The organism is Caulobacter segnis ATCC 21756 (genome assembly GCF_000092285.1).
Taxonomy (GTDB): domain Bacteria; phylum Pseudomonadota; class Alphaproteobacteria; order Caulobacterales; family Caulobacteraceae; genus Caulobacter; species Caulobacter segnis.
In genome coordinates, this window is sequence record NC_014100.1 from 169,045 (window position 1) to 278,588 (window position 109,544).

The 109,544-nt window shown below is 67.6% G+C and carries 105 protein-coding genes, 3 tRNA genes, 3 rRNA genes and 6 pseudogenes (2 of these 117 only partly in view); 56 read left to right on the forward strand and 61 right to left on the reverse strand.

The genetic code is table 11. From position 1 onward, the window contains the following. The 3 genes in view from murU to tsaE are tightly spaced (each overlapping or abutting the next) and all read right to left on the reverse strand, a layout consistent with a single transcriptional unit that may run on beyond the window. Positions 1-90, reverse strand: partial view of an N-acetylmuramate alpha-1-phosphate uridylyltransferase MurU gene (gene murU / locus CSEG_RS00755; protein ID WP_013077349.1) — the 5' portion only. Its footprint begins 636 nt before the window's first position; only the first 90 of its 726 coding nucleotides appear in the window; it begins with the start codon at positions 88-90; the stop codon falls past the left edge of the window. Then, entirely contained in the window at positions 87-1,172 is a 1,086-nt protein-coding gene (amgK, locus tag CSEG_RS00760) for an N-acetylmuramate/N-acetylglucosamine kinase AmgK (RefSeq protein WP_013077350.1), read from the reverse strand. Before amgK ends, murU begins: the two co-directional genes overlap by 4 nt. Then, positions 1,162-1,608, reverse strand: coding sequence for a tRNA (adenosine(37)-N6)-threonylcarbamoyltransferase complex ATPase subunit type 1 TsaE (gene tsaE, locus CSEG_RS00765; protein ID WP_013077351.1), 447 nt, complete (start codon positions 1,606-1,608; stop codon positions 1,162-1,164). Before tsaE ends, amgK begins: the two co-directional genes overlap by 11 nt. Positions 1,609-1,694: 86 nt before the next feature. Between tsaE and zapE the strand changes: the two genes are divergently transcribed. After that, entirely contained in the window at positions 1,695-2,813 is a 1,119-nt protein-coding gene (gene zapE, locus CSEG_RS00770; RefSeq protein WP_013077352.1) for a cell division protein ZapE, read from the forward strand. A 10-nt stretch (positions 2,814-2,823) separates the two neighbouring features. Further along, positions 2,824-3,411 (forward strand): NUDIX domain-containing protein, encoded by a 588-nt coding sequence (locus CSEG_RS00775; RefSeq protein WP_013077353.1) that lies wholly within the window; start codon positions 2,824-2,826, stop codon positions 3,409-3,411. Here CSEG_RS00775 and CSEG_RS00780 read toward each other — a convergent pair. Next, complete coding sequence (locus CSEG_RS00780; RefSeq protein WP_013077354.1) at positions 3,408-4,841, reverse strand: sensor histidine kinase; 1,434 nt, start codon at positions 4,839-4,841, stop codon at positions 3,408-3,410. The genes CSEG_RS00775 and CSEG_RS00780 overlap by 4 nt on opposite strands. Positions 4,842-5,024: 183 nt before the next feature. Here CSEG_RS00780 and sdhC point away from each other — a divergent pair, with 183 nt between their 5' ends. The 12 genes from sdhC (at position 5,025) to CSEG_RS00845 (ending at position 16,475) form a co-directional block, all read left to right on the forward strand. Beyond that, on the forward strand, positions 5,025-5,432 hold the full coding sequence (gene sdhC / locus CSEG_RS00785) for a succinate dehydrogenase, cytochrome b556 subunit (protein WP_013077355.1): 408 nt from the start codon (positions 5,025-5,027) through the stop codon (positions 5,430-5,432). Further along, positions 5,399-5,854 (forward strand): succinate dehydrogenase, hydrophobic membrane anchor protein, encoded by a 456-nt coding sequence (sdhD, locus tag CSEG_RS00790; protein WP_193852716.1) that lies wholly within the window; start codon positions 5,399-5,401, stop codon positions 5,852-5,854. The genes sdhC and sdhD overlap by 34 nt, the downstream gene beginning before the upstream one ends. Continuing rightward, complete coding sequence (gene sdhA / locus CSEG_RS00795; RefSeq protein ID WP_013077357.1) at positions 5,854-7,641, forward strand: succinate dehydrogenase flavoprotein subunit; 1,788 nt, start codon at positions 5,854-5,856, stop codon at positions 7,639-7,641. The genes sdhD and sdhA overlap by 1 nt, the downstream gene beginning before the upstream one ends. 7 nt (positions 7,642-7,648) lie before the next feature. Then, on the forward strand, positions 7,649-8,431 hold the full coding sequence (locus CSEG_RS00800; RefSeq protein WP_013077358.1) for a succinate dehydrogenase iron-sulfur subunit: 783 nt from the start codon (positions 7,649-7,651) through the stop codon (positions 8,429-8,431). Between the two features lie 209 nt (positions 8,432-8,640). After that, positions 8,641-9,879: an NAD(P)/FAD-dependent oxidoreductase gene (locus CSEG_RS00805; protein WP_013077359.1), complete on the forward strand. Its 1,239-nt coding sequence runs from the start codon at positions 8,641-8,643 to the stop codon at positions 9,877-9,879. A 110-nt stretch (positions 9,880-9,989) separates the two neighbouring features. Next, the gene (locus CSEG_RS00810) at positions 9,990-10,310 is read left to right on the forward strand and encodes a 2Fe-2S iron-sulfur cluster-binding protein (protein WP_013077360.1); all 321 of its coding nucleotides are present in this window, start codon (positions 9,990-9,992) and stop codon (positions 10,308-10,310) included. An 848-nt stretch (positions 10,311-11,158) separates the two neighbouring features. Next, a 16S ribosomal RNA gene (locus tag CSEG_RS00820) occupies positions 11,159-12,642 on the forward strand. 172 nt (positions 12,643-12,814) lie between these two features. Further along, a tRNA-Ile gene (locus tag CSEG_RS00825) sits at positions 12,815-12,891 on the forward strand. 65 nt (positions 12,892-12,956) lie between these two features. Then, positions 12,957-13,032: transfer RNA gene (locus tag CSEG_RS00830), tRNA-Ala, on the forward strand. Between the two features lie 296 nt (positions 13,033-13,328). Beyond that, positions 13,329-16,114, forward strand: a 23S ribosomal RNA gene (locus CSEG_RS00835). Positions 16,115-16,218: 104 nt separating this feature from the next. Then, positions 16,219-16,333, forward strand: a 5S ribosomal RNA gene (rrf, locus tag CSEG_RS00840). Together the 16S, 23S and 5S rRNA genes with 3 tRNA genes alongside form the textbook arrangement of a ribosomal RNA operon. A gap of 65 nt (positions 16,334-16,398) precedes the next feature. Further along, positions 16,399-16,475: transfer RNA gene (locus tag CSEG_RS00845), tRNA-Met, on the forward strand. A gap of 60 nt (positions 16,476-16,535) precedes the next feature. Here CSEG_RS00845 and CSEG_RS00850 read toward each other — a convergent pair. Further along, positions 16,536-18,029, reverse strand: a complete 1,494-nt coding sequence (locus CSEG_RS00850; RefSeq protein WP_013077361.1) for a CYTH and CHAD domain-containing protein — start codon at positions 18,027-18,029, stop codon at positions 16,536-16,538. Positions 18,030-18,160: 131 nt separating this feature from the next. Between CSEG_RS00850 and bioB the strand changes: the two genes are divergently transcribed. Then, positions 18,161-19,168: a biotin synthase BioB gene (gene bioB / locus CSEG_RS00855; RefSeq protein ID WP_013077362.1), complete on the forward strand. Its 1,008-nt coding sequence runs from the start codon at positions 18,161-18,163 to the stop codon at positions 19,166-19,168. A 9-nt stretch (positions 19,169-19,177) separates the two neighbouring features. Here the strand turns inward: bioB and CSEG_RS00860 are convergent, their stop codons facing one another. After that, positions 19,178-19,474, reverse strand: a complete 297-nt coding sequence (locus CSEG_RS00860) for a hypothetical protein (protein ID WP_013077363.1) — start codon at positions 19,472-19,474, stop codon at positions 19,178-19,180. Between the two features lie 42 nt (positions 19,475-19,516). On the opposite strand from CSEG_RS00860, the pseudogene CSEG_RS23655 reads away from it, so the two are divergent. Beyond that, positions 19,517-19,620, forward strand: a pseudogene (locus tag CSEG_RS23655) (hypothetical protein); the annotation flags it as partial. Between the two features lie 779 nt (positions 19,621-20,399). Here the strand turns inward: CSEG_RS23655 and CSEG_RS22375 are convergent. Next, positions 20,400-20,765 (reverse strand): PRC-barrel domain-containing protein, encoded by a 366-nt coding sequence (locus tag CSEG_RS22375; RefSeq protein ID WP_013077364.1) that lies wholly within the window; start codon positions 20,763-20,765, stop codon positions 20,400-20,402. A 160-nt stretch (positions 20,766-20,925) separates the two neighbouring features. Beyond that, on the reverse strand, positions 20,926-21,603 hold the full coding sequence (locus CSEG_RS00875; RefSeq protein ID WP_013077365.1) for a hemerythrin domain-containing protein: 678 nt from the start codon (positions 21,601-21,603) through the stop codon (positions 20,926-20,928). Between the two features lie 187 nt (positions 21,604-21,790). Between CSEG_RS00875 and CSEG_RS00880 the strand changes: the two genes are divergently transcribed. Continuing rightward, positions 21,791-22,465: a hypothetical protein gene (locus tag CSEG_RS00880; protein ID WP_013077366.1), complete on the forward strand. Its 675-nt coding sequence runs from the start codon at positions 21,791-21,793 to the stop codon at positions 22,463-22,465. Here CSEG_RS00880 and CSEG_RS00885 read toward each other — a convergent pair. Next, complete coding sequence (locus tag CSEG_RS00885) at positions 22,462-23,232, reverse strand: hypothetical protein (RefSeq protein ID WP_013077367.1); 771 nt, start codon at positions 23,230-23,232, stop codon at positions 22,462-22,464. The genes CSEG_RS00880 and CSEG_RS00885 overlap by 4 nt on opposite strands. 165 nt (positions 23,233-23,397) lie before the next feature. On the opposite strand from CSEG_RS00885, the gene CSEG_RS22380 reads away from it, so the two are divergent. Continuing rightward, on the forward strand, positions 23,398-23,526 hold the full coding sequence (locus tag CSEG_RS22380; protein ID WP_106907269.1) for a hypothetical protein: 129 nt from the start codon (positions 23,398-23,400) through the stop codon (positions 23,524-23,526). Positions 23,527-23,732: 206 nt separating this feature from the next. Beyond that, positions 23,733-23,903: a hypothetical protein gene (locus CSEG_RS22385; RefSeq protein ID WP_013077368.1), complete on the forward strand. Its 171-nt coding sequence runs from the start codon at positions 23,733-23,735 to the stop codon at positions 23,901-23,903. Between the two features lie 9 nt (positions 23,904-23,912). Here the strand turns inward: CSEG_RS22385 and CSEG_RS00890 are convergent, their stop codons facing one another. From CSEG_RS00890 to CSEG_RS00910, 5 genes are all read right to left on the reverse strand, one after another. After that, a complete protein-coding gene (locus CSEG_RS00890; RefSeq protein ID WP_013077369.1) occupies positions 23,913-24,182 on the reverse strand; it encodes an HPr family phosphocarrier protein in 270 nt (89 codons plus the stop codon). 4 nt (positions 24,183-24,186) lie between these two features. Beyond that, entirely contained in the window at positions 24,187-24,594 is a 408-nt protein-coding gene (locus tag CSEG_RS00895; protein ID WP_041538130.1) for a PTS sugar transporter subunit IIA, read from the reverse strand. Between the two features lie 77 nt (positions 24,595-24,671). Then, positions 24,672-25,121, reverse strand: coding sequence for an HPr kinase/phosphorylase (locus CSEG_RS00900; protein ID WP_013077371.1), 450 nt, complete (start codon positions 25,119-25,121; stop codon positions 24,672-24,674). Continuing rightward, positions 25,118-26,749 (reverse strand): ATP-binding protein, encoded by a 1,632-nt coding sequence (locus CSEG_RS00905; protein WP_013077372.1) that lies wholly within the window; start codon positions 26,747-26,749, stop codon positions 25,118-25,120. The genes CSEG_RS00900 and CSEG_RS00905 overlap by 4 nt, the downstream gene beginning before the upstream one ends. Further along, complete coding sequence (locus CSEG_RS00910; protein ID WP_013077373.1) at positions 26,724-27,434, reverse strand: response regulator transcription factor; 711 nt, start codon at positions 27,432-27,434, stop codon at positions 26,724-26,726. Before CSEG_RS00910 ends, CSEG_RS00905 begins: the two co-directional genes overlap by 26 nt. Positions 27,435-27,648: 214 nt before the next feature. On the opposite strand from CSEG_RS00910, the gene CSEG_RS00915 reads away from it, so the two are divergent. Continuing rightward, entirely contained in the window at positions 27,649-29,349 is a 1,701-nt protein-coding gene (locus CSEG_RS00915; protein WP_013077374.1) for a hypothetical protein, read from the forward strand. 61 nt (positions 29,350-29,410) lie between these two features. Here CSEG_RS00915 and CSEG_RS00920 read toward each other — a convergent pair whose 3' ends face one another. Then, positions 29,411-29,611 (reverse strand): hypothetical protein, encoded by a 201-nt coding sequence (locus CSEG_RS00920; protein ID WP_013077375.1) that lies wholly within the window; start codon positions 29,609-29,611, stop codon positions 29,411-29,413. Then, the gene (locus CSEG_RS00925) at positions 29,608-32,139 is read right to left on the reverse strand and encodes a hypothetical protein (RefSeq protein WP_157038957.1); all 2,532 of its coding nucleotides are present in this window, start codon (positions 32,137-32,139) and stop codon (positions 29,608-29,610) included. The genes CSEG_RS00920 and CSEG_RS00925 overlap by 4 nt, the downstream gene beginning before the upstream one ends. Positions 32,140-32,407: 268 nt before the next feature. On the opposite strand from CSEG_RS00925, the gene CSEG_RS00930 reads away from it, so the two are divergent. Continuing rightward, positions 32,408-32,719 carry an EthD family reductase gene (locus tag CSEG_RS00930; protein ID WP_013077377.1) on the forward strand — a complete coding sequence of 104 codons (312 nt, stop codon included), beginning with the start codon at positions 32,408-32,410 and terminating at the stop codon, positions 32,717-32,719. A 23-nt stretch (positions 32,720-32,742) separates the two neighbouring features. On the opposite strand, the gene CSEG_RS00935 is transcribed toward CSEG_RS00930, so the two are convergent. From CSEG_RS00935 to pseB, 4 genes are all read right to left on the reverse strand, one after another. Continuing rightward, on the reverse strand, positions 32,743-33,105 hold the full coding sequence (locus CSEG_RS00935) for a response regulator (protein WP_013077378.1): 363 nt from the start codon (positions 33,103-33,105) through the stop codon (positions 32,743-32,745). Next, the gene (locus CSEG_RS00940; RefSeq protein ID WP_041538132.1) at positions 33,102-34,247 is read right to left on the reverse strand and encodes a sensor histidine kinase; all 1,146 of its coding nucleotides are present in this window, start codon (positions 34,245-34,247) and stop codon (positions 33,102-33,104) included. Before CSEG_RS00940 ends, CSEG_RS00935 begins: the two co-directional genes overlap by 4 nt. 268 nt (positions 34,248-34,515) lie before the next feature. Next, entirely contained in the window at positions 34,516-35,676 is a 1,161-nt protein-coding gene (gene pseC, locus CSEG_RS00950) for a UDP-4-amino-4,6-dideoxy-N-acetyl-beta-L-altrosamine transaminase (protein ID WP_013077380.1), read from the reverse strand. Then, on the reverse strand, positions 35,673-36,713 hold the full coding sequence (pseB, locus tag CSEG_RS00955) for a UDP-N-acetylglucosamine 4,6-dehydratase (inverting) (RefSeq protein ID WP_013077381.1): 1,041 nt from the start codon (positions 36,711-36,713) through the stop codon (positions 35,673-35,675). Before pseB ends, pseC begins: the two co-directional genes overlap by 4 nt. 119 nt (positions 36,714-36,832) lie before the next feature. Here pseB and CSEG_RS00960 point away from each other — a divergent pair. Then, positions 36,833-37,251: pseudogene (locus CSEG_RS00960) on the forward strand (hypothetical protein). 7 nt (positions 37,252-37,258) lie between these two features. On the opposite strand, the gene tadA reads toward CSEG_RS00960, so the two are convergent. Beyond that, positions 37,259-37,756, reverse strand: coding sequence for a tRNA adenosine(34) deaminase TadA (tadA, locus tag CSEG_RS00965; protein WP_083778335.1), 498 nt, complete (start codon positions 37,754-37,756; stop codon positions 37,259-37,261). Positions 37,757-37,812: 56 nt separating this feature from the next. On the opposite strand from tadA, the gene CSEG_RS00970 reads away from it, so the two are divergent. Next, the gene (locus CSEG_RS00970; protein WP_013077383.1) at positions 37,813-39,093 is read left to right on the forward strand and encodes a pseudouridine synthase; all 1,281 of its coding nucleotides are present in this window, start codon (positions 37,813-37,815) and stop codon (positions 39,091-39,093) included. 116 nt (positions 39,094-39,209) lie between these two features. On the opposite strand, the gene CSEG_RS00975 is transcribed toward CSEG_RS00970, so the two are convergent. Beyond that, on the reverse strand, positions 39,210-40,175 hold the full coding sequence (locus CSEG_RS00975; protein WP_227878871.1) for a CPBP family intramembrane glutamic endopeptidase: 966 nt from the start codon (positions 40,173-40,175) through the stop codon (positions 39,210-39,212). 129 nt (positions 40,176-40,304) lie between these two features. Here CSEG_RS00975 and CSEG_RS00980 point away from each other — a divergent pair, with 129 nt between their 5' ends. Continuing rightward, on the forward strand, positions 40,305-40,937 hold the full coding sequence (locus tag CSEG_RS00980) for a TMEM175 family protein (RefSeq protein ID WP_013077385.1): 633 nt from the start codon (positions 40,305-40,307) through the stop codon (positions 40,935-40,937). Then, the gene (gene rsmD / locus CSEG_RS00985) at positions 40,937-41,500 is read left to right on the forward strand and encodes a 16S rRNA (guanine(966)-N(2))-methyltransferase RsmD (RefSeq protein WP_013077386.1); all 564 of its coding nucleotides are present in this window, start codon (positions 40,937-40,939) and stop codon (positions 41,498-41,500) included. The genes CSEG_RS00980 and rsmD overlap by 1 nt, the downstream gene beginning before the upstream one ends. Position 41,501: 1 nt before the next feature. Here rsmD and CSEG_RS00990 read toward each other — a convergent pair whose 3' ends face one another. Together CSEG_RS00990 and CSEG_RS00995 are read right to left on the reverse strand one after the other, a co-directional pair. Then, positions 41,502-41,777, reverse strand: coding sequence for a YjhX family toxin (locus CSEG_RS00990; protein ID WP_013077387.1), 276 nt, complete (start codon positions 41,775-41,777; stop codon positions 41,502-41,504). A 249-nt stretch (positions 41,778-42,026) separates the two neighbouring features. Then, a complete protein-coding gene (locus tag CSEG_RS00995) occupies positions 42,027-44,063 on the reverse strand; it encodes an AsmA family protein (protein WP_227878872.1) in 2,037 nt (678 codons plus the stop codon). A 145-nt stretch (positions 44,064-44,208) separates the two neighbouring features. On the opposite strand from CSEG_RS00995, the gene CSEG_RS01000 reads away from it, so the two are divergent. Genes CSEG_RS01000 through CSEG_RS01010 form a run of 3 tightly spaced genes read left to right on the forward strand, consistent with a single transcriptional unit; the run spans position 44,209 to position 45,992 of the window. Then, on the forward strand, positions 44,209-44,850 hold the full coding sequence (locus tag CSEG_RS01000; protein WP_013077389.1) for an HAD-IA family hydrolase: 642 nt from the start codon (positions 44,209-44,211) through the stop codon (positions 44,848-44,850). Positions 44,851-44,878: 28 nt separating this feature from the next. Further along, a complete protein-coding gene (locus CSEG_RS01005; protein ID WP_013077390.1) occupies positions 44,879-45,163 on the forward strand; it encodes a 4a-hydroxytetrahydrobiopterin dehydratase in 285 nt (94 codons plus the stop codon). Positions 45,164-45,206: 43 nt separating this feature from the next. Beyond that, positions 45,207-45,992, forward strand: coding sequence for an SDR family oxidoreductase (locus CSEG_RS01010; RefSeq protein WP_013077391.1), 786 nt, complete (start codon positions 45,207-45,209; stop codon positions 45,990-45,992). Positions 45,993-46,132: 140 nt separating this feature from the next. Here CSEG_RS01010 and spdR read toward each other — a convergent pair whose 3' ends face one another. Together spdR and CSEG_RS01020 are read right to left on the reverse strand one after the other, a co-directional pair. Beyond that, positions 46,133-46,690 (reverse strand): stationary phase response regulator transcription factor SpdR, encoded by a 558-nt coding sequence (spdR, locus tag CSEG_RS01015; protein WP_013077392.1) that lies wholly within the window; start codon positions 46,688-46,690, stop codon positions 46,133-46,135. 75 nt (positions 46,691-46,765) lie between these two features. Then, complete coding sequence (locus CSEG_RS01020) at positions 46,766-48,166, reverse strand: ActS/PrrB/RegB family redox-sensitive histidine kinase (protein WP_013077393.1); 1,401 nt, start codon at positions 48,164-48,166, stop codon at positions 46,766-46,768. 74 nt (positions 48,167-48,240) lie between these two features. On the opposite strand from CSEG_RS01020, the gene CSEG_RS01025 reads away from it, so the two are divergent. Beyond that, complete coding sequence (locus CSEG_RS01025) at positions 48,241-48,825, forward strand: SCO family protein (RefSeq protein WP_013077394.1); 585 nt, start codon at positions 48,241-48,243, stop codon at positions 48,823-48,825. A gap of 13 nt (positions 48,826-48,838) precedes the next feature. Here CSEG_RS01025 and CSEG_RS23610 read toward each other — a convergent pair whose 3' ends face one another. Both CSEG_RS23610 and CSEG_RS23660 read right to left on the reverse strand, forming a co-directional pair. After that, positions 48,839-49,039: a DUF2200 family protein gene (locus tag CSEG_RS23610; RefSeq protein WP_322348908.1), complete on the reverse strand. Its 201-nt coding sequence runs from the start codon at positions 49,037-49,039 to the stop codon at positions 48,839-48,841. 64 nt (positions 49,040-49,103) lie between these two features. Continuing rightward, positions 49,104-49,325: pseudogene (locus CSEG_RS23660) on the reverse strand (hypothetical protein); the annotation flags it as partial. Positions 49,326-49,337: 12 nt separating this feature from the next. Between CSEG_RS23660 and CSEG_RS01035 the strand changes: the two are divergent. After that, positions 49,338-50,600, forward strand: a complete 1,263-nt coding sequence (locus CSEG_RS01035) for a polyhydroxyalkanoate depolymerase (protein WP_013077395.1) — start codon at positions 49,338-49,340, stop codon at positions 50,598-50,600. A gap of 45 nt (positions 50,601-50,645) precedes the next feature. After that, a complete protein-coding gene (locus tag CSEG_RS01040) occupies positions 50,646-51,368 on the forward strand; it encodes a M48 family metallopeptidase (protein WP_013077396.1) in 723 nt (240 codons plus the stop codon). A gap of 125 nt (positions 51,369-51,493) precedes the next feature. Here the strand turns inward: CSEG_RS01040 and CSEG_RS01045 are convergent, their stop codons facing one another. From CSEG_RS01045 to CSEG_RS01055, 3 genes are all read right to left on the reverse strand, one after another. Next, positions 51,494-53,443: a transglycosylase domain-containing protein gene (locus CSEG_RS01045; protein WP_013077397.1), complete on the reverse strand. Its 1,950-nt coding sequence runs from the start codon at positions 53,441-53,443 to the stop codon at positions 51,494-51,496. Between the two features lie 114 nt (positions 53,444-53,557). Next, the gene (locus CSEG_RS01050) at positions 53,558-54,265 is read right to left on the reverse strand and encodes an SdpI family protein (RefSeq protein WP_013077398.1); all 708 of its coding nucleotides are present in this window, start codon (positions 54,263-54,265) and stop codon (positions 53,558-53,560) included. Beyond that, positions 54,262-54,558, reverse strand: coding sequence for a metalloregulator ArsR/SmtB family transcription factor (locus tag CSEG_RS01055; RefSeq protein ID WP_013077399.1), 297 nt, complete (start codon positions 54,556-54,558; stop codon positions 54,262-54,264). The genes CSEG_RS01050 and CSEG_RS01055 overlap by 4 nt, the downstream gene beginning before the upstream one ends. Positions 54,559-54,658: 100 nt before the next feature. Between CSEG_RS01055 and recQ the strand changes: the two genes are divergently transcribed. Both recQ and CSEG_RS01065 read left to right on the forward strand, forming a co-directional pair. Next, positions 54,659-56,506 (forward strand): DNA helicase RecQ, encoded by a 1,848-nt coding sequence (gene recQ, locus CSEG_RS01060; protein ID WP_013077400.1) that lies wholly within the window; start codon positions 54,659-54,661, stop codon positions 56,504-56,506. Positions 56,507-56,554: 48 nt separating this feature from the next. Next, positions 56,555-56,878 carry a hypothetical protein gene (locus CSEG_RS01065; RefSeq protein ID WP_013077401.1) on the forward strand — a complete coding sequence of 108 codons (324 nt, stop codon included), beginning with the start codon at positions 56,555-56,557 and terminating at the stop codon, positions 56,876-56,878. Here the strand turns inward: CSEG_RS01065 and mmcB are convergent, their stop codons facing one another. Both mmcB and CSEG_RS01075 read right to left on the reverse strand, forming a co-directional pair. Beyond that, the gene (gene mmcB / locus CSEG_RS01070) at positions 56,879-57,334 is read right to left on the reverse strand and encodes a DNA repair putative endonuclease MmcB (protein WP_013077402.1); all 456 of its coding nucleotides are present in this window, start codon (positions 57,332-57,334) and stop codon (positions 56,879-56,881) included. It abuts the gene before it with no gap. Between the two features lie 117 nt (positions 57,335-57,451). Then, positions 57,452-58,231 carry an alpha/beta fold hydrolase gene (locus tag CSEG_RS01075; protein WP_013077403.1) on the reverse strand — a complete coding sequence of 260 codons (780 nt, stop codon included), beginning with the start codon at positions 58,229-58,231 and terminating at the stop codon, positions 57,452-57,454. A gap of 143 nt (positions 58,232-58,374) precedes the next feature. Between CSEG_RS01075 and CSEG_RS01080 the strand changes: the two genes are divergently transcribed. Further along, positions 58,375-58,854: a MarR family winged helix-turn-helix transcriptional regulator gene (locus CSEG_RS01080; protein WP_013077404.1), complete on the forward strand. Its 480-nt coding sequence runs from the start codon at positions 58,375-58,377 to the stop codon at positions 58,852-58,854. 21 nt (positions 58,855-58,875) lie between these two features. Here the strand turns inward: CSEG_RS01080 and CSEG_RS01085 are convergent, their stop codons facing one another. The 3 genes from CSEG_RS01085 to CSEG_RS01095 form a co-directional block, all read right to left on the reverse strand. Beyond that, entirely contained in the window at positions 58,876-59,145 is a 270-nt protein-coding gene (locus CSEG_RS01085) for a hypothetical protein (RefSeq protein ID WP_013077405.1), read from the reverse strand. A 47-nt stretch (positions 59,146-59,192) separates the two neighbouring features. Further along, entirely contained in the window at positions 59,193-59,732 is a 540-nt protein-coding gene (locus CSEG_RS01090) for a lipocalin family protein (RefSeq protein WP_013077406.1), read from the reverse strand. A 189-nt stretch (positions 59,733-59,921) separates the two neighbouring features. Continuing rightward, positions 59,922-61,049, reverse strand: coding sequence for a ferritin-like domain-containing protein (locus tag CSEG_RS01095; protein WP_013077407.1), 1,128 nt, complete (start codon positions 61,047-61,049; stop codon positions 59,922-59,924). 156 nt (positions 61,050-61,205) lie between these two features. Here CSEG_RS01095 and CSEG_RS01100 point away from each other — a divergent pair. Both CSEG_RS01100 and CSEG_RS01105 read left to right on the forward strand, forming a co-directional pair. Further along, a pseudogene (locus tag CSEG_RS01100) lies at positions 61,206-61,911 on the forward strand (SIR2 family NAD-dependent protein deacylase). A gap of 44 nt (positions 61,912-61,955) precedes the next feature. Continuing rightward, entirely contained in the window at positions 61,956-62,438 is a 483-nt protein-coding gene (locus tag CSEG_RS01105; protein ID WP_013077408.1) for a GFA family protein, read from the forward strand. Between the two features lie 6 nt (positions 62,439-62,444). Here CSEG_RS01105 and CSEG_RS21390 read toward each other — a convergent pair whose 3' ends face one another. Continuing rightward, positions 62,445-62,972: a helix-turn-helix domain-containing protein gene (locus CSEG_RS21390; protein ID WP_013077409.1), complete on the reverse strand. Its 528-nt coding sequence runs from the start codon at positions 62,970-62,972 to the stop codon at positions 62,445-62,447. Between the two features lie 204 nt (positions 62,973-63,176). Between CSEG_RS21390 and CSEG_RS01115 the strand changes: the two genes are divergently transcribed. Beyond that, positions 63,177-64,082 carry a helix-turn-helix domain-containing protein gene (locus tag CSEG_RS01115; RefSeq protein ID WP_013077410.1) on the forward strand — a complete coding sequence of 302 codons (906 nt, stop codon included), beginning with the start codon at positions 63,177-63,179 and terminating at the stop codon, positions 64,080-64,082. On the opposite strand, the gene CSEG_RS01120 is transcribed toward CSEG_RS01115, so the two are convergent. Both CSEG_RS01120 and CSEG_RS01125 read right to left on the reverse strand, forming a co-directional pair. Next, entirely contained in the window at positions 64,079-64,501 is a 423-nt protein-coding gene (locus tag CSEG_RS01120; protein ID WP_013077411.1) for an SWIM zinc finger family protein, read from the reverse strand. The genes CSEG_RS01115 and CSEG_RS01120 overlap by 4 nt on opposite strands. Then, positions 64,498-64,899 (reverse strand): metallopeptidase family protein, encoded by a 402-nt coding sequence (locus CSEG_RS01125; protein ID WP_013077412.1) that lies wholly within the window; start codon positions 64,897-64,899, stop codon positions 64,498-64,500. Before CSEG_RS01125 ends, CSEG_RS01120 begins: the two co-directional genes overlap by 4 nt. A gap of 155 nt (positions 64,900-65,054) precedes the next feature. On the opposite strand from CSEG_RS01125, the gene divL reads away from it, so the two are divergent. The 4 genes and pseudogenes from divL (at position 65,055) to CSEG_RS01145 (ending at position 70,942) form a co-directional block, all read left to right on the forward strand. Then, positions 65,055-67,364 (forward strand): cell cycle protein kinase DivL, encoded by a 2,310-nt coding sequence (gene divL / locus CSEG_RS01130; RefSeq protein WP_013077413.1) that lies wholly within the window; start codon positions 65,055-65,057, stop codon positions 67,362-67,364. Between the two features lie 96 nt (positions 67,365-67,460). Beyond that, entirely contained in the window at positions 67,461-68,852 is a 1,392-nt protein-coding gene (gene ahcY / locus CSEG_RS01135; RefSeq protein ID WP_013077414.1) for an adenosylhomocysteinase, read from the forward strand. A 112-nt stretch (positions 68,853-68,964) separates the two neighbouring features. After that, a complete protein-coding gene (locus tag CSEG_RS01140; protein WP_013077415.1) occupies positions 68,965-69,813 on the forward strand; it encodes a pyridoxal kinase in 849 nt (282 codons plus the stop codon). 3 nt (positions 69,814-69,816) lie between these two features. Then, positions 69,817-70,942: pseudogene (locus tag CSEG_RS01145) on the forward strand (serine hydrolase domain-containing protein). Here CSEG_RS01145 and rarD read toward each other — a convergent pair. The 3 genes from rarD to CSEG_RS21395 all read right to left on the reverse strand — a co-directional run bounded on the left by rarD (position 70,939) and on the right by CSEG_RS21395 (position 74,444). Then, on the reverse strand, positions 70,939-71,850 hold the full coding sequence (rarD, locus tag CSEG_RS01150) for an EamA family transporter RarD (RefSeq protein ID WP_013077416.1): 912 nt from the start codon (positions 71,848-71,850) through the stop codon (positions 70,939-70,941). The pseudogene CSEG_RS01145 and the gene rarD sit on opposite strands and share 4 nt — an antisense overlap. Positions 71,851-71,952: 102 nt before the next feature. Continuing rightward, positions 71,953-72,981 carry an aspartate-semialdehyde dehydrogenase gene (locus CSEG_RS01155; RefSeq protein ID WP_013077417.1) on the reverse strand — a complete coding sequence of 343 codons (1,029 nt, stop codon included), beginning with the start codon at positions 72,979-72,981 and terminating at the stop codon, positions 71,953-71,955. Positions 72,982-73,100: 119 nt separating this feature from the next. After that, positions 73,101-74,444 carry an energy transducer TonB gene (locus CSEG_RS21395; RefSeq protein ID WP_013077418.1) on the reverse strand — a complete coding sequence of 448 codons (1,344 nt, stop codon included), beginning with the start codon at positions 74,442-74,444 and terminating at the stop codon, positions 73,101-73,103. A gap of 125 nt (positions 74,445-74,569) precedes the next feature. On the opposite strand from CSEG_RS21395, the gene polA reads away from it, so the two are divergent. Both polA and CSEG_RS01170 read left to right on the forward strand, forming a co-directional pair. After that, positions 74,570-77,458 carry a DNA polymerase I gene (gene polA, locus CSEG_RS01165; RefSeq protein ID WP_193852710.1) on the forward strand — a complete coding sequence of 963 codons (2,889 nt, stop codon included), beginning with the start codon at positions 74,570-74,572 and terminating at the stop codon, positions 77,456-77,458. A 189-nt stretch (positions 77,459-77,647) separates the two neighbouring features. Beyond that, positions 77,648-79,594: a methyl-accepting chemotaxis protein gene (locus CSEG_RS01170; protein WP_013077420.1), complete on the forward strand. Its 1,947-nt coding sequence runs from the start codon at positions 77,648-77,650 to the stop codon at positions 79,592-79,594. A gap of 334 nt (positions 79,595-79,928) precedes the next feature. Here CSEG_RS01170 and CSEG_RS01175 read toward each other — a convergent pair whose 3' ends face one another. After that, positions 79,929-81,116 (reverse strand): acetyl-CoA C-acyltransferase, encoded by a 1,188-nt coding sequence (locus CSEG_RS01175; RefSeq protein ID WP_013077422.1) that lies wholly within the window; start codon positions 81,114-81,116, stop codon positions 79,929-79,931. A gap of 265 nt (positions 81,117-81,381) precedes the next feature. Between CSEG_RS01175 and CSEG_RS01180 the strand changes: the two genes are divergently transcribed. Then, the gene (locus tag CSEG_RS01180) at positions 81,382-83,772 is read left to right on the forward strand and encodes a TonB-dependent receptor (protein WP_013077423.1); all 2,391 of its coding nucleotides are present in this window, start codon (positions 81,382-81,384) and stop codon (positions 83,770-83,772) included. Between the two features lie 42 nt (positions 83,773-83,814). On the opposite strand, the gene CSEG_RS01185 is transcribed toward CSEG_RS01180, so the two are convergent. From CSEG_RS01185 to CSEG_RS01200, 4 genes and pseudogenes are all read right to left on the reverse strand, one after another. Beyond that, the gene (locus CSEG_RS01185; protein ID WP_013077424.1) at positions 83,815-84,516 is read right to left on the reverse strand and encodes a TPM domain-containing protein; all 702 of its coding nucleotides are present in this window, start codon (positions 84,514-84,516) and stop codon (positions 83,815-83,817) included. A 1-nt stretch (position 84,517) separates the two neighbouring features. After that, positions 84,518-85,264 (reverse strand): TPM domain-containing protein, encoded by a 747-nt coding sequence (locus tag CSEG_RS01190; RefSeq protein ID WP_013077425.1) that lies wholly within the window; start codon positions 85,262-85,264, stop codon positions 84,518-84,520. A 154-nt stretch (positions 85,265-85,418) separates the two neighbouring features. Then, positions 85,419-86,054, reverse strand: a complete 636-nt coding sequence (locus tag CSEG_RS01195) for a LemA family protein (protein ID WP_013077426.1) — start codon at positions 86,052-86,054, stop codon at positions 85,419-85,421. Between the two features lie 218 nt (positions 86,055-86,272). Then, positions 86,273-87,566: pseudogene (locus tag CSEG_RS01200) on the reverse strand (acyl-CoA dehydrogenase family protein). 330 nt (positions 87,567-87,896) lie between these two features. Here CSEG_RS01200 and CSEG_RS01205 point away from each other — a divergent pair. The 10 genes from CSEG_RS01205 (at position 87,897) to sugE (ending at position 95,381) form a co-directional block, all read left to right on the forward strand. Further along, on the forward strand, positions 87,897-88,232 hold the full coding sequence (locus tag CSEG_RS01205) for a CC_3452 family protein (protein WP_041538135.1): 336 nt from the start codon (positions 87,897-87,899) through the stop codon (positions 88,230-88,232). A gap of 153 nt (positions 88,233-88,385) precedes the next feature. Next, positions 88,386-88,625, forward strand: coding sequence for an acyl-CoA thioesterase domain-containing protein (locus CSEG_RS01210; RefSeq protein ID WP_013077427.1), 240 nt, complete (start codon positions 88,386-88,388; stop codon positions 88,623-88,625). A 180-nt stretch (positions 88,626-88,805) separates the two neighbouring features. Further along, positions 88,806-89,360, forward strand: coding sequence for a F0F1 ATP synthase subunit delta (locus tag CSEG_RS01215; RefSeq protein WP_041538136.1), 555 nt, complete (start codon positions 88,806-88,808; stop codon positions 89,358-89,360). A 47-nt stretch (positions 89,361-89,407) separates the two neighbouring features. Beyond that, positions 89,408-90,940 carry a F0F1 ATP synthase subunit alpha gene (gene atpA / locus CSEG_RS01220; protein WP_013077429.1) on the forward strand — a complete coding sequence of 511 codons (1,533 nt, stop codon included), beginning with the start codon at positions 89,408-89,410 and terminating at the stop codon, positions 90,938-90,940. Positions 90,941-90,975: 35 nt separating this feature from the next. Then, positions 90,976-91,851, forward strand: coding sequence for a F0F1 ATP synthase subunit gamma (locus CSEG_RS01225; protein WP_013077430.1), 876 nt, complete (start codon positions 90,976-90,978; stop codon positions 91,849-91,851). 47 nt (positions 91,852-91,898) lie between these two features. Then, complete coding sequence (gene atpD / locus CSEG_RS01230) at positions 91,899-93,509, forward strand: F0F1 ATP synthase subunit beta (RefSeq protein WP_013077431.1); 1,611 nt, start codon at positions 91,899-91,901, stop codon at positions 93,507-93,509. After that, complete coding sequence (locus tag CSEG_RS01235; RefSeq protein WP_013077432.1) at positions 93,509-93,760, forward strand: hypothetical protein; 252 nt, start codon at positions 93,509-93,511, stop codon at positions 93,758-93,760. The genes atpD and CSEG_RS01235 overlap by 1 nt, the downstream gene beginning before the upstream one ends. Next, the gene (locus tag CSEG_RS01240) at positions 93,760-94,020 is read left to right on the forward strand and encodes an ATP synthase F1 subunit epsilon (RefSeq protein WP_013077433.1); all 261 of its coding nucleotides are present in this window, start codon (positions 93,760-93,762) and stop codon (positions 94,018-94,020) included. The genes CSEG_RS01235 and CSEG_RS01240 overlap by 1 nt, the downstream gene beginning before the upstream one ends. Positions 94,021-94,179: 159 nt before the next feature. Beyond that, the gene (locus CSEG_RS01245) at positions 94,180-94,944 is read left to right on the forward strand and encodes a hypothetical protein (protein ID WP_083778336.1); all 765 of its coding nucleotides are present in this window, start codon (positions 94,180-94,182) and stop codon (positions 94,942-94,944) included. A gap of 116 nt (positions 94,945-95,060) precedes the next feature. Continuing rightward, the gene (gene sugE / locus CSEG_RS01250) at positions 95,061-95,381 is read left to right on the forward strand and encodes a quaternary ammonium compound efflux SMR transporter SugE (RefSeq protein WP_013077435.1); all 321 of its coding nucleotides are present in this window, start codon (positions 95,061-95,063) and stop codon (positions 95,379-95,381) included. A gap of 6 nt (positions 95,382-95,387) precedes the next feature. On the opposite strand, the gene CSEG_RS01255 is transcribed toward sugE, so the two are convergent. The 10 genes from CSEG_RS01255 to CSEG_RS01300 form a co-directional block, all read right to left on the reverse strand. Continuing rightward, positions 95,388-96,137 (reverse strand): alpha/beta hydrolase, encoded by a 750-nt coding sequence (locus CSEG_RS01255; protein WP_013077436.1) that lies wholly within the window; start codon positions 96,135-96,137, stop codon positions 95,388-95,390. Positions 96,138-96,200: 63 nt separating this feature from the next. Next, complete coding sequence (locus CSEG_RS01260; protein ID WP_013077437.1) at positions 96,201-97,664, reverse strand: alpha/beta hydrolase; 1,464 nt, start codon at positions 97,662-97,664, stop codon at positions 96,201-96,203. A 31-nt stretch (positions 97,665-97,695) separates the two neighbouring features. Then, positions 97,696-98,187, reverse strand: a complete 492-nt coding sequence (locus tag CSEG_RS01265) for an RNA pyrophosphohydrolase (RefSeq protein WP_013077438.1) — start codon at positions 98,185-98,187, stop codon at positions 97,696-97,698. Positions 98,188-98,208: 21 nt separating this feature from the next. Beyond that, positions 98,209-99,390 (reverse strand): divergent polysaccharide deacetylase family protein, encoded by a 1,182-nt coding sequence (locus tag CSEG_RS01270; protein ID WP_013077439.1) that lies wholly within the window; start codon positions 99,388-99,390, stop codon positions 98,209-98,211. 151 nt (positions 99,391-99,541) lie between these two features. Further along, positions 99,542-100,933 carry a S41 family peptidase gene (locus tag CSEG_RS01275; RefSeq protein WP_041538138.1) on the reverse strand — a complete coding sequence of 464 codons (1,392 nt, stop codon included), beginning with the start codon at positions 100,931-100,933 and terminating at the stop codon, positions 99,542-99,544. 110 nt (positions 100,934-101,043) lie between these two features. Continuing rightward, complete coding sequence (locus tag CSEG_RS01280) at positions 101,044-102,105, reverse strand: murein hydrolase activator EnvC family protein (RefSeq protein ID WP_013077441.1); 1,062 nt, start codon at positions 102,103-102,105, stop codon at positions 101,044-101,046. A gap of 102 nt (positions 102,106-102,207) precedes the next feature. Beyond that, the gene (gene rlmH / locus CSEG_RS01285; RefSeq protein ID WP_013077442.1) at positions 102,208-102,672 is read right to left on the reverse strand and encodes a 23S rRNA (pseudouridine(1915)-N(3))-methyltransferase RlmH; all 465 of its coding nucleotides are present in this window, start codon (positions 102,670-102,672) and stop codon (positions 102,208-102,210) included. 116 nt (positions 102,673-102,788) lie between these two features. Then, entirely contained in the window at positions 102,789-103,220 is a 432-nt protein-coding gene (rsfS, locus tag CSEG_RS01290; protein WP_167535150.1) for a ribosome silencing factor, read from the reverse strand. Between the two features lie 111 nt (positions 103,221-103,331). Continuing rightward, the gene (locus CSEG_RS01295; protein WP_013077444.1) at positions 103,332-103,994 is read right to left on the reverse strand and encodes a nicotinate-nucleotide adenylyltransferase; all 663 of its coding nucleotides are present in this window, start codon (positions 103,992-103,994) and stop codon (positions 103,332-103,334) included. After that, a complete protein-coding gene (locus tag CSEG_RS01300; protein ID WP_013077445.1) occupies positions 103,960-105,234 on the reverse strand; it encodes a glutamate-5-semialdehyde dehydrogenase in 1,275 nt (424 codons plus the stop codon). The genes CSEG_RS01295 and CSEG_RS01300 overlap by 35 nt, the downstream gene beginning before the upstream one ends. A gap of 528 nt (positions 105,235-105,762) precedes the next feature. Between CSEG_RS01300 and CSEG_RS21400 the strand changes: the two genes are divergently transcribed. Next, on the forward strand, positions 105,763-106,542 hold the full coding sequence (locus tag CSEG_RS21400; protein ID WP_013077446.1) for a helix-turn-helix domain-containing protein: 780 nt from the start codon (positions 105,763-105,765) through the stop codon (positions 106,540-106,542). A gap of 34 nt (positions 106,543-106,576) precedes the next feature. Here the strand turns inward: CSEG_RS21400 and CSEG_RS01310 are convergent, their stop codons facing one another. Genes CSEG_RS01310 through CSEG_RS01320 form a run of 3 tightly spaced genes read right to left on the reverse strand, consistent with a single transcriptional unit; the run spans position 106,577 to position 108,474 of the window. After that, positions 106,577-107,416, reverse strand: coding sequence for an aldo/keto reductase (locus tag CSEG_RS01310; RefSeq protein ID WP_013077447.1), 840 nt, complete (start codon positions 107,414-107,416; stop codon positions 106,577-106,579). Positions 107,417-107,461: 45 nt separating this feature from the next. Beyond that, positions 107,462-108,115, reverse strand: coding sequence for a Pr6Pr family membrane protein (locus CSEG_RS01315; RefSeq protein WP_013077448.1), 654 nt, complete (start codon positions 108,113-108,115; stop codon positions 107,462-107,464). Next, positions 108,112-108,474, reverse strand: coding sequence for an MmcQ/YjbR family DNA-binding protein (locus CSEG_RS01320; protein WP_041538139.1), 363 nt, complete (start codon positions 108,472-108,474; stop codon positions 108,112-108,114). Before CSEG_RS01320 ends, CSEG_RS01315 begins: the two co-directional genes overlap by 4 nt. A gap of 29 nt (positions 108,475-108,503) precedes the next feature. Here CSEG_RS01320 and CSEG_RS01325 point away from each other — a divergent pair, with 29 nt between their 5' ends. Then, positions 108,504-109,364 carry an NAD-dependent epimerase/dehydratase family protein gene (locus tag CSEG_RS01325; RefSeq protein WP_041538416.1) on the forward strand — a complete coding sequence of 287 codons (861 nt, stop codon included), beginning with the start codon at positions 108,504-108,506 and terminating at the stop codon, positions 109,362-109,364. On the opposite strand, the gene CSEG_RS01330 is transcribed toward CSEG_RS01325, so the two are convergent. Next, positions 109,361-109,544, reverse strand: partial view of a zinc/iron-chelating domain-containing protein gene (locus CSEG_RS01330; RefSeq protein WP_013077451.1) — the 3' portion only. It continues 323 nt past the right edge of the window; the window shows 184 of its 507 coding nt (coding positions 324-507); the start codon falls outside the window, past its right edge; its stop codon occupies positions 109,361-109,363. The two genes, CSEG_RS01325 and CSEG_RS01330, sit on opposite strands and share 4 nt — an antisense overlap.

Sequence of the window (109,544 nt, forward strand, 5' to 3'; positions counted from 1 at the left end):
GACCAGGGCCTTGGGGCGGTCGTCCGTGAGTGGGCGCATGCGGGTGCCGAGGCCGGCGGCCAGCACCATCGCGACTTTCGGACCGCTCATCGGCGCATCTCCACCGGAACGTAGCGGTCGAACCAGGCCTTCAGGTCCGCCAGCGCCGGATCGGCGAAGCAGACGTCCAGATAGACCCAAAGGCGCGGGATGAAGTCGGCGTAGCGAGGCTTGCCGTCGCGGGTCACCAGGCGCGCGAAGATGCCCAGGATCCGGATGATGTTGAGAGCGCCCAGCGCGTGGTAGTCCGCCAGGAAGGCCGTGCGGTCCAGCTCAGGCCGCGCCTTCAGATAGCGGTCGAGGCAGGCGGCCTCGCGCTCGGGCGAGACCGTGCGGCGGGCGTCGTGCAGCAGCATCGACAGGTCCCAGGCCGGGTGGGCCAGGACCGCGTCCTGAAAGTCGAGCATGCCGACCCGCGCCGGGCCCTGGCGCTCCGGCAGCCAGATCAGGTTCTCGGCGTGGTAGTCGCGGTGGCAGAAGACCGTCGCGTCGGCCTCGCCCTTGGCGCGGATCGGCGCCCAGATCGTTTCCCATTCGGAAAGGGCGGCGGCATCGAAGGCCACGTCGCGGAACTTCGGCTGCCACTCGATGAAGATGTCGTGGGCTGTCTTCAGCGCCAGGTCGTCGTAGGTGAGCAGCGGCCAGGTCGAGCCGTCGTAGCTCAGCACCTTGGGCGTCGGCGCGGCGTGGATGGCCAGCAGGCCGTCGATCGCCCCGTCGTAGAGCGGCGCTTCGTCCGTCCCCGCCTCGATCAGGCGAGCGTAGAGGTCATCGCCCAGGTCCTCGAGCACGGCGAGGCCCGCGGCGGGGGCAGCGGCCAGCACCTTGGGCGCCGAGAGGCCTTGGGCGTTCAGCCAGCCAGCGCAGGCGACGAAGGCGTCCACGCGCCCGGCCGCGAGGCGCGCCAGGGCGTTGTAGCCCAGCGCCGCGCGCTCCTTGGCCGTGGCGTCCGGCGGGCAGGGCGCTGTCTCGACCGACGGCGGCTGATCCATGAAGATGTAGCTCTGCTCGCCCCGGTGAAGGCGCTCGTAGCTCCGGGTCGAGGCGTCGCCGCCTAGCGGCTGGCGGCGGACGTCGCCGAAGCCGTGGGCCTCCAGGAACGCGGCCTTGGCCGCTTCACGTTCAGAACTCAAGGGAACGTCCTTCGAAACTACCGTGCGCCGTGATGGCGGCGCGTCGCGCGTCGCCGTCCAGGGCGATGTCTATATCGAGCCGATTCGGCGGCAAACGCCCTTCCAGCCGCTGCGGCCACTCGATCAAGGCGACGCCCCCATCCAGCGCCTCGTCCAGGCCGATCTCATAGGCCTCGTCGGGATCGGTCAGGCGGTAGAGGTCGAAGTGCGCCAGCGGGAAGGTTGGCGTCTCGTAGAACTGCACCAGGGTGAAGGTTGGGCTGGGGACTTCCTCGTCCGGCGTCGTCAGGGCGCGGATCAGGGCGCGGGCCAGGGTCGACTTGCCGGCGCCCAGCGGGCCGGTCAGGCAGAGCGTGTCGCCCGGCCGCAGCGCGGTCGCGAGCTGACGGCCCAGCGCCTGGGTCGCGGCCTCGTCGGCCAGGGGAAGGGTGTTCATGTCCACCCCATAGCGCGTCGCTCCGACGATGTTGAGGGCGCAAAGCCCTTTCCCCCGCGCCGCGCACGCGCTAACCGCAATTCCCGATGCCGACATCCCTCCGCACCGCCTATCGCGAGCGCCTGGCCCAGGGCGAGATCAAGCCCGACGCCGCCCAGGCCGCCGCCGTCGAGGCCCTGTCCCGCCTGGAAGCCGACCTGGACGGCGCCGGCGAGCCGAACTTCTCGTTCTTCGGCCGCAAGCCCAAGAGCCAACGCGGCGTCTATCTGTGGGGGCCGGTCGGGCGGGGGAAGTCCATGCTGATGGACCTCTTCTTCGACAGCGCGCCGGTCGCCAAGAAGCGGCGCATCCACTTCCACGCCTTCATGGCCGAGGTCCACGCCGACATCGACGCCTGGCGCAAGGGCGACGCGGCGGCGCGCAAGGCGCGTTTCGGCCAGTCTAAAGGCGACGATCCGATCGCCCCGACCGCCGAACTGATCGCCCAGAACGCGCGCCTGCTATGCTTCGACGAGCTGCAGGTCACCGACATCGCCGACGCCATGATCCTGGGGCGGCTGTTCGAGGCCCTGTTCGCGCGGGGCGTCACCCTCGTGGCCACCTCGAACCGGCCGCCGGACGATCTCTACAAGGACGGGCTGAACCGCCAGCTCTTCCTGCCGTTCATCGACATGCTGAAGTCGGCGCTGGACATCGTGGCCGTGCGCGGGCCGGTCGACTTCCGCCTGGATCGCCTGCGGGCGGCCCGCACCTGGCTCGCGCCGATCGACAAGGCGAGCCAAGCCGAGTTCGAGCGGCTGTGGGCCGACTTGCTGGACGGCGCGCCCGAGACCGGCGCGACGCTGGAGGTTCTGGGCCGCAAGATGCGGTTGCCGCGCGCGGCGGGCGGCCTGGTCCGCGCCTCGTTCGCCAGCCTGTGCCAGCAGGCGCTGGGGCCGCAGGACTACCTGGCCCTGGCCGAGCGCTTCCACACCGTATTCCTTGAGGATGTGCCTTGCCTCACGCCCGCGCGGCGCGACGCAGCCAAGCGGTTCAACACCCTGATCGACGCCCTCTATGAGGCCGACGCCAAGCTGGTGGCCCTGGCCGAGGCCGAGCCCGAGGCGTTGTATCCCGAGGGAGAGGGCGCCTTCGAGTTCGAGCGCACCGTCTCGCGCCTGCAGGAGATGCGTTCGGCTGATTATGTTTCGCGCGTCCGCGACTGAGGAAGAACAGATGTCCGTCCATGACCGCGTCCGCGTTCGCGAGACCAAGCTCCTCTCCGACAACTGGTACGTCCTGAAGACCACGACCTTCGACTGGAAGCGCCGTGACGGAACCTGGCAGACCCAGAGCCGCGAGCACTACGACCGGGGTAACGGCGCGGTGCTGCTGCCCTACAACCTGGCCAACCGCACGGTGCTGCTGGTCAAGCAGTTCCGCTATCCGGCCTTCGTCAACGGCTATGACGATCTCCTGATCGAGGCGGCGGCCGGCCTCCTGGACGACGCCGAGCCTGAAACGCGCATCCGCGCCGAGGTCGAAGAGGAACTGGGCTATCGCCTGGGCGACGTCCGCAAAGTGTTCGAAGCCTTCATGAGCCCAGGCTCGGTCACCGAGATCCTGCACTTCTTCGTGGCCGAGTACGACGCCTCGATGCGGATCGGCGACGGCGGCGGCCATCCCGACGAGGGCGAGGACATCGAGGTTCTGGAGCCGACGATCGACGAGGCCCTGGGCATGATCGCCGATGGCCGCATCCGCGACGCCAAGACCATCATGCTGCTGCAGCACCTGGCCCTGACGGTGTTCGCGAAGGCCTAGTCCGGATGGCGGGAGAGCGGCGTGTCGAAACGTACGACCAGACCGTCCTCACGATAATCGAACGCGACGTGGCCGCGCAGTTCGCCGGCGATGCTGCGCTCGATCAGCCGCGAGCCGAAGCCGCGCCGGCTGGGCGGGGCCGTGGGCGGGCCGCCGGTCTCGCGCCATTCGAAAACGAGGCTGCCCTCGCCGGTCACGGACCAGCTCAGCAAGAGCCGGCCCGCCGTGGATAGCGCCCCGTACTTGGCGGCGTTGGTGGCCAGTTCGTGGAACACCATCCCGAGGGACAGCGCCACGCGGGCGGGCAGATGGACGTCCTCGCCCTCCAGCGCGACGCGCTCGCCGCCATGGGGGCCCAGCTCCTGGTCGAGGATCTGCCGCAGGCCCGCGCCGGCCCAATGACTATCCGTCAGGGCGTTGTGGGTCTGGGACAGGGCCAGAAGCCGCGACTCGAATGCCTCGGCGAAGACGCTGGGATCTTCGGCGCCGCGAAGGGTCTGCTGGGCGATGGCCTGGACCGTGGCCAGGGTGTTCTTGACGCGATGGTTCAGCTCGTCGAGCAGCAGGCGCTGGCGCTCGTCGGCCTGGACCTGATCGGTGACGTCGACGCCCTCGACGAAGACGCCGGAGGCGGTTCCGTCAGGCTCGATGATCGGCTGATAGATGAAGTCGAGATAGCGCTCCTCGAGCGGCCCTTCGGCCGTGCGCTGAAGCGCGACCTTCACGCGACGACCGACGAAGGCCTCGCGGCTGCTCAGCACGCGGTCCAATAGATCCGTGAAGCCCTGTTCGACGACTTCGGGTAAGGCGACTCGCACCGGCAGGCGCGTCACCTCCCGATGACCGATCAATTGAGCATAGGCGTTGTTGGCCAGGTCGAAGACGTGGTCGGGGCCGCGCAGCACGGCCATGAAGCTGGGCGCCTGCATGAAGAGATTGCGCAGCTCCCGGCTCTGAGACTGGACCGTCTCAGCCCGGCGCAGCACGTCGTCGCCAAGCATGGTCGCTGAGCGGGAGCCGAAGGCGGCTTCCTTGAGGCGCTGGATCGCGGTGACGTCCTGGGTGTGCTGCAGGATGTAACGTGTCGCGCCAGTCTCGTCGGGGATCGGCGTATGGGTGGCGCTCCAGATGCGGTCCTCGAACCCGCCGCCCAGGCGCGCCGGGCGTTCGATCGCGTAGTGGATCAGCGGAAGTTCCGTCACTTCGCCGCTGTCGCGCGCCCGAAGGATGGCGCCCTCGACCTGGGCGCGGCTCTCGCCTTCCGAGGGAAAGGCGTCGAAGAGGTACAGGCCCCTTATGTCTTCCCAGCGCCGTTGGAGCGTGTCCAGATAGGCGGCGTTCGCCGCGACGTAGCGCAGATCGCGATCCAGCAGCATGTAGGGCGAAGGGATGCGATCGAATATTGCGTGAAAATCGATCGGCTCGTTCATCTGACGCCCCGTTCGCCCCGTATCGTGACCGAAGCTAACGCAAGCTGAGCCTTACGGTTCCTTGAAGACGCCGGGCGCGTAGGTTGCGAACGTTTCTCAAGAGAGCGTCGTTTAATTGACAGCTAAGTCCTCGCGCTTAAAAGCGTCCCGCAACGCACAAAGGCTACTGAGGTTGGACCTCCCATGACCGACACGAGCCGGGGGCTGCCCGAGCGCCCGATGTCGCCGCACCTGCAAGTGTGGCGTTGGCATATCACGATGGCTTGCTCGATCCTGCACCGCGCCTGCGTCGTGGGCCTGTGGGTCGGCGCCGTGATCCTGGCCGGTTGGGCCGCCGCCCTGGCCGCCGGTCCGGACGCCTATGCCGGCTACACCGCCGTCCTGGGTTCGCCGATCGGTAAGCTGGTGCTGCTGGGCGAGACCTTCGCGGTCTTCTTCAACGTCGCCTATACGATCCGCCAGACCTTCTGGGACGCCGGCAAGGGCTTCCAGCCGCGCACCGCCGACATGACCGGCGCCATGGCGATCGCCTTCGCGGTCGCGGCGACGATCGTGACCTGGGTCATCGCCGGCGCGAACGGAGCGTTCTGATCATGAGCAAGAACGACATCTTCCAGCCCATCCAGTTCCGCACGCCGCTGTCGCGCGCCCGCGGCCTGGGCTCGTCGCACCACGGCGTCTCGCACTTCATCACCGAGCGCGTTTCGGGCCTGGCCCTGGCGCCCCTGAGCCTGTGGGGCGTCTACAGCGCCCTGAAGCTGATCGGCGCGGACCAGCACACGGTGGCCGCGTGGCTCGGCCACCCGCTGAACGCCGTGCTGCTGCTGCTTCTGCTGCTGTCCGCGCTGGTGCACCTGTCGAACGCCGTCCAGGTGGTGATCGAAGACTATGTCCACCGCTTCACGAGCAAGTCGGCCCTGGTGATCGGCAATCTGTTCGTCTGCGTGCTGGCTGGCGCCATCGGGATCTTCTCGATCCTGAAGGTGGCCCTGACCGTGACCGGAGCCCATTGATGTCGGCCTACAAGTTCATCGACCACAAGTTCGACGTCGTCGTCGTCGGCGCGGGCGGCTCGGGCCTGCGCGCCGCGCTGGGCGCCGCCCAGGCCGGCCTGAAGACGGCCTGCATCACCAAGGTGTTCCCGACCCGCAGCCACACCGTGGCCGCGCAGGGCGGCATCTCGGCCTCGCTGGGCAACATGAGCCACGACGACTGGCGCTGGCACATGTTCGACACCGTCAAGGGCTCGGACTGGCTGGGCGACCAGGACGCCATCGAGTACCTGACCCGCAACGCTCCGGCGGCGGTCTATGAGCTCGAGCACTGGGGCGTGCCCTTCTCGCGCACCTCGGACGGCAAGATCTATCAGCGCGCCTTCGGCGGCATGACCAAGAACTTCGGCGAAGGCCCGATCCAGCGCACCTGCGCGGCGGCCGACCGGACCGGTCACGCCATGCTTCACACGATGTACGGCCAGTCCCTGGCCCACGACACCGAGTTCTTCATCGAGTACTTCGCCCTCGACCTGATCATGGACGACGGCGTCTGCCGCGGCGTGACCGCGTGGAAGCTCGACGACGGCACCCTGCACCGCTTCCAGGCCCAGATGGTGATCCTGGCCACGGGCGGTTACGGCCGCGCCTACTTCTCGGCCACCTCGGCCCACACCTGCACGGGCGACGGCAACGCCATGGCGCTGCGCGCCGGCCTGCCGCTGCAGGACATGGAGTTCGTGCAGTTCCACCCCACCGGCATCTACGGCGCCGGCTGCCTGATCACCGAGGGCGCCCGCGGCGAAGGCGGCTACCTGACCAACTCCGAGGGCGAGCGCTTCATGGAGCGCTACGCCCCGTCGGTGAAGGACCTGGCGCCGCGTGACATGGTCAGCCGCGCGATGACCATCGAGATCCGCGAGGGCCGCGGCGTGGGTCCCAACAAGGACCACATCTTCCTGCACCTGGATCACCTGGACCCGAAGATCCTGCACGAGCGCCTGCCCGGCATCTCCGAGACCGCCAAGGTCTTCGCCGGCGTCGACGTCACCAAGGCCCCGATCCCCGTGCTGCCGACCGTGCACTACAACATGGGCGGCATCCCGACGAACTATCACGGCGAGGTCGTCACTAAGAACGGCGACAACCCCGACCAGGTCATCCCCGGCCTGATGGCCGTGGGCGAAGCGGCCTGCGTGTCGGTGCACGGCGCCAACCGCCTGGGCTCGAACTCGCTGATCGACCTCGTGGTGTTCGGTCGCGCGGCGGCCCTGCGCTGCGCCGAGATCCTCAAGCCCGGCGCCAAGCAGCCGGAACTGAAGGACGCGCAGACCGAAGCGCACCTGGCGCGCTTCGATCGCTTCCGCAACGCCTCGGGCTCGACCGGCACCGCCGAGCTGCGTCTCGAGATGCAGAAGGCCATGCAGGAAGACGCCGCCGTGTTCCGCACCGGCGAAAGCCTGGAAAGCGGCGTCAAGCGTCTGCAATCCGTCTGGGACAAGAAGAGCGACATCAAGGTTTCCGACCGTGGCCTCGTGTGGAACACGGACCTGATGGAGACCCTGGAGTTCGACAACCTGATCGGCCAGGCGGTGGTCACGGTGAACGGCGCGGTTAACCGCACCGAGAGCCGCGGCGCCCACGCCCGCGAGGACTTCTCGGACCGCAACGACACCGAATGGATGAAGCACACCCTGGCGTGGCTCGACGTCGACACCGGCAAGGTGAAGATCGATTACCGCCCGGTGCACAGCTACACGATGTCCGACGACATCGCTTACATCCCGCCGAAGCAACGGGTCTACTGAGGGTACGATGGTCGAACTCGCACTCCCCAAGAACTCGCAGGTCAAGTCGGGCAAGCACTGGCCGGCTCCCGCGGGCGCCAAGAAGGTCAAGACCTTCAAGATCTACCGCTACGACCCGGAAACGGGCGGCAACCCGCGCTGGGACACCTACGACGTCGACATGGACGCCGTCGGGCCGATGGTCCTGGACGCGCTGCTGTACATCAAGAACACCATCGACCCGACCCTTGCCTTCCGCCGGTCGTGCCGGGAAGGCGTCTGCGGCTCGTGCTCGATGAACATCGGCGGCCGCAACACCCTGGCCTGCACCCACGGCTGGGCCGAGGTGCCGGGCAAGGCCGTCCAGATCAGCCCGCTGCCGCACATGCCGGTGGTCAAGGACCTGATCCCGGACCTGACGCTGTTCTACGCCCAGTACGCCTCGATCGAGCCCTGGCTGCACACCGACACCCCCGAGCCCCAGGCCGAGTGGCGTCAGTCGCCGGAGGATCGCGAGAAGCTCGACGGTCTCTATGAGTGCATCCTCTGCGCCTGCTGCTCGACCTCGTGCCCCAGCTACTGGTGGAACGGCGACAAGTATCTGGGCCCAGCGGCCCTGCTGCACGCCTATCGCTGGCTGATCGACAGCCGCGACGAGGCCACCGGCGACCGCCTCGATGCGCTTGAGGATCCCTTCAAGCTCTATCGCTGCCACACGATCATGAACTGCGCCCAGGTCTGCCCCAAGGGGCTGAACCCGGCCAAGGCCATCGCCGAAATCAAGAAGATGATGGTCGAGCGCGTCGTCTGACGCGTGATCCAGACGATCCAGAGGGCGGCGGTTTGGAAACGAACCGCCGCCCTCTGGAGCCTGCCTGAGCAGGCTCCATCTCTAAGCGAGGAACGCGTCCGGGCGCGAAACCGCATACACTTTCGCTGACGCGTTCTATATCCGCCTCTATCGAAGGCGCTTGCCAATAGGTGACGCCGCCGTCATTTTTGACGAAAGGGAGGGCGTCGTTGAGCGCTGAAGCCAATCAGAACGCATGCGTCGTCATCGTCGGCGCGGGCCACGCGGGCGGTTCGGCCGCCGCGTTCCTGCGTCAGTACGGTCACGAAGGCCGGATCGTCCTGATCGGCGACGAGCCGCTCTTGCCCTATCAGCGCCCGCCGCTGTCCAAGGCCTGGCTGAAGGGCGAGGCCGACGCCGACTCCTTGGCGCTCAAGCCGGCCGAATGGTACGGCGAGAACAATGTCTCCCTGCGCCTGTCGGGCGTGGCCGAACGCATCAACCGCGCGGCCAAGACCGTGACGCTCGCCTCGGGCGAAGCCATTTCCTACGACTTCCTGATCCTGGCCACCGGCGCCCGCGCGCGTCAGCTGCCGATTCCGGGCTCTGACCTCGCCGGCGTCCTGGCCCTACGCACCGCGGCCGACGCCGAGTTGCTCAAGCATGCCCTGGGTCCCGGCAAGCGCCTGGCGGTGATCGGCGGGGGCTATGTCGGTCTCGAAGCGGCCGCCTCGGCCCGGGCGCTCGGCGCCGAGGTCGTCGTGGTCGAGCGCGAGAGCCGGGTGCTGGCCCGGGTCGCCTGCGAGACCCTGTCGACCTTCTTCCAGGACTATCACCGCGCCCGGGGCGTGACGTTCGAACTGAACGCCGGCGTCGAGGCCTTCGAGGGCGAGGGCGATCATATCCGGGGCGTGCGTCTGTCGGACGGGCGTCTTCTGCCGTGCGACGTCGCCCTGGTCGGGGTCGGCGCGATTCCCAATGACGAACTGGCCAAGGACGCCGGCCTGACGACCGCTAACGGCGTGGTCGTCGATCTTGCGGCGCGTACGGAGGATCCGGCGATCTTCGCGATCGGCGACGTCACCCATAGACCGCTGCCGCTCTATGAGCGCCAGTTCCGTCTCGAGAGCGTGCCCAACGCGCTCGAGCAGGCCAAGCAGGCGGCGTCCGCGATTCTCGGCCGGCCGGGTCCCGCGCCCGAGGTCCCGTGGTTCTGGTCGGATCAGTATGACCTCAAGCTACAGATCGCGGGTCTGCCGTTCGAAGCCGATCGCACGGTCGTGCGCGGCGACGTCGCCGCCGCCAAGTTCGCGGTCTTCCATCTGAAGGGCGACTTGCTGCAGGCCGTCGAAGCGGTCAACGCGCCGCCGGAATTCATGGCCGGCAAGCAGTTGATCGCCAAACGCGCGCCGGTGAGCGTCGAGAAGCTTGCCGACACGTCGGTGTCCATGAAGGAAGTGGCGGCTTAGAGCGCGGCAGCCAAAAGTGTGAGCGGTTTTGGCGGTAGCCGCGCTCTGAATATTTTGAGGCGGATGCCCAATGGGCATCCGGGGACCGCCAAGGGGAACAAGAGAACCACATGGCCAAGATCACCTACATCGAACACGACGGGACCGAGCACGCCCTCGACGTCAAGCCGGGCCTGACGGTCATGGAAGGCGCCGTGAAGAACAACGTGCCGGGCATCGACGCCGACTGCGGCGGCGCCTGCGCCTGCGCGACCTGCCACGTCTATGTCGACGAAGCCTGGCTCGATAAGACCGGCGACAAGTCGGCCATGGAAGAGTCGATGCTGGACTTCGCCGAGAACGTCGAACCCAACAGCCGCCTGTCGTGCCAGATCAAGGTGACCGACGCCCTGGATGGCCTGGTGGTGCGTCTCCCCGAGAGCCAGCACTAGGGAGACTCTGGAGGGGCCGATCGGAAACGGTTCCACGGCTTCTTCAAAAGAGCGTCGTTATATTGTCGCGAGGGGGTTGCCAGAGCGCGGGGCGGAGACTAGATCAACGCCTCGCTCGGAACGGCTTCGCGACCGGACGACGCGGCCCCCGAAAGGGAGCTTGCATCGACCCAGACGCTTGGCTAGATACCGCGCTCCAACTGACTCGATGATGGATCCGCAAGGGCGGCTTCGGCAGCCCTGAGGGTCTTCTTTTTGTCTCTTCGCTTCCGGGTTTCCGGTGACGCGAAAAAGTCGAAAAGAGTTGGTTGACTTCGGAATGTCACCTCATTAGAAGCGCCGCTCCGATCATCGCCGCCAAGAGTTCGCAAGAATTCAGCGGCGCGGTGAAGGGTTAGTTAAGTAGAGATTTTGAGATCTTCTCGAAATAACTTCTTGACTGACTTGGTTGGCTTCTCTAGAAGCCTGCCACTCTGGCGCTTCCTGGATTTCCAGGGTTCGCCGGTCCGGTTCAGAAAGTTTGAAAAAACGATTTGACACGGAATTCGAGGTTGGATAGATAGCCGCCTCCGCCGACACCGGGCGCTAAACGGTGGGGCCGCTGAGGCGGTTCGGGTCTTTGACATTGTTGATTTGGAAAGAGAAACGCAGGCGGCGGCGCTCTGGCGGTTCACTCTACGGAGTGGATCATTGACGCTGACGTTATGCGGTCTCTTGAAGACACCATTTATACGCCGATTGGCCTTCGGGCTGATCGGAGTGTGATGGGAACTCGTCAAGATACTATGCAAACCAGAACGCAGACTGAGGTTTTCCCCTCGGTCTAAACACTGGAGTCAATGTCAACTCAACCTGAGAGTTTGATCCTGGCTCAGAGCGAACGCTGGCGGCAGGCCTAACACATGCAAGTCGAACGGATCCTTCGGGATTAGTGGCGGACGGGTGAGTAACACGTGGGAACGTGCCCTTTGGTTCGGAACAACTCAGGGAAACTTGAGCTAATACCGGATGTGCCCTTCGGGGGAAAGATTTATCGCCATTGGAGCGGCCCGCGTCTGATTAGCTAGTTGGTGAGGTAAAGGCTCACCAAGGCGACGATCAGTAGCTGGTCTGAGAGGATGATCAGCCACATTGGGACTGAGACACGGCCCAAACTCCTACGGGAGGCAGCAGTGGGGAATCTTGCGCAATGGGCGAAAGCCTGACGCAGCCATGCCGCGTGAATGATGAAGGTCTTAGGATTGTAAAATTCTTTCACCGGGGACGATAATGACGGTACCCGGAGAAGAAGCCCCGGCTAACTTCGTGCCAGCAGCCGCGGTAATACGAAGGGGGCTAGCGTTGCTCGGAATTACTGGGCGTAAAGGGAGCGTAGGCGGACTGTTTAGTCAGAGGTGAAAGCCCAGGGCTCAACCTTGGAATTGCCTTTGATACTGGCAGTCTTGAGTACGGAAGAGGTATGTGGAACTCCGAGTGTAGAGGTGAAATTCGTAGATATTCGGAAGAACACCAGTGGCGAAGGCGACATACTGGTCCGTTACTGACGCTGAGGCTCGAAAGCGTGGGGAGCAAACAGGATTAGATACCCTGGTAGTCCACGCCGTAAACGATGAGTGCTAGTTGTCGGCATGCATGCATGTCGGTGACGCAGCTAACGCATTAAGCACTCCGCCTGGGGAGTACGGTCGCAAGATTAAAACTCAAAGGAATTGACGGGGGCCCGCACAAGCGGTGGAGCATGTGGTTTAATTCGAAGCAACGCGCAGAACCTTACCACCTTTTGACATGCCCGGACCGCCACAGAGATGTGGCTTTCCCTTCGGGGACTGGGACACAGGTGCTGCATGGCTGTCGTCAGCTCGTGTCGTGAGATGTTGGGTTAAGTCCCGCAACGAGCGCAACCCTCGCGATTAGTTGCCATCAGGTTTGGCTGGGCACTCTAATCGTACTGCCGGAGTTAATCCGGAGGAAGGCGGGGATGACGTCAAGTCCTCATGGCCCTTACAAGGTGGGCTACACACGTGCTACAATGGCGACTACAGAGGGCTGCAATCCCGCGAGGGGGAGCCAATCCCTAAAAGTCGTCTCAGTTCGGATTGTTCTCTGCAACTCGAGAGCATGAAGTTGGAATCGCTAGTAATCGCGGATCAGCATGCCGCGGTGAATACGTTCCCGGGCCTTGTACACACCGCCCGTCACACCATGGGAGTTGGCTTTACCCGAAGGCGCTGCGCTAACCGCAAGGGGGCAGGCGACCACGGTAGGGTCAGCGACTGGGGTGAAGTCGTAACAAGGTAGCCGTAGGGGAACCTGCGGCTGGATCACCTCCTTTCTAAGGATGCTTCTCCAGGCTCTCACGGGTCTATTGAAGCTCCAAGACACGGTGCGCTTGACGCACCACAAAGAGCGGATCGCCGCCGTCTTCGTTTCTCTTTCCACTCATCCTGATCGTCGAGATCAGGATGCGATCGCGAGCCCGGAGCGGATGCCCCGAAGGCCGTCATAGGCCTGTAGCTCAGGTGGTTAGAGCGTACGCCTGATAAGCGTAAGGTCGGCAGTTCGAGTCTGCCCAGGCCTACCACTCTTTCTCCTGACTTCGGATCACGACCAGCTCTCCTGGCTAACCTCCATCTCTTGCAAAAGAGCGGGGCCATAGCTCAGTTGGTAGAGCGCCTGCTTTGCAAGCAGGATGTCGTCGGTTCGAATCCGTCTGGCTCCACCATGCTTTGTTGGAAATCTCGCTTCGTCTTCGCTCAAGCAGCGAAGCGGTAGCGAAGACGATGAAACAAAGAGGTTCTCGCGATTGGAATGACAAGTTTGCAGCAGCGCCTGGCGCTGATGCGAAATGACATTGTGAAGGCAGGGTTCTCCCGCCGACCGCAGCTCACCCCTGGGATGCGGATCCGGTTTAAGGGCGGACTTAAGAAGACATCATTGTCTGACTAAAGGTAGAGCTCATGCTCAGGCCTCCCCGCGTGACGCGGCGAGACCTGAAACAGCATGGGTTTTGCTGAGAACGATCAAGCGCATAAGGGCTTCTGACGGATGCCTTGGCATTGAGAGGCGATGAAGGACGTGGCACGCTGCGATAAGAGCCGGGGAGGCGCGAGCACCCTTTGATCCGGCTATCTCCGAATGGGGAAACCCACCTTTATGGTCACCCGACTTAGCTTCGCCTTCGGGCGGGGCCAGGATCGGTTGATCAGACAAGGTATAATGGGCTGAATACATAGGCTCCATTAAGCAAACCCGGGGAACTGAAACATCTCAGTACCCGGAGGAAAGGACATCAACCGAGACTCCCGTAGTAGTGGCGAGCGAACCGGGACCAGGCCAGTGCTGTCGTGACATAAAGCTGAAGGATCTGGGAAGGTCCGCCATAGTGGGTGATAGCCCCGTAAGCGTCAAATAGCGACAGACTCGAGTAGGGCGGGACACGTGAAATCCTGTCTGAACATGGGGGGACCACCCTCCAAGCCTAAGTACTCCTCAATGACCGATAGCGAACAAGTACCGTGAGGGAAAGGTGAAAAGCACCCCGACAAGGGGAGTGAAACAGAACCTGAAATCGGAAGCCTACAAGCAGTCGGAGCCACCGCGCGTGGTGACGGCGTACCTTTTGTATAATGGGTCAGCGACTTCATGTGCCGTGCAAGCTTAAGCCGTTAGGTGTAGGCGCAGCGAAAGCGAGTCTGAATAGGGCGAATAAGTACGTCGCATGACGACCCGAAACCAGGTGATCTATCCATGAGCAGGTTGAAGGTAAGGTAACACTTACTGGAGGACCGAACCGGTGAATGTTGAAAAATTCTCGGATGACTTGTGGATAGGGGTGAAAGGCCAATCAAACCTGGACATAGCTGGTTCTCCGCGAAAACTATTTAGGTAGTGCCTCGGACGTATTCCTTGGGGGGTAGAGCACTGAATGGATGCGGGCGGCGCGAGCTGTACCAATTCTAATCAAACTCCGAATACCCAAGAGAACTATCCGGGAGACACACGGCGGGTGCTAACGTCCGTCGTGAAAAGGGAAACAACCCTAACCATCATCTAAGGCCCCCAAGTTCTGGCTAAGTGGGAAACGATGTGGGTTTGCTTTGACAACCAGGATGTTGGCTTAGAAGCAGCCATCATTTAAAGAAAGCGTAACAGCTCACTGGTCAAGCGAACCTGCGCGGAAAATGTAACGGGGCTCAAGCCAGACGCCGAAGGTATGGGTGTGCGTAAGCACGCGGTAGCGGAGCGTTCCGTAAGCCGGTGAAGGTGAGGCGTGAGCCTTGCTGGAGGTATCGGAAGTGAGAATGCTGACATGAGTAGCGATAAAGAGGGTGAGAGACCCTCTCGCCGAAAGCCCAAGGGTTCCTGCGTAAAGCTAATCTGCGCAGGGTTAGTCGGCCCCTAAGGCGAGGCCGAAAGGCGTAGTCGATGGGAATCAGGTGAATATTCCTGAACCAGTTGGAAGTGACGGATCTGGTAAATTGTCAGGGCTTATTGGATTGCTCCTGGCAGTGAACAGGTCCCTGGAAATAACTCCAACGGAGACCGTACCCGAAACCGACACAGGTGGGCAGGTAGAGTATACCAAGGCGCTTGAGAGAACTATGCTGAAGGAACTCGGCAAATTGCACGCGTAACTTCGGGATAAGCGTGACTCTTCTTTGGGCAACCAGAGAAGAGTGGCACAAGCCAGGGGGTAGCGACTGTTTATCAAAAACACAGGGCTCTGCGAAGCCGCAAGGCGACGTATAGGGTCTGACGCCTGCCCGGTGCCTGAAGGTTAAAAGGAGGGGTGCAAGCTCTGAATTGAAGCCCAGGTAAACGGCGGCCGTAACTATAACGGTCCTAAGGTAGCGAAATTCCTTGTCGGGTAAGTTCCGACCTGCACGAATGGCGTAACGACTTCCCCACTGTCTCCAGCATAGGCTCAGCGAAATTGAATTCCCCGTGAAGATGCGGGGTTCCCGCGGTCAGACGGAAAGACCCTATGAACCTTTACTGCAGCTTCGCCTTGGCGTTAGCAGCAACATGTGTAGGATAGGTGGGAGGCTATGAAACTCGGGCGCCAGTTCGAGTGGAGCCATCCTTGAAATACCACCCTTATTGTTGCTGACGTCTAACCGCGGCCCGTTATCCGGGTCCGGGACATGGCGTGGCGGGCAGTTTGACTGGGGCGGTCGCCTCCCAAAGTGTAACGGAGGCGCGCGATGGTGGGCTCAGACCGGTCGGAAATCGGTCGTCGAGTGCAATGGCATAAGCCCGCCTGACTGCGAGACTGACAAGTCGAGCAGAGACGAAAGTCGGCCATAGTGATCCGGTGGTCCTGCGTGGAAGGGCCATCGCTCAACGAATAAAAGGTACTCTAGGGATAACAGGCTGATTTTGCCCAAGAGTCCATATCGACGGCAAAGTTTGGCACCTCGATGTCGGCTCATCACATCCTGGGGCTGGAGCAGGTCCCAAGGGTTCGGCTGTTCGCCGATTAAAGTGGTACGTGAGCTGGGTTCAGAACGTCGTGAGACAGTTTGGTCCCTATCTGCCGTGGGTGTACGAGACTTGAGAGGATCTGTCCCTAGTACGAGAGGACCGGGATGGACACACCTCTGGTGGACCTGTCATGGCGCCAGCTGTGCAGCAGGGTAGCTAAGTGTGGAATAGATAACCGCTGAAAGCATCTAAGCGGGAAACTAACCTCAAAACAAGGTCTCGCTGAGAGCCGTGGAAGACCACCACGTTGATAGGCCGGGTGTGGAAGTGCGGCGACGCATGGAGCTTACCGGTACTAATAGCTCGATAGGCTTGATCGTTCTTCAGTCAAACCCATGCACCAGCATGGCTCTACTTCAGACACTGATGTCTTCTTCTTAAATCACTGCCCTCGAAAGAGGGCGGTCGATATCCTTTTCGCTGACCTGGTGGCTTTGCCGGGGGTTCCCCACCCGATCCCATTCCGAACTCGGTCGTTAAGTCCCCCTGGGCCAATGGTACTTCGTCTCAAGGCGCGGGAGAGTAGGTCGCCGCCAGGTCCGCCAAAAGGATATCAAACCCAAGTCCGCAAACCCTGCACACACAATCTCACAAAACACCCTGACGCGGGGTGGAGCAGCCCGGTAGCTCGTCAGGCTCATAACCTGAAGGTCACAGGTTCAAATCCTGTCCCCGCACCCAAGGGTCTAGATCGATAAGAAGCCGCCTTCGGGCGGCTTTTTTCGTGTCTGACGTCTGGCGTCACCAGAAGGTCTTGGCCTCGATCAGGTCTTTCAGCGCCGCGCGGGCGGCGGCGACCAGGTCATGCTCTTCGTCGCCGAGCACTACGCGCTGGGCCGCGCGGGACAGATCCGCATCGCCGTGGGCGGCGAGGTCGACAAGGCCCTCGCGCACCGACCGGTCGTTCAGCGCGCCCAGGGTGTCCTGCGCCGCCTTGGCGGCCTTGACGAAGCGGTCGGCGCGCTCGGCGTGCTCGGGAAACAGCGGCGCGAGGTCCTCGGCGGCGTAGCGCAGGGTCTTGCCCTTCAGGCGCAGCCGATGCCGGGCCTCGGCGTCGAGGTCGTCGAACCGTTTGGCGCGCTTCTTCACCGCCTTGCGGCGATCGTGAAGGACCTCGGCGGCGTAGGCCTTGGCGGCGCCGTCGCGGATCTCGGCGAGTTCGGGCGCGGTCGCCCAGTCGCCGGCCTCGAGCCAGGCGGCCGCCTCCAGGAGAACGGCGCGGGCGCGCGGGCTTTCGAGGGCGGCCTCCATGCGCAGATAGGCGTTGGCGTGGACGGCCTGGAGCCCGCGCTCGAAGGCGTCCTTGCCGGTGAATTCCGCGCCGGGCGCCGCGTCGCGCCAGATCTCGTCGACGAAGACGTCGAGGTCACGGGCGGCGTCGAACTCGCCGGCGAGCCACGAGAGCTCCTCGTCGAGCCGTCGGGCGGCCTCGTCCTTGGCGAGCGGCTTGAAGATCTTCAGCAGCGCCCTCAGCCGTCGCGTCGCGACGCGGGCCTGGTGCACGGCCTCCGCCTCGGGCCTTTCGCGCAGCGCCTCCAGCGCGGCGCACAGGTGTCCAAGGTCCGCGCGGCCCAGCGCCTGGAGCGCCTCGCCCACGGTCGCCTTCGGGCTCAGCGCCGTGGCGTGGCGGCGAGGCGGCGGCCCGTCCTCTCCGGCCGCGAGGTCGTAGCCCCGCTCGGCCTTGCTGACCAACGAGAGCCGAAGCGGGACCCGCGCCGCCAGGGTGCGAGCCAGGTCGAAGAGCGCGCGGGGCGGTCCCGCCTTCAGCTCCAGCTCCAGTTCGCAGACCGGCGCACGGCGATCGGCGGCGCTGAGCTCGCCGCGGTCGAGCGCGGTCTCGATCACCGCTTCGTCGATCTGGACCAGGCGCACGACGCGCTCGACATGGGTGGTGAAGACCGGCGCCAGCGGGCGGTCCTCCAGCATCGCCGCCGCCGGCGTCAGAGCCAGGGCGTCGCGATCGGGCTCGGGACCGTCGACCACGGTCTCCCATTCGCCGCGCGAGAACACGCCGCCGGCCGAGGCCGATTTCAGGGTCTGCTTGCGCCCGCCCTCGCCGTCGCGCACTCGCAGGCCATAGCCGGCCCGGCGCAAGGCGTGGTCGGGGGTGTCGAAATAGGTGGCGTCCAGCTGGCGCACCGCGCCCTCGCCATCCTGCACGGCCTTCAACTCGGCCAGGGCCAGGCCGGCGGCCTCGGGCGGCAGCAGGAACTTCAGCTCGATCTCGCGATCCATGACCTGATCCACTCCCACGCGGACTTCAACGACGCCAAGCCCCGACAGCGCTATGACCGCGAACGCCAGTCTTGCCAAGACCTCGTCCAAAGTCTTGCAAACACCCTGGCGCCGGTCCAAACGTGCGCGCCATGAGCAAGATCAACGCGTTCGAACCCCGTCACGACTGGACCCTGGCCGAGGTCGAGGCCCTTTTCGACCTCCCCTTCATGGACCTGGTCCACCGGGCCGCGAACGTCCATCGCGCCTGGTTCGATCCCTCCGAAATCCAGCTCTCGCAGCTTTTGTCGGTCAAGACCGGCGGCTGCGCGGAAAACTGCGGCTATTGCAGCCAATCGGCCCACTTCAAGACCGGCCTCAAGGCCGAGAAGCTGATGGACGCCGACGACGTCGTGGCCAAGGCCCGCGCCGCCCGCGACGGCGGCGCCCAGCGCTTCTGCATGGGCGCGGCCTGGCGCGAGCTGAAGGACCGCGACCTGCCCAAGCTGGCCACCATGATCGCCGAGGTGAAGGCCCTGGGCATGGAGACCTGCGCCACCCTGGGCATGCTGACCGCCGACCAGGCCAAGGCCCTGAAGGCCGCCGGCCTCGACTACTACAACCACAACCTCGACACCGGCCCGGACTACTACAAGGACGTGGTCACCACCCGCACCTACCAGGAACGGCTCGACACCCTGAGCCACGTCCGCGACGCGGGCATGAGCACCTGCTGCGGCGGCATCGTCGGCATGGGCGAGACGCGCCGCGACCGCGCCGGCCTGCTGCACCAGCTGGCCACCCTGCCGGCCCACCCCGACAGCCTGCCGATCAACGGCCTGGTCCCGGTCAGCGGCACGCCGCTGGGCGACAAGGTCCTCTCGGAAGGCAAGGCCATCGACTCGATCGAGTTCGTCCGCACCATCGCCGTCGCCCGCATCGTCTGCCCCAAGTCCATGGTCCGCCTGTCGGCCGGTCGCGAGGGCATGAGCCGCGAGCTGCAGGCCCTGTGCTTCATGGCCGGCGCCAACTCGATCTTCGTCGGCGGCAAGCTGCTGACCACCCCGCTGCCCGACATGGACGAGGACAGCCGCCTGTTCCAGGACCTGGACCTGAAGCCGATGGGCTCGGTGCGCGCGGAGTTCGTCGCGGCGGAGTAGGGCGGGTCTCTACCGGCTCGCCCGGCGCTCGCGTCGCCGCATCTCGCCGACCAGGCGATCCAACACCGGCGTGCGGCTGGGGGCCAGGCAATCGGCCCGCGCCTCGGCGAAGATCCGCCGGTTCTCGGCGCAGGTCGCCCGCATGCGCGCCAACTCCTCGGGCGGCACGCGATCGGCCAGGGCCTCGGCCTCGCGCTCGGCGCGGTCGGTGATCCGCTCCAGACGATCGAAGAAGTCGACCAGCCCGCGCTCGTGGCTGTTCACATGGCGCGGGCGCTTGCGGCGGGGCGGCTTGGACTTGGGCATGGGGTTCTCCTTGGGCTGGGTAAGCGCTCTCCCTTCCCCTTGATGGGGAAGGGCCGGGGATGGGGTGACTGCTGCGTTGGCGGCATCGCGCGGCATCGACCGCCTGGAACACCCCACCCCTACCCCTCCCCATCAAGGGGAGGGGGCGTGCGTCTTCGATCTCGCGCCGTGTGGGCCGCGAGCGTGATGGGGAGGCGACGGAGCGGCCGGGCGAACCCGGAGACCGTGAGGTTTGATTGCGTTTCGGCTCGAACGACCGCTCCGCCAGGCTGTTCTTGCCCGTGAGGATGGGAGGCGTGAGCGTGTTTCAGCTCGGGTTCCCACTAGCCCCCGGACGGGCGCGGACCAAGTCGATCGGCTACATCCGTCTCGACCCCGACGGTCCACGATAGGCGGCTTGTACGATCACCGCCCTGTCGCTCCGCGCTCGCCTGTCCACGGCCTCTTCCGAGATCCCGGATCTATCCAACGAACAGACCCCGGTCGAAACCGCTTCGAGACCACGCGGCCCCGCTCAACCTATCCCCGCCGCCGCGACTCCTTGCGAGAGACCGGTCTGCGAGCAGACCGTTGGGCAGGATCCAAGCGCCCTCCCCCGCGACGGGGACAGCCATGATTGTGCGCGCGGTTTCAACGCGGATCACACAGCGACGTGTAAAAGTGAGAAGTCGTTGAAATCGCTGGGTTCGATTTCGTCTACACGGATGATAGAGCGCCGCGAACGCTCGTAAAATCCTCCCCCTAGCGGGGGAGGTGTCCGCGAAGCGGACGGAGGGGGAAGTCCCGCCGATCTTGCCACGCCCCCCTCCGTCGGCTCTTCGAGCCGACACCTCCCCCACGGGGGGAGGATTTTTCGCCACGCCCTCAAACGAAAAGCCCCACCCGTGAGGGTGGGGCCGGTCGAGCGGCGAGGCTCGGATAGGCGTTAGCCCTTCCAGTCGGGCAGGGCCGAGAGCTGCGCCTTGGTCAGCTTGGCGCGGACGATGTGGTCGTCCGGATCGCCCGGCTCAGCGGCGACCGTGACGTCGGCCAGGGCCACGACGACCTTCTTGTCCGGGCCCATGCGGTCGATCTCGATGACGATGGCCGTGGGCTTGCCGGCCGCGTCGAGGAGGACGTGCTCGACCTCGCCGGCCTTGCGGTTGGCGGAGTCGATGACGTCGGCGTCCTCGATCTGACCCACCGTGAAGGCGCCCTTGGCCGGTTGGTCTTCCTGGTGCGCGATGGTCGTCTGGGCAAACGCGCCCGTGGCGACGGCGGCGATGGAAAGGCCCAGGACAGCGAATTTCATGATCGGCTCCTCTTTCACATGGCGTAGGTGGGAGATAACGCCGTGTACGGAGGATCGATCCGGGGGGTGGCGGCAGGACGCCGGATGCGGTGTCAGCTGGCGTGAGCGCGTCCTCTCCTCCGCCCACATTGCGGGAGGAGAGGTGGAGCCCGCACCCCGGTCAGCCCAGCGGCTTCTGGTAGGTCTCCCCGGTGTCGCCACCCGTCTGGAGCGGGCCCGCGTCGTTGCGGCCGATCACCTCCAGGTCATCGTCCGCCAGGTCGTCGTCCGCGGACGCGAACGATCGCGTCTCGGGCGCCGCCGCGGCCTCGACCCCGAAGGCGTAGCGGCGGTACTCCTCGGCGAAGCGGCGGGTCAGGAAATCCTGGTCGGGCGCCTTTTCCTTCAGCTCTAGGAACCAGGTTCCTTCTTCCTCGAACATGTGGTGCAGCACCGCGCCGCGAATGTGTTCGAGCTTGTCGCGCCAGGCCTCGTCGGCCGCGTCGATCCGTTCCAGCTCGGCCATCTGCATCTTGGCCGTGGTCTGTTCGGTATAGGCCAGGGTCGCGTGGGTCTTTTCGCCGGCCTTGGCGAGGGCGGGATACAGAACGACCTCTTCGGCCAGGGAATGGCCGTTCAGCACCGTCGCCAGCGCGCGCATCGCCGCCAGGCGATCCTCGGGCGAGACGGCGCTGCTGGCCCGTTCGAAGGCCGAGCGGATCTGGGCGTGGTGATCCAGCGCCATGGACAGCCAGTCACCGGCCCCGGCGGCCTCGCGCGCCTTGGCCGTGGCCTCGGCGCGGGTTTCGTCGGTCTCCGGCGGGGTGATGGCGGCGAGCACCTTATCGACGAGGGACATGGTTCGAGCTCCTGAAAGGGGGTCTTCAGGAAACGCGCGAAGGCGCCGAAGGGGTGGCGCGTGTCATTTGATGGCGGGGCTTAAGGTTGCGATCTCGCCGTTCGAAAGGCGGGGATTTACGCGCCGGGCGGCCTCGCTCAGTCTGGCGCCTCGAAGCCGCCTAGAGACGCCGGACGAGGAGCCCGACATGGACTTCATGAAAATGCTCCGCTCGCTGGAGGAGCTGCTCTACGAGGTCATGACCTGGCTGGTGTTCTATCCTCGGACCTTTCTGCTCACCCTGTTCCAGCCGCTCAGGACGCTGGAATACAGCCGCGCGCAGTTCCACCGGCCAGAAGAGGAGCAGTTCGACCAAACCCTGGCGCCGCCGCTCTTTTTGTTGCTGAGCCTTCTGCTTTCCCACGCTATCGAGCTCGGCCTCCACTTCGACCCGTTCGCGGCAAGCCACGGCTCCTTGGTCCGACTCTCCCAGCAGAACCTCATTATTTTTCGCGCCCTGGTGTTCGCTGTGTTTCCGTTGATGTTTGCGCTGCGCCACCTGAAAGTGTCGGGCCTGAAGCTATCGCGCTCGACTCTTCGCGGCCCCTTTTTCGTCGAATGCTATCCGGCGGCGGTTTTCGCGTTTCTGGTCGGGGCCGGCATGACCGTCGCCAACGCCCTGCCGCGAGCACGTGTCGAGGGGCTGCTGCTCGCGGGCGGTGCGACGGTCTGGTACCTCGCCGTGCAGGCGGTCTGGATCAGCCAGTTTGATAAGCGCCGATGGCGCGGATTGGTCGTCGCGCTGTGGCAATGGCTCAAAGCCATGGCGATCATTCTCGCCATGGCCCTAGTCTATGCGTTCGGCGGCTTGGCGCGGGCCTAGAAGCGGCGGTCGGCGTCCAGCGGCGTGCACGTGCCGTGGAATTTGGTCAGGCCGTCCAGGATGATGTGGCCGGTCAGCCGGTCGATCATCAGCTTGGGTCGGTTCGCGCCGTTGAACTTGAACTCGCCTCGGATTGTGTCCCGCGAAATCGAGAGGCCGTTGATCGGATACCAGCCTCCATCGCTGTCCGAATGGAGCGGCGGGATCATGTTCTTGGCGGGCTGGATGCGCCCAACGTCTCCGTCGATCTGAATCCTGACCGACGTGTCGTAGTCCTTCCTGGTCAACTGGGTCCCGGAGCGCTGCACATAGCGCTTCTTGTCACGGTCCCACTCGTAGCCGCTGGTGTATTCGCTGGCGTACTTTTCGCCCTCGCCATAGCAGATCAGGGCGATGTGCTCGCGGTAGTCGTCATAGTTGGCGCGAAAGGGAGGGGCATCGTCACGATCGGCTTGCGGCGATCGATATCCGCCACCGCTCGCGCGGCAATCGGGCGTCGGAGTCGCGACGATCGCATCGTATCGACCGTTCATGGTGGTCACCGATAGGCATACGCCTCGGCGTTCGTTCCACCAGTAAGTCCACTTCCGGTCGTCGCCCGACCGTGCGCCGACATTGACATAGCCACGCGCCGCCAGCTCGGACTCTCCGCCGGCCGCGCGAGCGCCGACCAGGTCGCGGACATCCGAGGGCGTGGTCTGGGCGTGGGCGAGGCCGGCTGAAAACGTCAGGCCGATCAGAGCGGCGATCATGGACCGTGCGCGCATGGTGGTGTCCTGGTTAAGAGATCCTTCCCATGGCCAGGGGACACGCGGCGCGCGCATGAGTCGAGAAAAACATTCCGGCTCGCCTGGCGACAGCGGGCTTTCGCGCGGAGCGAGGTAGCGGCTTTTCCGGCCTGAAGGCGCTAGACGTGCTGGTCCCGGGTCTGTCTGTCGCCCGTCCTCTCGGGACGGAGCCATCCTTACATCTCACGGCGAGACGATCGCGGGGCTGAGCGGGTTGCTCAAGGACGACGCTCCGCGTCGCCGCCGCGCGGCCGGCCGGAGGCCGGTCCTTGACCAACCCGCTCAGCCCCGCACGCTCCAGCCTCCAAGAGATATAAGGAGAGCGCCGACCTGGGGAGGTCGGACGGTGAACGGAAACCCTCTCCCACTGGGAGAGGGCGGGGCCCATGCGAAGCATGGGAGGGTGGGGCTACGGCGTTTGACAGATCGCCGCGTGGGCTGTTGGTTTCGCCTAAGCGATGCGACGCGGACGACACACCATGCTGAAACCCGGCGACGGGAGCGTAAACTGGCCCGCTCTGATCAGCCTGGTCATCGCGCTCGCCTTCCTGGCGACCCTGATCTGGCGCGCCGAGATGGGCGAAGAGGTTACGATGAACGTCCGGGGCGTCGGCCAAGTCCCCGTGGTCGCCAACGGAGCATCGCGCTAGCCGAAGCGCCTACCGCTCCTCATCAAACCGGTTCGCCACCAGTTCACACAGCGCCTCCAGCGCCGCCTCCGCCTCCGGCCCTTCCGCCGTGATGTCGATGGTCGAGCCGATGCCGGCGGCCAGCATCATCAGGCCCATGATCGAGCGGGCGTCGACGCTGGCGCCGTCGCGGCTGACGGTCACCTCGGCGTCGAAACTGGACGCCATCTTCACGAACTTGGCCGAGGCCCGGGCGTGCAATCCCCGCTCGTTGACGATCTCGACCGTTCTGGAATTCATGCGCTCACTTTTCTCCGGCGAGCACGTAGGAGGCCACGGAGATGTACTTGCGTCCAGCTTCCTGGGCGTGGGCGACGCAGGCCTGCAGGCTCTCGCGCTGGCGCACGCTGGCCAGCTTGATCAGCATGGGCAGGTTCAGGCCGGCGATGACCTCGGCCTTGGTCTGCTCCATCACCGAGATGGCCAGGTTGCTGGGCGTGCCGCCGAACATGTCGGTCAGCAGGATGACGCCCTGGCCGGCCTGGTCGACGTCGGCGCAGGCCTTCAGGATGTCGGAGCGGCGACGCTCCATGTCGTCCTCGGGGCCGATACAGATCGCCTTCACGGCGGTCTGCGGACCGACCACATGCTCCATGGCGGAGACAAACTCTTCCGCCAGACGCCCGTGCGTCACGATCACGAGCCCGATCATGCCAGATATCTCAAACGGGATCCCCATTCCCTGCGCGGCCCTCAAGAAACGTCGCGCGGGCGGTCTTGATACGCCCGTTAGAGAGGGACTCCAAGAGACTGCATGATGCGAACGATTTTCAGAGGCGCGGCGGGTTCTCGCGGCCACAGGTCGAAGACGGGGATGCTCAAGCCCGCGACAGACACCGCGTGGGGATCGGGCAGGCGGTCCACGGCTTCGGGCGCATCGACGCAGCGGATCAGGACCGTGATCTCGCAGAAGGGCAGGGGGGCGTTGGTCGCCACGACGCCCAGGCCGCGCACCTCGATCAGGCCGGCCAGGGTGTCGGGCGCCTTGCCATAGAGGCGGCCGCCGGCGGTGAAGACGACGACGCGGTCATCGGCGACCAGGCGGAAGCCGTGCTCCAGGGCGCGCAGGGCCAGGTCGCTCTTGCCCGCGCCAGACGGTCCCTCGATCAGGGCGCCGCGCCAGAGGCCGTCCTGGCGGCGGGCGATCAGGCCGGCGTGGCGGGTCGCGGGGAGGCTCACGCCCGCGCTTCCGGCAGGTCGACGACGAAGCGCGCGCCGATCACCGCGCCGGCGGCGTCGTGGCGGTTCTCGGCGTGGATGTGGCCGCCGTGGGCCTCGACGATCTGGCGGGCGATCGACAGGCCCAGGCCCGAATTGCCGCCGAACGCCCGGCCCTTGGGACGCGAGGTGTAGAAGCGCTCGAAGATGGTCTCGAGATTGTCGGGCGGCATGCCCGGGCCGTCGTCCTCGACCGCGGCGATCAGCCGGCCGCGGGCGCGGGTCAGGCTGACCCGGACCTCGCCGTCGGCGGGGCTGAACGAGCGGGCGTTGTCGATCAGGTTGCGGAACACCTGCCCGATCGGCGTCTCGCGCGCCAGGATCGAGGCCGGATGGCTGGGATCGGCCAGGGAGAGGCTGACGCGGACGCTGCCGGGGGCCTCGCCGGGGCGCAGCTGGGCCTCGTAGAGGCCGGCCACCTCGGTCAGCAAGCGATTGAGATCCAGCGCCTTGGGCGACTCGCGCGACAGCTCCGCGTCCAGGCGCGAGGCGTTGGAGATGTCGGTGACCAGCCGGTCCAGGCGGTTGACGTCGCTCTGCAGGATCGCCAGCAGGCGGGCGCGCGCGGCCGGGTCGCTGACCAGGTCCAGCGTCTCGATGGCCGAGCGGATCGAGGTCAGCGGGTTCTTGATCTCGTGCGCCACGTCGGCGGCGAAGCGCTCGATGGCGTCCATGCGCTCGGACAGCGAATGGGTCATCTCCTCCAGCGAGCGGGACAGGTCGCCCAGCTCGTCGTGGCGGCGCGACAGGTCGGGCAGGGAGATAGCCCGCGCCCCTTGCAGGCGCACATGGTCGGCGGCCCGCGCCAGGCGCAGGACGGGCATGGCGATCAGCCGGTGCAGCAGGACGCTGGAGATCAGGATCGCGATCATGGCCACCACGATGAACGGCAGCAGGGCCTTGCGTTCGGCCGAGATGATCTCGTCGACGTCGCCGGCCTCCAGGGTCAGGACGCCCAGGATGGCGCGCACGTGCTGGATCGGGATCGACACCGAGACGACCCGCTCGCCGTTCTCGGAGATGCGCGTGCCGGCGACCGTGCGGCCCTTCATGGCCTGGGCGATCTCGTCGGCCAGGGCCTTCTGGGCGCGCTGGGCCTTGGCCTGCTCGGCGGGCGTCTTCGGGGGACCGTCCGGGGTCTGGCCCGGCTTGCGGGCGGGCGGCAGCACCTTCCAGTCGACGCGGTCGGCGACGACGAACGAGTCGGCCAGCACCTTGCCGTGGGCGTCGAACAGCCGCGCCCGCTGCGAGCGCGGGATGAACAGCAGCTGGAAGATGGCGCTGGCCGTGTAGGGATCGAGCGCGGGCTCGGGTTCGCCCACCGTCGCCGACTGGTCGATGACGTTGGCGATCAGCTCGCCCTGGGTGCTGAGGCTGTCGATGCGCGCGTTGACGAGGCCGCTGCGCAGCTCGTTCAGCACCAGCGCCCCGACGACCACGATCACCAGGGCCAGGACGTTCAGGGTGATGACCAGCCGGCCCAGCCGCGAGCCGCGCGGCCAGGCCAGGCGGCGCCTGGGCCTGGGCGCCGTCTCCGGGCCAGGCCCCTGGGCGCTCGCCGGATCAGGCCTCGCGGTAACGATAGCCAACGCCGTACAGGGTCTCGATGGAGTCGAATTCCGGATCGACCTGACGGAACTTCTTGCGCATGCGCTTGATGTGGCTGTCGATCGTGCGGTCGTCGACATAGACCTGATCGTCGTAGGCCGCGTCCATCAGGTTGTCGCGGCTCTTCACGAAGCCGGGCCGCTGGGCCAGGGCCTGCAGCAGCAGGAACTCCGTGACGGTCAGGCGCACCGGCTTGCCGTCCCACAGGCTGTCGTGGCGGGCCGGGTCCAGCGTGAGCTTGCCGCGCTTCATGACCTTGGAGCCGGCGGCGCCGGCGGGATCGGCCGGCGTCGTCTCGCCCTCGGGCCGGGCGCGGCGCAACACCGCCTTGACCCGCTCGACCAGCAGACGTTGGCTGAACGGCTTGTGCATGTAGTCGTCGGCGCCGAGGTTGAAGCCCAGGACCTCGTCGATCTCCTCGTCCTTGGAGGTCAGCATGATCACCGGGATCTCGGAGTGCTGGCGCAGGCGGCGCAGCACTTCCATGCCGTCCATGCGGGGCATCTTGACGTCGAGGATCACGAGATCCGGCGGATTGGCCTCGACGCCCTCCAGCCCGGACACCCCGTCGTGGAAATGGTTCACGGTGTGGCCATGAGCCTGCAGGGTCATCGCGATCGAGGCGACGATGTTCTCGTCGTCGTCAATGAGGGTGATGGTGGCCATCGATCCGATCTTATCCTTCGCCTTCCGTCGCTGGACCGATCCTATCGATCCCGCGTTCCAGCTTCAACGCGCGGCGCGGCAAAGCTTTCCCGGCCCTAAGTCCCCGGCCATTGCGGCTCCAGCATGGCGCGATTGCGGCGACGCGGCACGGGTTTCCTTCAACTTCACCTTAAGGTCTCGCAAGCCATAGTCGCGCCTCGGGAGCGACCGCTGAATGAGCCAGATCCATTACGAACTTTTTGTCCGGCGGAAGGTCGGCGCGCAGTGGACGCTCGAGATCGCCACCGAAAATCGCGCGCACGCCATCCAGACGGCTGAAGATGTCCTGGAACAGAGCCGCGCCGTCGCCGTGCGCGTCAGCAAGGAGACGCTGAACCCCTCGACCGGCGAATACAAGTCCATCGCCATCTTCACCAAGGGCATGGTCGACGGCGGCAAGCCGAAGAAGGAAGAGGAAGAGCGCGATCCGCTCTGCGTCCAGCCGGCCGACCTCTACACCGCCCACGCCCGCGACCGGATCGGTCGCTTGCTCGAGGGCTGGCTGAACCGCCACAAGGCCACGCCGTTCGAGCTGCTGCACCGCCCCGACCTGGTCGAGAAGCTCGAGGCGTCCGGCACCGACCTGCAGCACGCCCTGCAGAAGATCGCCATTCCCGAGGCCGAGGCGCGCGGCGTCTCGGTCCACGAGATCATCCGCCACTTCCAGGGCCTGGTCGAACGCACGATCGGTAACCTGAGCAAGGCGTTCAAGAAGGGCGCGCTGCCCGACCTGGACAAGGAAGGCTTCGCCAAGGCCGCCGAGCGGCTGGCCGCCGATCCGGACCGCGCCTTCCTGCTGGGGGCCGGCGTCGCCGCCTCGATCGCCCCCGCCGTCAACTGGTCGGAAAAGATCGCCCGCCTGCTCGACCTGGCCGACGCGGCGCCCACCGAGCCGCGCGCCCGGGCCGCGGCCCTCGGCGCCATCGAGCAGCCTCTCGCCGAAATCATCGGTTCGCGCGCCGGCATGGCCGACCTGCTGGACACCACCAAGGGCGACCTCGGCCAAACCCTGGCCGCCATGACCCGCCTGACCGGCGGCGCGGCGGTCGAGGCCCTGATCCGCATCGAGGCCAGCGTCCGCGCCTGCATGCCCGAACTCTCCGGCACGGCCAGGCGGCTCAGCGACTGGCTGTCCGGCGACGACTTCCCGACGGTCCGCAAGGCCATCGCCGAACGCGTGCTGACCGAGCTGAACGGCGTGCGCCGCCTCAAGCCGAGCGACGCCGAGGCCGAGATCGAGTACCTGCGGGCTCTGGCCATGAGCCTGACCGCGGCCGCCGGCCGCATCCTCCAGGCCGAGGACATCCAGGCCGCGTTCACCACGCGCTCGAAGACCCTGCTGAACGGCGAGTTCATCGACAGCCTGCTGGGCCGCGATCGCTCGTCCTACGAAGAGATCAAGATCCTGATCCGCCTGGCCGAGAACGTCATGGGCGCGGTCAACAAGCGTAACGCCGCCCGCTGGCTGAACGGCAATATCAGCGCCATGCGGTTCGAGAAGGAGATGCGCCAGGGGCCCGATTCTCCCATCGCCAAATTGAGCCAACTGGCTGGCCTGCAGCGTCAGCTGACCCGCTCGGGCCTGGTGCGCGAGGACTATGAACCGTTGTGCGCGAAGCTTGGGGATATCGGCGCCCAGATCGAGGGCGACACCCGCCTGCTGACCATGCTGGTTCGCGCCCCGGCCCCGCTGCCCCATCGCCTGACCCTGCTGGCCAAGCTGGCCATGGGCGAGTCCGGCCCTACCGGGCCCGTCGCCGACAAGGCCCGCGCCGAGGCTCTGAAACTGGCCCGAGGCCCCGGCGCCCGCGAGGAGCTGGCCGAGTCGCCGGCGACGCTGGATTTGATCAAGAGCCTGACCACCAAGGCGGCGTGACGAGGCATTGAGATTGGCGGGCCAAGCGGCTCAAACGCGCTTTGGCTGGAGCGGCTGGTCGCTAGGACACAAGGACGTCCGTCTGGATGGCGGGGTTCGGCCCAGGGATCAGGCGGTGCGTAACGTCGGCGATGGTCAAGGCAGTGTGGCCCGCGATCACCTTCTGGCCGATCGCGAAGGCGGGATAGGGGATGGTGGCCGGGGGATACTGGGCGATGATCTGGCCGTTAGCCTTGCCAATTCTCAGCACGAACTGGGTCATGACGATCTCCTGGATAGGGGGTCTGAGCGCGGAATGAGCGAAACCCGTGAAGGCGCCTTGTCTTGTTTCTTCGCCGGTCCGTTTATCTGGATCGCTAGCCGGCTCAGGGCCTGGCCGATGGCTTCCTGACAGCGTGGGGCCTGTCTAAGGACCTTCTGACAGATCGCCCGTTCCTCGCCCTTGAGCGTCCTTCCGGCCGCCTGCCCCATATAGGCCTTGGCGCAACCCGACAGCGCCCAATTCATCGGCGGCTCGAAGCCCGTCACGCCATCCCTCGGGCAAGCGGCCTCTTGCTTGCACAGCAGCACAGGCTCGTAGTGGGCTTCGGTCGTGGAGACGTATCGAGTCGGATCGGTGTTGGCGGGATCGCCGGACACGTCCTGCTTGAGCTCTCGAATAAGATGCCCGGCGTGGGCCGAGCGGCTGCTGAACAACGCCGCCAATGGCGCTGTCACCTCGTTCATGAACGCCGAGCCACGCTTGTCAGCCGCCGCTTTCGTGGGTTCGCTGGCGGCGTCGACCTTCTCGCGATAGCCGATATAGACGAAGACGATTTTAAGCGTGTGGCCCTTACGCTTGGCGATGGCGCGTAGGGCGGGAGCCATCTCGCGCAGCAGTTCGACTCCGGCGGCCTCGAAATAGCCCCCGTCGACGATATGTGAGGTTCGTCCGCAGCAGTCGACTATGGTCCCCGCCGGGCTGACCCAGGGAAAGCGCGCTCCGTTATGGATGGCGGTCGACACCGGGATTTCACGGCCCGCCATGTCGTAGAAGTCGTCCGCGTCGACCTCCGAGGCCTTAAAGCGGATGTGACTCGTCAGGATGCGACGCCCTGTTTCCTGACTGGCGCCGTTGACGATGACGAGCGGTCTCCATCCCTTGTCGGGGGGGCGCAGGTTTGTAAAAGGTCCCGAGATCAAATCCTTACTGGCGCATCCGCGAGAAGATCTGATCTCCGCGCAGTGTTTGCTCCAGCCACGCTCGAAGGCCTGCTCAAGTCCCTGGGCTCGGTCGGGGAGGAACGCCGCCGGCAGGAAGCGCTGCAAGAGGTCTGGAAACAGCAGACCACCCACAGTCGGGCTGAGGAAATCCTGGCCGGCGAAGGTGGTGACGCTCTCGGTCAAGCCTACCGCGTCGAGGTTAGGCCTATCCTGCAAGGTGGCGGCATAGGCCACTGCGCCGACGCTGCCGCCCGAGACGGAGCTTATCGCGAACAGACGGCGAGCGAGCTCCCCGGATGTGGCGTTGTGTAGGGCTGAGAGGACTTCGGCGGTCCAGTAGCCGGCGCGAGAGGCGCCGCCCTCGGCCGCGATCAACACAAGGACGCGGGGTTGGCCAGGAGGCGCGGGGTCTTGCGCGGCCACCCAGCGGTCATAGGCCTGCTCCAAGCTGATTTGGCTGGGTGGGCTCAAGGGTTCGCGGACGTGGCCGTAGCGGCCGCCGACAGCATGATTGTCCACATACATGCCGAACACGATCGCCGCGCCCACCAGGAGTGTCAGCGTCGGGACACGCGCCGCGCGGCCCGTCTGGATCATGACGGCCAGCACCGGGATGAGGCATCCGACGCCGAAGAAGACCACGGCGGGCGAGCCTAGAGTCCAGCCGAAGTTTACCGGCGAGACGACGGCCCAGACCATCATCGCCACAGCGATCGCGAAGCTGGCGATGACCCACAGGCGGCCGACCGGAAAGGTGGGGATCGGACGTCCGCGTTTTTCCGCGACCTTCCGTATATTCGAGCGCACGTCGTACTGGATGATGATCGTGACAAAGAACGCCAGGCCTAAGCCCGCAAGCGCCGCGATGAACCAAGACTCGGCCGCGGGCGCGTTCCAGATGGCCAAGATCACCAGCAGGAACGGCGCCGCGCCCAGCAGACGCGGCGCCCAATTTAGAAAGCGCCTGGGACGCCATTGCTCGCGGTCCCGGCCATAGTTGGAACTGACGATCATCCTGGGCCAGATCCAGGTTTGGATCGCCAGGAACAGCAAGCCCAGCGCAAAGGCGATGCGCTGGCCCGGCCCGGCCCCGCTCTCGGCCACCGTCCGCACCAGATCGCGGCCCTGCTGCAGATTCAGCAGCAAGAGGCACGCTCCTAGCGACAGGAAGGCGGCGAAGCCGACGCCACGGGTCTTGTCCAGCGTGTCCCGAAGCAACGTCCATCGACCGAGGAAGTCGCCCTCTGGCTTGATGACCGGCGGCGGAGGGCAGTCACAAGGCTGGGCGACGACCTGGATTTTTCCCCAATTGTTATTTTGGAAGAAGGCGCCCGGCGCATCGTTGGCGAACAGTTCGACCGTTCCCGAATGGAGGAAAGTCACCGTCGCCGACTTGCCGATGGGATAGACGCGATCGGGGTCCTCCAGAACGCGCGCCGTCAGTTCGAAGAACGGTCGGTCGGGCGCCGTGGGGCGGACATCGAGCACATCCGCGAGAAAGAACCTGTATCCATCTGGGCCGCAGGGGACCATCCAGTCCCACCAGCGGCCATGGGCGTGAAAGCACCAGCTCTCGCCCGCCTTCACCTCTCCGAACGGCGCGCCGCCTCGCGCTGGAACCGTGATCTCTCGGATGCCGCCCATGACTTGGCCCCCCGGCATGTCTGGCGGCGCCAACTATGGGTGTATTTCTTTAGAACGACAAGCTTGTCGTGTGTCGGACTAGGGGGTTTAGGCGCGGCCTATCTGTCCTCGAGACTTTATCGGATCGCATGCCTGGTCGCCGTTTGACTCTTCCCCCACGGCGCCCGCTAGGCTTCGCCCACGCGGCCGCGCGGGCCGCCGGGAGATCGCCATGGCCGTGTTCACCGTCCTCTATCCCGCCCAAAACGGCGCGACCTTCGACCACGACTATTACAGGGACGTCCACATTCCGCTGGCCAAGGAAGCCTTCGCGTCGACGGGGCTGACGGACGTCCAAGTGCTGAAGGGTCTCGCCGGCGTCGACGGCGGGCCCGCGCCGTTCGTGGCGATGGCCTTGCTCACCTTCCGCGACGCCGAGGCGATGCAGGCCTCTCTCACCGGCCCGCGCAGCGCTGAGGTGAGGGGCGACGTCGCCAACTTCACCACTATTCAGTCGATCATTCAGATCAGCGAGGCGAACTAGAGGTCGCTGTCGTCGCCGTGGGCCTAGTCCTGGCTGGATTGAAAGCCGTCGACCGCCCGGCGCAAGTCGCCGACATTGATCGGCTTGGCGAGGACCTCGATGCTCTCGAAGCCCGCGCGCGGCAGGTCGCCGTAGCCGGTGGCGAACACGAACGGCACGCCGCGTTCGCGCAGCTCCTCGGCGACGGGAAACACCATCTCGCCGCCGATATTGACGTCCAGCACCGCGCCGTCTGGCGAGGCGTCACCGCCGACCAGCCAGGCCATCGCGTCGCCGACCGCGCCGAAGGATCCCGCGATCTCGCATCCCAGGTCGCCCAGCATGTCCTCGACCATCATGGCCACAAGCGCCTCGTCCTCGACGATCATCACCTTGCTGGGCTTCATGCGGCGAGACTCATCCTTTGCGATAGGGGCGCGGACAGGGTGTAGACCACCCCTTCCGGCGTGAAGTCGAGACTGGCCTTCCCGCCCAGGTCGCGCGCCAGGCCGCGTTCGATCAGCGACGCGCCGAATCCTCGACGCTCGGGCTTTCCGGCCAGCGGCGGCCCGCCGACCTCGCGCCAGGTCAGGGTCAGCCTGGGCGGCGTGGCGGCTTCGTCGACGGTCCAACGGATCACCACTCGGCCCTCGGGCGAGGACAGGGCGCCGTGCTTGGCCGCGTTCACCGCCAGCTCGTGCAGGGTCATGTGCACCGACACCGAGGTCTCGGCGCTGAAGCTGAGGGCGGGACCGATGATGTCGAAACGATCGGCCAGATCGACGCTAAACGGCGCCAAGGCCTTTTCCAGGATCTCGTGCAGCTGGGCGCGCCCCCAGGCGCGGCGCGTCAGCAGCTCGTGCGCTTGGGACAGGGCCAGAATCCGGTTCTCGAAAACCTCGGCGAAGGCTTCCGGCGAGGGCGAGGCCCGCAGGGTCTGGCGCGAGATCGACTGGACGATGGCCAGGGTGTTCTTCACCCGGTGGTCCAGCTCCTGCAGCAGGAAGGTGCCGTGGTGGCGGGCGTCGACCAGGCTGTCATGCAGGCGGCCGCTCTCGAGCGCCGAGGCGGTGGCGCGGGCCATCACCTGCAACTTCTGCACGATCTCGGGCGAGGGGGTCTGCTCCTCGGCCCAATAGGCGCCGATCGCGGCGACCGGATCCTCCATCCGCACCGGCGTCATGACCAGGCTTTTGACGAAGGTCGGCCTATAGGCGTCGTGCGGGATGCGGTCGTCCTTGTAGATGTCTGGGATCACCACCGTCTGGCGGTTCAGCATGGCCCAGCCGGAAATGCAGGCCGACAGCGGAAAGCGCTTGCCTTTCCACAGCGGGCCGATCGCGTCCTCGTCGAAGTACCAGCACTGATCGTTGTCGCGCAGGACGAAGGCGACGCCGTCGGCGCCGGAGATGCGCCGGGCCGCCTTGCGGACCACGTCGGCCACCTCGCTGATGGTGCGCGTCGCTGAAAGCGCCTCAATCGTCTCGATCAGCGTGACCAGCCCGGTATCGGGGGGCGCGACGTCGTCTTGGGTAGCCAGTTCCAGCATGTCTTCAAGCATCGCACGCGGTTATGTCGGGAAGCCTAACATGCCGACGGCGCGGGACAAGATAAGCCGCCATGCGCGAAATGCGCGATCGCACATGCGTCAGGGTTGAGGGTTTTCGCGGTGGCGTTGTCCAAGCCGCGGCTCCCGCGAGGCAGGGGAAAGAGCGCCTAGATCTCAAGGCGCTAGCCCGATCTCAAGATTCCCGCGCGTCGCTCGCCACCATGGGCGCGCGTCAAACGGTCGCGGTCGAGAATGACGCCCTGGCGGCCTAGCTCAACACCTCCGCCAGGGCGTCGACCACCCGTTCGACGTCGCCGTCGGTCATGGCCGGATAGAGCGGCAGGGTCAGGCAGCGGGCGTACCAGGCGTCGGCGCCGGGCAGGTCGGCCAGGCCCTGGCGGTTCACGTAGTAGGGCTGGCGGTGGACCGGGATGTAGTGGACCTGCGTCCCGACGCCCTTGGCCTTCAGCGCCTCGACGACGGCGCGACGAGAACGGCCCAGGCCCTCGAAGTCGACCAGCACGGTCAAGAGGTGCAGCGCCGGGTCCGAGTAGGCGGGGCTCGCGGCCAAGCGGGCCTTGGGCGCGCGCTCGGGCAGCAGGCGGGCGTAGAGGGCGGTCAGGTCGCGGCGGCGGGCCACGAAGCGATCGAGCTTGTTCAGCTGTGACAGGCCGAGCGCGCACAGCACGTCGGGGATGCGGTAGTTGAAGCCCAGCTCCGGCATCTCGTACCACCAGGGATCGCCGCCGGCGGGGCGGACCATGCCGTGCGAGCGCAGCAGGCGCGCGCGACTTGCTAGGCCTGCGTCGTTGGTGGTCAGCATGCCGCCTTCGCCCGTGGCCAGGGTCTTGACCGGATGGAACGAGAAACTGGCGAAGCTGGAATAGGCGCCGTCGCCGACCGGGTGGGCGACGCCGTCGAAGGTCGCGATCGAGCCCAGGGCGTGCGGAGCGTCCTCGACCAGCGCCGCCCCGGCCGCGTCGGCCAGCGCCTTCAGGGCCGGCAGGTCGCAGACGTCGCCGCGCAGGTGGACGGGCAGGACGGCCTTGACGCGACGATCGCCCGCGCGGTCGAAAGCCTCAGCCAAGGTCTGCGGCGTCATCAGCCCGCTATCGGGATCGACGTCGGCGAACACCACCTCGGCGCCGACATAGCGGGCGCAGTTGGCGGTGGCCAGGAAGGTGACGGAGGGCGCGATGCAGACATCGCCTTCACCCACCCCCAGGGCCAGCATGGCCAGGTGCAGGGTCGCGGTGCCGTTGGAGACGGCCACGGCGTGGGCCGCGCCGACCTTTTGGGCGAAGGCGGCTTCGAACGCCTCGACCGTGGGGCCGGTGGTCAGGAAGTCGCCGCGCAGGGCCTCCGCGACGGCCGCGATGTCGTCGTCCTCGATCGTCTGGCGGCCGTAGGGGAGGAAGGACCCGCTCATCGCGCGGTCTTCTCCTCCAGCATCGCCAGCAGGCCCTCGGGCGACAGCCAGTCGTGGTTGTTGTCGCTGCTGTACGAGAAGTCCTCGGCGACGGGCTTGGCGCCGTCCGCGGCCGAATAGGGCTTGCGGCCGAACTCGGCGAAGTTGGGCTCGATCGCGTAGCGGTCGTCGAACTCGACGGTCGCGCGGGCGTCGTCGGCGCTGATCATGATCTCGTGCAGCTTCTCGCCGGGACGGATGCCGATCACCTTCATGCCGGCGGTCGGCGACATGGCCTTCACCAGGTCGGGCATGGCCATCGAGGGGATCTTGGGCACGAAGATCTCGCCGCCGCGCATCATGGTCAGGGACGACAGCACGAAGTCGACGCCCTCGTTCAGGGTGATCCAGAAGCGGGTCATGCGCGGGTCGGTGACCGGCAGCTCGGTGGCGCCGTTGCTCAGCATCCGGCGGTACAGCGGCACGACGCTGCCGCGCGAGCCCACCACGTTGCCGTAGCGCACGACGCAGAACCGGGTGCCGATGTCGCCCGACAGGTTGTTGGCCGCCACGAAGGTCTTGTCCGAAGCCAGCTTCGTCGCGCCGTAGAGGTTGGTCGGGTTGCAGGCCTTGTCGGTCGACAGGGCCACGACCTGCTTCACGCCGTTGCTGAGGCTGGCCCAGACCACGTTCTCGGCGCCCAGCACGTTGGTGTGGATGCACTCGGACGGATTGTACTCGGCGGCCGGCACCTGCTTCAGGGCCGCGGCGTGGATGACGATGTCGACGCCGCGCAAGGCCAGGGTCAGGCGCTCGCGGTCGCGGACGTCGCCCAGGAAGAAGCGAAGCTTGCCGAAGATCTTCTCGTCGAACTGCTCGCGCAGCTCGATCTGCATGTCGCTTTGCTTCAGTTCGTCGCGGGAATAGATGATGACCTTCCGCGGGTCATAGCGCCGCAGCACGGTCTCGATGAATCGCCGCCCGAATGAGCCGGTGCCGCCGGTGACCAGGATCACCTTGCCGTCGAGATCGAGGGATTTGGGGGAGAAACGGCCCAAGGTCTGCCTCCGAAAGACGCGCGTCTGCCGCGAAGCCGCGACGACGAAGCGTGGTTAACGATGCTGTTTGCACCCACAGACGTAAAGAGGACGTCAACCCTGACGCGCTAAGAGGGCGCATGCGCCGCTTCCGCTCACTCCCGCTGGTCCTGGCCGCCGTCCTGGCGGGCGCGCCGCTGGCCGCGCCGCAGCTGGCCCTCGCCAACGAGGGCGGCAAGAAGAGAAGGAAGAGCCGGTCACCTACTTCGCCCTGGCGCCGATCAACGCGGTGATCATGCGCCGCGACGGGCGTCGTGGGGTCATCACGCTGGAGACGGGCCTGGAGGTCAAGGATCCGGAGCTGATGAAGCGGGCCCAGGCCTCCACGCCACGCCTTAGGGCCGCCTTCGCCCAGGTGCTGATGGTCTACGCCGCGGGCCTGCGCGGCGGCGCCGCGCCGGACATGGACTATGTCGCTCGCGAACTGCAGAAGGTCGCCGACCAGGTGCTGGGCAAGCCCGGCTCCAAGGTGCTGCTGGGCTCGGCCCTGATCAGCTGAGGCTGTTTTAGCTTTTCGCCTTCCGGCGCGCCCGGAAGAAGCCGCGCAAGAGCTCGGCGCTTTCCTCGGCCAGCACGCCGCCCGTCACCTCCGGTCGCCAGTGGCAGGTCGGCTGGGCGAAGAATTTCGGACCGTGGACGACCGCGCCGCCCTTCGGGTCCTCGGCCCCGAACACCACCCGGCCGATCCGCGCGTGACTGATCGCGCCCGCGCACATGGCGCAGGGCTCGAGGGTGACCACCAGGGTGAGATCGGTGAGGCGATAGTTCTCGAGCTTGGCGGCCGCCGCCCGCATCGCGGCGATCTCGGCGTGGGCGGTGGGATCGTGGGCGGCGATCGGGCCATTGCCGGCGACCGCCAGCACTTCGCCGGTCTTGGGATCGAGGATCACCGCGCCGACCGGCGTCTCGCCCGCCTCGGCGGCCGCGCGGGCCGCGTCGAGCGCCAGGCGCATCGCGCGCCTATCCTGCTCGAAGCCTTGATCCTCGTCCTGATCGGTGCGCATTAGCAGACCTTGAAAAGCCCATCGTGAGATGCGCCCAGCCCCAGAAGGACGCCGAAGTGACCCAACCCCACGATCCCCTGTACGAGCCTGAACTCGACGGTCAAGACGGCGATCTCGACGGCGGTCCCGGCGAGCGGGTCGCCAAGGCCCTGGCGCGGGCGGGCGTGGCCTCGCGGCGCGAGGTCGAGCGGCTGATCGAGGCCGGCCGCGTGGCGATCAACGGCAAGGTGCTGACGACGCCGGCGATCAAGGTCAAGCCGGGCGACTTTCTCACTGTCGACGGCCAGCTGGTGGCCGAGCGCGAGCCGACGCGGATCTTCCGCTACCACAAGCCCACGGGCCTGATGACCACCCACAACGACCCCAAGGGTCGTCCGACGGTGTTCCAGACCCTCCCTAAGGACCTGCCGCGCCTGATCTCGGTCGGACGCCTGGACTTGAATTCCGAGGGGCTGCTGCTGCTGACCAATGACGGCGAGCTGTCGCGCGCGCTGGAGACGCCCAGCAACGCCTGGGTCCGCCGCTATCGCGCCCGCGCCTTCGGCGACACCACCCAGGCCAAGCTGGACACGCTGAAGGACGGCGTGACCATCGAGGGCGTCAAGTACGGGTCCATCGAGGCCCGGCTGGACAAGGCTCACGACAAGGCCGGCGGCGGCAAGAACATCTGGATCACGGTCTCGCTGTCGGAAGGCAAGAACCGCGAGGTCCGCAAGGTGCTGGAGTCGGTCGGCCTGAAGGTCAACCGCCTGATCCGGATGTCCTACGGTCCGTTCGCGCTAGGCGCCCTGGCCGCGGGCCAGATCGAGGAGGTCGGGCCCCGGGTGATCCGCGAGCTCCTGGAAGGCGTCGTGCCGCCCGAGAACATGCCGACCGGCGATCGCCCGAAGTTCGCCGGCATCGCCAACCCGGTGAAGGCGCCGGGCACCGACGGCGGCGGCGATCTCCAGCGCCGGGGCGTGCCGCGCGCCGATCGGGACCTCAAGCCCGCCGCGCCGGAAAAGCCCGAAAAGCCCGTCTACAAGGCCGGCTGGGCCAAGCCGAAGAAGAAGGTCTCGCCGCATGCGCCGGCCAAGGGCGCGGCCAAGCCCAAGCGCGCGCCGGCCAAGTCGCTGGAGACCAAGTTCATCGACGACCGCAAGCCCGTCGCCCGGGGCAAGCCCACGGCGCGTCCCGGCGCGAAGCCGGCCCCAAAGGTCGCCCCAAAGGCCGCCCCAAAGGCCGCCGACGGCGCGGCGCGTCGGGTCTCGGAAAAGTCCGGAAAGCCGATGGGCCGTCCCAGCCCGCGCCCCGCGGGCGGCCGAGGCCCCGCGCCGCGCGGCGGCCCCAAGCGTTAGGGCCTGGAGCGCGTTAGGCTTAAGTGTGAGCGGTCAAACCGCTCGAACGCGCTCTAAGTCTATGAATTGGAGCCTGTTGATCTGGTTTAGATGGTTCCGTCTAAACCAGACGGGCTCTAGGCCGTCGCCGGCGTCTGCAGTCGCGTCCAGCGGCGCAGGGCCGGCCAGCGGGCGGCCAGCTCGGCCACGCCGATGAAGCCGGCCAGCATGACGAGCGCGCTGGCGATCAGTCCGGCCTTGAACTCGTGCGGCGCGTCGGGGCGGGTGGTCATCGGACGGATCAGCAGCAGGATCACGGCGTTGTTGGCCGCGTGCGCGCCGATCCCCAGCTCGATGCCGCCCAGGCGCAGGGCCATCCAGGTCAAGCCCGCCCCCATCGCCGCACGGACCAGGAAGGCGTCGAGGTTCGGGTCGAAGTGGATGGCGGCGAACAGCAGGCCGTTCAGCGCCATCAGCAGGATCGGGTCGCGGACATAGGCGGCGCTCTGCTTCAGCAGCCAGCCCCGGAACACCAGCTCCTCGGCCGCGGCGGCGAGGATCAGCAGGCCGACGGCCATGGTCGCGTAGAGGGTCCGTCCCACGAGGTTCGGCGACATGCGCCACAGAGGCGGATCGATCGGCTGGCCGGTGAAGGCGGCGATGGCGACGAGCGCGGTCATGGCCCCGCCCACCAGCACCAGTCCGCCGAGCAACAGGCGCTTGCGGAAGCGACCGCCGCAATTGACGTATTCCGTCACGCGGCGGTGGTGGATCGCGCCGGCCGCGTACACGAAGCCGACCGCCGCGCCCAGATTGACGCCGGCCAGCACCGCCAGCAGGAACAGTGATTGCCGCGCGGATGGATCGATGAGGGTCGGGTCGCTGAAGATCTGGAAGAGGTCGCCCGCCGCCGGCGCGCCGTCCAGGCCGCTGACGATCAGCAGGGCCGCCAGGGTCGCGGTGATGGCGCCGAGCAGGGCGGCCACGGCCCCCGCCAGCACGCCGACCGGCACCGCGAAGAGGCTGCGCCATGGGTCGCGGTCGTACGGGGACAGGTCGGCCAGAAAGGGCGAACGCCTCGCCGCCTCCAGGATCTCGCCCATGCGCATCGTTCGATCGCCCTTCCCTTCAGAGGCGACTAAGAGGGGGCGGCGGGCCACTTGTAAAGCGCGCGCTTGCCGCAGCGCGTCAAGGACGGCACACATCCCGTTACGGGTTGTAAGGGGAACATCATGAGCGATGGGCATTTGGGCAAGGGTGGCGCGGGCGGCGCGCACCTGCATCGGCTGGTGCTGTTCTCGGACGCGGTGTTCGCCATCGCCATCACGCTGCTGGCGATCGAGATCCATCCGCCTGAGCACTGGCATGGCGCGGCGGATCTGTTCGCCCAGATGGGGCCCAAGCTGCTGGCCTACGTGGTCAGTTTCGCGGTGATTGGCGTCTGCTGGTTCAGCCACCGCCGGGTGTTCGCACGTCTTGTCCGCGCCGATGCGGGCCTCGATTTCACGAACTTCTTGGTGCTGGGCCTGATCGGCCTGCTGCCACTGGGCACGGAGCTTCTCTGGGAGCAGCGGGGCGGCCAGGCCCTGCCGATCTATGTGGGCCACGTGGCGCTGATCGGCGTCGCCATGGGCGCGGTCTGGGGCTACGCCGCCTTCATCGGGAAGCTGACCGAGCCGATGCCGGCGGCCGAGGCCTGGTTCGTGCTGTTTCGCGTGACCGTTCTGCCTGGGCTGATGTGCGGCCTGACGATGGTCAGTCTGGTCTATCCCTGGGGCTGGGCCGTGATGGCGGCCTTGGTGTTCGGCATGTCCTGGCTGGGTCGCCGCATCGTCCGCGTCCCCGCCGCCGCTGAGGCCGCCTGATGCGCATCGTCTCAGGCCAGTATCGCGGCAAGGCCATCGTCGCCCCGCCGGGCGGTTCGACCCGCCCCACCTCGGATCGCGCGCGCCAGGCCGTGTTCAATATCCTCGAGCACGCCGCCTGGGCGCCGGAGCTGCACGGCGCGCGGGTGATCGACGTCTTCGCCGGCTCGGGCGCTCTGGGCCTGGAGGCCCTGTCGCGCGGCGCCAGCTTCTGCCTGTTCGTCGAGACCGACGACGCCGCGCGCGGCGCGATCCGCGAGAACATCGACGCCATGACCCTGTTCGGCGTCACGCGGGTGCATCGCCGTGACGCCACGGACCTGGGTCCGCGCCCGGCCAGCGCCGGCGCGCCGTTCGACATCGCCTTCCTCGATCCGCCCTACGCCAAGGGCCTTGGCGAGAAGGCCGTGGCCGAACTGAAGGCCCACGACTGGCTGGCGCCCGGCGCGATCCTGATGTTTGAGCGGGGCCGGGACGAGCGTGATCCCGTGCTGGAGGGCTTCGAGCAGATCGACGCGCGCGACTACGGCGCCGCGCGCGTCCTGTTCTTCAAGCGTCTCTAGATCACCACGCTTTGGCTCCCACCCGGTTGTCGAGTTGGGCGCGGAGGTTGGAAAGGCCCAACCGCGTGATGCGGTAGGGCCCGCCATCCTGGCTGGCGATCAGCCGTTTGCGTTTCAGCGACTGGAAAATTCCGACCGTGCAGTCGGTCAGGGCCCAGCCGTCGCGGGTGACGCAGATGGCCGTGACGATCCGGCCCTTCTCGTCGCGTTCGAGTTCGATCCGGCCGCCTTGGGCCAGGGCGTGCAGCGTCCTTTGCTGCGGCTTTGAGATGTTCAAGGGAATGTCCGAGAGATCGAGGCATGCGATCGCGCAACCGGCGGGTCTCTTCGAGACCCCTCTCTTTCAAGAACGGGCGTGACTTGCCACGCCCTGGGCGACTGCGCGGGCGGATAGCGGGCCTCTAGACTTTCGAACCGAAGCTCGGAGCCTGTTAGGCCCGCGCCTCGCGCACAATCTCGGACATGAACCACACTGGGTTTCGGATAGGACGAAAGATGGCACCACGGCGGGCCAAGCTCAAGCGCCCTATTTCTTGGCCTTCGCCGGCGTGGTCTGGGACACCTTCACCGGCGCGCCCTGCTGGCGGGCGTCGCTGACCAGGCTGGCGCAGTCGGCGTCCTTGGCCTCGCCGGCGGTGAGGAAGGGCAGCAGCAGGGCGGCGGGATTGACCAGCGAGGCCAGCGCCGCGGCGACGCCGCCTTGACCGACCGCCTTGCTGGGGTCGAGGCCGATCTTCGGCGCCAGGAACGGGCCCCGGATCGTGATCGGGATGAACAGGCGCACCAGGCGCGGCTTCTTGCTGTCGCCCTCGATGCGGAAGTCCATCCGTTCGGTCTGAAGATTGATCGTGCCGCGTCCGCGCGCCAGCACCACGCCGGTGTCGGCGACCAGGTGGTTGGTCGTCATGACGCCGTTCTTGACCGAGAAGTCGGCGACGGCGCAGCGCACGGGCGTCTCCTTGTCGCTCTTGGACAGCAGCAGGATCAGGCCCTTTGAGGCGTTGACCCCAAGCAGCTCGGCGAAGGCCTGGCGCATCTGGCCGCGCGGCGCGACCAGCGTCACCTCGCCACTAGCGGTCGAGGCGGCGCGATGGACGCTGGCGCCGACGCCCGTCAGCTTGGCGCGGGCCATCACCGACCCGGAGATCGCCGGCTTGCCGTCGCTCTGGATGGGGATGAACTCTTCGATCCGACCGTTGGTCAGTCGCACGTCGAGATCGGTGCGGGGGACGGCCGGACGGGCGTCCAGGCGGACCTTCCCGCGCAGATCGCCGTGCGAGAAGGTGAAGGCCAGCGGATCCAGGGTCAGCACGCCGTTTTCGAGCAGCGCGTCGACGCTGACCTTGCGCAGCGGCAGGTTCGGCGCGTTCACGGCGTCGGCGCGGTAGCTGACCTTGGCGTCCATGGCGCGGACGCGCTCCACCTGAAGCGTGGCGTCGGGCAGCAGGCGCTGGGTGGCGTCGCGCTGGGCGGCCTCGACCTTTTGGCCGGCCGAGGCGGTTTCGCCGCGACCCGTGGCCGGCGCCGCGCCGACCAGGCTGCCGAGGTCGTCGAAGTCCAGGCGCTTGGAGCGGAGCTCGGCTTCCAGATACGGCCGCTCGCGTCCGGTCAGGACGAAAAGATCGCCGGCGATGTCGCTGTCGCCGATCTGGCCGGTCAGCTTCTGAAAGTCGTAGCGCGGTCCCTTGCGGACCATGCGGCCCGAAACCCGATAGGGCGGGGTGTTGGGCAGGGTCAGCCCGGTCAGGTCGTGCAGGCGGTTCAGGTCCGCGCCGGACACGGTCAGGTCCGTCTCGAAGCGGCCAAGGTCAAAGGGCCGCGTGATCTGGCCATGGGCGACGATACGCGTGGCGCCCGCGCGGACCTGGGCGTCGAACGGGTAGGGGCGGCTGGGCGAGATGTTCAGCAGCGGCCCGCCGCTGATCTCCGCCACGAAGGCTGAGCGGTTGAGGGTTCCGTTTCCCTCCAGCACGAAGCGACCGCCACGATCGCCGGCCCGCTCCTGGGCGTTCACCGAGCCGACGAACAGCGTCCCGCGCTGGCGGTCGTCGAAGCGCAGCTTGCCCTCGTTGATCACGAAGCGCTGAACGGCCGGCAGCTTCAGCGGCTTGTCGCTCTTGCGGGCCCCGAAGGTCCAGTTGGCCTTGCCGTCCTTGTCGCGCAGCAAGCGCACGTCCGGCTTGTCCAGCGCCAGGAAGGGCAGGATCACGTCGCCGCGCAGCAGCGGCAGGATCTTGATCTGCAAGGCGATGCGCTGGACCTGGGCCATCTGGCCGGCTTCGGGATCGACCTTGGCCGCCCAGGCCGGCTGCCCGATGCGGACGCCGTAGGCTTCGGCCTTGGGCGAGAACGACCAGGGATGGACGCGCAGGTCGCCGGTGATCGCCACCTCGCGCTGCATCTGGGCGGACGCGTAGCGCCCGATCGGCCCGCGCAGCCAGTTCCAGTCGAAGATCACCAGGAAGGCGATCACGGCCGCCGCCAGGGCGAGCGCCGACCCGATGCCGATCAGCGCGCGGCGCGACAGACCGCGCAACGGACGGCGCGGCGGCTTCGGGGACAAGGTGGCGTCGGCGGTCGACAGCGGCGTGGCTCCGGTTGATCCCTCCTAACGCGCGAGGCGGCCGATCGTGTTCCCGACGGAGGGCTTCCCCTGTGGCCGCGACGGGCGGCTAGCCTCACCTCAAACAATTGTTTGAGGGCGGAAGATGGCGATCGAGGCGGTGATCTGGGACTTCGGCGGCGTCTTCACGACCTCGCCGTTCGAGGCCTTCCGCCGCTACGAGATCGAACGCGGCCTGCCCAAGGATTTCATCCGCACGGTCAACGCCACCGATCCCGACGTCAACGCCTGGGCCCGGTTCGAGCGGGCCGAGATCGACGCGGCGGCCTTCGACGGCCTCTTCCTGGAAGAAGCCATGCGCCTGGGCCACGCCGTGCGCGGGGGCGAGGTGCTGCCGCTGCTGTACGGCGACCTTCGCCCCCGGGTCATGGAGGCCCTGAAGGCGTGCAAGGCTCGCTTCAAGGTCGGCTGCATCACCAACAACGTTCCGACCGGCCACGGTCCCGGCATGGCCCAGAGCGCCGAAAAGGCGCTGGCGGTCGGCGAGATCATGGCCCTGTTCGACGCGGTGATCGAAAGCTCCAAGGCCGGGGTGCGGAAGCCCGATCCGCGCATCTACCAGATGATGTGCGAACGCTTGAGCGTCGCGCCGGAGGCGTGCGTCTATCTCGACGACCTGGGGATCAACTGCAAGCCGGCGGCGGCCCTGGGGATGACCGCCATCAAGGTCTCCAGCGAGGCGCAACTTCTGGCGGACCTTGCCGAAGCGACCGGATTGGCGTTCTGAGGGTCCAAGAGACTCTTACGGAGGAACCATGTCCCGTCCCCGGATCGGCGCCGCCGCCGCGATCGCCCAGCTCGACGGCTGGCGGATCGCGGAAGACCACGCGGACGCCATCGCCAAGACCTTCCGCTTCGCCGACTTCAATGAGGCGTTCGGGTTCATGACCCGTGTCGCCCTGATGGCCGACAAGCTCGACCATCACCCCGAGTGGTTCAATGTCTACAACCGCGTCGAGGTGCTGCTGACCACGCACGACGCCGACGGGGTGACGGAGCTGGACGTGACGCTCGCGAAGTTCATGGACAGCGCCGCCTGAAGAATTCAAACTCGCGTTTGAATTATAATCGGGAGGACGCCGCATGGCGCAGAGCACGGGCCGGGTCGCCGGCAAGAAGGCCTTCATCACCGGTGGGGCCCAGGGCCTGGGCGCGGCGGCGGGGCGGCGATTGGCCGAGGAAGGCGCCAAGGTCGCGCTGGCCGACCTCAACCTGGCGGGCGCCCAGGCGGTCGCGGACGAGATCAACGCCCGCCACGGCGCCGGGACGGCCTTCGCCTATGCGCTGGACGTGACCCAGGAAGACCAGTGGATCGAGGTCCTGGAGAAGGCGGTCGGCGACATGGGCGGGCTGTCGGTGCTGGTCAACAACGCCGGCATCGGCGGTGACGGCCCGATCGAGAGCCTGGACTTCGGGCTCTGGAAGAAGGTGATGTCGGTCAATGTCGACTCGGTGTTCCTGGGCGCCAAGCACGCCCTGACCCACATGCGGGCTCACCAGCCCGGCTCGATCATCAATCTGAGCTCGATCGCCGGCCTGATCGCCAACGGCAATTCCCCGGCCTACAACGCCTCCAAGGCGGCGGTCTGGCTGCTCAGCAAGAACATCGCCCTCTACTGCGCCAAGATGAAGCTCGACATCCGCTCTAACTCCATCCACCCGACCTTCATCGACACCCCGATCCTGGACGGCTTCTCGGCCCGGTTCGGCAAGGAAGAAGCTTTCGCCAAGCTGGCCCGCCAGGTGCCCATGGGCCGGATCGGCGAGCCCGCCGACATCGCCAACGCCGTGCTCTACCTGGCCAGCGACGAGAGCAAGTTCATGACCGGCGCCGAGATCAAGGTCGACGGCGGCATTTCGGCGATGTGAGGATCGAAAGTTCCTCCCCCGCGGCGCGGGGGAGGTGGCCCAGAGGCCCGGAGGGGGCGAGCTGGTCGTTTGCCGTGAAGGCCCCCTCAGTCGCTCCGCGACAGCTCCCCCGCATCGCGAGGGAGCAACTTAAGCGGCGCCTACCGCGGCGCCCTTTTCGCCAAGATCCGCTGCAAGGTCCGGCGGTGCATGTTCAGGCGGCGCGCGGTTTCCGAGACGTTGTGGCCGCACATCTCGTAGACGCGCTGGATGTGCTCCCAGCGGACGCGGTCGGCGCTCATCGGGTTCTCCGGCGGCGTCGGCGCGGCGTCCTTGGCGGCGAGCAGGGCGCGGGCCACATCGTCGGCGTCGGCGGGCTTGGAGAGGTAGTCGACCACCCCCGCCTTCACCGCCGCCACCGCCGTGGCGATGTTGCCGTAGCCCGTCAGCATGATGACCTTGGCGTCCGGTCGGGCGTCGCGCACGGCCTCGACGACCTTCAGGCCCGAGCCGTCCTCGAGCCGCATGTCGAGCACGGCGTGGGCCGGCGCCTGGGCGCGCAGGATCGTCAGGGCCTCGGCCACGGAAGCGGCCAGCGTCACCTCGAACCCGCGCTGTTCCAGAGCCCGTCCGAGCCGGGTCCGCAGCGGGCCGTCGTCGTCCAACAGAAGCAGCGTCTTGTCCGGCAGCGCCGAAACCAGCTCTCCGATATCCGCCATGAAGTCAGCGCCTCCCCGCGCTAATACTCAACAGGCCAAATAATATTCTATCCTTCCGCGCATCCGCGTCATAACTCAAGCCCCTGTATAGCCTGGAGCTTCGAGCGCGGCGCGCGGCCAGCGCGCGGACACCACGGCGCCGCCGCGACGTCCATTGCGGAAATCCACTGTCGCCCCGGTCCGTTCCAGCAAGGTCTTGGCGATGAAGAAACCCAGCCCCATGCCGATATGGCCGGTGCGCGAGCCTTCGGCGCCCGGACGGGTGGTCACATAGGGCTCGCCCAGCTTGGCCAGAACCTCGGGAGAGAAGCCCGGGCCGTCGTCGCGGGCCTCGATGACAATATGTCGCGGGTCGAAGCGGGCGATGACGATCACCTCGCTACGGGCGAAGTCGACGGCGTTCTCCACGATCGAGGTCATGGCGTGGATGATCTCGGGGCGTCGCCAGATGTCGGGGGCGGTCTCGCCGGAGGGGCCATTGACCACGGCCTCCACGCGGATGCCGTGGACCATGTGCGGCTCGATGACGTCCTGGACCAGCTGAACCAGGCTCATGCGCTCATGGACGGCGTCCTGGGCCTCGGGCATCTCGGTCAGGCGCTGCAGGATCTCGCGGCAGCGCGCGGCCTGGCCGATCAGGAGCTCGGCGTCCTCGCGGACCTCCTCGCTGGTGGCGTTGCGGGCCATCTCGCGCGAGACGACCGAGATGGTGGCCAGCGGCGTGCCCAGCTCGTGCGCCGCCGCCGCCGCCAGGGCGCCCAGGGCCGAGAGCCGCTGCTCGCGGGCCAGCACCGTCTCGGTGACGTTCAGGGCCAGCTCCATCCGGGCGGACTCGCTGGCCGCCTGCCAGGCGTAGGCGGTGGTCAGGACGATGCCGACGATGCGGGCGGAGACGACGAACCACAGATTGAACGGCGAGGAAGCTGGAAGGATCGGGCTGCCGTCGACGGTGGGCAGGGGCATATGGAAAATGGCCAACAGGATCGAGGCGGCGATGGCCAGGGCCCCGAGGCCCATCGCATAGCGCGCGGGCAGGGTGGCCGCCGCCAGGGTGGCCGGCGCGATCAGCAGCAAGGCGAACGGATTGTAGGCGCCGCCGGTCAGGTAGATCAGGCCTGACAGCTGCAGGATGTCCCAGGCGATCTGTGCGGTCGCCTCGCCGTCGCGGGCCATCCTTTGGCCGTTGGCCGCCAAGCCCAGCAGGACGTTCAGCCAAGCCGAAAGCGCCACCAGGGTGAAGCACATCGCCCAAGGCACTTGCATCTTTAGCGCCAGGCCCGAGATCAGCAGGGCGGCCGTCTGGCCGACGACCCAGGCCCAGCGCTGGGCCAGCAGCGTGCGAACGCGAAGACGACTGCGACGCAGGCCCGGCGCCGTCCAGCTCCAGGCGTCGTCTTGCGCCGGCTCGTCGCCCGGCCTATCGAGCCCGTTGCGACGTGGATCCTCGGGCATTCCAGCGAACGAGACGTCAGCCATGATCGCAAGATTGTCCAGAATTGCGCGCTTTGCGAGTGCAAAAGGACGAGCTGAGACAAAAGGATGCGCCTCCGATGCTTCGTCAACGTTTGGTCCTGATCGTCGCCTGCCTGCTGGGTCTGCTCGTTGTCGGCGGCCTCGCCTGGAGCGCCAGCGCGCTGAAGGAGCAGCCCGCCGCGGCGGTCGGCGGTCCCTTCCAACTGGTCGACCAGAACGGCGCCCCGACCACCGAGAAGGTGCTGAAGGGCAAGTGGAGCGCGGTGTTCTTCGGGTTCACCTACTGCCCCGACGTGTGCCCGGGCACCTTGCAGGGGCTGGCGGCGGCGACCGAGCTGCTAGGGCCGCAGGGCAAGGATCTGCAGATCGTCTTCATCTCGATCGATCCCGAGCGCGACACGCCCGCTCAGATGAAGACCTACCTGTCCGCGGACTATGTGCCCAAGTCGACGATCGGCCTCACGGGGACCCAGGCGCAGGTCGACGCGGCGGCCAAGGCCTACAAGGTCTATTACGCCAAGGTCGGGGCGGGGCCGGGCTACACCATGGATCACTCGACGGCGATCTACCTGATGGACCCCAAGGGGCGCTTCAAGACGGTGGTCCCCTACAACCAGCCCCCGGCCGACATCGCCGCGCGGATCAAGGCGGCGATGGACTAGGCTTCTCCGCGGCTCAGGCGCGCAGGATCTTGCTCATCGCCTTGCCCTTGGCCAGTTCGTCGACCAGCTTGTCGAGATAGCGGATCTCCCGCATCAGCGGGTCGGCGACCTCCTCGACGCGCACGCCGCAAACGACGCCCGTGATGGCGAGGCGCGCCGGGTTCAGCGCGGGCGCTTGGGCGAAGAGGGTTTCGAAGTCGGTGCGCCGCGTCAGATGGTCCCGCCGGGCTGAAACCCGTCAGCCAGAGAATGATCTCGTCGACCTCGGCTTTCGTCCGGCCCTTCTTCTCGGCCTTGGCGACATAGAGCGGGTAAACACTGGCGAAGCTGGTCGTGTAGAGCCGGTGCTTGGTCATCGCGATCCCTTCGCGTCGCTTCTCCACGAGCTTAGCATCGCCCATCTGTGGTGATAGGGGGCCGCGCCCGCGCAAAGCGATGCGACGCCGCACCGCAAGGCTAGACTCTATTAGGTATCGCCGTGCTATGTTGCGCTGCAACATTGCGGGTGCGACATGCTCTACGCCCTTCACGAGGCGGCTTACTACGCCTCCACTCCGATGCGCCTGGCGGCGCTGGCGGCCCGGGACTTCTGGGGATCGCCGCTGAACCCGGCCGGCGACACGGCCCTGGGCCGGCGCATGCACGCCGGCGCGGACCTGTTCGCCAACGTCACGCGACGCTACGGCAAGCCCAAGTGGAACATCGACAAGATCAAGGTCGGTCAGGTCGATGTCCGCGTGCGGCCGACCGTGGTTTGGGAAAGCCCCTGGGCGCGTCTCATTCAGTTCGACCGCGACATGGCCGACATGCGCCGGGCGGGCAAGTTCTCGCTGGATCCCGCGGTGCTGATCGTCGCGCCGCTGTCCGGCCACTACGCGACCCTGCTGCGCGGCACGGTCGAGGCCTTCCTGCCCGACCACGCCGTCTTCATCGTCGACTGGATCAACGCCCGCGAGGTCTCGGTCCTGGAGGGGCGCTTCGACTTCCACGACTATATCGACCACGTCATCCAGATGCTGGAAGTGCTGGGTCCGCGCCCCAACGTGGTCGCCGTCTGCCAGCCCGGCCCGCCGGTCCTGGCCGCCGCCGCCCTGATGGCCGAGCAGAACCATCCCTCGCGTCCCGCCAGCATGACCTTCATGGGCTCGCCGATCGACGCGCGCCTGTCGCCGACGGTCACGAACCAGCTGGCCGAGGAAAAGCCGTTCACCTGGTTCCAGTCGAACATGATCTACACCGTGCCGCCGCCCTACGCGGGCGCGGGGCGGCGCGTCTATCCGGGCTTCGTCCAGCTGGCCAGCTTCATGAGCATGAACGCCGAGCGCCACCAGGAGGCCCACCGGCGTTACTTCAACCACCTGGTCAGCGGCGACGGCGACAGCGCCGACAAGCACTTGGAGTTTTACGACGAGTACCTGTCGGTGCTGGACCTGACCGAGGAGTTCTATCTCCAGACCATCGACATCGTCTTCCAGCAGTATCTGCTGCCCAAGGGCGAGCTGACGCATCGTGGAACGCGGGTGAAGCCCGAGGCGATCACCGACATCGGGCTGATGACGGTCGAGGGCGAGAACGACGACATCTCCGGCATCGGCCAGACCCAGGCCGCCCACGGCCTTTGCCCGAACATCCCCGAGGACATGAAGCTGGACTATGTCCAGCCCAGCGTCGGCCACTACGGCGTGTTCAATGGCCGCCGGTTCCGTGAGGAGATCTATCCCCGCGTCCGCGCCTTCATCCGCAAGTGCGACCCGAATTTCGCGGAAGAAGCGTAGGGGCCGCATCTTGCGGCGCGGCCCACCGCACGCGATCTAGGGCCCATGTTCTCGCGCATGGCTCAGAGGTTCTTGGACGGCGATCGGCTGGAGATCGGCGGCTGGCCGGTCCGGCTGCGCGTCGACGGCCGGGCGCGGCGGGTGTCGCTGCGGGTCGATCGCGCCAAGTCCGAAGTCGTCGCCCTGGCGCCCAGCCCGCGCCGCCTGAACGAGGCCGTCGCCTTCGCCCAGGAGAAGTCCGGCTGGATCGCCAAGCAGCTGGAGGCCCTGCCGCAACGTCAGAGCCTGGCGCCGGGCGGCGTGCTGCGTCTGAACGACAAGCCCTATCGCCTCGAGGTCGGTCCCGGCCGCGCCCGGCTTGAAGAGGGCCGCATCGTCGCGCCCGATGACCCCAACTGGGGCCTGAAGGTCATCCGCCTGGCCAAGCGCGAGGCGCTGACGGTGCTGACCGAACGCACCGCTATTCACGCCGCCGCCCTGGGCCGACCGACGCCGTCGGTGGCGGTGGCCGATCCGAAGGCCCGTTGGGGCTCATGCCGGCCCGCCACGCCGCGCGCGGCGGCGGCGATCCGCTACAGCTGGCGGCTGATCCTGGCTCCGGCGGCGGTGGCCGACTACGTCGCCGCCCACGAGTGCGCGCACCTGATCGAAGCCAACCACGGGCCCAGGTTCTGGGCCTTGTGCGAGCAATTATTGGCCGGTGATCCGGCGCCGCATCGGGCGTGGCTGCGGGCCCACGCCGCGGAACTGCACGCGATCGGGGCGTGAGATGAAAATCTTCCCCCTGTGGGGGAGGCGGCCGAAGGCCGGAGGGGGGCGTGGCCGGGTCTCCGGGTTCTTCCCCTCCTCCATCGGCTACGCCGACACTTCCCCCGCTAGGGGGAGGATTTCGATCAGTACGGCAGCTGCCCAGGCGGCGGGGCGGTCCCGGCTGGCGTTTCCGCCGCGGGGCCCTCGGGCGTCGGGTTGAGCAGGTCGCCGATCGGGTCTGGCGCTTCCGGAGGCGGCGCGACGCCGCCGGGAATCGGCGTGGCCTTCAGGCGCGGCAGGGCGGCGGTCATGAACGAACGCCAGATCTCGGCCGGGGCGCCGCCGCCGGTCACGCGGCGCATGGTGGTGTTGTCGTCCTTGCCGGTCCAGACGGCGGTCACGAAGCCGCCCGTGTAGCCGACGAACCAGGCGTCGCGATAATCGCTGGTCGTGCCGGTCTTGCCGGCGATGTCGTAGCCAGGGACGTCGGCGCGCTTGCCGGTGCCAGCGGCGACGACCTCGCGCATCATCTGGTTCATGTACTGCAGGGCCGGCGAGCCGATCACCGCCGCGCGGGCCTGCTTGTCGACATTGTGGTCGTAGAGCACCTTGCCCTTGGCGGTGCGGATGCGCTCGATGCCGTAGCCCTTGGCCAGGAACCCACCGTTGGCGAACGGGGCGTAGGCCTGGGCCATCTCCATCGGCGACACCTCGACGGCGCCCAGGGCCATCGACGGGTCGAGCTGGATCTTGCTGGTGATGCCCAGCCGCCGGGCGGTGTTGGCGACGTTGCTGGTGCCCACCTCGCTGGCCAGGCGCGCGGCGACCGTGTTGATCGACTCCGCCAGGGCCGTCTGCATCGTGATCGCGCCGAGATATTTACCGGTGTAGTTGCGCGGCTCCCAGTTGCCGATCTTCACCGGCTCGTCGACCACCACCACGTCGGGCGTGCGGCCCTGCTCCATGGCGGTGAGATAGACGAAGGGCTTGAAGGCCGAGCCGGCCTGACGGCGGGCGGTGGTGGCGCGGTCGAACTGGCTGTCGGCGTAGTCGGCGCCGCCGACATAGGCCCGGATGCGGCCCTCACCGTCGATCGCGACCAGCGCCGACTGCTGGACGCCCTGCTTTTCATAGCTCTCGACGCCCTGTTTCACGGCGCGCTCGGCGGCGACCTGGATCGGCAGGTCCAGGGTGGTCTCGACCACCAGGTCCTCGGTCGGTTCGCCGACCAGCGAGCGGACCTGGGCGTCGATATAGTCGGTGAAGTACTGGGCGCGCTGGTTGGCCAGGGTGGCCGAGACCTGCACCGGAGTCTTGAACGCCTCGTCGCGCTGCTCGGGCGTAATGGCCTTGATGCGCACCATCTCGTCGAGGACGATCGTGGCGCGGCGGGCCGCGCGCTCCTTGGCCGAGACCGGCGAGTAGCGGGCCGGGCCCTTCATCATGCCGGCCAGCAAGGCCGCTTCGCCGATGGAGAGCTCCTTGGCCGGCTTGTTGAAATAGCGCTGCGAGGCGGCCTCGATCCCATAGGCGCCGGCGCCGAAATAGACCCGGTTCATATAGAGGGCCAGGATCTGCTTCTTGGAGAACTTCATCTCCAGCCACACGGCCAGGATCAGCTCCTGGGCCTTGCGGCGATAGTTCTGGGCGGGGCTCAGGAACAGGTTGCGGGCCAGCTGCTGGGTGATGGTCGAGCCGCCGCGCTGGGGCCCGTCATGGGTGGCGTTCCACACCGCCGAGCGGATGATGCCCCAGGGATTGAAGCCGAAGTGGTGATAGAACTGGCGGTCCTCGATCGCCACGAAGGCGGCCGGCACATATTCGGGCAGGGCGTCGATGTCGACCGGCGGCGCGTACTGGCTGCCGCGCACGGCCAAAAGGGCGCCCGAGCGATCCAGATAGTTGATCGAGGGCTGGCGCTTGACGTCGTACAGGGTCGAGGTGTCGGGCAGGTCGCGGGCGAACACCGCGAAGAAGGCCACGACAAAGATCAGGCCCCAGATCCCGAGTACGGTTCCCCAATAGACCAGGGCCTGAAACGGGGTGCGTTGCGGCTTCGCCGGCTTGTTTCCGCCGAAGGGTCCGTTCGCCATGATGGTATCGTTCCTGCGCGCGCCGGGGGGTCTTTAAGCGCGTTCCGTTTAGCTGAACCCCACAAAACGCGCGACAAGATTGACGAGATATGAACGCGGCGGTTTTCAGGCCGTTCAGGCGCGATCCGGATCGGTGCGCCAGACGCGCCAGCTTTCGAAGGCCGCGGCCAGGCTCGCGACGAGGATCGCGATGGTCAGGGCATGGAAGCCGTAGGGCAGCGGCGCGATGGGCGTGGCGAGCAGACCCAGGACGCCGATGATCGCAAACAGCCGTCCGGCCAATCGGTTGGACTTGTCCCAGGCCAGGCGGCTGCGCAGCGCCCAATAGGTGCGCACGCCGACAACTGGATTGGGCTTGGCCCGGCCCAGGAACGCGCCCATGCCCAGGAAGATCACCGACAGGCCGCCCATCATCAGCCGCAGGAACGGACCTTCGTCGCCCGTCGCCGGCAGGCGGCCAAAGGCGATCGCGGTCAGGAGCGCCGACACGAGGGCCGATACGGCCAGGACGATGATCCGGCCTAGCCGATAGGTGAAGCGTTCGGCGGCAGGATCACGGCTCTGCTTTTCCATCGCCACGCAGAAGACGGAAACGCCGCCGGCCAACAGGGCGAGGAAGGCGATGACGCTGGCCATCTCCGTGCGGTCGCCCCATCGGTCGACACGCCCCGAGGCGGTGAAATGCATCGGCATGGGGCCGGGCGGGCCCGCCTGCCATACGATGACCGCCGCGCCGAGGATCGCGGCCACCACCACGATCGTGACCAGATCGATCAGCCGCAGGCCGGTGTTGGTCCCGCGCAGGTCTTCGTCGTCCTTCATGGCTTGCTCTCCTTGCCGTCCGGGGGTGAGCCCTCGCCGGTCCCCATCAGGTCCATCATGAACGCCAGGGCTTCTTCGACCGCCGAGATGACCAGGCGGTAGCGGACGGAGGCGCCGTCCTTCTCGGTCTCGACCAGACCGGCGGCCTTCAGCGCCGCGAGGTGGGCGGTGACCGTGGGCCAGGCCATGTCGAAGCGGCTGGCGATGTCGCCCGACGCCATGGGCGCGTCCCGCAGCATGGCGATCATGCGGCGTCGCGCCGGGTGCGACAGGGCCTTGAAGACCTCGTTCATGGCGATATTAGTGAATTAGCTAATTGGCTAAGTCAAGAGAAACGACGGCGCCTGCGATCCTGCCTTGGCGCGGCGCGGGCGGACCGCCATAACCACGCCCGTGTACGTTCCTCCCGAATCCCCAGAGCTCGATCAGGCGCGCGACGTCCTGCGCCGCACGTTCGGCCACGCCGATTTCCGCGGCATGCAGGCCGGCGTGGTCAATGAGATCCTGGCCGGGCGCAGCGCCATGGCCGTGCTGCCGACCGGCGGCGGCAAGAGCCTGTGCTACCAGATCCCGTCGCTGATCCGGCCGGGCGTCGGCCTGGTGGTCTCGCCGCTGATCGCCCTGATGGCCGACCAGGTCCAGGGCCTGCGCCAGGCGGGCGTGGCGGCCGAGCGGCTGGACAGCAACATCTCGCTGGACGAGCGCTCGGACATCTGGCGGCGGATCGACGCCGGCGAGGTCGACCTGCTCTACCTCTCGCCCGAGGGACTGATGCAGCCGTGGATGCTGGAGCGTCTGTCGCGCACGCCGCTGGCCTTGGTCGCCGTCGACGAGGCGCACTGCGTCAGCCAGTGGGGCCACGATTTCAGGCCCGAGTACCGGATGCTGGGTCGGCTGGCCGAGCTGTTCCCCGACGTGCCGCGCCTGGCGGTCACCGCCACGGCCGACGCCCGGACCCGCGACGACATCCGCGCCGAGCTGCGCCTGGACGGCGCGGCCGAGTTCGTCGACAGCTTCGCCCGCCCGGAGCTGGCGCTCAGCGCCGAGCGCAAGCGCGGCAAGGGCCACGACCGGGTCGTCGAGCTGGTGCTGGAGCGGCGCGGGCGTTCGGGCGTCGTCTACGCCGGCTCGCGCGACGCCACCGAGAAGCTGGCCGAGAAGCTGAACGCCGAGGGCGTGCCGGCCCTGGCCTATCACGCCGGACTCGACAAGGGCGTGCGGGCGCGTCGGCTTGAGGACTTCCTGGAGGCCGACGCGGCGGTGATGGTGGCGACGATCGCGTTCGGCATGGGCGTCGACAAGCCCGACGTCCGCTTCGTGATCCATGCCGACCCGCCCGCCGCCATAGAGGCCTATTGGCAGGAGGTCGGCCGCGCCGGCCGCGACCGCCAGCCGGCCGAGGGCATCACCCTCTACGGCTCGGCCGACATGGCCTGGGCCGCCCGTCGCATCGAGACCCGCGAGGCCCCCGACGAGGTCAAGCAGGTCCAGTCGCGTAAGCTGCGCCAGTTCTACGCCATGCTCGAAGGCGTCACCTGCCGCGCGGCGGCCGTCCGCCGCTATTTCGGCGAGGAGGGCGTGGCGCGCTGCGGGGTCTGCGACATCTGCGTTTCGCCGCCGGCCGCCGTCGACGCCACGGAGGCCGCGCAAAAGGCCCTGTCGGCCGTCCACCGGCTGGGCGGTCGCCTCGGGCGCGGGCGGGTGATCGAACACCTGCTGGGCAAGACCAAGGACGTCACCCCCAGCGAGGCCCAGCTGCCGACCTTCGGCATCGGCCGCGAGCTCAGCCAGCCGGCCTGGCGCGACCTCTTCGACACGCTGATCTTCGAGGGCCTGCTGCGCGAGGATCCCAATGACGGCCGCCCGCTGGTCGGGCTGGGCGACGTCGAAGGCGTGCGCCAGGTCTATCGCGGCGAGCGGCGGGTGGCCCTGCGCCAGATGGTCGACGCCCCCGAGAGCGGCGGTCGCGGCGGAGGGAGCCTGCGCAAGCGCCGGGAGGGCAAGGCCCTCAGCATCCCGGCCGACAATCAGGTTCTGTTCGAGGCGCTGCGCGCCTGGCGCAAGGAGGCGGCGCAGGCCCAGCACGTGCCGCCCTACGTCATCTTCCACGACGCCACCCTGGCCGAGATCGCCGCCGCGCGACCGGCGACCCTGGTTGCTCTGGGCAAGGCCGGCGGCGTCGGGCAGGGCAAGCTCGATCGCTACGGCGAGGCGGTTTTGAAGGTGGTGCGGGAGAACTAAAGCGGCGGCAACGTGTTAAACTCAGTTCAAGCCGAGGAGCCTCCCCCCATGACCGACGTCACCAGCTTCACTCCCGACACCTCTTCCGCCGCCGCGGCCTTGGACAGCGCCGAGAAGACCGCCGCTCAAAAGACCAAGCGCGCCAAGGAAGCTGTCAGCAAGGCGGTGAAATCCGCGCGCGAGACGGCCACCGAGGTCGCCCAGCAGACCCGCACCTTCGCCGCCGACAAGGCCAAGGTCGGCGCGGCCTGGACCCGCGACAAGGCCCAGGTGGCTCACCATGTCGCCGAGGAGCATCCGCTGGGCGTCGCCCTGGGCGCTTTCGCGATCGGCCTGGGCGTCGGCTTCCTGATCGCCCGCAACCTCGACTAGCTAAAGACTGAGACGCTCGGCGTTCACCCCCGCCGCCCGCAGGGCGGCGAGGCGGGCGAACGCCAGCGTCAGGGCCTTGCGGCGCGCCGGCGCCAGCGGCGTCAGCGGCGCCTCGCGCACGACCGCGCCGCCAAAGCCGTCAGCCACCAGCAGGCCCGGCTCGTCCGGCAGCACGCCTTCGGGAAAGCTCGGGGCGACGGCGAAGTAGAAGGCGTCGCAGAACGGCGCGTATTCGCCCCACTTCCGGTCGACGCGGAAGTCTTCCAGCCCCGACTTCACCTCCACGATGAGCAGATCGCCCTTGGGGCCAAGCGCCATCAGATCGGCGCGGCGGCCGTTGGGCAGCGTCACCTCGGCCAGCGGCGCGTAGCCCAGGTCGACCAATAACCGACCCGCCCCCCGCGTCACGGCGAGGGTGGTTTCCGGTCGGCTCTGCAGCTGGATGATCACGTCCATCGCCCGCGATCATGTTCCAGCTTTGTTCGCGGATCAAGGGCGCGAGCGCCAAACGCAAAGCCGCCGGCGCGGGGGACGCGCCGGCGGCTTGTCTTTGGTCTCTGGCCGTTGTCGCGGTCAGTTGGTCTTCTGGCCGGCGGTCTTGGCGGCCTTGTCGATGACGTTGGCGACCGCCTCGGGCTGGCTCAAGAAGACGACATGGCTGCCCTTGATCTCGACGGTCTCGGCGCCGATGCGGGTGGCGGTCTTGCGCAGCAGCTTCGGATCGATGGCGCCGTCCTGCGTCGCCACGACGAACCAGCTGGGCTTCACGCGCCAGGCGGCCTGGGTGACCTTGTCGCCGAAGGCGGACATGGCGATCGGCACCTGGGAGTCGCGCATGAAGGCCGCGTCCGCGTCGCTGACATCGCCGGCGAAGCCGGATTTGAACTTGGCCAGGTTGACGAAGCCGAAGCCGTCCGACTGCGCCTCGATGACGAAGCCGGGGGGAGCCGGGATCTCCGCGAACTGGTCGCCCGTGGACTCGCCGGTGTCGGGGGCCAGGGCGGCGACATAGACCAGGCCCGCGACCTTGGGGTCGTTGCCGGCCTCGGTGATCACCGTGCCGCCGTAGGAGTGGCCGACCAGGATCGTCGGGCCGTCCTGGCGGGCCAGGACGCGGCGGGTGGCGGCGACGTCGTCGGCCAGCGAAGTCAGGGGGTTCTGGACGACACTGACCTTGTAGCCCTTGGCGGTCAGGCGGTCGTAGACCCCACGCCAGCCCGAGCCGTCGGCGAAGGCGCCGTGGACCAGCACGACATTGCGGGCGCCCGACGGCGCGGTTTGGGCTTGGGCGGCGGAGGCCAGGCCGGCGATGGCGGCGGCGGCGATCAGGATGTTGCGGAACGAGCGGGTCACGGGGCGTCTCCTTGTGAATGTTTCCGCGATATCTGTTATCACGATATGTGTCTTGTAGCGGCGACAATCGGCCGCGTCCAGCAAAAAATTATCGCGATATGTATTATTGCGGTTCGCGCCTATATGGAGGAGAGGAGATCGCCATGACCGACACACCCCCGCCCCCCCTCGACGGCCAGCTCTGCTACGCCATCTACTCCGCCGGGATCGCCATCCAGCGGACCTACAAGCCCCTGCTCGACGCCCTCGGGCTGACCTATCCGCAGTATCTGGTGCTGAACCTGTTGTGGGCCCAGGACGAGCAGCCCGTCGGCCGCCTCGCCGACCAGCTGGCGCTGGAATCCAGCACGCTGACGCCGCTGCTGAAACGTCTCGAGGCGGCCGGCATGGTGCGCCGCGCGCGCAACCCCGAGAACGAGCGTCAGGTGATCATCACCCTGACCCCGGCGGGGCGGGCATTGCGGGAAAAGGCGGGCTGCTTGGCCGCAGCGCTGCTGGAGACGTCCGGCCACGCGCCCGACGACCTCAACGCCCTCAATCGCCAGGTGCGCGAGCTGCGCGACGACATCTATCGCGGCATGGGCGGTTGGGGAGACGGAGCGGCGCCTGCGGACGAGGCCTGACCCCGAAGGCGCCGCGGCGGGCTACTGGCCTCGCGGCTCGTAGACCACGCGGCACTCGCCATCGACCGTCGTGTAGCGGTGGCTGACCGCGTCCACGAACGAGATGCGGCCCTCGTCGTATTCGACCTTGCCCGTGGACCGCCCCTTGAAGGTCTCGGTCCCATAGCTCCAGCAGGTGATGTCGGCTGGGCGGTCGGTCCAAGTCGCGTCGTTGCGGGCCCGCTTGCTGTCGGTGCAGGCGGTCGTGGCCAGGAGGCCGGCGAGGGCGAAGAAGGTCAGCGCGGTTTTCATGCAGCCAGTCTTCCACGGCGGTCGCCGCACCGGAAGCCCTACCTTGATCAGCCCCAGGGGCCGGGTTGCTTTGTCTGGCGCAGCATGCCGACGTCGTAGCCCAGCGCCTTGGCCCGCGCGGTCAAGGCCTCGCGGTCGGTCGGGCTGGGGACGCGGCGTGACAGCAGCCACAGATAGCGGCCCGACCCCTCGCCGACGATCGCCCAGCTATAGTCGTCGGCGCGATCCAGCACCCAGTAGTCGCCGAAGAAGGGACCGAAGAAGCTGACCTTCAGCTTGGCGTTGGTCGTCGTGTCGACGACCTTGGCCTTGCCCTCGGCGGTCTTCACCGGGCCGTCCAACGCGCCCTTGCGGCAGGTGTTGAGCACGCGGATTAGGCCGTCGGTGCGCTTGGAATATTCGGCGGTGACGCCCTCGCAGTCCTTCTCGAACCGCATGTCGTAGCGCGCGACCTCGTACCACTTGCCCAGATAGCGATCGAGTTCGACGGTCTTGGCCGGCTGCGGCGGGTTCGGATTGCCGCTGGGACCGGAGACGCAGGCGCTCAGCGACAGGACGAGGGGTAGGGCGAGCAGGGCGGCGCGCATGAAAACTCCGGGATGGGGCGGCTCCGTTCCAAGCCGCCATCACGGATACGATCTGGCGCGCTCGGCGGACGAAGCGGGACCCTGAAACGACGACCGCCCCGCCGGAGTTCCGGCGGGGCGGCGCTGCGCCGGCGGGGTGGTGGGAAGCCCTACTCGGCGGCGATGCTGACCGCCGACCAGCGGTCTTTTTTACTCGGCCGCGATGTTAATCGCGGCCGTTGGGCGGTCCTTGAAGTTGATCGCCTGCAGGTGGCGGATGCCTTCCTCGGCGATATCGTCGCCGACCATCCGCTCGCCCTCGCTCTTCAGCTCGTCGAGATCGACGTACATGGCGTAGAAGGCGCGGGTGCGGTCGGTGATGATGCCGGCGTTGAGCAGGGTCTTGACCAGCACCCGGAAGATGTTGGTCTGCTCCTTCATGTTCTCCCGACGCACGTCGTCGGTCATGATCTTCCCGTACTCCTCGACCACCTTGTCGGGATCGAGACCGAACTCGGCGTAGAGGTCGAGCTGCTGGTGCGGCGAGACCAGGTTGAACAGCAGGGTCTGGAAGCAGTGCGCCGCCCAGTCCTCGATGATGGCGTGCTCTTCCGCGGTCAGTTTGGGCACCGTGCGGTCGGCCCAGATCTTCCCGAACTTGTGGTGGAAGGCCTCGTCGGTCATCACCAGCTGGAGCAGGCGTTTGCCGACCGGGTCGTTGATCGTGTTGTAGAAGGTGGCGAAGGCGCCCATGGCCAGGCCTTCGACCAGCATCTGCATGCCGATGATCTTCTTGTAGACCTCGGGCGCGCCGATGATCTCGACCAGCAGGCTCTTCAGGGCCGGGCCGCACTCGACCGGCTTTCCCCAGCGGGCCTTGATGTACTTGGCGAAGGCCGTGACGTGACGGGCTTCCTCGCGGGTCTGGTTGGCGGCGTATTCCTGAGCGCCCTGGTCCCGGAGCACGTGGCACAGGCTGGCCGACAGGTTCAGCGCGCCCTGCTCGCCGTGCAGGATCGACGAGAAGTTCCGTAGCACCGACTGGTTGATGAAGCGGATGCGCTGCTTGGGGTCGGACAGGTGGTTGGAGACGTAGTCGGTCGACAGGGCGATGACCATGTCCTCGGGAACCAGCGCCTGGTTCTCCATGTCGAACGGCTCGTCGAAGTCGATATAGGCCTTGTCCAGCGGATCCCAGAAGTGGTCGTGGGTCGCGGAGATGATCTTGTCGAACGCGGTCGAGCGGGCGCCGTAGCGGTCGAGTTCGAGCATCGACTCGAAGTCGTCCGGCGCTACCGCGTCGTACATGGCGTCCTTGGTGATATTCTTGTCCGTCATGGCGTGGCTCCCTAATGCGCCGCGTGACATCGCTTATGACGGGTCCGTCTTGCGCGGATCCTCGTATCTGAACACTGTCAACTCAACGCTTGACGCGGGTCAAATGAAAAATGACGGCAGCGTCAGGTTTGTTGACCAAGAGGGCCTGGAGGCGGAATGCGGATCTTCGTGCTGACGGGAGCGGGCGTCTCCGCCGAGAGCGGCCTGGGGACCTTCCGCGACAAGGATGGTGTCTGGACGAAGTACGACCTGCGGGACGTCGCCACGCCCGAGGGTTTCGCGCGCGACCCGGCCCGTGTGCGCGCCTTCTACAACGCCCGCCGGGCCAACCTGGGCGAGGCGTCGCCCAACGCCGCCCATCACGCCCTGGCCCGGCTGGAGGTCGAGCTGGAGGCGCGGGGCGGCGAGCTCTTCCTCTGCACCCAGAACGTCGACGACCTGCACGAGAAGGCCGGATCCGGGCGGGTGGTCCACATGCATGGCGAACTGGCGGTCACGCGTTGCGATCACTGCCAGGCGCTCAAGCCCGACATGACGCCCCTGACCGGCGAGGCGATCTGCGAGGGGCTGTGGCCGCGCCGATGGCGCGCGCCCGCACGTCGTCTGGTTCGGGGAAACGCCGCTTTTCCTCGAAGAGATCGATGAGGCCCTCTCCCGCGCCGACCTCTTCGTCTCGATCGGCACCTCGGGCTCGGTCTATCCGGCCGCCGGCTTCGTCGCCGAGGCCCGGGCGATGGGCGTGGCGACCTGCGAGATCAATCTGGAGCCGTCCGCCAACGCCTACATGTTCGATGAGAAGCTGTATGGGCCCGCCAGTGAGGTCGTGCCGGGCTGGGTGGAGCGGGTGCTGACACAAGGCTGACGCCGCGTGCTGTATGACGGGGCCGCCACCGCCGGAGACGCGCCATGCCCAAGGCCCTGAAACCGCCCGCCGAGGAAGCTGAAGGGGCCTGCGCCTGCGGCGCGGTCCGGCTGGCCATCGGCGTGCCGGCGCGGTGGGCGTTCCACGACCACTCCGCCGCCAGCCGACGCGCCCAGGGCTGCGCCTATGTCACCTATGTCGCCAGCTACCGAAGCCGCTTCCGTTGGCTGGAAGGGGAGGGGCTGGTCACCCGCCACGAGCATGAGGGGACCACGCGCGGCTTCTGCGCTCGGTGCGGGACACCCTTGTTCATGGCGCGCCAACGGTCGCCAACCATGATCAACCTGCCGCGCGCGCTGTTCGAGACCCGCACCGGCCGCGAGCCGCGCTACCACACGTCCCTCGATCAGGCGGCGGACTGGGCCTATGGCGGCGGCAAGCTGGTCCCGCTGAAGGGCTATCCCGGCGTGATGTGGGAGCGGCCTAAGGCCAGGCCCAAGCGCAAGCCGATCGACGATTTTCTCTAGACCGGTTCATGCGTCGCCTAGCTCGATCGCGCGCCGCCAAGCCCCAGGGGGCATGCCCGTGGCTCGCCGGAAGGTGTTGGTGAAATGGGCCTGATCGGCGAAGCCGCACTCCAGGGCGATTTCGCTCAAGCCGGCGCGGCTTTGCCGCATCAGGCGCTTGGCGCGACGGATGCGTTGCAGGGCGATCCAAGCGCGCGGGCTCTGTCCAAAGCGCGCCTTGAAGCTCCGCGAGAAGCGTCCCGCGCTCAGGCGCAACACCTGGGCCAATTCCCGCACCGTGATCGGCGACGTGATGCGCGCGGCCACATGAGCCTCGATACGTCTGACCTGCCAGGCGACTAGGCCCTGCCCGGCCTCCCGCCGCGCGCGCGTGGCGATCGTGCGCTCTAGGGAACTGATCAGGACCTGAGCCTCGCCCGTCGCCAGGCCGAGGTCCTCGGCCAGCGCTGTCTCCATGGCGTCGAACAGGGTCAGAATTCGGTTGGGTAGCACGAAGGGCTGCGCGCCCGGCGATGCTGATAGGTCTTGCAACATGGCGTCTTGTCCCCCCGCCAGGATCACAGCGGCGCCATTTTAGGAACTGGGTTTGGGTTCGGCTTTGCCCGGTCTTGCGCGTGGCTGTGCCGGATTTGCTCAAATCGACCGATGACGATGGATTCCCGCCCCGAGTGTTGTGTCGCCCCGCCGCCAGGGGCTTAATCAAAACGGGCGACGGCAGCGCAGGCGCGGAGAGCGACGATGCGTGACGAGTTGGCAGCGTTCACGGGGCATGGGGAGTGGAAGTTCCCCGACGCTGGCCTGCTGGCCACGTCGGTGGGGCGCGGCTGGTCGGGCGTCGCGGCCGAGATGCGCAACCATCCGGCTGGCGAGATTCCGGACATCGTCTCCGAGCATCTGGAGATCACCCTCGCCCTGGCCGGCGACGGTTCGGCGACGGTGACGCGGCGGGGCGACGGCGAGCGCCAGGAGGCCCGGGTGACGACGGGCGCGATCTGGCTCTGCCCGCCGGCGGTGCGCGAGGATTCGATCCGGATCAGCGGCGATCTTTCGCGGATCCTGCACATCTATCTGCCCGCCGACCGGTTCGGCGACCTGGGCGGACGTCTGGCCAGTCGGCGCTTGTCCGCCAGCGCGATCCGCTATGCGTCGGACGTCGACGACCAGGTGCTGCTTGGCCTGGGGATGGCGCTATCGGCCGAGCTCGCGGAGGAGACCTCCGGCGGACGCTTGCTGACCGACTGCCTTTCCCTGGCCCTGACCGCGCGGTTGGCGAGCGTCCACGCCGGCGATGTGTCCGCATGGGCCGACGCGGCGCCGGGCGGGCTCGATCCGCGCCGCCTCCAGCGCGTGCTGGACTTCATTGAGGACAATATAGAGGCGGCGCTTGGGATCGAGGACCTCGCGGCGATCGCCTGTCTCAGTCCCTTCCACTTCGCGCGCGCCTTCAAGGTGGCCATGGGCGTTCCGCCCCATCGCTACGTCGCGGGCCGGCGGATGAGCCGCGCCAAGTCGCTTCTGGCGGGAGGCGCGGTCCCGGTGGCCGAGATCGCTTATCGCTGCGGCTTCTCGTCGGTGTCCAGCTTCGGGCGAGCCTTCAAGCGCGCCAGCGGCGTCAGTCCGGCGGCGTACGCCGCGCTGAACTAGCTCCGCCCCTCCAGCGCCGCCAGAACCGCCGGCTGAAGGCGGGCCAGCTCCGCGAGGCGTTCGATCAGGGCTTCCTTGCTGTCCACGGCCAGGCCGTCGCGCAGGCGGGCCATCCGGTCGCGAACCTTGCCGAGGTCCGCCCCGTTGGCGGCGGCGACTACGGCCGCCTGGTGCTTGCAGGCGCCGAATTTCTCGAAGCCGGGGCAGGTGCAGGTCCCTTCGCCGGCCGGGGCGCGGAGCTCCACCACGTAGAGGTCGCCGACGCTGCCGGTGACATGGGCCGTGACCTTCTCGTCCTCGATCGCCACGAGGTCGACATCACCCTTTTCGGCGATAGCCACGCCGGTGTCGAACCAGCGTTCGTCCATGCGCTCGCGCCAGGCGTCTGTATCGAAGATTGGGCCAGGATGGGGGCTCATGCCTCGTCCTCGATGCGGTGGATGTCGTCGTCCGACAGGCCGAAGTGGTGACCGATCTCGTGGACCAGCACGTGGGTGATCAGGTCGCCGAGGCTGACGTCGCCCCGTTCGGCCCATTCGTCGAGGATCGGGCGGCGATACAGGAACACCCGCGACGGCTGGGTCGCGAAGTCCAGCACCGAGCGCTGGCCCAGATCGACGCCCTGATAGAGGCCGGTCAGCTCGAACGGGTCCTGGATGCCCAGAGCGTCGAGGACCTCTTCGTCCGGGAAATCGTCGACCCGGATCACGACGTCGCCGGCCAGTTGGCGGAAGCCGTCTGGCAGGGCGTCGAAGGCCGCCTTGCCCAGGGCGGCGAAGTCGTCCAGCGACGGGGCGAGGCGGTCGGACCAGGTCATGGACTTCCAAATAGAGCGATTGGCGGGCGGCGCCAGCGTCCGTTTTTCCCGAAATCGAGTCAGCGGGCCACGGGCGGCCTTGATCGCGCTCTGGTCATGACCCGACTAATCTGGGATTCTGATTCGAAGACCCGCTGGGGCAGCGACCCGTTTTGATGACTTCGTATGACCTGATCCTCGCGGCCGCGGCCGGGGCGGTGTGCCTCGCGCTTTGCGTCGCCCTGTGGGCGTTCGGCCAGCGGCGGGGCTTCGAGGCGCGGATCGCCGCCCTGAAGGCGCGGCTGGCCCTGCAAGGCGGCGACGCCGAGGCGCCGGCCTGGGTCGAGGCCTTCGACTCCGCCGTCATCGCCGTCGAGGGCGGTCGCGCCAGCCTGATGGCCGGCGCCGAGGGGCTGGACGCCTGCGCCCAGGTGCTGGGCGTGTCTCCCGACGTGCAGGCGGTGGTCGCCGCGCTGGGCGGCGCCGATCCCGATCACGCGCAGAAACTTTCGGCCCTGTTCGAGCGCGGCCAGTCATGCGCCTTCGACGCGCGCGGCCAGGGCGGTTGGGTGTCCGTCGAGGGGCGGGCGGCCGGCGCCATGGCCTGGCTGCGCCTCGCGCCGGTCAGCGGCCACGACGCGGGCCTGCCCTCGGCCGCCCGCTTCGCGGCTTTCGTCGACAGCGTAGTCGAGCCCGCCTGGATCGCCGGGGCCGACGGTCAGGCGGTCTGGGGCAACACGGCTTTCGTGCGGGCGGTCGGCGCCGGTTCGGCCTCGGCCCCGGCGCTGCTGGGCAAGAGCTTCGATCGCGCCGTGGACGCCATGGTCGTCGAGGCCGCCACCAAGGGCGAGCGCAGCGAGGCGATCCGCTGGGTCAATCTGGAGGGCCGCCGCCGCGCCTTCCGCCTCTCGGCCCAGCCTCTGGAAGGCGGCGGGGTGGGCGTCTTCTGCGCCGACGTCACCGAAATCGAGGACGTCCGCGACGCCTTCAAGAAGCACGTCGAGGCCCACGACGAGACCCTCAACCACATCGCCGAGGCCGTGGCGATCTTCAGCGCCACGCGGCGCCTGTCGTTCCACAACACCGCCTTCGCCGAGCTGTGGGGCCTGGAGCCCGCCTGGCTGGCCGACCGTCCGACCCACGGCGAGATCCTCGACCGCCTGCGCCAGCGCCGCCGCCTGCCCGAGACGATCGACTACGCCGTCTGGAAGGCCGCCGAGCTGGCCCGCTACGAGAGCCTGGGCCCGCAGGCCGACGACCTCTGGCACCTGCCCGACGGCCGGACGCTGAAGGTCGTGCGCCAGCCGCACCCGCTGGGCGGCATGCTGCTGATCTATTCCGACATCACCGGCGAGCTGCGCCTGAAGGCCCAGTACAACGCCCTGATCCAGGTGCAGCAGGCGACGCTGGACAAGCTGAACGACGCCGTGGCCGTGTTCGGCTCGGACGGCCGCCTGCGCCTGCACAACGAAGCCTTCGAGACCTTCTGGAACGTCACGCCGCACGCCCTGGAAGCGGCGGGCGACTTCGAGGGCGTGGTCGAACTGTGCGTGCCGCGCCTGCACGACCTCGCCTTCTGGCGCGAACTGAAGGGCCGCGTGGCCGATCCGGACCCGCAGATGCGCGCGCCCACCTCGGGCGAGGTGCGCACCTCGGACGACCGCATCGTCGTCTACCAGAGCCGTCCCCTGCCGGACGGCGCGACCCTGATCGCCTTCGCCGACGTCACCGACACCCGCGAGCTGCAGAGCGCTCTGGCCGACCGCTCGGCGGCCCTGGACGAGGCCGAGCGCCTGAAGCGCGACTTCGTTGGCAACGTCTCCTACGAACTGCGCACGCCGCTGACGACGATCATCGGCTATTCGGAACTGCTGGAGCGGGCCGACGGCCTGTCCGAGCGCGGCCGCAACCACGTCGCCGCCGTCCGCGCCGCCGCCACCCAGCTGGCCCGCTCGATCGACGATGTCCTGGACATGGCCCAGATCGACGCCGGCGAGATGGCGCTGGAGATTCAGGACATCCGCGTCTCGGACCTGCTGATGAACGCCCAGGAGCGGGCCCTGAAGGACGCCCAGCTGGGCGGGGTCACTCTGGCGGTCGAGTGCGAGGAGGACGTCGGCCTGATCCGCGGCGACGCCAAGCGCCTGGCCCAGACGCTGGACCACCTGGTCGAGAACGCCCTGCGCCAGACCCCGCCGGGCGGCCGCGTCACCCTGTCGGCCCGCCGGGCCTTGGGCGAGGTGCGGCTGGACGTCTCGGACACCGGCCGCGGCGTGCCGTTCCACGTCCAGGCCCATATCTTCGACCGCTTCGTCGGCCGCGATCGCGGCGGTCCGGGTCTCGGCCTGGCCCTCGTCAAGGCGCTGGTCGAGCTGCACGGCGGCTGGGTGGCGCTGGAGAGCGAGCCCGGCAATGGTTCGACCTTCACCTGCCACCTGCCCGAGACACAGCAGCCGGGCGCGATGCAGCCGGAGCTGGGGTTCTAGCTTCAGCAACGCATAAGGATATCTTTATGCGTTAATTGCTCGGAAGGGCTGGGCGGGGTATAAGCCGCCTCAAGATCCCATCCGCAGGAGCCGCACGTGGCCGACTACATCGTCAAGGACATCTCGCTCGCCGATTACGGCCGCAAGGAAATCGCCATCGCCGAGACCGAGATGCCGGGCCTGATGGCCACGCGCGCGGAGTACGGTCCCAAGCAGGTCCTGAAGGGCGCCCGCATCGCCGGCAGCCTGCACATGACCATCCAGACCGCCGTGCTGATCGAGACGCTCGTCGCGCTCGGCGCCGAAGTTCGCTGGGCCTCGTGCAACATCTTCTCGACCCAGGACCACGCCGCGGCCGCCATCGCCGCCGCCGACATCCCGGTCTTCGCCTTCAAGGGCGAGAACCTGGTCGAGTACTGGGAATACGCCCACAAGATCTTCGAGTGGCATGACGGCGGCTACCCGAACCTGATCCTGGACGACGGCGGCGACGCCACCCTGCTCTGCGTGCTGGGCCCCAAGGCCGAGAAGGATCCCTCGATCCTGAACAACCCGCAGAACGAAGAGGAAGAAGCCCTCTACGCCGTGATGAAGAAGTACCTGGCCGAAAAGCCGGGCTTCTACTCGGCGATCCGCGCGGCCATCGGCGGCGTGTCGGAAGAGACCACCACGGGCGTCCACCGCCTGTACCAGATGGCGCAGAAGGGCGAGCTGCCGTTCCCGGCCATCAACGTCAACGACAGCGTCACCAAGTCCAAGTTCGACAACCTCTATGGCTGCCGTGAAAGCCTGGTCGACGCGATCCGTCGCGGCACCGACGTCATGCTGTCGGGCAAGGTCGCGGTGGTCTGCGGCTACGGCGACGTGGGCAAGGGCTCGGCCGCCTCGCTGCGCCAAGGCGGCGCTCGCGTGATCGTCACCGAAGTCGATCCGATCTGCGCCCTACAGGCGGCGATGGAAGGCTACGAAGTCCAGACCCTGAACGATGTCGCCGACAAGGCCGACATCTTCGTGACGGCGACCGGCAACAAGGACGTCATCACGCTGGACGACATGCGGAAGATGAAAAACAACGCCATCGTCTGCAACATCGGCCACTTCGACTCGGAAATTCAGATCGCGGCCCTGCGCAACTACAAGTGGGACGAGATCAAGCCGCAGGTCCACCACGTGGAATTCCCGGACGGCAAGAAGCTGATCGTGCTGTCGGAAGGTCGCCTGGTGAACCTGGGCAACGCCACCGGCCACCCCAGCTTCGTGATGTCGGCCAGCTTCACCAACCAGACCCTGGCCCAGATCGAGCTTTGGACCAACAAGGACAAGTACGACAACAAGGTCTACACCCTGCCCAAGCACCTGGACGAGAAGGTCGCCTTCCTGCACCTGGAAAAGCTGGGCGCGAAGCTGACCACGCTGCGCAAGGACCAGGCCGACTATATCGGCGTGCCGGAAAAGGGTCCGTTCAAGCCGGATCACTACCGCTACTAGGCCGAGCAAGTTTCGGCTTTCGGAGGGCTCGTCGCGCAAGCGGCGGGCCCTTCTGCGTTTCTGGGGCCGCGCACGCCTGTTCAAGCTTGTGAGGCTCGGCTAAGCGCTAGGCATGCCGCTCGCCCTGATCCTCTCCAGCCACGTCGCCGGCAGCCAGGTCGGCGCGACCGCCCAGGCCGCCGCCCTCGCGCCCTTTGTGATCGACGCCATGGTCGTCCCGACCGTGCTGTTCGGCCGCCATCCCGGCTGGGGCCCGCCCGGCGGCGCGGCGACGCCGATCGAGATCTTCGAGGGCATGCTGGACGGGATCGCCGCCAACGGGCTGTTCGGCCTGACCGACCTCGTCATCACCGGCTATTTCGCCAGCCCCGCCCAGGTTGAGGCGGCCGGGCGCGCCATCGACGCCGTTCGCGCCGCGCCCCGCGACGGGGCCTTCGCGCCGGCTCCGACCGTGATCGTCGATCCGACGATGGGCGACGAAGGCAAGGGCCTCTACGTCGCCGCCGAGACCGCCGAAGCGATCGCCAAGACCCTGATCCCGCGCGCCGACCTCGTCGCCTGCAACGCCTGGGAGCTGCAGTGGCTGACAGGCGTGGACGCTCATGAGCCGACGGCCGCCCTGCGGGCCGCGCGCCAGCTAGGCAAGCCGGTTCTCGTTTCGTCGGTGCGGCGCGGCGACGAGATCGGCGCGGTCCTGGCGACCGCCGACGAAGCCTGGCTGGCCTTGCACGCCGAGATCGACACGGCGCCCAACGGAACCGGCGACCTCCTGACCGCGCTCTATGCGGCGGCCGTGGTCGAGAGGCAGACGCGCTCGCACGCCCTGGCCCGCGCCGTCGGCGGCGTCGCCGAGACGGTCTCGGCGGCCCAGCGGTGGAACGCGCCCGAATTGCCGATCGTGGCCATGGGCGGCCGCCTGAAGCAAACCTCTCCCTCTGTCCGCATCGAACGGCTGGCTTAAGACATGACGAAGATCACCGGCCTTTGCCCCGAGCGCTTCGCGCGCGTCCGCGACGCCTTCGAGGCGAACTTCCAGGACAATGGCGAGCTGGGCGCGCGTTTCGCCTTCGCCATCGACGGCGAGATCGTCGTCGACCTGATGGGCGGTTTCGCCGACCGCAAGCGCGAGGTCGCGTTCGGCCCCGACACCCTGACGGCCCTGTTCTCGACCACCAAGGCCGTGGCCGCCCTGATGGTCGCGCGTCTCGTCGACGAAGGGCGCCTAGCCTATGACCAGCGCGTCGCCGATGTCTGGCCCGAGTTCGCCCAGGCCGGCAAGCAGGACGTCACGGTCGAGCAGGCCCTGTCGCACCAGGCCGGCCTGTCGGGCTTCCCGGACGAGACCGATCCGGCCATCTGGTTCGACTGGGACGCCACCTGCGCCAAGTTGGCGGCCATGGCCCCGCTGTTCCCGATCGGCTCGGCCAGCGGCTATCACCCGGTGACCTACGGCTACCTCGCCGGCGAGATCTTCCGCCGCGTCGATGGCCGCACCATGGGGACGGCTCTGCGCGAGGACATCTGCGAGCCGCTGGGCCTCGACATCTGGATCGGCCTGCCCGACAGCGAGCACGACCGTGTCGCCGACCTGATGCGCCCCCACGGCCATGCCCAAGTTCGGCGAGATCAACGCCGCGGTGACCGCCGCCTTCCTCAAGCCCTGGTCGTCACCGGGCGGCAAGGGCGCGGCCGAGTGGCGGCGGGTTGAGATTCCGTCGGCCAATGGCCACGCCACCGCCCCGGCCCTGGCCCGTCTGATGGGCGCGCTCGCCAGCGGCGGAACCCTGGACGGCCGCTCGCTGATCACGCCGGCGGGGATCAAGGCCGCCAGCGCCGAGCGCATCCGCGGCCAGGACCTCGTCCTGCCCTACGAGATCAGCTGGGGCGCGGGCTTCATGCGCAACGAGCCCAACTTCTTCTACGGCCCCACCGCCGAGGCGTTCGGCCATTCGGGGTGGGGCGGCTCGTGCGCCTTCGCCGATCCGACGCGGGGCGTGTCGGGGGCCTATGTGATGAACAAGCAAGGCTCGGCCCTGATCGGCGACCCGCGCGCGGTGAGCCTGATCGAGGCGGCCTACGCCTGCCTTTAGGGCGTCGCCAGCACCCGCGTCTTCTTCCAGGCGCCGTAGGCGAACACCGCCACGCCCAGCCAGATGAACGCGAACGACAGCGCGCGCAGCGGCGTGAACGGCTCGCCGAGCGACACCCCGACCGCGAACTGCAGCGAGGGGGCGATGAACTGCAGGAAGCCCATGGCGCTCAGCGGCATCCGTCGCGCCGACCAGGCGAACAGGGCCAAGGGCACGACGGTCGCGGGGCCCGCCAGCAGCAGCAGGGTCGTGACGCCCATGCCCGCGCCCAGGTGGCCCGCGCCCGTCGTCTGCAGGTGCATCACGTACAGAAGGCCCGGGATCGCCAGATACGCGCACTCGATGAAGAGGCCGGTCTGGGCGTCGGCCTTCACCTGTTTGCGCAGGATGGCGTAGCAGCAGAAGCTGAGCGCGACGCCCAGCGAGATGATCGGCAGATGGCCCAGGGCGGCGGTCTGGATGGCCACGCCGACGGCGGCCAGGCCGATCGCGATGGCGCCCTCGCGGCTGATCCGCTCGCGGAACAGCAACGCCCCCGCCGCCATGTTCATCAGCGGGTTGATGTAATAGCCCAGGCTGGTCTCGATCACGTGCCCGGCGTTGACCGCGAAGACGTAGATCGACCAGTTGACGAAGATCGCCAGGGTCGAGAGCGCCAGGACGAACAGGGTCTTGGGCTGGCGCAGCACGGCCGCGACCTGGCCGGCTTGGCGGGCCAGCAGCACGATCAGCAACGCCCACGGCGCGGCCCACAGGGTGCGGTGGGCGATCATCTCCCACGAGCCCACGCCCAGGGTGGACAGCAGGTGGAAGTACAGCGGCAGGAAGCCCCACAGGGTGTAGCAGCCAATGCCGGCGGCCAGGGCCGCGCGTCCTTCGTCTCGGGTCTCGTTCACGCTCGCCGACATGGTTCGTCCTTCATGGGCGTCGTCCTTATGGGGTGGGAAATGAAAAGGGCTCCCGGGACGTCTGCCCCGGGAGCCCTGATTTCAACCCGCTTGTTGCGGGATTCAGGCGGGGGTCTTCTGCTTGATCAGGCCCTTGTCGTGCAGGAGCTGGGCGATCTGCACGGCGTTCAGCGCCGCGCCCTTGCGCAGATTGTCGGCGACGCACCAGAACACCAGGCCGTTCTCGACGGTCGGGTCCTTGCGGATGCGCGAGACATAGACCGGGAACTCGCCCTGGGCTTCCTTGGGCGTGATGTAGCCGCCGTCCTCGCGCTTATCGACCACGACGACGCCGTCGGCCTCGCGCAGGATCTCGCGAGCCTCGTCCTCGTCCAGCGGGCTCTCGAACTCGACGTTGACCGCTTCGGAGTGGCCGACCATGACCGGCACGCGCACGCAGGTGGCGACCAGCTGGATGTTCGGATCCAGGATCTTCTGGGTCTCGGCCGTCATCTTCCACTCTTCCTTGGTGAAGCCGTCGTCCAGGAAGACGTCGATGTGGGGGATGACATTGAAGGCGATCTGCTTGGTGAACTTCTTGGGCGGCGGGGCGCCCAGGACGTAGACGCCCTTGGTCTGGTCCCACAGCTCGTCCATGCCTTCCTTGCCCGCGCCCGAGACCGACTGGTAGGTCGAGACGACCACCCGCTTGATCTTGGCCTCGTCGTGCAGCGGCTTCAGCGCCACGACCAGCTGCGCCGTCGAGCAGTTGGGGTTGGCGATGATGTTCTTGGGGATGGAGTTGACCGCTTCGGGGTTCACTTCCGGCACCACCAGCGGCACATCCGGGTCCATCCGGAAGTGGCTGGAATTGTCGATGACGATCGGACCGGCCGCGCCGATCTTCTCGCCCCAGGCCTTGGAGATGGCGCCGCCGGCGCTCATCAGCACGATGTCGACCTTGGAGAAGTCGAACTGCTCCAGGTCCTCGCAGCGCAGGATTTCGTTGCCGAACGAGACCTCGACGCCGATGGATTTGCGGCTGGCGATGGCGTGCATCTTGTCCACGGGGAATTTCACTTCCTCGAGGATGTTGAACATCTCGCGGCCCACATTGCCCGTCGCGCCGACCACGGCGACCCGGTAACCCATCGCGCTCTCCTGAAACTCTTGATCCGCGACAGATCGCGGAGCGGCGTTCCGTTACGCCTCATGCCCCCTTTTCGCAAGGCGAGGAAAGCTGGCGCGGCGATCAGGCCGGCTTGCGAGCGTCAGGGCTGGCCGCCCGGCGCGGGCTTGGCCGGCTCGGCGGGCGCGCTGCTGTCCATGCTGAACTGGAACGGCACCGTGACCTTAAGGCCATCAAGCGTGTCGCCCTCCTTGGTCCAGGGGTTCATGCGCATCAGCGCCGCGGCCTTGATGGCGGCCGCGCCGAAGTCGAGCCCCGCCGGCGTCTCGCGGGCGGCTTCGCAGTTGGCGAGCCGTCCCTCGGCGGTGACCACGCAGGTGGCCGCCGCCTGGCCGGCCAGCACCTTGGCCTTGAGCGCGGCCTCCGGATAGATGAGCGCCATGCCCTCGGGCGTCAGGGTCGCGACCCAGCGCGGCTTGGTCAGCTTGCGATTGTCGGGCGAGGCCGGATCGCGGAAGCGGAAGGGCACATCGACCTTGTAGTCGCGAAGATGCTTGTCGTCCGGGGCGACATTCACCTGGAACAGCTTGGAGAGGTCCTGAGCGGCGCGCCCGAAGCCCTTGCCGCGGGGCTCCTCGGAAATGACGTCGCAAGACCGCAGTTGACCCGTCTTGGCCAGGACGCAGCGCAGGGCGGCTTGGCCCGACGACAAACCCGCCGCGCCCTTTGGCCAGACCGCGGCGACCTCGGCCTGGGTGGGCACGCGGGTCCAAGGCGGATCGAGCACGATGGGCGTGGTGTTCAGCGGCGCGGCGCCCGTCGGCGCCTCCCAGATGATCGGAATGGAGACGTCGCCGCCGGGCACGGCCTTGCCGCCACGGATCTTGGGCGACAAGCGGAACTGCGGAGCCAATTGAAGGCCCGCCGCGCCGAAATTCATGCCCGCCGGCTCTTCGGAGCGAACCTTGCAAGCGTCTAGGAAGCCTTCGACCGTGACCTTGCAATGGATGGTCGCGCGGCCGCCCACTCGCTTATCCAGCGCCGCTTTCGGAAAGACATTGGCCAGGTCGCGTCCGTTCGGCTTGCGGATCCAATCGGGATTGGCGTCGCCGGGCGCGAGAAACTCCAAGAGACTTTTCACCGGGCGGCCTTCGACGGAGGCGCCCGTCTCGTCCGTGGTCTTGATGCGCTCGTAGCCCACCACCGACAGCGCCGCCTCGCCGAAGCCCTGGCCCGCCGGCGCCTCCTTCAGCACCTTGCAGTCGGCGAGCTTGCCGTCCTTTGTCGCGACGCATCCCAGCAGGGCGCGGCCCGTCACCGTGGCGCCCTTCGGGAAGGCGGCCTTCATCTTGGCGTCCGGCACGGAGGTGACGAAGCGAGGACGCCAGCCGGTCTGCGGCGGGCCTTCATCATTGTCGTCGGCGTGAGCGGCGGTAAGCGAAACCCCGGCCATCAGCATGGCCGCCAGAATTTTACGCGACAGCATACAAACCCCCACGCGATACTCGACGCACGACGCGTCGCCGCTCGACCCTAGGTGGAGGCTAAGACAGCCGCTCGCGCCGCGCCAGAGGGTTTCCGCAGCCCTCCGGTCCCCCTATGTTCGCGGCCATGACCGACGTCGTTTCCGAATCCCCGCCCGCCGCGCACCTGACCCAGGATGGTCCGGCCCTTCGCCTCTTCCTGGTCGACGGCTCGGCCTATCTGTTCCGCGCCTATCACGCCCTGCCGCCGCTGACGCGCAAGAGCGACGGGCTGCCGGTCGGGGCGGTGCAGGGCTTCTGCAACATGCTGTGGAAGCTGCTTCGCGACATGCAGGGCGACACGCCCACGCACCTGGCCGTGATCTGGGACCATTCGGAAAAGACGTTCCGCAACACGCTCTACGACCAGTACAAGGCCCACCGTCCGCCGCCGCCCGAGGACCTGATCCCGCAGTTCCCGCTGGTGCGGGAAGCGACGCGGGCCTTCGGCGTGCCCGCGATCGAGCTGCCGGGCTACGAGGCCGACGACCTGATCGCCGCCTATGCCTGCAAGGCCCGCGAGGTCGGCGGCGAGGCGGTGATCGTCTCGTCCGACAAGGACCTGATGCAGCTGGTCGGCGACGGCGTCTCGATGTTCGACCCCATGAAGAACGTCCGCATCGAGCGCGAGCAGGTGTTCGAGAAGTTCGGCGTCTATCCGGAGCAGGTCGTTGACGTTCAGGCCCTGTGCGGCGACAGCGTCGACAATGTGCCGGGCGCGCCGGGCATCGGCATCAAGACCGCCGCCCAGCTGATCACCGAGTTCGGCGACCTCGATACGCTTCTGGAGCGGGCCGGCGAGATCAAGCAGCCCAAGCGCCGCGAGACGCTGATCAACTTCGCCGACCAGATCCGCCTGTCGCGGGCGCTGGTGAAGCTGGATTGCGACACCCCGCTGCCCGAGCCGCTGGACGACCTGAAGGTGCGCGAGCCGGACAAGGAGGTGCTGGCCGCCTTCCTTGACCAGATGGAGTTCCGCTCGCTGGCGCGCCGGGTTGGCGACGGCTCGGCCGCCGCCGTCCCAGGCTCGCTCGACCGTCCCGCCGCGCCGCCCAAGGCGCCGGTCTCGACCGTGTCCTACATGGGCGCGGCCGCCCGCGCGGCGGCTCAGCCCGTCGCCGAGCCGGTGACGATCGATCACGCGGCCTATGCCTGCGTGCGCGATCTCGAGACATTGCGGGCCTGGGTCGACAAGGCCACCGCCAAGGGCGTGGTGGCGTTCGACACCGAGACCGACGCGTTGTCGTCGGCCACCGCCGGCCTGTGCGGCGTCTCCCTGGCCATCGCGCCGGGCGAGGCCTGCTACATCCCGGTCGGCCACTGCGAGAAGGAAGGCCTGGCGCTCGAAGCCGCCGCCGACCTCGTCCAGATCCCGCTGGCCGACGTGATCGCGACGCTGAAGCCGCTGCTGGAGGACCCGGCGGTGCTGAAGGTGGCGCAGAACGCCAAGTACGACATCGCCGTCCTGGCCCGGCACGGGATCCAGGTGTCCCCCATCGAAGACACCATGCTGATCAGCTACGTGCTGGAGGCGGGGCTGCATGGCCACGGCATGGACGAGCTGTCGGAGCTGTGGCTGGGCCACAAGCCGATCCCGTTCAAGCAGGTGGCCGGCACGGGCAAGGCGCAGATCAGCTTCAAGCACGTGGCGCTCTCCGAAGCGACCGCCTACGCCGCCGAGGACGCCGACGTCACCTTGCGGCTCTACGAGACTCTCAAGCCGCGCCTGGCGCGCGAGGGTCTGCTGACCGTCTACGAAACGCTCGAGCGTCCGATGCCGGCCGTGCTGGCGGCGATGGAGAACGACGGCATCAAGGTCGATCCGGAAGCCCTGCGCCGGCTCTCCAACGAGTTCTCGCTGCGCATGGCCGAGTTCGAGGCGCGCGCCACCGAGCTGGTCGGCCGGCCGTTCAATCTGGGCAGTCCCAAGCAGATCGGCGACGTGCTGTTCGGCGAGATGCAGATCAAGGGCGGCAAGAAGACGGCCACCGGCCAATGGTCCACCGACAGCGACGTGCTGGAGAGCCTGGCGCTGGAGCACGAGCTGCCGCGCGTGCTGCTGGACTGGCGCCAACTGTCGAAGCTGAAGGGCACCTATACCGAGAACCTGGTGGCGGCGATCGCCGAGCGCACGGGACGGGTGCATACCTCCTACGCCCTGGCGGCGACCACGACGGGGCGGCTGTCGTCGTCCGATCCGAACCTGCAGAACATCCCGGTCCGCACCGAGGAAGGCCGCAAGATCCGCAAGGCCTTCATCGCGCCGCAGGGCAAGGTGTTGATCAGCGCCGACTACAGCCAGATCGAGCTGCGCCTCCTGGCCCATATCGGCGACATCCCGCAGCTGAAGCGGGCGTTCCAGGAAGGCCTCGACATCCACGCCATGACGGCCTCGGAGATGTTCGACACGCCGATCGAGGGCATGGATCCGATGATCCGCCGCCGGGCCAAAGCCATCAACTTCGGCATCGTCTACGGCATCAGCGCCTTTGGCCTGGCCAACCAGCTTGGCATCCCGCAGGGCGAGGCCGGGGCCTATATCAAGACCTATTTCGAGCGCTTCCCGGGCATCCAGGCCTATATGGATGCGACCAAGGCCTTCGTGCGCGAGCACGGCTACGTCACGACCATTTTCGGCCGGAAGATCAACATCCCGGAGATCCAGGCCAAGTCCGTGGGGCAGCGGCAGTTCGCCGAGCGGGCGGCCATCAACGCGCCGATCCAGGGCGCGGCGGCGGACGTCATGCGGCGGGCGATGATCCGCATGCCCGAGGCGCTTCAGGCCGCGGGCCTGTCGGCCCGCATGCTCCTGCAGGTGCACGACGAACTGGTCTTCGAGGCGCCCGAGGCCGAGGCCGAGACGGCCCGTGGGGTCATCGCCAATGTGATGGAAAAAGCGGCAGAACCGGCCGTCGCTCTGTCCGTGCCGCTGACGGTCGAAGTGCGCGCCGCGCACAACTGGGACGAGGCGCACTAGCGCTATAATAGTGTTTTGAATACCTAAAATGAGTTGCCTCAAAAACCGTGTGCGACACTACGTCGCGTCAGGGTTAATGCCCCTGAAACCTTACCTGCGCGAAAATTGGGCTCTGAGATGAGGTTTTGAGCGCCGGCGTAGTCTAGCCGCTTTCCGAACCTCAGTCGTTTATGACGAGGAGTTCGTGCGGTGTCTTTCGGCAACCTGAAGATCCCCCAAAAGCTGATGGTGGTCTTCGCCGTCATGCTCGCGACGATCATGGCGATGGGCGTCGCCCTGTATGTCAACAAGGTCAATCTCGGCCGGTCGGTCGAGCGGACCGAGCGGGCCTATGAAATGCTGCGCGCGGCCGACACGGCGGCGTTCCGCCTGACCCGCCAGGAGAACTCGCTGCGTGGGTTCCTGCTCTCGGCCGACCCCTACTACGTCAAGCGCCTGGAAGAGGCCCACAAGCCGAAGTTCCTGAAGGCCCTCGACAAGCTCAAGACGCTGGCCGACGGCGACGCCGAAGACCTCGCGCGGATCACCGCCGTCGAGACCACCTATGCCAACTATCGCAAGATGGCGATCGAGCCGGGCGAGCAGCTGGGCGCCGATCCCGCCACGCGCGCCCAGGCCGTCGAACTCGTCCGCAACGACGGCGTGGCTGACCAGGCCGTGGGCCCGGTCGAAGACGCGATCGAGGCGATCACCAAGAACGCCGAGGAAGAGTTGGCCACCGAAGCCGCCGCCCAGAAGAAGGCCTCGATGCAGTCGACGCTCGTCCTGGCCCTCGGCATCCTGATCACCGCCGGCATCGCCATCGCGGGCGGCCTGCTGCTGACCGGCGCCATCGCTCGCCCCGTCGCCGCCATGACCAACGCCATGCGCCGCCTGGCGGCCGGCGACAACGGCGTCGAAGTCCCCGCCATGGGCCGCAAGGACGAGATCGGCGACATGGCCGCCGCCGTCCTCTACTTCAAGGACGCGGCGATCGAGAAGATCCGCATCGAACAGGCCGCCGCCGAAGAACGCCAGGCCGCGGAAAGCGAGCGCGCCGCGAACGAAGCCGAGAAGGCCGCTTCCGCCCGTGAGGACGCCTCGGCGATCACCGCGCTGAACGAGGCCCTGGACCACATGGCCTCGGGCGACCTGACCCATCGCATCGTCGTGCCGTTCGCGCCGAAGGCCGAAAGCCTGAAGACCAACTTCAACGCCGCCGCCGACCGCATGCAGCAGGCCATCCAGGCGATCGGCCGCGCGACCAGCGGCGTCAACAGCGGCGCCGACGAGATCGCGGACGCCTCGGACAACCTGTCGCGTCGCACCGAGCAGCAGGCCGCCAGCCTGGAAGAGACCGCCGCCGCCCTGGACGAGATCACCGCCACCGTGCGCAAGACCGCTTCGGGCGCTAAGGAGGCCTCGCAAGTGGTGGCCACCGCGCGCACCGACGCCGAACGCTCGGGCTCGATCGTCAGTCAGGCCGTTTCGGCCATGAGCGAGATCGAGACCTCGTCCAGCCAGATCAGCCAGATCATCGGCGTGATCGACGAGATCGCCTTCCAGACCAACCTGCTGGCCCTCAACGCCGGCGTCGAAGCCGCCCGGGCGGGCGAAGCCGGCAAGGGCTTCGCGGTCGTCGCCCAGGAAGTTCGCGCCCTGGCCCAGCGCTCGGCCGAAGCCGCCAAGGAGATCAAGGCCCTGATCTCGACCTCGACCCAGCAGGTCGAGGCCGGCGTGGACCTGGTCGGCCAGACCGGCGAGGCGCTGCAGCGCATCGTCGATCAGGTCGCCACGATCGACGCCCTGGTCACCGAGATCGCCGCGTCGGCCGCCGAGCAGGCCACGGGCCTGAACGAGGTCAACTCCGCCGTGAACCAGATGGACCAGGTCGTTCAGCAGAACGCCGCCATGGTCGAGGAAGCCACGGCCGCGACGCACTCGCTGAAGGGCGAGGCCCGCTCGCTCAGCGAGATGGTCGCGCGTTTCCGCGTCGCTCAAGGCGCCGCCGCGACGGCTTCGGCCGCGCCTTCCGCGCCCGCCCCCGCGCCCGTGCAGCAAGCCGCGGCTGCGCCGCGTCCCGCGCGGTCGGTTCGTCCTGGGCGCAGCTCCGGATCGGCGGCGGTGGCTGTCTCCGAGGACTGGGAAGAGTTCTAGGATCCAGGCCGTCAAACGCAGAGAGGCTCTCCGGGCGACCGGGGAGCCTTTTCTCTTTGGCCTCAGTCGATCGGGATCGTCTGAAAGGCCGATTGCGTGGGTTGTGGTTCGTGACTTGCGCCGGGCGTCGGCAAGGCCAGGCCGATGGCGGCGGCCACAAGCAGAGCAATGGCGAAAAAGGCCCTCGCGGCCATGGCGTTCCGGGTCCGTGTTGTTGCAGCGACCATGATAAAGGCCGGAAACCGCCCTGACGGTTCCCGGCCTTCAATGTCGGATCTCGGCGATCTTGGCGCTCCTTGTTGATGGGCGCCGTCGTCCTCCGTCCTGATCGAAATCAGAAGATCTCGAACAGGCCGGCCGCGCCCATCCCGCCGCCGATGCACATCGTCACCACGCCCAGCTTGGCCTTGCGGCGCTTGCCTTCCAGCAGGAGGTGGCCGGCGCAGCGGGCGCCGGTCATGCCGAAGGGGTGGCCGATGGCGATCGAGCCGCCGTTGACGTTGTACTTCTCCGGATCGATGCCCAGGCGGTCACGGCTGTAGAGGCACTGGCTGGCGAAGGCCTCGTTCAGCTCCCACAGGTCGATGTCGTCGACCTTCAGCCCGTGGCGTTCCAAGAGGCGCGGCACGGCGAAGACGGGGCCGATGCCCATCTCGTCGGGCTCGCAGCCGGCGATGGCGAAGCCCCGGATGGCGCCCAGCGGCTCGAGGTTGCGGCGAGCGGCCTCCTTGGCCTCCATCACCACCACGGCGGCGGCGCCGTCCGACAGCTGGCTGGCGTTGCCGGCGGTGACGAAGTTGCCTTCGCCCATCACCGGCTTGAGGCTGGCCAGGCCCTCCAGCGTCGTCTCCGGGCGATTGCACTCGTCCTTGGTGACCACGTAGTCGACCAGGCTCTCTTCCTTGGTCTCCTTGTTGACCACCTTCATCTTGGTGGCCATCGGCACGATCTCGTTGTCGAACAGGCCGGCGGCCTGGGCGGCGGCGATGCGCTGCTGGCTGCGCAGCGAATATTCGTCCTGATACTCGCGGCTGATATTGTAGCGCTTGGCCACGATGTCGGCCGTGTCGATCATCGCCATCCAGAGGGCCGGATGGGTCTGCATCAGCTTCTCTTCGGTGATGTGGAAGCGGTTCATGTGACCGCCGCCTTGCACCAGCGAGATCGACTCCACGCCGCCGCCGATCGCGACGTCGGCCCCGTCGTTGCGGACGTAGTTGGCGGCCGTGGCGATCGCCTGCAGGCCCGACGAGCAGAAGCGGTTGACGGTCTGGCCCGAGGTGGTGACCGGCAGGCCGGCCCACATGGCGGCGTTGCGGGCGACGTTCATGCCGGTGGCGCCTTCGGGACCGCCGCAGCCCAGCACCACGTCCTCGACCTCGGTGCCGTCCAGCTTGGCGCGTTGGACCGCGTGCTGGATGGCGTGGCCGGCCATGGCCGCGCCGTGGGTGTTGTTGAAGCCGCCGCGGTTGGACTTGGCCAGGCCCGTGCGGGCGTAAGAGACTATGACCGCTTCGCGCATAAGGCGCTCTCCCCGTTAAAACATTAGTTTGAATTGCCGCCACCCTAGACCGCCTTTTCGCGGTGCGAAAGGTCACGCGTGCGTCAACGGAAGTTCGACCCATTTTTCATACGAAATTTTCAAAACAAGCCGACACCGGTGTCTAAAGCGCTGATTTCACGCATCTTCTTTTCGCGTTGACTTTCGGTGATTCCAGGATGAACGCTGGAGTTGCGTCGCGGGCTCGACCTCGCGGCCGCTAAAATAAAGGGTTGGGAGGAAAATCATGACCATCGCCACATCGCGCCTTCGCGCGCGCCGCGCCCTGCTGGGCGGGGCCGCGCTGTCCACGCTTCTGCTCGCGCCGGCCCTGGCGGCCGCCCAACAGGCGGACCAGACCGCGGTCGAGGAAATCATCGTCACCGCCACCAAGCGCGACGCGACGATCCAGGACATCCCCTTCTCGATCAACGCCCAGACGGAGAAGGACATCCAGCGCTCTGGCGCGGTGACGCTGGAGGACCTGTCGCGCAACGTGGCCGGCCTGACGATCCAGAACCTGGGCCCCGGCCAGAGCCAGGTTTCGGTGCGCGGCGTCTCGGCCGGCCAGGTCGTTCGCGACCAGCCGGGCGTGAAGGAGCAGGTCGGGGTCTATCTCGACGAGTCGGTGATCTCGCTGTCGCTGTTCACGCCCGACGTCGACCTTTTCGACCTGAACCGCGTCGAGACCCTGCGCGGCCCGCAGGGCACGCTGTTCGGCTCGGGCTCGGTGGGAGGCACGATCCGCTACATCACCAACCAGCCCAAGCTGGGCGTCAACGAAGGGGTCTTTGAAGCCAACGCCAACCTGACCGGCGGCGACGCCTTCGGCGGCCACGTGAAGGGCGCGGTGAACCTGCCGATCTCCGACAAGGTCGCCATGCGCGCGGTCGGCTATCTCACCCGCTACGGCGGCTTCATCGACGCGCGGAAGGAGGGCGGCAAGGTCGAGGAGAACGTCAACAGCGGTTCGCGGCGAGGCGGTCGGATCGCGTTCCTGATCCAGCCGACCGAGACCTTCAACCTGACGCCCCGGGTGGTCTACCAGGAGATCCGGGCCAACGGCTTCAACCGCCAGGAAGTGTTCAACCTCTTCGCCAACAACAACACGACGACCCGGCCTCGGATCCAGTTGGGCGAGCGCGAGCAGTATCTGCTGCTGGACGAGAGCTTCGCCGACAACACCCTGCTGGCGGACCTGACCGCCAACCTGGATCTGGGCGGGGCGTCCCTGACCTCGGTCACCAGCTACATCAGCCGCGATATCGCCGTGAACCGGGACGCCAGCGCCCTGTCCGGCAGCGTCTCGGTGGATCTCGGCTTCCCCGCCGCGGCGGTCACCCTGCCGTCGAAGCTCGTCGACACCACCGATCTCGAGCAGTTCACCCAGGAGCTGCGCCTGGCCTCGACCGGCGACGGGCCGCTGCAATGGGTGGTCGGCGGCTTCTACTCGAAGGTCGACCGCGTCTACAACCAGCGCCTGCCGACCCCTGGCTACGACGCCTACACCGACGCGGTGCTGGGCGCGGGAACCTCGGCGGCCGTCGCCAACGGCTTCTCCGGCAATTCGCCCTACAACGCCTACCTGCCCTACGACATCAAGCAGAAGGCCCTGTTCGGCGAGCTCAACTACACGCTGGGCAAGCTGACCGCGACGGCCGGCGGCCGCTACTACGACTTCAGCGAGACGCGGCAGTTCAAGTCCGGCGGCCTGTTCGCCAATGGCGACAACCGCACCGACAAGACCTCGTCGGACGGCTTCACGCCCCGCTTCCTGCTGAGTTACGAGGCCAGCGACACCGTCACCTTCAACGCCCAGGCCTCGAAAGGCTTCCGCCTCGGCGGCGTCAACGACCCGCTGAATATCCCGCTGTGCTCGGCGCAGGACGCGGCCATCTTTGGCGGCTATCAGAGCTATAACGACGAGACGCTCTGGAACTACGAAGGCGGGATCAAGTCGCGGTTCGGCGGCGTCCGGTTCAACGGCGCGGTGTTCTACACCGACATCAAGAACCTGCAGACGACGCTGGACGCGGGCTCGTGCAGCTCGCGCGTGGTGTTCAATGTGCCCAAGGCCCACACCAAGGGGATCGAGGGCGAACTGACGGCGCGCCTGGCCAACGGCCTCGACATCGGCGTGTCGGGCAGCCTGCTGGAAGCCGAGTTCGACTCGACCGTGAAGGATGGGACCGGCGCGGTGATCGGCGGCATCCGCGAGGGCAACCGCCTGCCCTCGGTGCCGAAGTTCCAGATCTCGTTCGACGTCACCTACAGCCGCGAGGTCTTCGACGGCGCCAATGGCTATCTGAAGGCCTCGATCCAGCATGTCGGCAGCCGCTACACCCAGGCCAGCGACCAGGAGAACAATCCGCGCTCGTTCGTCTCGAACCTGGCGTTCGGCGGGGCGACCGGGCTGGTCCCGACCGTCGTCGACCTGCAGCTGCCCAGCTACGAGATCGTCAATCTCAGCGCCGGGGTCGAGATGAAGGACGGCGTCGACATCACCGTCTACGTCAACAACCTGTTCGACGAGAACGCCCTGCTGTCCTTCGACCGCGAACGCGGCGGTCGAGCCCGTCTCGGCTACTCGGTGGGGCAGCCCCGCATCGCCGGGGTGACGGTCCGCAAGTCGTTCTAGGACCCGACTTCTTCCTCCCCCGCGCGACGGGGGAGGAAGGTTCTACCGCTTGGGCAGGATGGTCAGGCCGTCCGGCAGTTCGTTGCGGTTGTCGCCGCGCGGCGGCACGTGCTCGGCCAGGATCGCCCCGGCGCGGCGCACGGCCGCGACGAAGCCGTCGGCGATCGCGTCGCGCTTGAGGCCGGCGACCAGGTCGGCCACCACCTCGTCCCACACGGCGTTCGGCGCGGCGGCGTAGATGCCTTCGTCGGCGATCACCTCGACGCGGTGCTCGGCCAGGGCGGCGAAGATCAGCACGCCGGTGCGGTCGCGGGTGACATGCAGCCCGTGACCGAGGAACTGCTCCATGGCGGCCTTCTTGACCCGCGCGGCCTTCAGCGCGCCGGGCGTCAGGGCGCGGCGGACGCTGGGGATCGAGACGATCAGCGCCGCGAGCATGAACACCACGGCCTGCAGCGCGATATAGGTCGAGAGCGCCGACAGGATCGCCCCGTCCATCGCCGCGGCGTGGCCGACGCTCCAGCCGCCGAACAGACGGGTCAGCATCTCGGGTCGGAACCCGGCGAACAGCGCGGCAGCCGGCAGGACCAGGGCCGTCGCGGCGGCCCAGACCAGCGGCGTCTCGCGGTAGTCCGACACCTCCGGCGCCAGGACGCAGAAGATCTCGCCGGCGGTGGTCTTCTCGGCCTCGGCCACGGCCTGGGCGATGCGGTCGAGGTCTTCGGGACTCATGTTCGTCGCCATCTCACCAGCTCCCCGAACTGCCGCCGCCGCCGAACGACCCGCCGCCGCCCGAGAAGCCGCCGCCGCCACCACCACCCCAACCGCCGCCCCGACGGCTGTCGCTCAGCGCGCTCAGGATGATCCACGGCAGGGCCGAGCCCAGGCCGCCGCGCCGTCCGCCCCGGAACAGGCTGGAGAACACGAAGACCAGGAACAGGATGATCAGGATCGCCGCGATCGGCGAGCCTTGAGCCTTGTGGCGTTCCGGCTGGCTGGCCTCGGCGACGCGGGCCTTGGCCTGGTCGGCGGGCAGGCTGAGCTGCTCGACCAGGGCGTCGGTCCCCGCCACGATCCCGCCCGGCAGATCGCCGTCGCGGAACTTCGGCAGGATAACGCTTTGAATGATGACGCTGGAGAGGGCGTCGGTCAGGACCGGCTCCAGCCCATAGCCGACCTCGACCCGCACCTTCCGCTCGTTGGGCGCGACCAGCAGGATGACGCCGTCGTCCTTGTCCTTCTGGCCGATGCCCCAGGTCCGGCCCAGCTGGTAGCCGTAGTCCTCGATCGGATAGCCCTGCAGGCTGGGCACGGTCGCGACGACGAGCTGGCGCCCGGTGGTCGCCTCGAGATTTTCCAGCTTGTCGGTGAGGTCGCGTTCGGCGTCCGGCGACAGCACCTGGGCCTCGTCGACCACGCGTCCCGTCAGCGTCGGGAAGGTCGGGGCGGCGAGGGCGGGCAGGGCCATCGCCATGGCCACGAACGTCAGCACCAGCATCCTCACCCGTGCAACGGGGGAGGTGGCGCGGCGCGGATTCGCGCCGTGACGGAGGGGGCGCGTCTGGCGGCCGGACGCCCCCTCCACCGCTTCGCGGTTCCCCTCCCCCGCCAGGCGGGGGAGGAGGGCAGGGCGGAACCTTCGCAAGCTAGTTGGCCTTCGGCGGCGTCGCCGTCGGCGGGCTGGAGAAGTCCACCGTCGGCGCGCTCTGGGCGGCGGCCGAGGCCTGGAACAGCTGGGCCGGCTTCTGGCCGCTGTAGACGGTCTTGGCCCACAGGATGCTCGGGAAAGTGCGCAGGGTCGTGTTGTACTTCTGCGCGGCCTCGTTGTAGTCGCGCCGCGCGATGGTGATGCGGTTCTCGGTGCCTTCCAGCTGGCTCTGCAAGGCCAGGAAGTTCTGGTTCGACTTCAGGTCCGGATACTGTTCCTGAATGACCATCAGGCGGCCCAGCACGCCGGACAGCTGGTCCTGGGCGGCGGCGAACTTCTGGAACTGAACGGGGTCGGTGATGGTCGAGGCGTCGACCTTGACCTGGGTGGCGCTGGCGCGAGCCTGGGTGACGGCGGTCAGCACGTCCTTCTCCTGGGCGGCGTAGCCCTTCACCGTGGCGACCAGGTTCGGCACCAGGTCGGCGCGGCGCTGGTACTGGTTCTGCACCTCGGCCCAGGCGGCCTTGGTCGCTTCGTCCTGGGTGGGGATGGTGTTGATTCCGCAGCCGGCGAGGGTGGCCGGGATGGCGACGATCAGCGCCACGCGCGCGGCGTTACGGACGAGACGGTTCATTCAATCCTCCAGCAGTCCGCGCGGCGGACGGTCGATCGAAGCCAAGCGGGCGAGACCTTAACGCGCAAGTACGACGCGCGAACATGGCTGTTCGCGTACCCCTGTTAGATAGCGTGTCGTTTGACCTGCGTCAGGAGGCGCGGAATTAAACCTTGTCCATTTGGGCGTGAGGGCGGCAGCCGAAAGTGTAAGCGGTTTCGCCGCCCGCCGCCCGCCAACTATTGAAAGGCTTGTTTGCGCGGGCCGATGTAGCCGAAAAGCCAGGCGGCGACCTTGCGCATCTGGATCTCTTCCGCGCCTTCGGTGATCCGATAGCGGCGGTGGTGGCGGTAGATGTGCTCGAAGGCCTTGTGGCGCGAATAGCCGATGCCGCCGTGGATCTGCATCGCCCGGTCGGCGGCCTCGCAGCAAAGGCGGTTGGCCCAGTAGTTACACATCGAGACCTTGTCGGAGAGGCGCTTTTCCACCTCCGGCTTGGTCATCTGGTCCATTTCCCAGGCGGTCTTGCGGATCAGGAGGCGCAGCATCTCGACCTGGGTGGAGAGCTCGACGATCGGGAACTGGATGGCCTGGTTCTCGGCCAGGGCCTTGCCGAACGGCTTGCGGGCGCGCGCGTACTTGATGCTCTCTTCTATGCAGTAGGCCGCCGCGCCCAGGCTGGAGGCCGCCTGGCGGATACGGTTCTCGTGCACGAAGTGCTGGGCGAGGGCGAGGCCCCCGCCTTCGGGGCCGAACATGGCGCTGTCGGGAACCCAGACGTCCGTGAAGCTGACGCGCGGGTGGTCGGTCGGCATGTTGAAGGTCCAGAGATACTCCTCGATCTTCACGCCGGGCGCGTGGGCCGGGACCAGGAAGGCGGTGATGCCGCGCGCGTCGCCGTCCTGGCCGCTGGTGCGGGCGAAGAGGCAGCAGTGCGTGGCCACGTGCATGCCCGTGGTCCACATCTTCTCGCCGTCGATCCGCCAGCCGGGCTCGCCATGACGTTCCTCGCGGACCGCGCGGGTCTCCATGTGGGGTGGCGTCCGAGCCGTGGTCGGGCTCGGTCAGGCCAAACGTTGGGCGGAAGGCCCCGCGATCCAACATGTCCTCGATCAGGTGCTGCTGGTCGGGCCGGCCAAAGTCGCGGATCATCAGCACGAACGGATTGTTGCCGACGATCGAGTGCTCGTTCTGCAGGTCGTTGAACAGGCCAAGGCCCTTGGACGCTAGGTGCTCGCGGATCACCGCCATGCCAAGGTTGGTGCCGTCCTGGCCGCCGTAAGCCTTCGGCAGCGCATAGCGGTAGTGGCCGGCCTGGTCGGCCAGCTTGCGGGCCTTGGCCAGCAGCTCTTCCCACTCGTGGCGCGGCAGGCCGCCGGCGTCCCAGTCGGTGCGGGCCCATTCGCGGCGGTGGTCGAAGAAGCGCTGGTTGTCGTCGCGCGCCTGCAGCGGCGCGATTTCCTTCTCGATGAAGGCGTCCAGCTCCGCCAGATAGGCGGTCAGGTCCGGCGGCAGTCGGAAGTCCATGGCCAAGCCTCCCAAGCCCGTTCTTGTCGTTGGCCAGAAGAGTACGCCCGCCACGAGAGCCGCCAACCGTGCCCCTACGGAACGGATCGATCTTCGCCGTTTCCGCGCGCGGCTGGCCGAGGCCGACGGAAATTCGCGTTTTCCGCAAATGTCGAAGCGCGCACGAAAATCCGCTTGCGCAATTTGTAATCACTGTTATCTAAGCGATGCTTAGTTCGGATCCGAAGCACCGGTGGGGATACCGGCGCCTGTCATCCCCCGGCTCCGAGCGGCCAGTACGCGTTTCCACCGATCAACGATCTGACCGCAACTCCCCAAACGCTGGAGGGCTTTCTGATGAAGCTCCGCACCCTGGCGGCCGTCGCCGCCGTTTCCGTCTCCATGTTCGCCGGCTCCGCCTTCGCGGACGGCCGCATCGCCGCCGCCCTGGACGCGCCGGTCCCGGCCAAGACCAAGGTGGTCGCCGGCGGCGCCGTCTTTGTCTGCGAAGGCTCCGAATGCGTGTCGGCCCAAGCGCCGTCCCGCGCCCTGACCGCCGTCGCCTGTAAGGCGCTGGCCAAGGAAGTGGGTCGCGTCTCGGCCTTCGGGGGCGAAACGCGCTCCCTGGACGCCGACGACCTGACCCGCTGCAACGCCTCGGCCAAGGGCGCCGCCCTGGCCTCGGCCAAGTAGGGAGCGCGCCTGGCGCTCTTTATTCAGTACCCAGACGCTTTGGGCCGTTTGTTTCTCCGGCCCGTCTGGCTGTTTCCTCGAGCATTCGCCTTAATGGGGCGGCGGAGCTTTCCGCCGCCTCTTTTTCTAGTTCGACAGACGACGAGTAAGCCTATGGACACGAGCCTCTCCGCTCAGCTGGAAGCCGCTCTGCGAGACGTCGTGGGCGACGGCTCGGCCCTGACCTCGATGACGATCGACTTCGCGTCCGGGGCCGCGGATGGCGCGCTCGAACAAAAGGCTTGGGTCGAACGGGCCACCCGCAGCCTGGTCTTCGCCCAGGGCGAACTGAGGCGCCCTAACGGAAGTCTGGCGGCTTCGGCCTCGGCTGTATTCCGTCGCGCCGGCGACTGAACGCGCCCGCTTGGTTGCGACTGCGAAAAGCCCGTGTTATCAGGCGCGCGGCTTCGGACGGGGCGGCGTTTACGCGCCGGCCGTCCATGTGCTTTTTTCAAGCGCGCTCAAGCCTTTAAGCCGCGATAAGGGTTAACCTTCTTGTTCGCGGCTATTTGCAACGCACCGGGCGGATACCAAGTGGCGGACGAAACCAAGGCGACGGATGCGGGTCAGCGCTATGCGCAGTCCCTCTTCGAATTGACGATCGAAAACGGCTCCCTGCAAAAGGTCGAAGCCGATCTGAAGAGCCTGAAGGCGATGATCGCCGACAGCGCCGACCTGCGCCGCCTGATCGCCTCGCCCGCCTTCTCGGCCGAGGACAAGGGCAAGGGTCTGGTGGCCGTCGCCGTGAAGGCCGGCTTCGACATGCTGACCACGAAGTTCCTGGGCCTGGTGGCCGCGAACGGCCGCACGGGCGACCTGCTGGGCGCCATCTCGGCCTTCGTCGAGCTGTCGGCCAAGCACCGCGGCGTCGTCACCGCCGAGGTCGTCTCGGCCGCGCCGCTGTCGGCCGCGCAGTTGAAGGGCGTGCAGAGCGCCCTGGTCCAGGCCCTGGGCAAGACCCCCGAAGTTTCCACGCGCGTCGATCCGTCCCTGCTGGGCGGTCTGAAGGTGCGCGTCGGTTCCCGTCTCTTCGACGCTTCGCTCCGTTCGAAGCTCGATTCCCTGAAATTCGCCCTGAAGCGCGCCTGAGCGTATAAGCGCGCCAAAAGATTAGATCGCAGAGAGCCCTGAAGACCATGGACATCCGCGCCGCCGAAATCTCGGCCATCCTCAAGTCGCAGATCGCCAACTTCGGCGAGGAAGCCGCCGTCTCGGACGTCGGCCAGGTGCTGTCCGTCGGTGACGGCATCGCCCGCATCTACGGCCTGGACAACGTCCAAGCCGGCGAAATGCTGGAATTCCCGAAGGCCGGCGTGAAGGGCATGGCCCTGAACCTCGAGCGCGACAACGTCGGCGCCGTGATTTTCGGCCAGGACCAGGAAATCAAGGAAGGCGACGAAGTCCGTCGCCTCGGCGAGATCGTGGACGTGCCGGTCGGCCGTGGCCTGCTGGGCCGCGTCGTCAACCCGCTGGGCGAGCCGATCGACGGCAAGGGGCCGATCCAATACACCGAGCGTCGCCGCGTCGACGTGAAGGCCCCGGGCATCATCCCGCGGAAGTCGGTGCACGAGCCGGTGCAAACGGGCCTGAAGTCGATCGACACCCTGATCCCGGTCGGCCGCGGCCAGCGCGAGCTGATCATCGGTGACCGTCAGACCGGCAAGACCGCCGTCGCCATCGACACCATCCTGAACCAGAAGGCCGTGAACGCCGGCAAGGACGAGAGCGCCAAGCTCTACTGCGTCTACGTCGCCATCGGCCAGAAGCGCTCGACCGTCGCCCAGATCGTCAAGACCCTGGAAGAGCACGGCGCCCTGGAATACACGATCGTCGTCGTCGCCTCGGCCTCGGAGCCGGCGCCGCTGCAATACTTGGCCCCGTTCTCGGGCTGCGCCATGGGCGAGTGGTTCCGCGACAACGGCCTGCACGGCCTGATCATCTATGACGATCTGTCCAAGCAAGCCGTCGCCTACCGTCAGATGTCGCTGCTGCTGCGCCGCCCGCCGGGCCGCGAAGCCTATCCGGGCGACGTGTTCTACCTGCACTCGCGCCTGCTGGAACGCGCCGCGAAGCTGAACGAAGACAACGGTTCGGGCTCGCTGACGGCTCTGCCGATCATCGAAACCCAGGCCAACGACGTGTCGGCCTACATCCCGACCAACGTGATCTCGATCACCGACGGCCAGATCTTCCTGGAAACCGACCTGTTCTACCAAGGCATCCGTCCGGCCGTGAACGTCGGCATCTCGGTGTCGCGCGTCGGCTCGTCGGCCCAGATCAAGGCGATGAAGCAAGTCGCCGGCCCGATTAAGGGCGAACTGGCTCAGTACCGTGAAATGGCCGCCTTCGCGAAGTTCGGCTCGGACCTGGACGCCTCGACCCAGAAGATGCTGGCGCGCGGCGAACGCCTGACCGAGCTGCTGAAGCAGCCCCAGTACGCCCCGCAGGCGGTGGAAGAGCAGGTCTGCGTGATCTACGCCGGCACGCGCGGCTACCTGGACAAGATCCCGACCTCGGCCGTCCGCCGGTTCGAGACCGAGCTCCTGGCCCGCCTGCATAGCCAGCACAAGGATCTGCTGGACGGCATCCGCACCAAGAAGGCGCTCGACAAGGATCTGGAGAACACGCTGAAGAGCGCGCTCGACAGCTTCTCGGCGACCTTCGCTTAAGCCCCCTCGGAACCGCTCGGAGAGAGTAGCGCCGAATGGCCAGCTTGAAGGAAATGCGCAATCGGATCTCGAGCGTCAAGGCGACGCAAAAGATCACGAAAGCGATGCAGATGGTGGCGGCGGCCAAGCTGCGCCGGAGCCAGGACGCGGCTGAATCCGCCCGTCCTTACGCCCGGCGTCTTGCCAGCGTCATCGCCAATCTCGCCGCCGGCGTGTCCGGAGACGGCGCGCCGAAGCTCCTGGCCGGCACGGGCCGCGACGACCGCCACCTGGTGGTGGTCGCCGCCGCTGACCGCGGTCTGGCGGGCGGCTTCACCTCGTCGATCGTTCGCGCCGCGCGCCAGCACATCGACGGGCTGATCGCCCAGGGCAAGACCGTGCGGGTGATCTGCGTCGGCAAGAAGGTGACGGCGCAACTCGCCCGTCCCTACGCCGGCAAGATCGTCGAGACGTTCGACCTGTCTTCCTATCGCCAACTGACGCTGTCGGTGGCCCAGCCGATCGCCGACGTTGTCACCCGCGAATACGAAGCGGGCGAGACCGACGTGGTCACGCTGTTCTACAGCCGCTTCAAGTCGGTGGTGCAGCAGATCCCGACGGGCCTGCAACTGATCCCCGCCACGGTCGAGGGCGTCGAAGCCGCCTCGGGCCCGACGGCGGTCTACGAGTACGAGCCCTCGGAAGAGGCCATTCTCGAGACCCTGCTGCCGCGCAACCTGACGGTCCAGATCCTGTCGGCCCTGCTGGACAACATGGCCGGCTTCTACGCCAGCCAGATGACCGCCATGGACAACGCCACGCGCAACGCCGGCGACATGATCAAGCGCTACACCCTCGAATATAACCGTTCCCGCCAGGCCCAGATCACCAAGGAGCTGATCGAGATCATCTCCGGCGCCGAAGCCGTCTGATCTAGCCTAACGACACAAGCACGCAGAGATCGAAAGACCCGCACGCCATGGCCAAGACCCCCGCTGAAAAGCCGGCGACCGCCGCCGCCAAGAAGCCCGCCGCCCCCAAGGCCGCTGCTGCTCCGAAGGCCGCCGCCGCCGCCAAGGCTCCCGCCGCCGCCAAGAAGCCGGCCGCGCCTAAGGCCGCCGCCGCTTCGGCCAACACCGCCGTGAACCTGGACGGCGCCACCGGCCGCCTCGTGCAGATCATCGGCGCGGTCGTCGACATCGAGTTCGACGGCGCCCTTCCGGCGATCCTGAACGCCGTCGAGACCGTTAACACCGCCACCGGCCAGCGCCTGGTGTTCGAAGTCGCGCAGCACCTGGGCCAGAACACCGTCCGCGCCATCGCCATGGACGCCACCGAAGGTCTGGTCCGCGGTCAGCCGGTGCGCGACACCGGCGCTTCGATCCGCGTGCCGGTCGGTCCGGGCACCCTGGGCCGCATCATGAACGTCATCGGCGAGCCGATCGACGAACAAGGCCCGATCCGTTCGGACATCACCCGCACGATCCACCGTGACGCCCCGACCTTCGCCGAGCAGACCAACACGGCTGAAGTCCTGGTCACGGGCATCAAGGTCATCGACCTGATGTGCCCCTACACCAAGGGCGGCAAGATCGGCCTGTTCGGCGGCGCCGGCGTCGGCAAGACCGTGACGATGCAGGAACTGATCAACAACATCGCCAAGGCGTACGGCGGTTACTCGGTTCTGGCCGGCGTGGGCGAACGCACCCGCGAAGGCAACGACCTCTATCACGAGATGATCGAGTCGAACGTGAACGTCGACCCCAAGGCCAACAACGGCTCGACCGAAGGTTCGCGCTGCGCCCTGGTCTACGGCCAGATGAACGAACCCCCGGGCGCCCGCGCCCGCGTCGCCCTGACCGGCCTGTCGATCGCGGAATACTTCCGTGACGAGGAAGGCAAGGACGTGCTGCTGTTCGTCGACAACATCTTCCGCTTCACCCAAGCCGGCGCCGAAGTGTCGGCTCTGCTGGGCCGCATCCCCTCGGCCGTGGGCTACCAGCCCACCCTGGCCACCGAGATGGGCAACCTGCAGGAGCGCATCACCTCGACGAACAAGGGCTCGATCACCTCGGTTCAAGCCATCTACGTCCCCGCCGACGACTTGACCGACCCGGCTCCGGCCACCTCGTTCGCCCACTTGGACGCCACCACCGTTCTGTCGCGTGACATCGCGGCCCAGGCCATCTTCCCGGCCGTGGACCCGCTGGACTCGACCTCGCGGATCATGGACCCGCTGGTCATCGGCGAGGAGCACTACACGGTGGCTCGCCGCGTCCAGGAAGTGCTGCAGCAGTACAAGGCCCTGAAGGACATCATCGCCATCCTGGGCATGGACGAGCTGTCGGAAGAGGACAAGCTGGTCGTGTCGCGCGCCCGCAAGATCTCGCGCTTCCTGAGCCAGCCCTTCCACGTCGCCGAGCAGTTCACCAACACGCCGGGCGCCTTCGTCCAGCTGAAGGACACGATCCGCTCGTTCAAGGGCATCGTCGACGGCGAGTACGACCACCTGCCGGAAGGCGCCTTCTACATGGTCGGTCCGATCGAGGAAGCCGTGGCCAAGGCCGAGAAGATGGCGGCGGAAGCCTAATGACCGAAGACGCCGATCTGGGTCACTTCTGCTGCGATGAGCTGGCTGAAGCCGTGTCCCCGGACACGACCGCCAGCCTCATCGAGCACGACAGCGGCCTGATCCTGCTGAATCTCGGCGAACGCGAGGAAGAGGGCGAGACGGGCCTGGTGCTGGCCACCATCCGCTTCTGCCCCTTCTGCGGGACCGAGATCCAGACCGACGAGGATATCGAGGCCGCGCTTGGCGGCGTCGAGGAGACTTTCAACTGATGGCCAAGCTGCACTTTTCCCTGGTCGCCCCCGAGCGCGAACTGTTCTCGGGCGAGGTGGACATGGTCCAGGCCCCCGGCGCGGAAGGCGACTTCGGCGTCCTGGCCAACCACGCCCCGTTCATGACCACCCTGCGCGAAGGCAAGGTGACCGTGAAGGACGGCGCGACGACCAAGGTGTTCGACATCCAGGGCGGCTTCGCGGACGTCGGTCCCGACGGCCTGACCATCCTGGCCGAACACGCTGTCGAAGCGGCCTGATCGCTTAGGTTTCTTGAGTTCGAAGACGCCCTCGTTCCTGGTGATCGAGGGCGTTTTCATGAGCGCTCCGGCGTCGGGCGCGAAAAAATTACACTTGTGACCCAATCTCCGCCGCATTCGGTAGCCATAAGGGTTGCGAGGGATCGTCTGTCGGTTTTAATGCCGACCTCTCGTTCAGTTGGGGATATCCAGCCTATGCGCCTTGCGCTCGTCAGCCTGATCGCACCCGTTCTCGTGATGGGGGGCGCGGTCGCTTCCACCGCCGTCGCCCAGGAACAAACCGCCGCTCCGGCCCCGGCCGCCGCGCCCGCTCAGGCTCCCGCCGCCCAAGCCGCGCCGGCCGAGCAAGCCGCGCCGACGACGGCTCCGGCTGACCAGGCGGCGCCGCCCGTCGCGGCTCCGGCCGCCGCCGCGCCGGCCGAGACCTACACCGCGCCGGTGCGTGGACCGAAGACCACGGACGCCGTGACCCTGAGGCTGCTGGACGTGCTGGACAAGGTCTGCAAGCCGCAAGTCGCCGGTGGCGATTTCGCTCAGCTGGTCAAGGACTACGGCTTCAAGAAGAAGAAGGAGCAGTGGGTCCTCGACCTGGGCAAGCCCTTCAACATCACGCTGGATAACCCGGGCTCGAACAAGAACATCTGCACGGTCACCATCGACTACGCGCAGACCCCGGAACAGGCTCAGGAGCTGGCCAACGGCCTGCACGACTGGGCGACCTGGGAGAACAGCCCGCAGCTGCGCCTGATCCGCAACGACCAGACGATCGGCAGCGACTTCCGCCGCTTCACCGTGTCGTGGGACGACAACTGGGCCGGCGGTCACGCGGGCCTCGTGTATGTGCGCCTGAAGAAGCTGGACGAGACCTCGGTCGGCAAGAACTTCGAACGCGCCCAGATCCTGTACAGCACCAACAGCCGCTGATCGGGTTCGGGTTGCCCCGCCTTCCGGGCGGACCTATTTAGCGAAGGCGCGGGGACGACCCCGCGCCTTTTTGCTTTTCCGGGGACGACCCCGCCTTTTTGAAGAAAGGGCTCGTCGTGGCCTGGATCATTCTCCTGATCGCCGGACTGTTCGAAGTGGGCTGGGCCGTGGGGCTGAAGTTCACGGAAGGCTTCACCAAGCCGATCCCGATCGTCCTGACGGCCATCAGCCTCCTCCTGTCGATGGGGCTCCTGGGCTGGTCTGTGAAGACCCTGCCGCTCGGCACCGCCTACGCCGTCTGGACGGGCGTGGGGGCCGTGGGGACCGCCGTGGTCGGAATCGTCTTGTTCAAGGAGCCGGCCACCGCCGCGCGTCTGGCGTGCCTTTGCCTGATCGTGGCGGGAATCCTGGGGCTGAAGGTGTTCAGCCCGCAGTGAGGCCGTTCAGGCCGCCGCCCGGTCCTCGGACGCGATGAATTCGAGACACCGGCCGGCCACCTGCTCCCAGCCCGGTTCGCCCGGCAGCCAATGGCTCATCTCCGGAAACACCTCCAGGAGGCCGCCCAGTCGCGCGACCGTCTGACGGACGGTGGAGGGCGGGTGCACGACGTCCTTGCCGCCGGCGATGGCTAGGACGGGGCAGCCGGGCGCGGCCACGCTGGTGGTCATGAAGGGGTCCAGCCACCAGTTGAGCGTCTCCCACAGCGCGCGACCGCTCTCGGCGGTCATGCGGGCGAAGATCGCCTTTCGGGCGGGGCGGGGCAGGCGGTCGACGCTGTAGCGGCGCACGACGCCATAGTCAGGTGCAACGGCCTGAAGCCAGTAGGGGCCGAGAGCGTAGAGGCTGACGGCCGACGCCGCCTCCTCGAGACTGGCGCCGCTGACGCCCCACGGCGCGGAGGGGGCCAGCAGGATCAGCTTGGAAACGCGCGTGCGCGCGGCGGCCATCTGGGCGACGAGGCCGCCCATCGAGTGCCCGATGAGAATGGGGGGCGTTTCGCAGGCCTCGGCGAGCCCGGCGATCTGCCGGGCGTAGTCGGTCATAGACACGCCGGCGACGCCGCCGGACCCGTCGTGGCCGATCAGGTCGGGCGTCAGAACCGCGTGGCCGGCGGCCTCGAACGGCGCGCGGAACGCGTCGAAGGTCCAGCCGCCGCAGAAGGCCCCGTGGACCATGATAACCGGTGCGCGCATGGACGCCCTTAAACCCGACTGAACCCCGCCGACCAGCTTGGCCGGCGGGGCAGAGTACACGGTCTACTTCGACTTGGGCGAGCTTTTGGCGGGCGCCTTTGTCGCAGGCTTCTTAGCGGCCGGAGCCTTCGCGGCGGCGGGCTTCGCCGCCGCGGGCTTGGGCGTGGCGGCCTTGGCGGCCGGGGCCTTAGCCGCAGGGGCTTTCTTGACGACCGCGGGCTTGGCGGCGGCGGGCTTCGCGGGAGCCTTGGCCGTCGCGGGCTTGGCGGCGGGCTTCGGAGCCGCGGCCTTCGGGGCCGCCGGCTTGGCCGGAGCTTTCGCCGCCGTGGGCTTGGCCGCGGGCTTGGCGGCCGCCTTGGCCGGAGCCTTGGTCGCGGCGGGCTTGGCGGCCGGGGCCGGCTTGGTCTTCGCGGGAGCCTTGGCCGGCGCGGCGGCCTTCGGAGCCGCCGCGGCCTTCGGCGCGGGCGCGGCCTTCGCCTTAGCAGCAGGGGCCTTGGCGGCCGGCGCCTTGGCCGGCGCGGCGGCCTTTTTCGGCGCCGCCGCCGCCTTCGGCTTCGCGGCGGCCTTCGGAGCCGCTGCGGCCTTCGGCGCGGCGGTCGCCGCCGGGGCGGGCTTGGGCGCCGGCGCTGGGGTCGGCGCGGGAGCGGGAGCCGGAGCGGGCGCGGGAGCCGGCGGGGGCTCGGCCGCCTTCACGGGCGCGGGCGCCGGGGTCGGGGCTTTCGCGGGCGTCGGGGCGGGCGTGGCGGCCGGCGTTTGCTTCTTGCCGCCCAGCCAGGCGATCAGGTCGTCGAGGATCTTCATCGTGTTTGGCTCATCTATTAGATAGTGGGCGTTGTTGGGGTACTCGCGATACTCGGCGCCGGCGTACTTCTTGCCGACGAGACGCACGTCCTCGACGGGTGTCGTGCGGTCCAGCGCGCCCGCCATGACCAGCATCGGCGCGGTGACCTTGCTGGCGTCGACATGGGCGGCCTTGTTGGGGTCCTTGGCGGGGTAGGCCAGATCGGCCAGAACCTGTCCGCTGTCGTAGACCATGGTGGCGTAGAGGGCGTCGTGGCGTTCCGGTGGCACGACGTTGGCGACGCCGAACTTGAAGCCGGTCTTCCACATCTTGCCGGCCTTGGTCTCGGGCTTGCCCGCCAGGACCAGGTTCAGGAACGTGAAGACGGGGGTGAGCTTGGGCTTGCCGCGCGCATCGGCGGGCGACGCCGGCGCGAACAGCACGACGGCCGAGGCCTGCCCCGCCTCGGCGACCTTCTGAGCGATCAGGCCGCCCATCGAGTGGCCGATCACGATCGGCTTCTTGCCGGTCTCGCGGGCCAGGGTCTGAGCATAGGCGATCATTTCGGCGACATAGTCGGCCAGGGTGAGGCCCGCGACGCCCGCTCGGGGGCCGTCGACGGTGCGCACCGCCGCCCGGATCGTGGGCGCCTCGACGCGATAGCCCTCGGCGCGCAGACGCGCGGCCACCGGGCCCCAGACATCGCCGGCGCAGCCGTAGCCGTGAATCAACAGAACTGTATCCACCACCGTTCTCCCCCGCGCGACGGACCCGAACTCAAGCCCTTCGCGCGAACCCCGCGAACGCGGCGACGACTGCTTCGTAGACGCCACGCTTGAAGGGTACGATCAGTTCGGGTGCTTCGTCGAGCCTACCCCATCGCCAGGCGTCGAACTCGATGTGTTCATCAGCCTCCAGATCGATCTCCGACTCGCTTCCGGTGAAGCGATAGGCGAACCAGACCTGCTTTTGACCAAGCCAGCCGCGCGAGGATTTGGGATCGGCCAGAACGTCGGGCGGAAAGTCGTAGGTGATCCAGCCGGGCGTGCGTCCCAGGAGCGTCACGGACGTTACGCCGGTCTCCTCGGCGAGCTCGCGTCGCGCGGCCGCCTCGAGGTCCTCGCCGTCGTCGACGCCGCCTTGCGGGAACTGCCAATTGTACGGCGGCGCCTGCTTGTGGCGACGGCCCAGCCAGACACGGCCATCCGGATGGAACAGGACAACGCCGACGTTTGGGCGATGGCGCGGGTAATCGGGCTCTGCAGTCATGAGAGCCTTATTCCATAAGGCTTAGCGATGGGCGAGGGCCGAGGCCGGCGCCAGCTGCAGGCCGCGCGCCTGCAGGCCGGCGGCCCAGAGCCGCACCTGGTTGATAGTCACCGGATAGGCGAAGCCCGACCCCAGGGACTGTCCGCGGGCGGAGGCGCCGTTCTCGAGGGCGCGGAGCTGGGCGTCGATCGCGCTGGCCGACAGCTCGTCGTCGATGACCCGGTCGGCCGAGGCGCGGGGGATCGGCCCGCTCCGACGCGCGGCGAGGCCGTCGTCGATGAAGGCCAGGCCCCGGGTCTTCAGCACCGTATTGAACGTCGCCATCGCCTGATCATTGTCGACGAAGCGTGCGCCCAGATAGTTCGCCAGGCCGAAGTAGCCGGTGGCCCGCGACATCAGCCATTCCAGCTTGCGGACGGTGTCCTCGGGGCGGTTGGCGGCGATCAGGGTGTAGGGGCCAGGGTCGTTGGCCGGATAGTCCGCCGGCTCCATCGGCGTTTCCAGCAGCACCTCGTGGCCGTGCTCGCGGGCCAGGTCGATCCAGCCTTGAAGGCCCTCGGCGTAGGGCGCGAACGACAGGGTGATCTCGGCGGGCAGGGTCTCGATCGCCGCGCGGGTGGTCTGGGCGTTGAGGCCAAGGCCCCCGATCACGACCGAGACCTTGGGGCGCCCGTTCGGCGTGAAGGGGCGGGCGTAGGCGTCCGCGGCGGTGCGGCCGTCCGGGGCGATGATCGGCAGCGGCGCGCCGCCGGGACCCGGCGCGGTCAGGCCGGCGATCGGCGCTTGAGGCAGGCCGGGGCCCTGCTGGACGGGCGGTGGCGGCTGTTCGCCCTCGAAGGCGGGCTTCTCGCCCGCCTCGGCGCCGGCGGCCGGGAAGGGCGCGCGGGAGAGCTGGAGTTCGCTGGGCTTCAGCGGGGCCTCGTGCGGGCTCTCCGCGGTGAGCGCCTCGCGCCAGCCCTCGGGCGCATTCTTGGTGGCGCCGATCTTGGTGAGTTCGAGCCGGACGACCGGATTGCCCGCGTGCGGATCGCTGGTCACCAGGACCAGGGTCGCCAGCGAAGCCAGGAACAGGCAAGCCGCGCCGCCGGCGCCGATATAGGGGTTGGCCAGCGCCGCGCCCAGCTTTCCGCGCAGCACGGCCGAGCCGCCAGACGCGGGCTTGGCGGCGGCGTAGGCGGGCTTGCGGGAAAACGTGACGGCCATCGCCTCGCAGGCTAAGCGCAAGGGCCGAAGAGATGGTTAACAAGGCGTCGCCAGCGGGCGCGCCGCGCGCGACGGGACGCCGCATCGGCCCACGAAAACGCCGCCTGGCGCAGGGCGAGGCGGCGTTCCGGTCAGCGATGGCCGCTGTGGTCTATTTCTTCTCGGGGACGGGCGCCTTGCCCGCCGCCGCGGCCGCCTTTGCGGTGACCTCGGCGATCTTGGCGGCCGGCTTGGGCAGCTTGGGCGTGTTCGCGACGCCGCCGGCCTTGAGGACGGCCAGGGCGCGCTCCAGCTGGAAGTCGCCCTTCTTGTCGTCGAAGCCCGTGGGCGGAGCCTCGGCCGGCGCGTGCGGCGCGATCCGGGTCTTGCCCTCGTCGCCGTTCAGCGCGTTCTTGAAGCTGGCCTCGCTGAACCAGACGCGGTTGGCGATGTCCTGGGCCTGGTCGCGGGTCTGGGCGACTTCCAGGTCCGGGGCGATGCCGGTCTTCTGGATCGAGCGGCCCGACGGCGTGAAGTAGCGCGCCGTGGTCAGCTTCAGGGCGCCATCCGCGCCGCCGCGCAGCGGGATCACGGTCTGCACCGATCCCTTGCCGAAGCTGGTCAGGCCGACGAGCTCGGCGCGGTGACGATCCTGCAGGGCGCCGGCGACAATCTCCGCCGCCGAGGCCGAGCCCTGGTTGATCAGCACCACCATCGGCAGGCCGTTCAGCACGTCACCAGCCCTGGCGTTGTAGCGCTGGATGTTGCGCGGATCGCGGCCGCGCTGGCTGACCACCTCGCCGCCGTCCAGGAACACGTCGGCCACGCCGACCGCTTGGTCGAGCAGGCCGCCCGGATTGTTGCGAAGATCCAGGATCAGACCCTTCATCTTCGGGTTCTTGGTCTTCAGCTCATTGATCGAGCTGACCAGGGCGTCGGTGGCCTTCTCGTTGAAGCCGGGCAGGCGGACATAGCCAAAGTCGCCTTCCATGCGGGCGATGGCGGCCTTGGGCTTGATGATCTCGCGGATCAGCTTGACGTCGAACGGGTCGTTCTTGTCGCGGGCGATCGTCAGGGTGACCGGCTCGCCGGCCGCGCCGCGCATCTGCTTGACCGCTTCGTTGACGGTCAGGCCCAGAACGCTCTGGCCATTGACCGCGGTGATGTAGTCGCCCGCCTGGACGCCGGCGCGCGAGGCAGGCGTGCCATCCATCGGCGAGATCACCTTGACCACGCCGTCCTCGCTGGTGACTTCCAGGCCCAGGCCGCCGTACTCGCCGCGGGTGGTGTCCTGCATGTCCTCGTAGCTGTCGGGCGACAGGTAGCCCGAGTGCGGGTCGAGGCTGGTCAGCATGCCGTCGAGGGCCGCCTCGATCAGCTTCTTGTCGTCGACCTCGGTGACGTACTGGTCCTCGACCGTGCCCAGCACGTCGCCGAACAGCTCCAGCAGCTTGTAGGTCTTGGTCTTCGGCGCGTTGTTCGCCTGTGCGATGGGGCTGATATAGGCCATGGTCCCCGCGCCGAGGACGAAGGCGGAAACGCCGATGAGCAGATACTTGCGCATTAAGGCCCAGAAGGCTCCCTGGCGACGCGCGGCGTCGCAAACCAATTATAGCCCCGTCCAACCCGATTTGGCGGCTGTCCGAAGACAGTCACCATTACCGAAAAAGCCGTTTATCGCGACTCCTGTTTGAACCAGCGTTCCGGATCGGCCGGTTCGCCGTTCTCACGCACTTCCATATAGAGCTCCGGATCGGAGGATACACGGTCCGGCATCTTTCCGATCGTGGCGCCGGCCGCGACAGATTGTCCGGGCGTCGCGGTGATCTGGTCGAGGCCGGCCAGCACGATGTGGTAGGCGCCTTGCGCCCGTAGAATGAGCACCGCGCCCCAGCCATTCAGCGCGCCCGCGTATTCCACGGTTCCTGCGACCGGGGCGGAGACGGAAAGACCCTTCTCGGTCCGCAGGGTCAGGCCCGGCGCCTTGCCGCCGGCCGGCATCTCCTGGCCGAAGCGGCGGACGATGGCGCCGGCGGCTGGCGCGCGCAGCACCAAAGGGCCCGTTGGGGCGGCGCGGCCGAGGCCATCGCTGAGGGCGCCCAGGGTGCGAAGCTCGGCCTCCTGAGCCAGGGCCTCCTGGGCGTAGGCGCGTTCCAGCTGGGTCTTCTCGATGATCAGGCGCTCGATCTCGCCCTTGCGGTCGGCCACCACGCTTTCGGCCGTGAACAGCTCGGCCGAGGCGGCGGCGGCCTCGCGGCGCAACGTCCCGACGGCCGTGGCCTGGCGGGCGTAGGTCTGCGCCCGGTGCTGCAGGTCGGGTGTCATGGCGCGGATCAGGATCGCAGCCCGCACCGCGTCGCGAGCGTTGTCGGGCGAGACCAGCAAGGCCGGCGGCGGATCGCGACGGAATAGCTGCAGGGCTGACAGAAGCAGGGCCAGCCGCTGCCGATTGACGCCCAGATCGGCCAGGATGGCGCGTTCGCGGGCGTTCAGCATCTCGAGCCGCGCCCGTTTGGCGTCGACGTCGGCGCCGGCGGTGACGCGGGCGTGATCCAGGCGGTCGAGCTCGGCGCGCAGGTCCTCGATCTCGCGGCGGGTGTCGGCGGCGGTCTGGCGGTCCCTGGCGCGCTGCTCCATGGCGGCGCGGTCGACGCTCTGCCAGGCGATCCCGACCGTGGGAACGGCGAGGGCCAGGGCGGCGATGGTCAGGACAAGACGCGAGGGACGGCGAAGCATCGCGTCCTTACTGCCCCGAGCCTGTTCGGACGAACAGGCTCTTCTTCTGAAAAGTTGAGCATGACAGTCGCCGAAACCGGCTTCCACTTTCGGCTGTCATGCTCAATCTCGGTGATAGGGCGAGCCCGACAGGATGGTGGCGGCGCGATAGATCTGTTCGGCCAGCATGGCGCGGGCCAGGGCGTGCGGCCAGGTCTGGGGACCGAAGGCCATGGTCTCGTTCGCGCTGGACAGGATCGAGGGATCCAGGCCGTCGGCGCCGCCGATCAGGAACACCACGCGCCGGGTCCCGTCGTCGCGCAGCTTCGCCAGATGGTCGGCGAAGTCGCGACTTTTGCGGACTTTGCCATGCTCGTCGCAGGCGATGACGTGGGCGCCTTCAAGATGGGGGCGCAGCACCTCGGCCTCGGCCGCCTTACCCGGCTTGCGGGCCTCGACCTCGACGATCTCGACCGGTCCCAGCGCCAGGGCGCGACCGGACGCCGTGGCGCGGGACGCGTAGTCCAGCGCCAGCTGCGCCTCGACCATGCGGCCGAGCTTTCCGACGGTGAGGATGATGATCTTCATCAAGGCAAGCGTGGCAGCCGAAAGTGGAAGCCGGTTTCGGCGCCCGCCACGCGCCAAGCAAAAAAGCAAGCTCTAGGCCGTCACTCCGCAAAGAGCGACGGCCGAGCGTAGAGAGATCAGTTCGCGGCCGTACGGTGCGGGGCGTCGACGGCCCAGATCTTCTCGATGTTGTAGAAGCTGCGCACTTCGGGACGGAACAGGTGGATGACGACGTCGCCGGCGTCGATCAGCACCCAGTCGCAGTGCGGCAGGCCTTCGACCCGCGCCTTGCCGAAGCCGTTTTCCTTCAGCGCCCGCAGGATGTGGTCGGCCAGAGCGCCGACGTGACGATGCGAACGGCCGGACGCCACGATCAGGCTGTCGGCGACCGAGCTCTTGTCCGTCAGGTCGATGTGGACGATGTCCTGGGCCTTGTCGTCGTCCAGGCGGGTCAGGATCAGGCGCTCCAGCGCCTTCACGTCGAGCGGGAGACTCAGGCCCGGGGATTCAGTCGAGGATTCGGCTCCAGCCGTTCCCTCGTGCGCACTAAGCGCGGGGTCGCTACGCAGCGTATTGCTCCTTATGGGGTCGCTGTGGACAGTCCTCTTAGCATGGAATTGGGCGAAAAGTGAGGGGGCGCGTTCACGAAGGTCGATTTCGACGCCCGCCGCCCGGTTCAGCTATCGGCCAAGCTTGCCTGTCTGACGCGCGCGCAAGGCTGTGGAAGACGCGAAATTCAACGGGCCGGTGAGATAGACCCAGGCCGGCGCCGTGGCGTCGGGCAGGCGCGACGCGGCGCTGGCCGGCCAGCGCGCGAAGGCGAAGCGGCGGGCCGCGGGGGCCGTGCGGGCCTTCAGCGCGATCCACGGGCGGGAGATCACCGCCACCGGGACCTCGCGCATGATCTGGGTCCAGCCGCGCCAACGGTGAAAGCCCGCCAGGCTGTCGGCGCCCATCACCCAGACAAACTTCACGCCCGGGAAGCGGGCCTTCAGCACGCGCAGGGTGTCGATCGTGTATTGCGAGCCCAGGCGGGTTTCGGCGTCCGAGACGATCATCCCCGAACCGCGCGCCCAGCGGCGAGCCTGGGCCAGGCGCTCGGGCAAGGGGCGGGTCTCGTGGGAGGACTTCAAGGGGTTCTGGGGCGAGACGAGCCAGATCACGCGGTCCAGCTCCAGACGGCGCATGGCCGTCTCGGCCACGTGGGCGTGACCCTCGTGCGCCGGGTTGAAGCTGCCGCCGAACAGGCCGACGCGCATGCCCGGCTCCAGGTGGAAGCCAAGGCGCTGCGCTGCGGGCCGGCCGGCGTCAGGGACGAGTCTGGCCGGTCCCGCGAACCACATATTTGAACGTCGTCAGTTGCTCGGCCCCAACCGGACCGCGGGCGTGGAGTTTGTCGGTGGCGATGCCGATCTCGGCCCCGAAGCCGAATTCGCCGCCGTCGGCGAACTGGGTCGAGGCGTTGACCAGCACGATGGCGCTGTCGACCGCCGCGACGAAGGTCTCGGCGGCCGCTTCGTCCTCGGTGACGATCGCGTCGGTGTGGCCCGAGCCGAAGGCGGCGATGTGCGCGGCCGCGCCTTCGACGCCATCGACCACGGCCACGGCCAGGATGGCGGCCAGGTATTCGGTGGTCCAGTCCTCGGTCGTCGCGGCCTTCATGGCGGGGACGATGGCGCGGGCGGCGGCGTCGCCGCGCAGCTCGCAGCCGGCGACCAGCAGCGCCTGCGCGATCGGCGGCAGCAGGGTCTCGGCGGCGACCTTGTCGACCAGCAGGGTCTCGGCGGAGCCGCAGACCGACACCCGGCGCAGCTTGGCGTTGACGACGATGTCGACGGCTTTCTTCGGATCGGCGGCGGCGTGGACGAAGACGTGGTTCAGGCCTTCCAGGTGGCCCAGCACCGGGGCGCGGGCCTCGGCCTGGACGCGGGCGACCAGGCTCTTGCCGCCACGCGGAATGATCAGGTCGATCGAGCGGTCGAGGCCTTGGAGGATCATGCCGACCGCCGCGCGGTCGGGCGTCTTCACCGCCTGCACCGCGCTGGCGGGCAGGCCGGCCGTTTCCAGGCCGCGCTCGATCGCCGTGTGGATCGCTAGGTTCGAGGCGATGCACTCCGAGCCGCCGCGCAGGATCACCGCGTTGCCCGAGCGCACGCACAGCGCCGCGGCGTCGGCGGTCACGTTGGGCCGGCTTTCGTAGATCATGGCGATCACGCCGATCGGCGTGCGCACCCGGCTGATGTCGAGGCCATTGGGCCGGGTCCAGCGCGAGGTCGCCACGCCCAGCGGATCGGCGATCTCGGCCACGGCTTCGACGCCGGCGGCGACGCCTTCCAGCCGCTTTTCGTCGAGGGCCAGGCGGTCGAGCATGGGACCCGAGACGCCGTTCGCCTCGGCGCGCGACAGGTCTTGCGCGTTGGCGGCGAGGATGGCGGGCGCGGCCTTGCGGATTTCGGCGGCCATGGCGCGGATGGCGGCGGTGCGCTGCTCTGGCGTGGCGAGACGCAGGGCGCGCGCGCCCTCGCGCGCCGTCCGGCCCATGTCCGCCATCGTCGCCTGCAAGCTCACGCCCGCGTCGTCCATCTTCGCTCGTCCCCGCATGCTTATGCTCAGGTTGAGGCTTACCTAGAGCGCGTTAGGCGAAAGTGTAAGCGGTTTCGCCGCCGGACACGCTCCAGGCAAGACACTGGAGCCTGTCTGGAGGACAGGCTCTAGGCGCTTTCGAGGCGGGATGAAACCAGCTTCGTCTGAAAGCGGAAGGAGTTTTGGTGGGAGACCCGGCGGCCCGGCGCTCCGCGAACGGTCGCCTTTCTCAGGCTTAGCGGGGAAAACGCGCGATCTGGACGGAGGGCGTATTTGGCCAGCCGCTCCCAAACGCCTCCATCCGGTACAAGCCGCGCCGCGATCGCTGGTCCAAGCTTCGATCTGCCGCCGGCGATCATCTGGCGCTTGCAGACGGGCGGATGAAGCCCAGCCCTGTCATCGCGCGACAACCCGAAAGGGTGGGGCCTGACCCCACCAGTCGACATTGAGGGCGGCCACGAAACGACCGACCATCGCCGTGACGGCTGCGAAAGCATGACCTCTTCGCGGGCGATGAAGGCGGCTCCCATGCGTTGCGACAAGGCCTACGATCGGCGTGACGAGCATGGGGCGCGGGACAAGGCGGCCCGGCTCCGCGACGATCGCGCGGACCCCAGCCATCGGGCCGCCGCCGAGATCCCGCCCGAGATCGCGATCATTCTCGCCAGCGTCGAAGATGGGCTCAGCCGTTTGAGAAAACCCGATCCGGATCTGGACGGGGTGGGCGATCTCCTGCGCGTGATCGCCCTGGCGGCCGGCGCCGCGACCGAACGCGAGCCTTGGCGTTCAAGACCGGAGCGCCTCGACCGGGCGAACGCCGGCGCCTCGGCCGCGGCCCCTGCGCTCGCGCCGGCGGCCCCCCTCGTCACGGGCTTTCCGGAGATCGCGAGAGGCGGCCTGTCGCGATGGCAGCAAAAGCGGGCTCTCGGCCTGATGGCGCGCCTGGATCAAGACACGCCGACGGTGTCGGAGCTCGCCGCCGCCTGCCGCCTCTCCAGCGGCTATTTCATCAAGGCCTTCAAGCAGACTTTCGGCGTCACGCCGAGGCGATGGCGGCTGCTGCTTCGGATCGAGCAGACCAAAAGCCTGCTCGCATCAAACGATCTCTCGATCGCCGACATCGCGCTCGTCTGTGGCTTCGCCGATCAAAGCCATCTGACCCGGGTGTTCGGCCAGGTGGTCGGCGTCCCTCCGGCCCGTTGGCGGCGTCGATGCATCGACGATGTGTCGATATCGACGGGTCATGAGCGAGCGGCGGCGCGGCGTCTGGCCGACCAGATGCCGGCGACGTTTGTTTCGGGCGACTAGATCGCCGCCCAGAGCCGTCCCGCGCGTCCGATGGCTATTCAGCGTCCCACTGATACGTCTTGTCGATCCAGTCGCCGATCCGCCCGTCCGGGCGGGCCAGACCATGGATCTGCGCCATCTCCTTGTCGGACAGCTCGAAGTCGAGGATGTCGAAGTTCTCCTCGATACGCTTCGGGTTGCTGGTGCGTGGGATGGCGATGATCCCCTGCTGGATGATCCAGCGCAGAGTGACCTGACCGGGCGTCTTGCCATGGGCGCGGCCGATATCGATCAGCAGCGGCTCCTGGGCGACCTTGCCCTGGGCCAGCGGCGACCAGGCGGTGATCGAGACGCCCAGGGCGTCGGCCTTGGCCTTCAGGGTCTTCAGGGACAGGTAGGGATGATACTCGACCTGGTCCGTGGCGATCGGGGCGTCCGACAGCTTGGCGGCCTCTTCGAGCTGCGCCGAGGGGTAGTTCGAGACCCCGATGGCGCGGGTCCAGCCCTTGGCGCGGACGTCGTTCAGCGCAGCCAGGGTCTCGGCCATCGGCGGGTTGGGCTTGGGCCAGTGCAGCAGCAACAGGTCGACGTGGTCGAGGCCCAGCTTCTCCAGGCTGATCTGCGCCGAGCGCTGCAGATCGCCGTCGGCGAAGTTTTCGATCCAGATCTTGGTGGTGACGAAGAGCTCGTCGCGCTTGACCCCGCTGGTCTTGATCGCCGCGCCGACGTCCTGCTCGTTGCCGTAGATCTGGGCGGTGTCGATGTGACGATAGCCGACCTCGAGCGCCTTCTCGACCAGGGGGATGGCCGTGCCGTTCTCGAGTTGCCAGGTGCCAAAGCCGATGGCGGGCATCAGGACGTCGCCGGAGCGGACGGCGGGGACAAGCTTGGACATCGGGAACTCCGAAAAGACGGTCAGGCGGATCGGGAGGCGGCTGGGTTAGAGCGCGCTAGGTTTAAGTGTGAGCGCCGCTCTGCTCCGAACGCGCAACAGGGCGACGAAGATCAGGCAGACCAGCGCGAAAGCAACACCCATTTGGACGATCGTCACGAGAACGGCCGGATAGCCCCGCTTGGCCACGTCCATGAACGGATAGGGATAGAAGCCCGTGGCCGCGCCGTGCGCCAGGGTCCAGGCGCCGAACAGGGCGGGGAAGGCCATCGACTTCAAGGCCGCGATCCAGCGCGCCTCGCCCTGGCCGCCGCGTAGGGCCAGATCGACCAGGAACGCAGCCGGCGTGATCGTGTGGTTGAGCGTCGTGGCTGCGAGACGCAGGCCATGTGGGTCCCAGGTGTGGGCCAGCATCGTGTGATAGACCACGGCCGTGATCGCCAGATAGGTGGCGATCGCCGCGCGCGGGCCGGCCTGCTCGGACCACAACGCGAGGCGGCTCTCCGGAGCGACCAGGGGCGCGGCCAGGGCGATGGCGGCGAGGGTGTTAGACAGGATCGTGAAGTAACTGAAGAACTCGACGGTCTTGGCCGGCAGGGTCGCAAGGGTCTCGTCATAAGCCATCAGGCCGTATTGCAGGATGGGGCCGGCGGCGGCGACCAGCGCGATCAGAATGCGCCAGGCCCTGGTCTTGTCGGTCATGCGGTCTCCGTTCCGCGGCTTTCGTCCCACGCCTTCAGCACCTTCTTGGGCGCGGTGGTCCGCCATTGGCGCAACACCAGCCGCTCGACCGTACCGGCATGGACGCCGGCCAGGCGGATCAGGACATAGGGATAGTTGCGGAAGTGATCGGTGAAATGGAAGACGTCGGGCTCGGCCTCGACCAGCATCTCGCGCTCGTCGAACGGCACGCCGGGGCAGACCAGGCTCTCGCCGTCCTCGAACAGGCGGGTCAGGAACTTGCCGTGCGCCTTCAGACAGGGCCGGCCATAGGCGGTCCCGTGTTCGACGCCGGGCAGGCGCAGGGCGAAGGCGACGACATCGTCATAGGTCATGGGCAACCTCTCGGCGGCGGGACTATATGTTGGCCATGGACTCCGACAACACCCTCAAGACGCCCATTCTCGTACTGGGCGCGACCAGCCTGATCGGCGGCCACCTGATGGCGCGGCTAGCGGACGAGGGGTTCGACCCCGTCGCCATCAGCCGCCGCCCGCCCGCCGGCGACGCCTGCTGGGTGGACGGCGACCTGACCGACCCGGGCGTGGAGGATCGTCTGCCGCCCGCGGCCACGGTGTTCTCGCTGTCGCCCATCTGGCTGCTGCCCGCCGTCCTGCCCGGCCTGAAGGCGCGCGGCATGGTCCGGCTGATCGCCTTTTCCTCGACCAGCCGCTTCACCAAGGTGAATTCGCCCGAGGCCGGCGAGCGCGCGGTCGCCAAGGCCCTGATCGACGCCGAGCAGGCGGTCGAGACCTGGTGCGCCGAAAACGGCGTGGCCTGGACGATCCTGCGGCCGACCCTGATCTACGACGAAGGCCACGACGAGAACGTCAGCCGCATCGCGCGCCTGGTGACGCGCTTCCACGTCATGCCGTTGTCGGGACGCGGCGAAGGCCTGCGCCAGCCCGTGCACGCCGCCGATCTCGCGGTCGGCGCCCTCGCGGCGGCCCAGGCGCCCGCCGCGCAAGACCGGGCCTATGACCTGGTCGGCGGCGAGACCGTCACCTACCGCGTCATGGTCGACCGCATCTTCGAGGGCCTGGGCAAGACGCCGCGATCCGTGCCGATGCCCACCGGGTTGTTTGCGCTGCTGATGCGGCTGGCCAAGCCCTTCTATCCGGGCGCCACCGCGGCGATGGGAACCCGCATGGGCCAGGACCTGACGTTCGACTCGTCGCCGGCGGCGAGGGATTTCGGCTGGAGCCCCAGGGATTTCCATCCGCGGTTCTAATCCGCGTCGGCCAGCACCATGGCGAAGGGCGTGAGCGCGCCGTCCCGCTCGATATAGCCGCTGACCAGCTTGCGGTCGGGCGGCAGCACGCCGAGGTCGATCTCCTCGGTGGGGAAGACCACCGTCCGGCGGTCGCCGACGCAGACCACCAGCTCGTAGCCTTCGAGCGCCCGGCGCGAC

Excerpts from the sequence above, each read along its gene's own strand:
- tsaE (WP_013077351.1), bottom strand. The coding sequence starts at position 1,608 with ATGAACACCCTTCCCCTGGCCGACGAGGCCGCGACCCAGGCGCTGGGC.
- zapE (WP_013077352.1), top strand. The coding sequence starts at position 1,695 with ATGCCGACATCCCTCCGCACCGCCTATCGCGAGCGCCTGGCCCAGGGC.
- CSEG_RS00775 (WP_013077353.1), top strand. The coding sequence starts at position 2,824 with ATGTCCGTCCATGACCGCGTCCGCGTTCGCGAGACCAAGCTCCTCTCC.
- CSEG_RS00780 (WP_013077354.1), bottom strand. The coding sequence starts at position 4,841 with ATGAACGAGCCGATCGATTTTCACGCAATATTCGATCGCATCCCTTCG.
- sdhC (WP_013077355.1), top strand. The coding sequence starts at position 5,025 with ATGACCGACACGAGCCGGGGGCTGCCCGAGCGCCCGATGTCGCCGCAC.
- sdhA (WP_013077357.1), top strand. The coding sequence starts at position 5,854 with ATGTCGGCCTACAAGTTCATCGACCACAAGTTCGACGTCGTCGTCGTC.
- CSEG_RS00800 (WP_013077358.1), top strand. The coding sequence starts at position 7,649 with ATGGTCGAACTCGCACTCCCCAAGAACTCGCAGGTCAAGTCGGGCAAG.
- CSEG_RS00810 (WP_013077360.1), top strand. The coding sequence starts at position 9,990 with ATGGCCAAGATCACCTACATCGAACACGACGGGACCGAGCACGCCCTC.
- CSEG_RS00850 (WP_013077361.1), bottom strand. The coding sequence starts at position 18,029 with ATGGATCGCGAGATCGAGCTGAAGTTCCTGCTGCCGCCCGAGGCCGCC.
- bioB (WP_013077362.1), top strand. The coding sequence starts at position 18,161 with ATGAGCAAGATCAACGCGTTCGAACCCCGTCACGACTGGACCCTGGCC.
- CSEG_RS00860 (WP_013077363.1), bottom strand. The coding sequence starts at position 19,474 with ATGCCCAAGTCCAAGCCGCCCCGCCGCAAGCGCCCGCGCCATGTGAAC.
- CSEG_RS22375 (WP_013077364.1), bottom strand. The coding sequence starts at position 20,765 with ATGAAATTCGCTGTCCTGGGCCTTTCCATCGCCGCCGTCGCCACGGGC.
- CSEG_RS00875 (WP_013077365.1), bottom strand. The coding sequence starts at position 21,603 with ATGTCCCTCGTCGATAAGGTGCTCGCCGCCATCACCCCGCCGGAGACC.
- CSEG_RS00880 (WP_013077366.1), top strand. The coding sequence starts at position 21,791 with ATGGACTTCATGAAAATGCTCCGCTCGCTGGAGGAGCTGCTCTACGAG.
- CSEG_RS00885 (WP_013077367.1), bottom strand. The coding sequence starts at position 23,232 with ATGCGCGCACGGTCCATGATCGCCGCTCTGATCGGCCTGACGTTTTCA.
- CSEG_RS22385 (WP_013077368.1), top strand. The coding sequence starts at position 23,733 with ATGCTGAAACCCGGCGACGGGAGCGTAAACTGGCCCGCTCTGATCAGC.
- CSEG_RS00890 (WP_013077369.1), bottom strand. The coding sequence starts at position 24,182 with ATGAATTCCAGAACGGTCGAGATCGTCAACGAGCGGGGATTGCACGCC.
- CSEG_RS00895 (WP_041538130.1), bottom strand. The coding sequence starts at position 24,594 with ATGATCGGGCTCGTGATCGTGACGCACGGGCGTCTGGCGGAAGAGTTT.
- CSEG_RS00910 (WP_013077373.1), bottom strand. The coding sequence starts at position 27,434 with ATGGCCACCATCACCCTCATTGACGACGACGAGAACATCGTCGCCTCG.
- CSEG_RS00915 (WP_013077374.1), top strand. The coding sequence starts at position 27,649 with ATGAGCCAGATCCATTACGAACTTTTTGTCCGGCGGAAGGTCGGCGCG.
- CSEG_RS00920 (WP_013077375.1), bottom strand. The coding sequence starts at position 29,611 with ATGACCCAGTTCGTGCTGAGAATTGGCAAGGCTAACGGCCAGATCATC.
- CSEG_RS00930 (WP_013077377.1), top strand. The coding sequence starts at position 32,408 with ATGGCCGTGTTCACCGTCCTCTATCCCGCCCAAAACGGCGCGACCTTC.
- CSEG_RS00935 (WP_013077378.1), bottom strand. The coding sequence starts at position 33,105 with ATGAAGCCCAGCAAGGTGATGATCGTCGAGGACGAGGCGCTTGTGGCC.
- CSEG_RS00940 (WP_041538132.1), bottom strand. The coding sequence starts at position 34,247 with ATGCTGGAACTGGCTACCCAAGACGACGTCGCGCCCCCCGATACCGGG.
- pseC (WP_013077380.1), bottom strand. The coding sequence starts at position 35,676 with ATGAGCGGGTCCTTCCTCCCCTACGGCCGCCAGACGATCGAGGACGAC.
- tadA (WP_083778335.1), bottom strand. The coding sequence starts at position 37,756 with ATGCGCACCGATCAGGACGAGGATCAAGGCTTCGAGCAGGATAGGCGC.
- CSEG_RS00975 (WP_227878871.1), bottom strand. The coding sequence starts at position 40,175 with ATGGGCGAGATCCTGGAGGCGGCGAGGCGTTCGCCCTTTCTGGCCGAC.
- CSEG_RS00980 (WP_013077385.1), top strand. The coding sequence starts at position 40,305 with ATGAGCGATGGGCATTTGGGCAAGGGTGGCGCGGGCGGCGCGCACCTG.
- rsmD (WP_013077386.1), top strand. The coding sequence starts at position 40,937 with ATGCGCATCGTCTCAGGCCAGTATCGCGGCAAGGCCATCGTCGCCCCG.
- CSEG_RS01000 (WP_013077389.1), top strand. The coding sequence starts at position 44,209 with ATGGCGATCGAGGCGGTGATCTGGGACTTCGGCGGCGTCTTCACGACC.
- CSEG_RS01005 (WP_013077390.1), top strand. The coding sequence starts at position 44,879 with ATGTCCCGTCCCCGGATCGGCGCCGCCGCCGCGATCGCCCAGCTCGAC.
- CSEG_RS01010 (WP_013077391.1), top strand. The coding sequence starts at position 45,207 with ATGGCGCAGAGCACGGGCCGGGTCGCCGGCAAGAAGGCCTTCATCACC.
- spdR (WP_013077392.1), bottom strand. The coding sequence starts at position 46,690 with ATGGCGGATATCGGAGAGCTGGTTTCGGCGCTGCCGGACAAGACGCTG.
- CSEG_RS01020 (WP_013077393.1), bottom strand. The coding sequence starts at position 48,166 with ATGGCTGACGTCTCGTTCGCTGGAATGCCCGAGGATCCACGTCGCAAC.
- CSEG_RS01025 (WP_013077394.1), top strand. The coding sequence starts at position 48,241 with ATGCTTCGTCAACGTTTGGTCCTGATCGTCGCCTGCCTGCTGGGTCTG.
- CSEG_RS01035 (WP_013077395.1), top strand. The coding sequence starts at position 49,338 with ATGCTCTACGCCCTTCACGAGGCGGCTTACTACGCCTCCACTCCGATG.
- CSEG_RS01040 (WP_013077396.1), top strand. The coding sequence starts at position 50,646 with ATGTTCTCGCGCATGGCTCAGAGGTTCTTGGACGGCGATCGGCTGGAG.
- CSEG_RS01045 (WP_013077397.1), bottom strand. The coding sequence starts at position 53,443 with ATGGCGAACGGACCCTTCGGCGGAAACAAGCCGGCGAAGCCGCAACGC.
- CSEG_RS01050 (WP_013077398.1), bottom strand. The coding sequence starts at position 54,265 with ATGAAGGACGACGAAGACCTGCGCGGGACCAACACCGGCCTGCGGCTG.
- CSEG_RS01055 (WP_013077399.1), bottom strand. The coding sequence starts at position 54,558 with ATGAACGAGGTCTTCAAGGCCCTGTCGCACCCGGCGCGACGCCGCATG.
- CSEG_RS01065 (WP_013077401.1), top strand. The coding sequence starts at position 56,555 with ATGACCGACGTCACCAGCTTCACTCCCGACACCTCTTCCGCCGCCGCG.
- mmcB (WP_013077402.1), bottom strand. The coding sequence starts at position 57,334 with ATGGACGTGATCATCCAGCTGCAGAGCCGACCGGAAACCACCCTCGCC.
- CSEG_RS01080 (WP_013077404.1), top strand. The coding sequence starts at position 58,375 with ATGACCGACACACCCCCGCCCCCCCTCGACGGCCAGCTCTGCTACGCC.
- CSEG_RS01085 (WP_013077405.1), bottom strand. The coding sequence starts at position 59,145 with ATGAAAACCGCGCTGACCTTCTTCGCCCTCGCCGGCCTCCTGGCCACG.
- CSEG_RS01090 (WP_013077406.1), bottom strand. The coding sequence starts at position 59,732 with ATGCGCGCCGCCCTGCTCGCCCTACCCCTCGTCCTGTCGCTGAGCGCC.
- CSEG_RS01095 (WP_013077407.1), bottom strand. The coding sequence starts at position 61,049 with ATGACGGACAAGAATATCACCAAGGACGCCATGTACGACGCGGTAGCG.
- CSEG_RS01105 (WP_013077408.1), top strand. The coding sequence starts at position 61,956 with ATGCCCAAGGCCCTGAAACCGCCCGCCGAGGAAGCTGAAGGGGCCTGC.
- CSEG_RS21390 (WP_013077409.1), bottom strand. The coding sequence starts at position 62,972 with ATGTTGCAAGACCTATCAGCATCGCCGGGCGCGCAGCCCTTCGTGCTA.
- CSEG_RS01115 (WP_013077410.1), top strand. The coding sequence starts at position 63,177 with ATGCGTGACGAGTTGGCAGCGTTCACGGGGCATGGGGAGTGGAAGTTC.
- CSEG_RS01120 (WP_013077411.1), bottom strand. The coding sequence starts at position 64,501 with ATGAGCCCCCATCCTGGCCCAATCTTCGATACAGACGCCTGGCGCGAG.
- CSEG_RS01125 (WP_013077412.1), bottom strand. The coding sequence starts at position 64,899 with ATGACCTGGTCCGACCGCCTCGCCCCGTCGCTGGACGACTTCGCCGCC.
- divL (WP_013077413.1), top strand. The coding sequence starts at position 65,055 with ATGACTTCGTATGACCTGATCCTCGCGGCCGCGGCCGGGGCGGTGTGC.
- CSEG_RS01140 (WP_013077415.1), top strand. The coding sequence starts at position 68,965 with ATGCCGCTCGCCCTGATCCTCTCCAGCCACGTCGCCGGCAGCCAGGTC.
- rarD (WP_013077416.1), bottom strand. The coding sequence starts at position 71,850 with ATGTCGGCGAGCGTGAACGAGACCCGAGACGAAGGACGCGCGGCCCTG.
- CSEG_RS01155 (WP_013077417.1), bottom strand. The coding sequence starts at position 72,981 with ATGGGTTACCGGGTCGCCGTGGTCGGCGCGACGGGCAATGTGGGCCGC.
- CSEG_RS21395 (WP_013077418.1), bottom strand. The coding sequence starts at position 74,444 with ATGCTGTCGCGTAAAATTCTGGCGGCCATGCTGATGGCCGGGGTTTCG.
- polA (WP_193852710.1), top strand. The coding sequence starts at position 74,570 with ATGACCGACGTCGTTTCCGAATCCCCGCCCGCCGCGCACCTGACCCAG.
- CSEG_RS01175 (WP_013077422.1), bottom strand. The coding sequence starts at position 81,116 with ATGCGCGAAGCGGTCATAGTCTCTTACGCCCGCACGGGCCTGGCCAAG.
- CSEG_RS01180 (WP_013077423.1), top strand. The coding sequence starts at position 81,382 with ATGACCATCGCCACATCGCGCCTTCGCGCGCGCCGCGCCCTGCTGGGC.
- CSEG_RS01185 (WP_013077424.1), bottom strand. The coding sequence starts at position 84,516 with ATGGCGACGAACATGAGTCCCGAAGACCTCGACCGCATCGCCCAGGCC.
- CSEG_RS01195 (WP_013077426.1), bottom strand. The coding sequence starts at position 86,054 with ATGAACCGTCTCGTCCGTAACGCCGCGCGCGTGGCGCTGATCGTCGCC.
- CSEG_RS01205 (WP_041538135.1), top strand. The coding sequence starts at position 87,897 with ATGAAGCTCCGCACCCTGGCGGCCGTCGCCGCCGTTTCCGTCTCCATG.
- CSEG_RS01210 (WP_013077427.1), top strand. The coding sequence starts at position 88,386 with ATGGACACGAGCCTCTCCGCTCAGCTGGAAGCCGCTCTGCGAGACGTC.
- atpA (WP_013077429.1), top strand. The coding sequence starts at position 89,408 with ATGGACATCCGCGCCGCCGAAATCTCGGCCATCCTCAAGTCGCAGATC.
- CSEG_RS01225 (WP_013077430.1), top strand. The coding sequence starts at position 90,976 with ATGGCCAGCTTGAAGGAAATGCGCAATCGGATCTCGAGCGTCAAGGCG.
- atpD (WP_013077431.1), top strand. The coding sequence starts at position 91,899 with ATGGCCAAGACCCCCGCTGAAAAGCCGGCGACCGCCGCCGCCAAGAAG.
- CSEG_RS01235 (WP_013077432.1), top strand. The coding sequence starts at position 93,509 with ATGACCGAAGACGCCGATCTGGGTCACTTCTGCTGCGATGAGCTGGCT.
- CSEG_RS01240 (WP_013077433.1), top strand. The coding sequence starts at position 93,760 with ATGGCCAAGCTGCACTTTTCCCTGGTCGCCCCCGAGCGCGAACTGTTC.
- CSEG_RS01245 (WP_083778336.1), top strand. The coding sequence starts at position 94,180 with ATGCCGACCTCTCGTTCAGTTGGGGATATCCAGCCTATGCGCCTTGCG.
- CSEG_RS01255 (WP_013077436.1), bottom strand. The coding sequence starts at position 96,137 with ATGCGCGCACCGGTTATCATGGTCCACGGGGCCTTCTGCGGCGGCTGG.
- CSEG_RS01265 (WP_013077438.1), bottom strand. The coding sequence starts at position 98,187 with ATGACTGCAGAGCCCGATTACCCGCGCCATCGCCCAAACGTCGGCGTT.
- CSEG_RS01270 (WP_013077439.1), bottom strand. The coding sequence starts at position 99,390 with ATGGCCGTCACGTTTTCCCGCAAGCCCGCCTACGCCGCCGCCAAGCCC.
- CSEG_RS01275 (WP_041538138.1), bottom strand. The coding sequence starts at position 100,933 with ATGCGCAAGTATCTGCTCATCGGCGTTTCCGCCTTCGTCCTCGGCGCG.
- CSEG_RS01280 (WP_013077441.1), bottom strand. The coding sequence starts at position 102,105 with ATGCTTCGCCGTCCCTCGCGTCTTGTCCTGACCATCGCCGCCCTGGCC.
- rlmH (WP_013077442.1), bottom strand. The coding sequence starts at position 102,672 with ATGAAGATCATCATCCTCACCGTCGGAAAGCTCGGCCGCATGGTCGAG.
- CSEG_RS01295 (WP_013077444.1), bottom strand. The coding sequence starts at position 103,994 with ATGTGGTTCGCGGGACCGGCCAGACTCGTCCCTGACGCCGGCCGGCCC.
- CSEG_RS01300 (WP_013077445.1), bottom strand. The coding sequence starts at position 105,234 with ATGGACGACGCGGGCGTGAGCTTGCAGGCGACGATGGCGGACATGGGC.
- CSEG_RS21400 (WP_013077446.1), top strand. The coding sequence starts at position 105,763 with ATGCGTTGCGACAAGGCCTACGATCGGCGTGACGAGCATGGGGCGCGG.
- CSEG_RS01310 (WP_013077447.1), bottom strand. The coding sequence starts at position 107,416 with ATGTCCAAGCTTGTCCCCGCCGTCCGCTCCGGCGACGTCCTGATGCCC.
- CSEG_RS01315 (WP_013077448.1), bottom strand. The coding sequence starts at position 108,115 with ATGACCGACAAGACCAGGGCCTGGCGCATTCTGATCGCGCTGGTCGCC.
- CSEG_RS01325 (WP_041538416.1), top strand. The coding sequence starts at position 108,504 with ATGGACTCCGACAACACCCTCAAGACGCCCATTCTCGTACTGGGCGCG.